The organism is Diaphorobacter sp. J5-51, from assembly GCF_001023515.1.
Classification (GTDB): Bacteria; Pseudomonadota; Gammaproteobacteria; order Burkholderiales; family Burkholderiaceae_C; genus Diaphorobacter; species Diaphorobacter nitroreducens.
The window spans coordinates 55,771-168,425 of sequence record NZ_JSYI01000130.1 but is presented as its reverse complement, the minus strand read 5'-3'; the positions used below and the strand labels follow the sequence as shown (position 1 = coordinate 168,425).

99 protein-coding genes, 2 tRNA genes, 6 pseudogenes and 1 riboswitch (2 of these 108 only partly in view) are annotated in these 112,655 nt (G+C 67.0%); of the genes and pseudogenes, 59 read left to right on the top strand and 48 right to left on the bottom strand.

The window, feature by feature from the left end; genetic code table 11:
* Positions 1-186, bottom strand: the start of a protein-coding gene (locus OX89_RS16415) for a response regulator (RefSeq protein ID WP_047351410.1). It extends 501 nt beyond the left edge of the window; 186 of the gene's 687 nt are visible here — the first part of the coding sequence; its start codon is at positions 184-186; its stop codon lies beyond the left edge, outside the window.
* 147 nt (positions 187-333) lie between these two features.
* Here OX89_RS16415 and OX89_RS16410 point away from each other — a divergent pair, with 147 nt between their 5' ends.
* The 5 genes and pseudogenes from OX89_RS16410 (at position 334) to OX89_RS16390 (ending at position 5,002) form a co-directional block, all read left to right on the top strand.
* Entirely contained in the window at positions 334-1,293 is a 960-nt protein-coding gene (locus tag OX89_RS16410; protein ID WP_047351409.1) for a tripartite tricarboxylate transporter substrate binding protein, read from the top strand.
* 133 nt (positions 1,294-1,426) lie between these two features.
* Positions 1,427-1,978: a tripartite tricarboxylate transporter TctB family protein gene (locus OX89_RS16405; RefSeq protein WP_047351408.1), complete on the top strand. Its 552-nt coding sequence runs from the start codon at positions 1,427-1,429 to the stop codon at positions 1,976-1,978.
* Between the two features lie 90 nt (positions 1,979-2,068).
* The gene (locus OX89_RS16400) at positions 2,069-3,598 is read left to right on the top strand and encodes a tripartite tricarboxylate transporter permease (protein WP_011804916.1); all 1,530 of its coding nucleotides are present in this window, start codon (positions 2,069-2,071) and stop codon (positions 3,596-3,598) included.
* 227 nt (positions 3,599-3,825) lie between these two features.
* Positions 3,826-4,080 (top strand): annotated as a pseudogene (locus OX89_RS16395) (PAS domain-containing protein); the annotation flags it as partial.
* Positions 4,081-4,123: 43 nt separating this feature from the next.
* A complete protein-coding gene (locus tag OX89_RS16390) occupies positions 4,124-5,002 on the top strand; it encodes an alpha/beta fold hydrolase (RefSeq protein ID WP_047351406.1) in 879 nt (292 codons plus the stop codon).
* Between the two features lie 123 nt (positions 5,003-5,125).
* Here the strand turns inward: OX89_RS16390 and OX89_RS19235 are convergent, their stop codons facing one another.
* On the bottom strand, positions 5,126-5,308 hold the full coding sequence (locus tag OX89_RS19235; protein ID WP_234305590.1) for a hypothetical protein: 183 nt from the start codon (positions 5,306-5,308) through the stop codon (positions 5,126-5,128).
* On the opposite strand from OX89_RS19235, the pseudogene OX89_RS16385 reads away from it, so the two are divergent.
* Positions 5,222-6,126 (top strand): annotated as a pseudogene (locus tag OX89_RS16385) (rhodanese-like domain-containing protein). The gene OX89_RS19235 and the pseudogene OX89_RS16385 sit on opposite strands and share 87 nt — an antisense overlap.
* Before the next feature lie 70 nt (positions 6,127-6,196).
* Here OX89_RS16385 and OX89_RS18875 read toward each other — a convergent pair.
* From OX89_RS18875 to hemH, 5 genes are all read right to left on the bottom strand, one after another.
* Positions 6,197-6,364 carry a hypothetical protein gene (locus OX89_RS18875; RefSeq protein WP_172751380.1) on the bottom strand — a complete coding sequence of 56 codons (168 nt, stop codon included), beginning with the start codon at positions 6,362-6,364 and terminating at the stop codon, positions 6,197-6,199.
* Between the two features lie 19 nt (positions 6,365-6,383).
* A complete protein-coding gene (locus OX89_RS16380; RefSeq protein WP_011804921.1) occupies positions 6,384-7,481 on the bottom strand; it encodes a YeeE/YedE thiosulfate transporter family protein in 1,098 nt (365 codons plus the stop codon).
* A 107-nt stretch (positions 7,482-7,588) separates the two neighbouring features.
* Complete coding sequence (locus OX89_RS16375) at positions 7,589-8,542, bottom strand: sulfurtransferase (protein WP_047351405.1); 954 nt, start codon at positions 8,540-8,542, stop codon at positions 7,589-7,591.
* 136 nt (positions 8,543-8,678) lie between these two features.
* Complete coding sequence (locus OX89_RS16370) at positions 8,679-10,901, bottom strand: Lon protease family protein (protein ID WP_369799303.1); 2,223 nt, start codon at positions 10,899-10,901, stop codon at positions 8,679-8,681.
* A 196-nt stretch (positions 10,902-11,097) separates the two neighbouring features.
* Positions 11,098-12,156: a ferrochelatase gene (hemH, locus tag OX89_RS16365; protein WP_015913537.1), complete on the bottom strand. Its 1,059-nt coding sequence runs from the start codon at positions 12,154-12,156 to the stop codon at positions 11,098-11,100.
* Between the two features lie 39 nt (positions 12,157-12,195).
* Between hemH and OX89_RS16360 the strand changes: the two genes are divergently transcribed.
* Positions 12,196-12,888: an HAD family hydrolase gene (locus OX89_RS16360; RefSeq protein ID WP_047351404.1), complete on the top strand. Its 693-nt coding sequence runs from the start codon at positions 12,196-12,198 to the stop codon at positions 12,886-12,888.
* 12 nt (positions 12,889-12,900) lie between these two features.
* On the opposite strand, the gene OX89_RS16355 is transcribed toward OX89_RS16360, so the two are convergent.
* From OX89_RS16355 to OX89_RS16345, 3 genes are all read right to left on the bottom strand, one after another.
* Complete coding sequence (locus OX89_RS16355; protein WP_047351403.1) at positions 12,901-15,639, bottom strand: cation-transporting P-type ATPase; 2,739 nt, start codon at positions 15,637-15,639, stop codon at positions 12,901-12,903.
* A 346-nt stretch (positions 15,640-15,985) separates the two neighbouring features.
* Positions 15,986-16,807, bottom strand: coding sequence for an alpha/beta fold hydrolase (locus OX89_RS16350; RefSeq protein ID WP_047351402.1), 822 nt, complete (start codon positions 16,805-16,807; stop codon positions 15,986-15,988).
* The gene (locus OX89_RS16345; RefSeq protein WP_047351401.1) at positions 16,807-18,120 is read right to left on the bottom strand and encodes an O-acetylhomoserine aminocarboxypropyltransferase; all 1,314 of its coding nucleotides are present in this window, start codon (positions 18,118-18,120) and stop codon (positions 16,807-16,809) included. The genes OX89_RS16350 and OX89_RS16345 overlap by 1 nt, the downstream gene beginning before the upstream one ends.
* 98 nt (positions 18,121-18,218) lie before the next feature.
* On the opposite strand from OX89_RS16345, the gene OX89_RS16340 reads away from it, so the two are divergent.
* A complete protein-coding gene (locus OX89_RS16340) occupies positions 18,219-18,674 on the top strand; it encodes a CBS domain-containing protein (RefSeq protein WP_047351400.1) in 456 nt (151 codons plus the stop codon).
* A gap of 93 nt (positions 18,675-18,767) precedes the next feature.
* Complete coding sequence (aroC, locus tag OX89_RS16335; RefSeq protein WP_047351399.1) at positions 18,768-19,868, top strand: chorismate synthase; 1,101 nt, start codon at positions 18,768-18,770, stop codon at positions 19,866-19,868.
* A 76-nt stretch (positions 19,869-19,944) separates the two neighbouring features.
* Here aroC and nrdR read toward each other — a convergent pair whose 3' ends face one another.
* The 3 genes from nrdR to OX89_RS16320 all read right to left on the bottom strand — a co-directional run bounded on the left by nrdR (position 19,945) and on the right by OX89_RS16320 (position 22,728).
* The gene (nrdR, locus tag OX89_RS16330) at positions 19,945-20,394 is read right to left on the bottom strand and encodes a transcriptional regulator NrdR (RefSeq protein WP_011804930.1); all 450 of its coding nucleotides are present in this window, start codon (positions 20,392-20,394) and stop codon (positions 19,945-19,947) included.
* Between the two features lie 12 nt (positions 20,395-20,406).
* Positions 20,407-21,651, bottom strand: coding sequence for a serine hydroxymethyltransferase (gene glyA / locus OX89_RS16325; RefSeq protein WP_047351398.1), 1,245 nt, complete (start codon positions 21,649-21,651; stop codon positions 20,407-20,409).
* Between the two features lie 34 nt (positions 21,652-21,685).
* A riboswitch (ZMP/ZTP riboswitch) is annotated at positions 21,686-21,845 on the bottom strand.
* Between the two features lie 43 nt (positions 21,846-21,888).
* Positions 21,889-22,728, bottom strand: coding sequence for a lytic transglycosylase domain-containing protein (locus OX89_RS16320; RefSeq protein WP_047351397.1), 840 nt, complete (start codon positions 22,726-22,728; stop codon positions 21,889-21,891).
* Positions 22,729-23,446: 718 nt separating this feature from the next.
* On the opposite strand from OX89_RS16320, the gene OX89_RS16315 reads away from it, so the two are divergent.
* Both OX89_RS16315 and OX89_RS16310 read left to right on the top strand, forming a co-directional pair.
* Positions 23,447-27,154: a DUF748 domain-containing protein gene (locus OX89_RS16315; RefSeq protein ID WP_047351396.1), complete on the top strand. Its 3,708-nt coding sequence runs from the start codon at positions 23,447-23,449 to the stop codon at positions 27,152-27,154.
* Between the two features lie 253 nt (positions 27,155-27,407).
* A complete protein-coding gene (locus tag OX89_RS16310) occupies positions 27,408-30,044 on the top strand; it encodes a DUF349 domain-containing protein (RefSeq protein ID WP_047351395.1) in 2,637 nt (878 codons plus the stop codon).
* Between the two features lie 69 nt (positions 30,045-30,113).
* On the opposite strand, the gene OX89_RS16305 is transcribed toward OX89_RS16310, so the two are convergent.
* Positions 30,114-30,677 carry an Rrf2 family transcriptional regulator gene (locus OX89_RS16305; RefSeq protein ID WP_011804935.1) on the bottom strand — a complete coding sequence of 188 codons (564 nt, stop codon included), beginning with the start codon at positions 30,675-30,677 and terminating at the stop codon, positions 30,114-30,116.
* Positions 30,678-31,399: 722 nt separating this feature from the next.
* Here OX89_RS16305 and hutG point away from each other — a divergent pair.
* Positions 31,400-32,224, top strand: a complete 825-nt coding sequence (hutG, locus tag OX89_RS16295; RefSeq protein WP_047351394.1) for an N-formylglutamate deformylase — start codon at positions 31,400-31,402, stop codon at positions 32,222-32,224.
* 308 nt (positions 32,225-32,532) lie between these two features.
* Here hutG and asd read toward each other — a convergent pair whose 3' ends face one another.
* Positions 32,533-33,384 (bottom strand): archaetidylserine decarboxylase, encoded by an 852-nt coding sequence (gene asd, locus OX89_RS16290; protein ID WP_047351445.1) that lies wholly within the window; start codon positions 33,382-33,384, stop codon positions 32,533-32,535.
* 211 nt (positions 33,385-33,595) lie between these two features.
* Here asd and OX89_RS16285 point away from each other — a divergent pair, with 211 nt between their 5' ends.
* The 5 genes from OX89_RS16285 to OX89_RS16265 all read left to right on the top strand — a co-directional run bounded on the left by OX89_RS16285 (position 33,596) and on the right by OX89_RS16265 (position 36,801).
* Positions 33,596-34,765 carry an HPP family protein gene (locus tag OX89_RS16285; RefSeq protein ID WP_047351393.1) on the top strand — a complete coding sequence of 390 codons (1,170 nt, stop codon included), beginning with the start codon at positions 33,596-33,598 and terminating at the stop codon, positions 34,763-34,765.
* A gap of 236 nt (positions 34,766-35,001) precedes the next feature.
* The gene (infA, locus tag OX89_RS16280) at positions 35,002-35,268 is read left to right on the top strand and encodes a translation initiation factor IF-1 (protein WP_011804941.1); all 267 of its coding nucleotides are present in this window, start codon (positions 35,002-35,004) and stop codon (positions 35,266-35,268) included.
* Positions 35,269-35,330: 62 nt separating this feature from the next.
* Positions 35,331-35,407, top strand: a tRNA-Pro gene (locus OX89_RS16275).
* Between the two features lie 173 nt (positions 35,408-35,580).
* Complete coding sequence (locus OX89_RS16270) at positions 35,581-35,883, top strand: hypothetical protein (protein ID WP_047351392.1); 303 nt, start codon at positions 35,581-35,583, stop codon at positions 35,881-35,883.
* 147 nt (positions 35,884-36,030) lie between these two features.
* On the top strand, positions 36,031-36,801 hold the full coding sequence (locus OX89_RS16265; protein WP_047351391.1) for a heparan-alpha-glucosaminide N-acetyltransferase: 771 nt from the start codon (positions 36,031-36,033) through the stop codon (positions 36,799-36,801).
* 50 nt (positions 36,802-36,851) lie between these two features.
* Here OX89_RS16265 and OX89_RS16260 read toward each other — a convergent pair whose 3' ends face one another.
* From OX89_RS16260 to OX89_RS16240, 5 genes are all read right to left on the bottom strand, one after another.
* A complete protein-coding gene (locus tag OX89_RS16260) occupies positions 36,852-37,637 on the bottom strand; it encodes a peptidylprolyl isomerase (protein WP_047351390.1) in 786 nt (261 codons plus the stop codon).
* A gap of 67 nt (positions 37,638-37,704) precedes the next feature.
* On the bottom strand, positions 37,705-37,983 hold the full coding sequence (locus OX89_RS16255) for a BolA family transcriptional regulator (protein WP_047351389.1): 279 nt from the start codon (positions 37,981-37,983) through the stop codon (positions 37,705-37,707).
* Entirely contained in the window at positions 37,980-38,540 is a 561-nt protein-coding gene (locus OX89_RS16250; RefSeq protein WP_047351388.1) for a septation protein A, read from the bottom strand. The genes OX89_RS16255 and OX89_RS16250 overlap by 4 nt, the downstream gene beginning before the upstream one ends.
* Positions 38,537-38,950, bottom strand: coding sequence for a peptide-methionine (R)-S-oxide reductase MsrB (gene msrB, locus OX89_RS16245; RefSeq protein WP_011804947.1), 414 nt, complete (start codon positions 38,948-38,950; stop codon positions 38,537-38,539). Before msrB ends, OX89_RS16250 begins: the two co-directional genes overlap by 4 nt.
* Positions 38,947-40,434, bottom strand: coding sequence for a YdiU family protein (locus tag OX89_RS16240; RefSeq protein ID WP_047351387.1), 1,488 nt, complete (start codon positions 40,432-40,434; stop codon positions 38,947-38,949). The genes msrB and OX89_RS16240 overlap by 4 nt, the downstream gene beginning before the upstream one ends.
* Positions 40,435-40,606: 172 nt before the next feature.
* On the opposite strand from OX89_RS16240, the pseudogene OX89_RS19225 reads away from it, so the two are divergent.
* The 12 genes and pseudogenes from OX89_RS19225 to OX89_RS16185 form a co-directional block, all read left to right on the top strand.
* A pseudogene (locus OX89_RS19225) lies at positions 40,607-41,491 on the top strand (AMP-binding protein); the annotation flags it as partial.
* Between the two features lies 1 nt (position 41,492).
* Positions 41,493-42,225: AMP-binding protein (locus OX89_RS19220; protein WP_234305589.1), on the top strand; the 733-nt coding region annotated here is incomplete at its 5' end.
* Positions 42,226-42,362: 137 nt separating this feature from the next.
* Positions 42,363-43,598 (top strand): branched-chain amino acid ABC transporter substrate-binding protein, encoded by a 1,236-nt coding sequence (locus OX89_RS16230; protein WP_047351386.1) that lies wholly within the window; start codon positions 42,363-42,365, stop codon positions 43,596-43,598.
* Positions 43,599-43,672: 74 nt separating this feature from the next.
* Complete coding sequence (locus OX89_RS16225) at positions 43,673-44,626, top strand: branched-chain amino acid ABC transporter permease (RefSeq protein ID WP_011804951.1); 954 nt, start codon at positions 43,673-43,675, stop codon at positions 44,624-44,626.
* Between the two features lie 6 nt (positions 44,627-44,632).
* A complete protein-coding gene (locus OX89_RS16220) occupies positions 44,633-45,970 on the top strand; it encodes a branched-chain amino acid ABC transporter permease (RefSeq protein WP_047351385.1) in 1,338 nt (445 codons plus the stop codon).
* The gene (locus OX89_RS16215; RefSeq protein WP_011804953.1) at positions 45,970-46,752 is read left to right on the top strand and encodes an ABC transporter ATP-binding protein; all 783 of its coding nucleotides are present in this window, start codon (positions 45,970-45,972) and stop codon (positions 46,750-46,752) included. The genes OX89_RS16220 and OX89_RS16215 overlap by 1 nt, the downstream gene beginning before the upstream one ends.
* Positions 46,753-46,755: 3 nt before the next feature.
* Positions 46,756-47,451 carry an ABC transporter ATP-binding protein gene (locus OX89_RS16210; protein ID WP_015913514.1) on the top strand — a complete coding sequence of 232 codons (696 nt, stop codon included), beginning with the start codon at positions 46,756-46,758 and terminating at the stop codon, positions 47,449-47,451.
* Between the two features lie 192 nt (positions 47,452-47,643).
* A complete protein-coding gene (locus OX89_RS16205; RefSeq protein WP_047351384.1) occupies positions 47,644-49,743 on the top strand; it encodes a 3-hydroxyacyl-CoA dehydrogenase NAD-binding domain-containing protein in 2,100 nt (699 codons plus the stop codon).
* 45 nt (positions 49,744-49,788) lie between these two features.
* On the top strand, positions 49,789-50,964 hold the full coding sequence (locus tag OX89_RS16200) for an acetyl-CoA C-acyltransferase (protein WP_047351383.1): 1,176 nt from the start codon (positions 49,789-49,791) through the stop codon (positions 50,962-50,964).
* 341 nt (positions 50,965-51,305) lie between these two features.
* Positions 51,306-52,490, top strand: coding sequence for a GGDEF domain-containing protein (locus OX89_RS16195; protein WP_047351382.1), 1,185 nt, complete (start codon positions 51,306-51,308; stop codon positions 52,488-52,490).
* Positions 52,491-52,628: 138 nt separating this feature from the next.
* Positions 52,629-54,488 (top strand): acyl-CoA dehydrogenase, encoded by a 1,860-nt coding sequence (locus OX89_RS16190; protein ID WP_047351381.1) that lies wholly within the window; start codon positions 52,629-52,631, stop codon positions 54,486-54,488.
* Between the two features lie 60 nt (positions 54,489-54,548).
* The gene (locus OX89_RS16185; protein ID WP_047351380.1) at positions 54,549-55,049 is read left to right on the top strand and encodes a flavodoxin family protein; all 501 of its coding nucleotides are present in this window, start codon (positions 54,549-54,551) and stop codon (positions 55,047-55,049) included.
* A 427-nt stretch (positions 55,050-55,476) separates the two neighbouring features.
* Here OX89_RS16185 and OX89_RS16180 read toward each other — a convergent pair whose 3' ends face one another.
* The 6 genes from OX89_RS16180 to OX89_RS16155 form a co-directional block, all read right to left on the bottom strand.
* Positions 55,477-57,048: an ABC transporter permease gene (locus OX89_RS16180; RefSeq protein ID WP_047351379.1), complete on the bottom strand. Its 1,572-nt coding sequence runs from the start codon at positions 57,046-57,048 to the stop codon at positions 55,477-55,479.
* On the bottom strand, positions 57,039-57,872 hold the full coding sequence (locus tag OX89_RS16175; RefSeq protein WP_047351378.1) for a phosphonate ABC transporter ATP-binding protein: 834 nt from the start codon (positions 57,870-57,872) through the stop codon (positions 57,039-57,041). The genes OX89_RS16180 and OX89_RS16175 overlap by 10 nt, the downstream gene beginning before the upstream one ends.
* A gap of 121 nt (positions 57,873-57,993) precedes the next feature.
* Positions 57,994-58,884 (bottom strand): putative selenate ABC transporter substrate-binding protein, encoded by an 891-nt coding sequence (locus OX89_RS16170; RefSeq protein ID WP_047351377.1) that lies wholly within the window; start codon positions 58,882-58,884, stop codon positions 57,994-57,996.
* 128 nt (positions 58,885-59,012) lie between these two features.
* Positions 59,013-60,281, bottom strand: coding sequence for an MFS transporter (locus OX89_RS16165; protein WP_047351376.1), 1,269 nt, complete (start codon positions 60,279-60,281; stop codon positions 59,013-59,015).
* Positions 60,282-60,471: 190 nt separating this feature from the next.
* Positions 60,472-61,605: an ABC transporter substrate-binding protein gene (locus OX89_RS16160; protein WP_047351375.1), complete on the bottom strand. Its 1,134-nt coding sequence runs from the start codon at positions 61,603-61,605 to the stop codon at positions 60,472-60,474.
* Positions 61,606-62,164: 559 nt separating this feature from the next.
* Positions 62,165-62,632 carry a nucleoside deaminase gene (locus OX89_RS16155; protein WP_015913504.1) on the bottom strand — a complete coding sequence of 156 codons (468 nt, stop codon included), beginning with the start codon at positions 62,630-62,632 and terminating at the stop codon, positions 62,165-62,167.
* A gap of 215 nt (positions 62,633-62,847) precedes the next feature.
* Between OX89_RS16155 and OX89_RS16150 the strand changes: the two genes are divergently transcribed.
* From OX89_RS16150 to OX89_RS16125, 6 genes and pseudogenes are all read left to right on the top strand, one after another.
* Positions 62,848-63,639, top strand: a complete 792-nt coding sequence (locus OX89_RS16150) for an SDR family oxidoreductase (protein ID WP_011804965.1) — start codon at positions 62,848-62,850, stop codon at positions 63,637-63,639.
* 71 nt (positions 63,640-63,710) lie between these two features.
* Positions 63,711-64,118 carry a PaaI family thioesterase gene (locus OX89_RS16145; protein WP_047351444.1) on the top strand — a complete coding sequence of 136 codons (408 nt, stop codon included), beginning with the start codon at positions 63,711-63,713 and terminating at the stop codon, positions 64,116-64,118.
* Between the two features lie 87 nt (positions 64,119-64,205).
* A pseudogene (locus tag OX89_RS16140) lies at positions 64,206-65,223 on the top strand (NADP-dependent oxidoreductase).
* Positions 65,220-65,684 (top strand): GNAT family N-acetyltransferase, encoded by a 465-nt coding sequence (locus OX89_RS16135; protein ID WP_015913501.1) that lies wholly within the window; start codon positions 65,220-65,222, stop codon positions 65,682-65,684. The pseudogene OX89_RS16140 and the gene OX89_RS16135 overlap by 4 nt, the downstream one beginning before the upstream one ends.
* Before the next feature lie 46 nt (positions 65,685-65,730).
* Positions 65,731-66,657, top strand: a complete 927-nt coding sequence (locus tag OX89_RS16130) for a glutathione S-transferase family protein (protein ID WP_011804969.1) — start codon at positions 65,731-65,733, stop codon at positions 66,655-66,657.
* A gap of 34 nt (positions 66,658-66,691) precedes the next feature.
* On the top strand, positions 66,692-67,594 hold the full coding sequence (locus OX89_RS16125) for an SDR family oxidoreductase (RefSeq protein WP_047351374.1): 903 nt from the start codon (positions 66,692-66,694) through the stop codon (positions 67,592-67,594).
* 113 nt (positions 67,595-67,707) lie between these two features.
* On the opposite strand, the gene OX89_RS16120 is transcribed toward OX89_RS16125, so the two are convergent.
* Positions 67,708-68,346, bottom strand: coding sequence for a DUF1566 domain-containing protein (locus tag OX89_RS16120; protein ID WP_047351373.1), 639 nt, complete (start codon positions 68,344-68,346; stop codon positions 67,708-67,710).
* A gap of 231 nt (positions 68,347-68,577) precedes the next feature.
* On the opposite strand from OX89_RS16120, the gene OX89_RS16115 reads away from it, so the two are divergent.
* On the top strand, positions 68,578-69,816 hold the full coding sequence (locus OX89_RS16115) for a multidrug effflux MFS transporter (protein ID WP_047351372.1): 1,239 nt from the start codon (positions 68,578-68,580) through the stop codon (positions 69,814-69,816).
* Entirely contained in the window at positions 69,813-71,219 is a 1,407-nt protein-coding gene (locus tag OX89_RS16110) for an MFS transporter (RefSeq protein WP_047351371.1), read from the top strand. Before OX89_RS16115 ends, OX89_RS16110 begins: the two co-directional genes overlap by 4 nt.
* A gap of 146 nt (positions 71,220-71,365) precedes the next feature.
* Here OX89_RS16110 and OX89_RS16105 read toward each other — a convergent pair whose 3' ends face one another.
* From OX89_RS16105 to OX89_RS16095, 3 genes are read right to left on the bottom strand one after another with little or no spacing between them, the layout of a single operon-like run.
* A complete protein-coding gene (locus OX89_RS16105; RefSeq protein WP_047351370.1) occupies positions 71,366-72,463 on the bottom strand; it encodes a DUF72 domain-containing protein in 1,098 nt (365 codons plus the stop codon).
* Between the two features lie 3 nt (positions 72,464-72,466).
* Positions 72,467-72,874, bottom strand: coding sequence for a hypothetical protein (locus OX89_RS16100; RefSeq protein WP_047351369.1), 408 nt, complete (start codon positions 72,872-72,874; stop codon positions 72,467-72,469).
* Complete coding sequence (locus OX89_RS16095) at positions 72,871-74,355, bottom strand: NYN domain-containing protein (protein ID WP_047351368.1); 1,485 nt, start codon at positions 74,353-74,355, stop codon at positions 72,871-72,873. Before OX89_RS16095 ends, OX89_RS16100 begins: the two co-directional genes overlap by 4 nt.
* 90 nt (positions 74,356-74,445) lie before the next feature.
* Here OX89_RS16095 and OX89_RS16090 point away from each other — a divergent pair, with 90 nt between their 5' ends.
* The 3 genes from OX89_RS16090 to OX89_RS16080 all read left to right on the top strand — a co-directional run bounded on the left by OX89_RS16090 (position 74,446) and on the right by OX89_RS16080 (position 78,913).
* The gene (locus OX89_RS16090) at positions 74,446-76,842 is read left to right on the top strand and encodes a Tex family protein (RefSeq protein ID WP_047351367.1); all 2,397 of its coding nucleotides are present in this window, start codon (positions 74,446-74,448) and stop codon (positions 76,840-76,842) included.
* Between the two features lie 72 nt (positions 76,843-76,914).
* Entirely contained in the window at positions 76,915-77,739 is an 825-nt protein-coding gene (locus OX89_RS16085; protein WP_047351366.1) for an HDOD domain-containing protein, read from the top strand.
* A 28-nt stretch (positions 77,740-77,767) separates the two neighbouring features.
* Positions 77,768-78,913 carry a phospholipase gene (locus tag OX89_RS16080; RefSeq protein WP_047351365.1) on the top strand — a complete coding sequence of 382 codons (1,146 nt, stop codon included), beginning with the start codon at positions 77,768-77,770 and terminating at the stop codon, positions 78,911-78,913.
* A 30-nt stretch (positions 78,914-78,943) separates the two neighbouring features.
* Here the strand turns inward: OX89_RS16080 and OX89_RS16075 are convergent, their stop codons facing one another.
* Together OX89_RS16075 and OX89_RS16070 are read right to left on the bottom strand one after the other, a co-directional pair.
* Positions 78,944-80,395, bottom strand: a complete 1,452-nt coding sequence (locus OX89_RS16075) for a PAS domain-containing protein (protein ID WP_047351364.1) — start codon at positions 80,393-80,395, stop codon at positions 78,944-78,946.
* A gap of 104 nt (positions 80,396-80,499) precedes the next feature.
* Positions 80,500-81,636 carry an iron-containing alcohol dehydrogenase gene (locus OX89_RS16070; RefSeq protein ID WP_047351363.1) on the bottom strand — a complete coding sequence of 379 codons (1,137 nt, stop codon included), beginning with the start codon at positions 81,634-81,636 and terminating at the stop codon, positions 80,500-80,502.
* A gap of 62 nt (positions 81,637-81,698) precedes the next feature.
* Between OX89_RS16070 and OX89_RS16065 the strand changes: the two genes are divergently transcribed.
* The 3 genes from OX89_RS16065 (at position 81,699) to OX89_RS16055 (ending at position 84,465) form a co-directional block, all read left to right on the top strand.
* On the top strand, positions 81,699-82,574 hold the full coding sequence (locus OX89_RS16065) for a 2-keto-4-pentenoate hydratase (RefSeq protein WP_047351362.1): 876 nt from the start codon (positions 81,699-81,701) through the stop codon (positions 82,572-82,574).
* A 79-nt stretch (positions 82,575-82,653) separates the two neighbouring features.
* Positions 82,654-83,580: an alpha/beta hydrolase gene (locus OX89_RS16060; RefSeq protein WP_199856269.1), complete on the top strand. Its 927-nt coding sequence runs from the start codon at positions 82,654-82,656 to the stop codon at positions 83,578-83,580.
* Between the two features lie 21 nt (positions 83,581-83,601).
* Positions 83,602-84,465 carry a YbgC/FadM family acyl-CoA thioesterase gene (locus OX89_RS16055; protein ID WP_047351360.1) on the top strand — a complete coding sequence of 288 codons (864 nt, stop codon included), beginning with the start codon at positions 83,602-83,604 and terminating at the stop codon, positions 84,463-84,465.
* A 59-nt stretch (positions 84,466-84,524) separates the two neighbouring features.
* Here the strand turns inward: OX89_RS16055 and OX89_RS16050 are convergent, their stop codons facing one another.
* Positions 84,525-85,460, bottom strand: coding sequence for a folate-binding protein YgfZ (locus OX89_RS16050; RefSeq protein ID WP_047351359.1), 936 nt, complete (start codon positions 85,458-85,460; stop codon positions 84,525-84,527).
* Between the two features lie 9 nt (positions 85,461-85,469).
* On the opposite strand from OX89_RS16050, the gene mltG reads away from it, so the two are divergent.
* The 6 genes from mltG (at position 85,470) to OX89_RS16020 (ending at position 90,091) form a co-directional block, all read left to right on the top strand.
* Complete coding sequence (gene mltG, locus OX89_RS16045) at positions 85,470-86,507, top strand: endolytic transglycosylase MltG (RefSeq protein WP_199856266.1); 1,038 nt, start codon at positions 85,470-85,472, stop codon at positions 86,505-86,507.
* Complete coding sequence (tmk, locus tag OX89_RS16040; RefSeq protein ID WP_011804987.1) at positions 86,504-87,157, top strand: dTMP kinase; 654 nt, start codon at positions 86,504-86,506, stop codon at positions 87,155-87,157. The genes mltG and tmk overlap by 4 nt, the downstream gene beginning before the upstream one ends.
* Positions 87,154-88,149, top strand: a complete 996-nt coding sequence (locus tag OX89_RS16035; protein WP_011804988.1) for a DNA polymerase III subunit delta' — start codon at positions 87,154-87,156, stop codon at positions 88,147-88,149. The genes tmk and OX89_RS16035 overlap by 4 nt, the downstream gene beginning before the upstream one ends.
* Before the next feature lie 16 nt (positions 88,150-88,165).
* Positions 88,166-88,525 (top strand): PilZ domain-containing protein, encoded by a 360-nt coding sequence (locus OX89_RS16030; protein ID WP_047351358.1) that lies wholly within the window; start codon positions 88,166-88,168, stop codon positions 88,523-88,525.
* A gap of 73 nt (positions 88,526-88,598) precedes the next feature.
* Positions 88,599-89,408 carry a TatD family hydrolase gene (locus OX89_RS16025; protein WP_047351357.1) on the top strand — a complete coding sequence of 270 codons (810 nt, stop codon included), beginning with the start codon at positions 88,599-88,601 and terminating at the stop codon, positions 89,406-89,408.
* On the top strand, positions 89,405-90,091 hold the full coding sequence (locus OX89_RS16020) for an ankyrin repeat domain-containing protein (protein ID WP_047351356.1): 687 nt from the start codon (positions 89,405-89,407) through the stop codon (positions 90,089-90,091). The genes OX89_RS16025 and OX89_RS16020 overlap by 4 nt, the downstream gene beginning before the upstream one ends.
* 123 nt (positions 90,092-90,214) lie before the next feature.
* Here OX89_RS16020 and msbA read toward each other — a convergent pair whose 3' ends face one another.
* The gene (gene msbA, locus OX89_RS16015) at positions 90,215-91,999 is read right to left on the bottom strand and encodes a lipid A export permease/ATP-binding protein MsbA (RefSeq protein WP_047351355.1); all 1,785 of its coding nucleotides are present in this window, start codon (positions 91,997-91,999) and stop codon (positions 90,215-90,217) included.
* Between the two features lie 121 nt (positions 92,000-92,120).
* Between msbA and tolB the strand changes: the two genes are divergently transcribed.
* From tolB to OX89_RS15990, 5 genes are all read left to right on the top strand, one after another.
* The gene (gene tolB, locus OX89_RS16010) at positions 92,121-93,443 is read left to right on the top strand and encodes a Tol-Pal system beta propeller repeat protein TolB (protein ID WP_047351354.1); all 1,323 of its coding nucleotides are present in this window, start codon (positions 92,121-92,123) and stop codon (positions 93,441-93,443) included.
* Between the two features lie 39 nt (positions 93,444-93,482).
* Complete coding sequence (gene pal, locus OX89_RS16005) at positions 93,483-94,025, top strand: peptidoglycan-associated lipoprotein Pal (protein WP_047351353.1); 543 nt, start codon at positions 93,483-93,485, stop codon at positions 94,023-94,025.
* The gene (gene ybgF, locus OX89_RS16000) at positions 94,025-94,810 is read left to right on the top strand and encodes a tol-pal system protein YbgF (protein ID WP_011804995.1); all 786 of its coding nucleotides are present in this window, start codon (positions 94,025-94,027) and stop codon (positions 94,808-94,810) included. Before pal ends, ybgF begins: the two co-directional genes overlap by 1 nt.
* Entirely contained in the window at positions 94,807-95,589 is a 783-nt protein-coding gene (locus tag OX89_RS15995) for a ThiF family adenylyltransferase (protein ID WP_047351352.1), read from the top strand. Before ybgF ends, OX89_RS15995 begins: the two co-directional genes overlap by 4 nt.
* Positions 95,590-95,637: 48 nt before the next feature.
* Positions 95,638-95,713, top strand: a tRNA-Lys gene (locus OX89_RS15990).
* Positions 95,714-95,930: 217 nt separating this feature from the next.
* Here OX89_RS15990 and OX89_RS18735 read toward each other — a convergent pair.
* From OX89_RS18735 to OX89_RS15975, 4 genes are all read right to left on the bottom strand, one after another.
* Positions 95,931-96,095, bottom strand: a complete 165-nt coding sequence (locus tag OX89_RS18735; RefSeq protein WP_199856265.1) for a hypothetical protein — start codon at positions 96,093-96,095, stop codon at positions 95,931-95,933.
* 59 nt (positions 96,096-96,154) lie between these two features.
* A complete protein-coding gene (locus OX89_RS15985; protein WP_047351351.1) occupies positions 96,155-96,922 on the bottom strand; it encodes an alpha/beta hydrolase in 768 nt (255 codons plus the stop codon).
* 145 nt (positions 96,923-97,067) lie between these two features.
* Positions 97,068-98,012, bottom strand: coding sequence for a hypothetical protein (locus tag OX89_RS15980; protein WP_047351350.1), 945 nt, complete (start codon positions 98,010-98,012; stop codon positions 97,068-97,070).
* A gap of 316 nt (positions 98,013-98,328) precedes the next feature.
* Positions 98,329-98,808, bottom strand: a complete 480-nt coding sequence (locus tag OX89_RS15975; protein ID WP_047351349.1) for a hypothetical protein — start codon at positions 98,806-98,808, stop codon at positions 98,329-98,331.
* A 571-nt stretch (positions 98,809-99,379) separates the two neighbouring features.
* On the opposite strand from OX89_RS15975, the gene OX89_RS18290 reads away from it, so the two are divergent.
* A complete protein-coding gene (locus tag OX89_RS18290) occupies positions 99,380-99,532 on the top strand; it encodes a DUF3096 domain-containing protein (RefSeq protein WP_011805007.1) in 153 nt (50 codons plus the stop codon).
* A gap of 6 nt (positions 99,533-99,538) precedes the next feature.
* On the opposite strand, the pseudogene OX89_RS15970 reads toward OX89_RS18290, so the two are convergent.
* From OX89_RS15970 to gloB, 3 genes and pseudogenes are all read right to left on the bottom strand, one after another.
* Positions 99,539-100,838 (bottom strand): annotated as a pseudogene (locus OX89_RS15970) (transglycosylase SLT domain-containing protein); the annotation flags it as partial.
* Position 100,839: 1 nt separating this feature from the next.
* Positions 100,840-101,042, bottom strand: a pseudogene (locus tag OX89_RS19215) (lytic transglycosylase); the annotation flags it as partial.
* Positions 101,039-101,818 carry a hydroxyacylglutathione hydrolase gene (gene gloB, locus OX89_RS15965; RefSeq protein WP_047351348.1) on the bottom strand — a complete coding sequence of 260 codons (780 nt, stop codon included), beginning with the start codon at positions 101,816-101,818 and terminating at the stop codon, positions 101,039-101,041. The gene gloB and the pseudogene OX89_RS19215, both read right to left, overlap by 4 nt.
* Between gloB and OX89_RS15960 the strand changes: the two genes are divergently transcribed.
* On the top strand, positions 101,817-102,596 hold the full coding sequence (locus OX89_RS15960) for a class I SAM-dependent methyltransferase (protein ID WP_011805010.1): 780 nt from the start codon (positions 101,817-101,819) through the stop codon (positions 102,594-102,596). The two genes, gloB and OX89_RS15960, sit on opposite strands and share 2 nt — an antisense overlap.
* 37 nt (positions 102,597-102,633) lie before the next feature.
* Complete coding sequence (gene rnhA / locus OX89_RS15955; protein ID WP_015913473.1) at positions 102,634-103,080, top strand: ribonuclease HI; 447 nt, start codon at positions 102,634-102,636, stop codon at positions 103,078-103,080.
* Positions 103,081-103,106: 26 nt separating this feature from the next.
* Here the strand turns inward: rnhA and OX89_RS15950 are convergent, their stop codons facing one another.
* From OX89_RS15950 to moaA, 4 genes are all read right to left on the bottom strand, one after another.
* A complete protein-coding gene (locus OX89_RS15950; RefSeq protein WP_011805012.1) occupies positions 103,107-103,442 on the bottom strand; it encodes a thioredoxin family protein in 336 nt (111 codons plus the stop codon).
* Between the two features lie 82 nt (positions 103,443-103,524).
* Positions 103,525-104,883: a gephyrin-like molybdotransferase Glp gene (gene glp / locus OX89_RS15945; protein ID WP_047351347.1), complete on the bottom strand. Its 1,359-nt coding sequence runs from the start codon at positions 104,881-104,883 to the stop codon at positions 103,525-103,527.
* 26 nt (positions 104,884-104,909) lie between these two features.
* Complete coding sequence (gene mobA, locus OX89_RS15940; protein WP_047351346.1) at positions 104,910-105,545, bottom strand: molybdenum cofactor guanylyltransferase MobA; 636 nt, start codon at positions 105,543-105,545, stop codon at positions 104,910-104,912.
* A gap of 60 nt (positions 105,546-105,605) precedes the next feature.
* Positions 105,606-106,742 (bottom strand): GTP 3',8-cyclase MoaA, encoded by a 1,137-nt coding sequence (moaA, locus tag OX89_RS15935; protein WP_047351443.1) that lies wholly within the window; start codon positions 106,740-106,742, stop codon positions 105,606-105,608.
* Between the two features lie 146 nt (positions 106,743-106,888).
* Here moaA and OX89_RS15930 point away from each other — a divergent pair, with 146 nt between their 5' ends.
* Positions 106,889-107,731, top strand: coding sequence for a type IV pili methyl-accepting chemotaxis transducer N-terminal domain-containing protein (locus tag OX89_RS15930; protein ID WP_015913469.1), 843 nt, complete (start codon positions 106,889-106,891; stop codon positions 107,729-107,731).
* Positions 107,732-108,142: 411 nt separating this feature from the next.
* On the opposite strand, the gene OX89_RS15925 is transcribed toward OX89_RS15930, so the two are convergent.
* The 3 genes from OX89_RS15925 to OX89_RS15915 all read right to left on the bottom strand — a co-directional run bounded on the left by OX89_RS15925 (position 108,143) and on the right by OX89_RS15915 (position 112,404).
* On the bottom strand, positions 108,143-108,703 hold the full coding sequence (locus tag OX89_RS15925) for a DUF2889 domain-containing protein (protein ID WP_047351345.1): 561 nt from the start codon (positions 108,701-108,703) through the stop codon (positions 108,143-108,145).
* A gap of 75 nt (positions 108,704-108,778) precedes the next feature.
* Positions 108,779-110,212, bottom strand: a complete 1,434-nt coding sequence (locus OX89_RS15920) for an aldehyde dehydrogenase family protein (RefSeq protein WP_047351344.1) — start codon at positions 110,210-110,212, stop codon at positions 108,779-108,781.
* A gap of 107 nt (positions 110,213-110,319) precedes the next feature.
* Entirely contained in the window at positions 110,320-112,404 is a 2,085-nt protein-coding gene (locus OX89_RS15915) for a sodium-translocating pyrophosphatase (protein WP_047351343.1), read from the bottom strand.
* A gap of 240 nt (positions 112,405-112,644) precedes the next feature.
* On the opposite strand from OX89_RS15915, the gene ppa reads away from it, so the two are divergent.
* On the top strand, positions 112,645-112,655 hold the start of the coding sequence (gene ppa, locus OX89_RS15910; protein ID WP_015913465.1) for an inorganic diphosphatase. 520 nt of this gene lie beyond the right edge of the window; the window shows 11 of its 531 coding nt (coding positions 1-11); the start codon lies at positions 112,645-112,647; its stop codon lies beyond the right edge, outside the window.

The following is a 112,655-nucleotide window of genomic DNA, read 5'->3' as shown; positions in this document are numbered from 1 at the left end:
TACCTGCAGGCCGTCCAGGCCGGGCAGGGTGAGGTCCAGCACCACGGCGTCGGGCGGGTGCGCGCGCCATTCGGCCAGCGCGGCGCGCCCGTCCGCAAGGGCGGTGACAGCCATGCCGCGGCGCGCCAGCGAGCGCTGCAGCGTAGCCTGCATGGTGGCGTCGTCTTCGACGAGAAGCAGTTGCATCCGCGGATTAGAACGCGTTTGCGGCGGGTGGCGGTTGGCGCGCAGATCTCGGTGTTAACCCTGGTGCCGTGGACAGCCGTTTGACAGCTTGCGCGCGCATCATCGCGCCGGTCAGCGTTCCCTTTTTCTAACAAGCAAGGAGACAACATGCGTCGCGATACCTTTCTCAAGTCGCTGGCGGCACTGGCCGCCGCGGGCAGCCTGCCGCTGTCGGCCCAGGCCGCCGTGGCCATCAAGATGATGCTGCCCGCCAACCCCGGCGGCGGTTGGGACACCACGGGCCGCGCCCTGGGCAAGGCCCTGCAGGATGCGGGCGTGGCTTCCAGCGTGACCTATGACAACAAGGGCGGCGCAGCCGGCGCCATCGGCCTGGCGCAGTTCGTGAACGGCTCCAAGGGCGACCCGAACGCGCTGATGGTGATGGGCGCCGTGATGCTGGGCGGCATCATCACCGGCAAGCCGCCGGTCAACCTGAGCCAGGCCACGCCGATCGCGCGGCTGACCAGCGAATACAACGTCTTCGTGCTGCCCGCCAACTCGCCCTTCAAGAGCATGGCCGAGGTGGTGGCGCAGCTCAAGAAGGACCCCGGCAGCGTGAAGTGGGGCGGCGGCTCGCGCGGCTCCACCGAGCACATCGCGGCGGCCATGATCGCCCGTGAAGTGGGGGTGGACCCGGCGCGCATCAACTACGTGGCTTTCCGTGGGGGCGGGGAGGCGACGGCGGCCATCCTGGGCGGCAACGTCACAGTGGGTGGCAGCGGCTACAGCGAGTTCTCCGAGTACATCGCCGCGGGCAAGATGAAGCCCATCGGCGTGACCTCGGGCCAGCGCCTGAAGGGCGTGAACGTGCCCACGCTCAAGGAGCAGGGCATCAACGTCGAGATCGGCAACTGGCGCGGTGTGTACGGCGCGCCCGGCATCACGGCCGAGCAGCGCAAGGCGCTGGTGGCAATGGTGGAGAAGGCCGTCAAGAGCAAGGCGTGGGCCGAGGCGCTGGAGAAGAACGGCTGGACGCCCGCGTGGCTGGCCGGCGACGACTTTGCCAACTTCGTGGACAGCGAGTTCGCCAGCCTGCGGGCCACCATGGTGAAGTCGGGCATGGTCTAAGCCTGGCGGCGCCGCAGTGTGCTGCGGCGCTCCTCTTTTGAGAGCTGTCAGCGCTTGATGGATAAGCGCTAGGGCCGTTTTTTGTTTAAAACCTGCGCCGCCGCGGTGCGGCGCCATCCCGGAGGCCGCAGCCATGTCTGAGCTTTCCTCTTCCCCTCCCTCCGTTGCACCCGCCAGCGCCGTGCCATCGCCCGGCTGGCAGGCCGCCGTGGGTGCGGGCGTCATCCTGGTGGCCGCGGCCATGGCCTGGGGCGCGCTGGAGATCCCCGGCAACGCCGGTTATGGCGGCGTGGGGCCCAACTTTCTGCCGTGGGCCTGCGCCCTGGTGTTGGCCGTGTGTGGCGGCTGGCTGATCTGGGAGGCTGCCACGGGCGGCTACCGCCAAGCGGCCGACCCGGGCGGCGCGCCGCACGCGGCGTGGGGGCCCTTTGCCTGGGTGTCGGCGGGGCTTCTGCTGAATGCGGCGCTGATCGTGGAGCTGGGCTTCATCGTGGGCTGCACGCTGTGCTATGCGCTGGCCGTGCAGGGGCTGCGCCGCGCGGGCGGGCAGACGGGCCTGCTGTCGCCGCGCGTGCTGGCCGTGGATGTGGCGACCGGGCTGGCCATCTCCGCGCCGGTGTTCTGGCTGTTCACGCAGTTCCTGGCAATCAACTTGCCGGGCCTGACCGCCACCGGGTGGCTGTAGGCCAGGGCGCGGGAGAGTGCACATGCATGCTGACTTTGGCTGCTTCGATGGCGCCGGCGCAGGCCGCGTTCAAACCGGGGATTGAGTGCTATGGAAATCTTTGACGCATTGCTCGCAGGCTTTGCCACGGCGATCACGCCGGCGAACCTGCTGTGGGCCCTGGTGGGCTGCGCGCTGGGAACGGCCGTGGGTGTGCTGCCGGGCATCGGGCCGGCGGTGGCGGTGGCCATGCTGCTGCCCATCACGGCCAAGGTGGACATGACCGCCTCGATGATCTTCTTCGCGGGCATCTATTACGGCGCCATGTATGGCGGCTCCACGGCGTCCATCCTGCTGAATACGCCGGGCGAGACCGCCAGCATGGTCACGGCCATGGAGGGCAACAAGATGGCCAAGAGCGGGCGCGCGGGCGCGGCGCTGGCCACGTCGGCCATCGGCTCGTTCGTCGCCGGCACCATCGCCACGGTGGTGGTGACGCTGTTCGCGCCGGGCGTGGCCGAGTTCGCGGTCAAGCTCGGCCCGCCCGAATACTTCATGCTGATGGTGCTGGCCTTCACCACGGTGAGCGCGGTGCTGGGCCAGAGCAGTCTGCGCGGCATGACGGCGCTGTTCCTGGGCCTGGCGCTGGGCTGCGTGGGTATGGACCAGATCTCGGGGGCCGCCCGCTACACCGTGGGCAAGATGGAACTGCTGGACGGCATCGACATCGTGCTGGTGGCCGTGGGCCTGTTCGCCGTGGCCGAGGTGCTGTATGCGGCGCTGTACGAGGGCCGGGTGGAAGAGTCGCAGAACCAGATGGGCCGTGTGCACATGACGCGGCGCGACTGGCGCCGGTCCATTCCCGCATGGCTGCGCGGCACCGTGATCGGCACGCCCTTCGGCTGCATCCCGGCGGGGGGGACGGAGATTCCTACCTTCTTGAGCTACGCGACCGAAAAGCGTCTGGCCAAGGGCGAGGACAAGGCCGAGTTCGGCACCCGTGGCGCGATCGAAGGGGTTGCGGGCCCCGAGGCGGCCAACAACGCCACGGTGACCGCGGCGCTCATTCCGCTGCTGACACTGGGCATCCCGACCAGCAACACCACGGCCGTGCTGCTGGGGGCCTTCCAGAACTATGGGCTGAACCCCGGCCCGCAGCTGTTCACCACATCGGCCACGCTGGTGTGGGCGCTGATCGCGTCGCTGTACATCGGCAACATCATGCTGCTGGTGCTGAACCTGCCCATGGTGGGGCTGTGGGTGAAGCTGCTGAAAATTCCGCGCCCGCAGCTCTACGCCGGCATCCTGATCTTTGCCACGGTGGGCGCCTACGGCATGCGCCAGAGCACGTTCGACCTGTTCCTGCTGTACGGCATCGGCTTGCTGGGCGTGCTGATGCGGCGCTTCGACTTCCCTACGGCGCCCGTGGTGGTGGGCATGATCCTCGGGCCGCTGGCCGAGGCGCAGCTGCGCAACGCGATTTCCATCGGCGAGGGCAGCTGGATGATCTTCCTGCAGCGCCCCATGGCCGTGACGCTGCTGGTGATCGTGCTGGCCGTGCTCATCGTGCCGCGCGTGCTGCGCCGCTGGGCCGAGCGCAACCTGGCCCATGCGCGCCAGAGCGTGGACGATGTGAGTTGATGGAGCGCTGCGCGGCGGCGCTACCCGCGCCGGCGCGCGCGCGGCCCTAGAAAGAGTGCGCCGGGTACCGCCGCGCAAGCGCAGCGCGGCCAGCGCCCGGGGGACGGCCGCCCCCGGGACCTCCCCACCAGAGAGCACGCTTGCACAGGCGCGGAGTATAGCTCTATGTTGAGAATGGTTCTTATTAATTTGCAATGCGCGTCGAACGCCGGCGTTACCATCCGACCATGCCCCTGCATACCGACGCCTCGCCCTTGCCGCTGGATGCGCAGGGCATCCTGGAACTGGCTGCGCGCTCCATGTTCCAGCTCTTTTCCACCATGAGCCAGGGCATGTTCCTCGTGGACCTGAGCGGGCGCATTGTGTGGGTCAACGAGGGCTACCGCCGCTTCCTGCCCGACCTGGGCGTGCATTCGGTCCATGACTTCGTGGGCCGCATGGTGGAGGAGGTGATTCCCAACACCCAGATGCGCCAGGGTCTCGCCGCCCGCGGCGATCACACTCTCCCTGCACAAAGGCTGCACCATGTCCTTCGTCTCGCGCTACGTGCGCTGCGCCGGCTATGAAATCCACCTGACCGACTGGGGCGCGCCCGGCGCGCCGGTGGTGGTAGCCTGGCATGGCCTGGCACGCACCGGACGCGACATGGACGAGCTGGCCGCACACCTGGCGGCCCATGGCTGGCGCGTGTTGTGCCCCGACACCCTGGGTCGCGGCCTGAGCCAGTGGAGCCGTGATCCGCAGCGCGAATACACGCTGGCTTTCTATGCACGCGTTGTGGAGGAGCTGCTGGATCAGCTGGATGTGCAACGGGTGCAGTGGGTGGGTACGTCGATGGGCGGCGCCATCGGCACCGTGTGCGCCGCCGGCCTGCTGGCGCCGCGCCTGCACGGGCGCATCACGCACCTGGTGCTCAACGACAATGCCCCGCAGCTGGCCGGCCCCGCGCTGGAGCGCATCAAAGCCTATGCGGGCCAGCCGCCCCAGTTCGATACCGTGATGGAGCTGGAGGCCTTCTTTCGCCGCACCTACGCGCCGTTCGGCTGGCTCAGCGATGCGCAGTGGCTGCGCCTTACCGAGACCTCGCTGCGCCGCCTGCCCGATGGGCGCGTGACCCCGCACTACGACCCGGCCATGGTGCAGCAGTTCACGCGGCATGAGAACGACTATCTCGTTTGGCCGCACTACGACCGGCTCGACATTCCCGTGCTGTGCCTGCGCGGGGCCGAGTCCGATCTGGTGCTGCCCGCGGTGGTGCAGGAGATGCAGCGCCGGGGCCCGGGCGCACGCGGCCTGCTGGAGGTGGTCGAGGTGCCGGGCTGCGGCCACGCGCCCGCGCTCAACGTGCCGCAGCAACTGGCCTGGGTGCAGCGCTTTTTGCAGGGCCAGCCCGCGCAGGGATGAAGCGGCGCACGGCTTGCGCGGTGTGCCTGCATTGTTGCCATCCACGCAACGCAGTTTCCTTATTTCAGGTCTCACTCGGCGCAGCCGTTGCAGCTAGCATGTGAGGCTTGCATTGCCTGGGCGTCAGCGGTGACGCCGGCACGGCATGAAGGGAACCGCGACATGGGTTTTCTGGTGGATCTGATTCGCGAATACGGCCTGGGCGTCGTGTTCCTGAACGTGCTGATCGAGCAGCTGGGTGCGCCCATTTCCGCCTATCCAGTGCTGGTGGTCACCGGCGCGGTAGCGGGCGACGACTGGCAGCATGGCGCACGCATCGTGCTGTTGGCCGTGGCGGCCGCGCGCTCATTGCCGACCTGCTGTGGTACCAGGCCGGCAAGTCCTACGGCCATCGTGTGCTGGGGCGCATCTGCCGCATTTCGCTGTCGCCTGATGCCTGCATCCGCCAGACGGAATCGCTCTACGGCCGTTGGGGCCCCAAGTCGCTGCTGATTGCCAAGTTCGTTCCAGGCTTGGCGTCGATCGCCAGTGCGCTTGCGGGTGTGGTGGGCACGCCGCGGTCGGTCTTCGTGCTGTACGACACGCTGGGCGCGTTGATCTGGGTGGGCTCGGCAGTGTTGCTGGGATCGCTGTTCAGCACCACGGTCGAGGACCTGCTGGCCGTGCTCACAGCGCTGGGCCAGGGGGGATTGGTATTGCTGGCGGTGGGGCTGGGCGTGTTCATTCTGCGCAAGTGGTGGCAGCGCCAGCGCACGGTGCGCTCGCTGAAGATGCCTCGCGTGTCGGTGCAGGAGTTGCGCGGCATGCAGGCCCAGGGGGTCATGCCCACGGTGATCGATGTACGCACGGGTCAGGCCTACAGCTCGGGCCATATTCCCGGCGCCCAGGCGTGGGAGCTGCGCCCCCGGGATGCGGCAGCGCCCCACGCCCATCTATTGCCGCACGACGCGCATCCGCACGGCGTGGTCATCTATTGCGACTGCCCGGCAGAGATATCGGCCGCCCGGCTGGCGCGCCAGCTACAGCGCGCAGGTTTTTCCAACGTGCGCCCGCTGCTGGGCGGGCTGCAGGCCTGGCAGGACGCCGGGTTCGAGGTGGCCAAGCCGTCTGCCGATACGCCCTGATACCGCTCGCCGCGCTAAGCAACAAGGCCTCCGTGTGGAGGCCTTGTTGCGTTGTGCGCGGAGAAGGACGTCAGTCCGGCATGGAGCAATGCCCGCCCGAGGCGGCCTTGCCCGAGCCGGCCGCGATCAGCGGCGCCTCGAAGCGCAGGTCCACCGGGGCGGAGTTGCTGTAGTCCCAGGCCAGGAAGGCGGCGAGCACGGCCCAGAAGGTCAGGCGCAGTGTGGTGTGTCGTGTCATGGCGTTGTGCTCCTCCGGTTCAGAAGCCGAAATGGCGGCGGATGCGCAGGCCGAAGATCGTTCCTGCGAAGGCCAGCGGCACCCAGATCCAGCCGTGGAGGCTGCCCGTGGAGATGCCCGACAGCATGGCGCCGACGTTGCAGCCGAAGGCCAGGCGCGAGCTGTACCCCAGCAGCAGGCCCGCGACCAGGGCCACGGCCCATTGCGTGCCCGTCAGCGCCTTGGCCGTGACCGGTTTGCCGGCCGACACCCACAGAGCGCCCCCGAGGATGCCGATGTTGGTGATGCTGGTCACGTCCAGCAGCACGGTCTCCTGCAGGCGGGCGGCGTTGCCGGGTTGGCTCCAGAACCAGTTGCCCGCCAGGTCCGCGGCACCGCTGGCCTGGGCGAGTTTTGCCGCCCACAGGCCAAAGCCGTACACCACACCCCAAGGCTGGCCGGCGATCACCAGGTTCAGCGTGGCCAGCAGCGCCAGCAGCACGGCGCCCACGATCCACCTGCGCACCAGCAGCGGCTGGGGCTGCGTGCCTTGCGGTCTCTGGGCACGGCGTGCATACCAGCGCACCGCCACCGCGACCACGGCCAGCACCGCCAGCGTGATCAACAGTGCCTGTTGCCAACCGAAGCGGGTGACCAAACCGACGGGCTGCGCGCGGCCGAGGTCCAGCCAGAAGCCCAGGTGCATCGAGCCCAGGAAGCTGCCCAGCGCGAACAGCGGCAGGATCGCCGCGTTCATCGGAATGCCCAGGCCCGCCTTGTACAGCGTGCCGCTGCCGCAGCCGTCGGCAATCTGCATGCACAGCCCGAACACGAAGGCGCCGACCAGCAGGCTCACGCTGGGTGGGCCCAGGGCGGCCGTCAGTTCAGGGAAGTGGCCCAGCAGCGGCATGGCCAGTGCGGCGGCCAGTGCCAGCAGTAGCAGCTGGCCCATGACGCCGCTGGCGTCCTTGTCCTCGATGAGCATGCGCCAGCCCGTGGTGAAGCCAAAGCGCTGGCCGGCCAGCACCGCGCCCAGGCCCAGACCTACGGCGAACAGGGCCGCTTGCCGCACGGACACGGTCCACAGCAGCCAGCCCAAGAAAATGGCCAGCAGGGCCGCAAGAGGGAGTCGTTTCATGGAAGAGGGCTAGAGATTCAAAAAAGTGAGCTGCTAGCGCTTGCCTGGCAAGCGCTAGAGGCCGATTTGACTATGAAGCTGTCAGCTGCCCAGCGCAGTGGGCTGGCTTACTTGAGCTTGCGTTCCCACCACTGCTTGGCGTCGTAGGCCAGGGCCTCGGCGCGGGTGGGCTGGTTCGCCATCAGCGGCGGCTCCTGGGACTGGGTCCAGTCCACCATGGAGCCGGCGTACAGCTTCACGCCGGGCAGGCCCGCCACTTCGGACAGGCCGAACCAGTCGGTGGCCGCCCAGTGGCCGGTATTGCAGAACGCGACCATGTCCTGGCCCTGTTCGCGCTTGACCTTGGCGGCGATCTGCCGGGCCGTCGCCGCATCCACGAAGGTGGAGGTGCCGGGAACGAACCACTGGTTGAAGTCCAGCTGCTGTGCGCCCGGCAGGGTGCCAGATACCTTGGCCGCGGGCGCACGCACCTTGCCCTGGTAGAAGGCATCGGGGCGCGAATCCACCAGTGCGGCGTTGCTCAGGCGAATGTGCTGGCCCACGTCCTCGCGCGTGGCCAGCAGGCGGGTGTCCAGCGTGGGCGTGTACTGGCTGGCCGCGACCCGTGGCACCTCGGCCGTCAACGGAAGCTGGGCTTGGCCCCAGGCCTTCATGCCGCCATTGAGGATGGAGAGTTCCTTGAGGCCCAGCAGTTTCAGCGTCCAGTACACGCGCGCCGCCGCGCCGAAATCCGTCGGGTCTGCGCCCGTGGAGACCACCACGGCATGCGTGGTGGGCGTGAGCCCCAGCGACTGCACCAGCGCGGTGAGCCGGGGCAGGTCGGGTAGTTCACCCGGGTTGCTGGCGGGGCCGCGCCACTTGCCGTAGGGGGCATTCACCGCACCCGGAATGTGCTGGGCGCCGTAGCTGGCGGGGTCGCGGATGTCGATCACGCGCGGCGGCGTGGCCTGCGTTGTCTGGGTCTTCAGTTCGGCGGGCGTCAGCAGTGGCTGGGCTGCCCACGCCGCAGGGACCACATGGGCGGCCGTGGCGAATACCGCGAGGGCGAGCAGTTTTTTCATGGCGATCTCGAAAACAGTCGTTCAGGGAAGGGCGTAATTGTCCCGCGCCCTTGAGCCTCATCAACGACAGAATCGGATTGTTCTTATAGCCAATATGGATAAGCCAGGCCCGGCCCACCGCAACGCCGGGCGGTTTTCAAAGGCTGCCGCCGAGCCTGCGCGGCACGCGCCGCCGCCCCAGCGCCATGGCCTGCCATGCGCGGCGGTAGGCCAGCAGCGTGCTTTCGGCGCGCGCCCGCACGCTGCCTTCCCACGGCTCGCCGGGGGTGAGGCCCGCGTGCGTGCCAGTGAGCAGCGCAATGCCCTCGCTGACGTGCTGCGCCGTATAGACGTGAAAGCGCCCCGCCGCGACCGCATCCACCACGGCGGGCGAGAGCATCAGGTGGCGCTGGTTGCGGGCCGGAATCAGCACGCCCTGCGTGCCGGTCAGGCCCGCGTGCGCGCACACGCGGAACCAGCCCTCGATCTTCTCGTTCAGCCCGCCCACGGGCAGCACCTCACCGTGCTGGTTGAGCGCGCCGGTAACCGCGATGTCCTGGCGCAGCGGCAGGCCCGACAGCGACGACAGCAGGGTATACAGCTCGGCGCAGGAGGCCGAGTCGCCCTCAATGCCGCTGTACTCCTGCTCCAGCACGATGGACGCGTTGAGCGCCAGCGGCGCCAGGTGTCCGAACAGCGCGCTGAAATAACTGTGCAGGATGAGCACGCCCTTGTCGTGGATCGGGCCGGACAGCTCGACCTCGCGCTCGATGTTGACCAGGCCTTCTTGGCCCGCATGCGTGCGCGCGGTGATGCGCACCGGAAAGCCGAAGCGGTAGTCGCCCAGGTCGATCTGCGTGAGCGCATTCAACTGGCCGACGCGCGTGCCGTCCAGCGTGATGAGCAACTCGCCCTCGGCAATCGATTCGTGCAATGCCTCCTCGGGGGCGTTGTGGCGCTGGCGCTTGGCGATCAGCGCGGCTTCCACGTCGGCCGCATCGGTCAGCGCCGCGCCGCGTGCCCGCGCCTGGGCCGCGCTTTCGAGCAGCAGGGCTTCCAGCAGGGAAAAGCGCGCGCTCTGGCGCGACTGGTCGTCGGCCTCGCGGTGGGTGAATTCCAGCAGGCGGGCCACGGCCGCGGCGCTGCAGTGCGGCAGGCCGCGGCGGGCGCACGCGCGTGCGATGAACACGGCGCTGGCGTAATGCGTCTGGGCGCTGGCGGTGAAGCGCTCGGCAAAGTCCACCTTCACGCGAAAGCGCTGCGCCAGGTCTTCGTCGCCCTCCTGCAGCACGTAATACTCGACGGCGGTGCCGATCAGCACGAGCTTGACGTCCACATCCACGCCCTCGGGCTGCAGCGCCACTGTCGGCCCACCACCGCCATGGCTGGCGGCGGTGTCCTCGACCGCCAGGCGGCTGCAGCGCAGGAAGCGGCGCAGCCGCTCCCACAGCGGCGTATCGCCCAGCAGGTCGCGCAGGAACAGCATCAGGTAGCCGCCGTGCGCACGCAGCAGGCCGCCGGCGTGGATGCTGGAGAAATCGGCATACGGCGCGTCTTCGCCGGATTCGTACTGGATGTGGCCGAACAGGTTGCGCAGCTGCGGGTTGTCTTCGACCACCACTGGCGCGCCCTTCAGGGAAGCGTTGTCCACCGCCAAGTTCACTTGGCACAGCGCCAGCAGGTTGGCCAGTTGGTCGCGGCGCTCCTCTTCCTGCGGATCGTCGGGCTGCTCGCCTTCGTGAGGCACGAAGAGCTCAAGGTCGTCGAGCACCTCGCGCTGCACCTGGTCGAGCCAGCGTCCCAGCTTGACCGCGTCCTTGATCTGCTTGCGCAGGCCCTGGCGGATGTCGTCCAGGCCGTGCGTCACCAGAGGGCCGGCGCTCTGGCGCAGAAGCTGCGCCAGCGCATCGTCGCGCGCGCGCTCCAGCGGGCGGGTCTGTTCCAGGAAACGCACGATCTCCGCACGCAGCTCCTGCTCGGCCAACTCGATGGCGGCGCGCTCGGGTGCGCCCAGCGCTGCGCCATCGGCCTCCGTCAGCGGCTCGCCGCCCGGGCCCAGCAGGGTGAACACCATCTGCCCCTGTTCACGCGACAGGCGAAACCGCCGTGCACGCGCGAAGTCGGCCAACTGGCTGAAGGCGCGCGCCTCGTCGCTCTGGTAGCGCTTGTGGATGCGCTCGCGCTCGTTCTTCACGTCCGGCGCAGCCAGGCGCTTGGGGATCTCCGCCTCCAGCTGGCGGCTCCAGCTCGCCATCTGGTCGCGCAGCTGGCGCCCCTGGCCCGCGGGCAGGCGCAGGGCGCGTGGACGTTCGGGTGCGTCAAAGTCGTGCAGAAAGCACAGGTCCGGCGGCACGGGCCGGCTGGCGGCCGCTTCGTCCATGGCCTGGCGCATCAGGGAGGCACGGCCGCTGCCGACCTCGCCCAGCACGAACAGGTGGTAGTCGGGCTGCTGCATGGTCAGCCCGAACCGGGCTGCANGGGCTCGGCCAGCAGCGCGCGCGTGTCGTCAAAGCCCAGGCTCTCGGGGCGGATGCTCAGGCGCAGCTGGCCGGGTGCGAGTGCCGTGCAGGGCGCGCTCATGGCTGGCTCCAGCCCGCCAGGTGCTGTTGTGCAATGCGGCTCAAGGCGGTGATCCAGGCGGGGTTGTCGTTCAGACAGGGGATGTAGCGGAAGTCCTGGCCGCCTGCGTGCAGGAAGGCCTCGCGTGCCTCCTGGTTGATCTCCTCCAGCGTTTCCAGGCAGTCGCTGGTGAAGCCTGGGCACATCACGTCCACGCGGCGCGTGCCGCCCTGTGCCAGCGCCACCAGCGAGGGTTCGGTGTAGGGCTCCAGCCAGCGGGCCTTGCCAAAGCGCGACTGGAAGGTCAGCAGGTACCGGTCTTCGCCCAGCCCCAGCGCCTGCGCGAGCAGCCGGGCCGTGGTGCGGCATTGCTCCGCGTAGGGGTCGCCCAATCGCACATTGCGTTCGGGAATGCCGTGAAAACTCATCACCAGCTTGTCCGCCGGGCCGCCCTCGCGCTGCCAGTGCGCGCGCACCGACTGGGCCAGCGCGGCAATGTAGTCCGGGTGGTCGTGGTAGTCGTTCACGAAGCGCAGCTCGGGAAAGCAACGCGAGCGGCGCACCCACGCGGCCACGTCGTCGAACACGCTGGCGGTGGTCGTGGCCGAGTATTGCGGGTACAGCGGCAGCACCAGCACGCGGCGTACGCCGGCGTCCTGCAGCACCTGCAGCTGCGCACCAATGGCCGGCTGACCGTAGCGCATGGCGGGCAATACCCGCACTGGCTGGCCGGCCTCGCCCAGCCAGCCGCGCAGCATCACCGCTTGCTTGGCCGTCCATACGGCGAGCGGGGAGCCTTCTTCCGTCCAGATGCTGGCGTACTTGGCGGCCGACTTGGCCGGCCGCGTGCGCAGGATGATCCCGTACAGCAGAGGCAGCCACAGCGCCCGCGGAATTTCCACCACCCGCGGGTCGCCCAGGAACTGCGCCAGATAGCGGCGCAGCGCTGGTGCGGTGGGGGCGTCTGGCGTGCCCAGGTTGCTCAGCAGAATGGCGGTGCTTTCGCGTGCTGCGGCGGTCGGGATCGAAGAGGCTGAGGCCGTCTGTGCGGCATGGTGAGAAGGCGAGGCGGGCATGCGGTGATTGTGGCAAATGCCGGGCGATATGCTCGGGCCATGCTCGATATTTCCCGCATCCGCGCCATCACTCTTGACCTGGATGACACCCTATGGCCTATCTGGCCCACCATTGCGCGGGCTGAGAAGGTGCTGATCGAGTGGCTGCTCACGGTGGCGCCCGGCGCCTCGGCGCTGCTGGCGTCGCCCGACACGTCCCGCATGCTCCGTGCGCAGGTGGCGTCCGCCCATGCGCACCTATCGCACGACCTGACGGTGCTGCGCCGCGAGACCATCCGCGCAGCGCTGCGCCAGGCGGGCGAGGACGAGTCGCTCACGGACCAGGGGTTCGACGTGTTCTTTGCCGAGCGCCAGCGCGTAGAGCTGTTCGACGACGCGATCGCGGCGCTGGAATTCCTCTCGGCGCGCCACCCGGTGGTGGCGCTGTCCAATGGCAATGCGGACCTGCAGGCCATCGGCATCGGACAGTACTTTCGCGCCAGCATCAGCGCCCGCGAGTTCGGTATTGCCAAGCCCGACCCCCGCATCTTCCACGAGGCGGCGCGGGTGCTGGACCTGCCGCCCGCGGCCGTGCTGCACATAGGCGACGATGCCACGCTGGATGCGCATGGCGCGCTGGGCGCCGGCATGCAGGCGGCCTGGCTCAATCGGGGCGATGCGGCGTGGCCGCACGCGGTGGCGCCCCCTGCCACCGTGCGCGACCTGGCCGCGCTGTGCCGTCTGCTGGGGTAGGCGTGGTCCGTGTCAGCGATGGGCGCGGCGTGCGCGCCAGCGCCGAAGAGCCGCCTTCTCCAGTTCGGCCAGCGTGAAGACGGCCAGCCCGGCCAGCAGGACGCGCGACCATTCCTGCACAGACAGGTCCGTGGAGCCGAACACGGCCTGCATCCAGGGCAGGTGCACGAAGCCCAGTTGCAGCAGCGCACAGAGGGCGATGGTCAGCGGCACCTTGGGATTGCCCAGCAGGCCCTCGCGCGACAGCACGCTGCGCTCGATGTGCCGGCTGTTGAGCAGGTAGAACATCTCCATCACCACCACCGCGCTGACAGCCATGGTGCGCGCGGTTTCGATCGCAGCGCCGTTGGACAGCTCCCACAGGAACAGCCCGAGCGAAGCCGCCGCCATGCAAACCGCCACCATGAGCACACGCCACGCGAACAGGCCGGACAGCAGCTTTTCCTGCGGAGGCCGGGGAGGGCGGCGCATGACGTCGTCCTCCGCAGGCTCGAATGCCAGCGCCACGCCCAGCGTGCTGGACGTGACCAGATTGATCCACAGCACCTGCGCCGCGGTGAGCGGCAGCAGCAGGCCGAATGCGATGGCGGCAAACACGATCAGCGCCTCGCCCCCGTTGGTGGGCAGCATGAACAGGATGAACTTGCGCACGTTGTCGTAGATGCCCCGGCCCTCGCGCACCGCTTGGCCCAGCGTGGCGAAGTTGTCGTCGGTCAGCACCATGGCGGCCGCGTCCTTGGCGGCCTCGGTACCGTTCCTGCCCATCGCGACTCCTACGTCGGCGCGCTTGAGTGCTGGCGCGTCGTTCACGCCATCGCCCGTCATGGCCACGACTTCACCGCGGGACTGCAGGGCTTGCACCAGGCGCAGCTTGTGTTCGGGACTGGCACGGGCGAACACGTCCACGCTGGCCACCACGTCGCGCAAGGCGGCGTCGTCCAGCAGCTCGATCTCGGCGCCCGTGAGTGCGGGGCGGCCCAGGCCGATGCCCAGCTGCGCGCCAATCGCACGTGCGGTTTCGCCGTGGTCGCCGGTGATCATCTTCACGCGTACGCCCGCTGCCTGGCATTCGGCCACCGCGGCCACGGCCTCGGGGCGCGGCGGGTCCATGCTGCCCAGCAGTCCGAGCAGCGTGAAGCCACCCTCCATGTCGGCGAACTGCAGCGCGTGCTGCTGCACCGGCACGCGCTTGATGGCGATTGCCAGCACGCGCAGCGCCCGCGCCGCGCAGTCGTTGGCTGCGCGGCGCCAGTAGTCCTGCTGCAGCGGGGCATCGGTGCCCGCGCCATCGGCGGGCCACTGGCGCTGTGCGTTGCACATGTCCAGCACACGCTCGGGCGCTCCTTTCACCAGGATCACCGCATGCCCCGCGTGGTCGTGGTGCAGTGTGGCCATGAAGCGGTGCTCGGACTCGAACGGTATGGCGTCGATGCGCGGCTGGCGCGCATGCAGCGCCGTGGCGTCCAGCCCCGCCTTGAGCGCCAGGGTGACGAGCGCGCCCTCCGTCGGGTCGCCCGTCAGGCTCCAGCCCTGGGGTCCGTCGTGCAGCGCGGCGTCGTTGCACAGCAGCGCCACCTGGGCCACGGACTGCAGGGCAGGGTGTTCTTGCGCAGTGATGGGCACGCCCCCGATGAGGAAGCCCCCCTGCGGCGCATAGCCGCTGCCGGTCACCTCTATGACATGGTCGGCGGTCACCACGCGCTGCACGGTCATCTCGGTGCAAGTGAGGGTGCCGGTCTTGTCGGAGCAAATCACCGTGACAGCCCCCAGCGTTTCCACCGCCGGCAGGTGGCGGATGATGGCGTTGTGCTGCGCCATGCGCCGCACGCCCATGGCCAGGGTGATGGTCATGATGGCGGGCAGCCCCTCGGGGATGGCCGAGGCCGCCAGCGCCACGGCCATCATGAACATGTCCGCGGGTGCCTGAGCGCGCCAGAGCACGCCGATGGCGAACGTGGCGAGCACGAACAGCCCGATGGCCAGCGCCAGCCAGCGGCTGAACTGCGCGATCTGCCGCAGCAGCGGCGTGGTGCTCGCCTGCACCTGGGCCAATAGCGTGCTGATGCGCCCCAGTTCACTGTTCGTGCCCGTGGCCACCACGGCGCCCAAAGCGGTGCCTGCGGCCACCAGCGTGCCGGAGTAGAGCATGCTGCGGCGGTCGCCCAAAGCGGCGTCGGCTGCCACGGCGGTTTCGTCCTTGTCGCAGGGCACGGACTCGCCCGTCAGCACGGCCTCGTCGGCGCGCAGGCTGCGGGCCGTGAGGATGCGCAGGTCCGCAGGCACCTTGTCGCCGGACGCGAGGATGACGATGTCGCCCGGCACGAGCTGGTCGGCGGCCACCAGTTGGCGCTCCCCCCCGCGCAGCACCGTGGCCTGCTGCGAGAGCATGCGGCGTATCGCGTCCAGCGCCGACTCGGCCTTGCCCTCCTGCAAGAAACCGATGATCGCGTTGACGATCACGGCCCCCAATAGCACCCCGGTGTCGATCCAGTGCGCCAGTGCCGCGGTGACCGCTGCGGCAGCGAGCATCACATAGATCAGCACATTGTGGAACTGCTGCAGCAGGCGCAGCCAGGCCGGTCGGCGCGGCGGCGCGGGCAGGCGGTTGGGGCCGAAGCGTGCCAGGCGCCGCGCCACCTCGGCATGCGCCAGGCCGTGGCGGTCGTCGGTTTGCAGCCGTCGCAGCGCTTCGCCAGCGGACAGCGCATGCCACGGGGTGCCGCGGGCATCGGTGGTTGGGGGCAGGTGCATGCAGGGCGGGCGCCGGACGACGCGACTGGTCGGGTGAACCCAGTCTAGGTCCGCAGGCGTGGACCGTGCCAATGCCCCAGTGCCAGGCCGGGGAAAGTGGCCGCTATTGGCCTTCTTTTGCTATATAAACAATAGCTGACTGCGCTTGCTGGTTGGGCATTTGATGCTGTTTTTGATATGCATCACGTGGCAGTAAATGGTCGCCGCGGGCAAGCAGGGGCCAGTGTTTCGCATGTGGCAGGGGAAGTCACATCCCCCTCTGCCGAGGCGGCGGCGCCCGTCATCCATCGGGCAGGGGAGCGCTGCAGGGGATGCCCTGCACCGCCGGCCCTGCCGTGCAACGATCTCAGGCGGAGATGCGTCTTGCCAGGAAGTCGCGGATGGCGAACAGCGTTGCGTCCGGTGCTTCGGTCATCTGGTGGTGGCCCACCGGCAGATGGACGATCTGCACGTCCTTGCCCGCGGATCGCGCGGCCTGGATCAACCCCTGCGCGGCCTTGGGCGCGGTCATTTGGTCTTGCGTGCCCAAGACGAACAGCACGGGGCACTGCACCGCTGCGATGGCCTGCTCGCCGTGGGCGTAGCTGTCGCAGGCCACGAAGCCGCGGTGGAACACATTGACCTGCGGGTTGCTGCGCAGCACCTTGCGGCCCAGCGCCATGCCCGCGCCGTACACCCAGAAGCCCGCGCCTGAGGGGGGCGAGAGGGTGCTGCGCGAGAACACGTTGACCATGCGCAGCGCCTGCTCGGGGTCGGTCTGCGATGCCTCGATGAGCGTCGGCGACACCTTCATCGGATAGGCCGTACCGACCAGCACCAGATGGCTCACGCGCCCGCCCAGGCGTGCGGCGGCCTCCAGCGCGATCAACGATCCCCAGCTATGGCCCACCAGCGCGGCGCGCTGGATGGACAGTGCGTCGAGCAGGGCGCCCACGAAGTCGGCCGCCTGCTCCACGCTTGCAGGGGCATTGCCCGCGCTTTTGCTGTGGCCGGGCAGGTCGACGGCCAGCACGTTCCAGCCATGGTTGGCCATGTAGCGGCTTTGCAGCGCCCAGACGCTGTGGTCGTTGAGCACGCCGTGGATGAACACCACGGTGGGCTTAGCGGCATCGAAGGGCTTGCCGCTGGTGTAGCAGTAGGTCTGTGCGCCGTTGACTTGCACGTACATCACGCACCTGCCTTTCGCGCTGGCTTCTCCGCAGCCTTGAGTGCCCGCTTGAGGTCGTCGATCAGGTCGTCGGCATCTTCTAGTCCGATCGACAGGCGGATCGTGCCCTGGCTGATGCCGCCCGCGGCGAGCGCTTCGTCGCTCATGCGGAAGTGCGTGGTGGAGGCGGGGTGGATCACCAGGCTGCGGCAGTCACCCACATTGGCCAGGTGGCTGAAGAGCTTGAGCGTCTCGATGAACGTCTTGCCCTGCTCGCGGTTGCCCTTGAGGTCGAAGCTGAACACCGAGCCCGCGCCGCGCGGCAGCAGGCGCTGCGCGAGCTGGTGGCTGGGGTGGGACTCGAGCAGCGGGTGCCCCACGCGCTCGACGAATGGGTGGCTGGCAAGGAACTGCACCACCTTCTCGGTGTTGCGCATGTGGCGTTCCATGCGCAGTGGCAGGGTCTCGATGCCCTGAAGGATCAGCCAGGCGGTGTGCGGGCTCATGCAGGCGCCGAAGTCGCGCAGGCCCTCGCGGCGCGCGCGCAGCAGGAAGGCGCCCACGGTGCTCTCCTCGGTGAACACCATGTTGTGAAAGCCGTCGTAGGGCTGGGTCAGCTCGGGGAAGCGGCCGGAGCCTTCCCAGTCGAAGCTGCCGCCATCGACCACGACGCCGCCGATCACCGTGCCATGGCCTGAGAGGAACTTGGTGGCCGAGTGGTACACCAGGTCCGCGCCATGCTCGAAGGGCTTGATGAGCCACGGCGAGGTGAGGGTGGAGTCCACCAGCAGGGGCACGCCAGCTTCATGCGCAATGTCCGCGACCGTGGGGATGTCCAACACCTCCAGCCCGGGGTTGCCTACGGTTTCGCCAAAGAACAGCTTGGTGTTGGGGCGGATGGCGGCGCGCCAGCCGTCGATGTCGCCGGGCTTCACGAAGGTGGTGTCAATGCCGAAGCGGCGCAGCGTGTAGTGCAGCAGGTTCTGGCTGCCGCCATACAGCGCCGTGCTGGCCACGATGTGGCTGCCTGCGCCCATCAATGTGGCAATCGCCAGGTGCAGCGCGGCCTGCCCGCTGGCCACGGCAATCGCCCCCACGCCGCCCTCCAGCGCTGCCACGCGCTGCTCCAGCACCGCGTTGGTGGGGTTGCTCAGGCGGCTGTACACATGGCCCGGGCGCTCTAGGTTGAACAGGGCCGCCGCATGGTCGCTCGACTCGAAGACGAACGAGGTGCTCAGGTGGATCGGCACGGCGCGCGCACCTGTGGCGGGGTCCGGCTGCGCGCCGGCGTGCAGGGCCAGCGTGTCGAAGCCGGGGTCGGAATATCCGGGCATTCATGTCTCCAAAGTGGTGAATTTGTGCGCCATTGTGGGCTATATTTATTCGCTATCGGGCTGCATGCAGCGCCTGCAGAACCCTTCGGAGACTCCCCATGAAAGTCAGCGACATCCTGCGCCTCAAAGGCAACACCCTCTACACCGTGCATCCCGACGAGCCGCTGGCCCGCGCCGTGGATGCCATGGCCGAGAAGGACATCGGCTCGCTGGTCGTGATGGAACATGGCGACCTGGTGGGCATGCTCACCTTCCGCGAGGTGATCCAGGCGCTGACGAAAAATGGTGGCGGCGTGGGCACCATGCTGGTGCGTACCGCCATGGACGACGCGCCGCTGACCTGCACCCTGGAGACCGACATGGACGAGGTGCGCCGCATGATGCTGGGCCGCCACGCGCGCTACATGCCCGTGATGGACAAGCGCATGCTGATGGGCGTGGTCAGCTTCTACGACGTGGCCAAGGCCGTGGTGGACAGCCAGAATTTCGAGAACAAGCTGCTCAAGGCCTACATCCGCGACTGGCCGCAGGAAGAATCGCGGCCGGCCAACTGATTTGGTGATCAAAATAGCTGCCAGCGCTTGTCAATCAAGCGCTGGCAGCTATTTTTTTGGTAGTAACAGTGGCTCGGGGATAATCGCACCCCTATGAGCGGCAACACACTCGGTACCCTTTTTTGCGTCACCAACTTTGGTGAATCCCATGGCCCCGCCATCGGCTGCGTGATCGACGGCTGCCCGCCCGGCATGGAACTGTCCGAGGCCGACATTCAGGCCGACCTGGACCGCCGCCGCCCCGGCACCAGCCGCCATGTGACGCAGCGCAACGAGCCGGATGCGGTGGAAATCCTCTCGGGCGTATATGAGGGCAAGACCACCGGCACGCCCATCGCGCTGCTGATCCGCAACACCGACCAGCGCAGCAAGGACTACGGCAACATCGCGCAGAGCTTCCGCCCGGGGCATGCCGACTATGCCTACTGGCACAAGTACGGCCTGCGCGACCCGCGCGGTGGCGGCCGCTCGTCTGCGCGCCTCACGGCACCCACCGTAGCCGCCGGCGCGGTGGCCAAGAAATGGCTGGCCGAGAAATACGGCACCCGCTTTCGTGCCTGCATGACCCAACTGGGCGAACTGCCCATCCCGTTCGAGAGCTGGGAGCATGTGCCGCACAACCCCTTCTTCGCACCGGTGGCCGACGTGCAGGCCTACGAGGACTACATGGACGCGCTGCGCAAGTCCGGCGACTCCTGCGGCGCGCGCATTCGTGTGCAAGCTACCGGTGTGCCCGTGGGACTGGGCGAGCCGCTGTACGACAAGCTGGACGCCGACATCGCCCATGTGATGATGGGCCTGAACGCCGTGAAGGGTGTGGAGATCGGTGCCGGCTTTGCCAGCGTGGCCCAGCGCGGCACCACGCACGGCGATTCGCTCACGCCCACGGGCTTCGCCAGCAACAACGCGGGTGGCGTGCTGGGCGGCATCAGCACCGGGCAGGACATCGAGGTGTCGCTGGCCATCAAGCCCACCAGTTCCATCATCAGCCCGCGCGAGTCCATCGACATCCACGGCCAGAGTACCGAGGTGATCACGAAGGGGCGCCACGACCCCTGCGTGGGCATCCGCGCCGCGCCGATCGCCGAGGCGTTGCTTGCATTGGTCATCATGGACCATGCGCTGCGCCACCGTGCGCAATGCGGCGACGTGGTGCAGGCCGTGGCTCCGATTCCGGCAGTCCGCCTGGGGTGATGGTAAAAAACGGCTGTAGCGCCCGCCCAGTGGGCGCTGTCAGCTATCAATAGAAGAGCAATGGGAGAGCAGCGGCTTACTTGCGGACTTCGTCCACCAGCGCACGGAACTCGTCGATGTCCTCGAAGCTGCGGTACACGCTGGCGTAGCGCACATAGGCCACCTTGTCGAGCTTCTTCAACTCGCGCATGACCAGCTCGCCGATGCGGCTGGACAGAATCTCGCGCTGCCCCAGGTTGAGCAGCTTTTCCTCGATGCGCTCGATGGCCGAGTCGATCTGCACTGTGCTCACCGGGCGCTTGCGCAGCGCCAGCTTGAACGATCCCAGCAGTTTCTCGCGGTCGTATTCGACGCGGCGGCCGTCCTTCTTGACAACCGTGGGGAAGTTGACTTCCGGTCGTTCGTAGGTCGTGAAGCGCTTGTCGCAGGCGCCGCACTGGCGCCTGCGGCGGATGAAGTCCCCGTCCTCGGAGACGCGGGTCTCGACGACCTGGGTCTCCTGATGGCTGCAAAAGGGGCACTTCATCGCGGCGGTCGATCAGCGATAGACCGGGAAGCGGCTGGTCAGCGCGTGCACCTTGGCGCGCACGGCTTCCAGGTTCGCCTCGTCATGCGGATTGTCCAGCACGTCGGCCACCAGGTTGGCTGTGAGGCGCGTTTCCTCTTCCTTGAAACCCCGTGTCGTGATGGCGGGCGTGCCCACGCGAATGCCGCTGGTGACCATCGGCTTTTCGGGATCGTTGGGGATCGCGTTCTTGTTGATCGTGATATGGGCCTTGCCCAGGGCTGCCTCGGCCTCCTTGCCGGTGATGCCCTTGGCGCGAAGGTCCACCAGCATCACGTGGCTTTCGGTGCGACCGCTCACGATGCGCAGTCCGCGCTGGATCAGCGTTTCCGCAAACACCTTGGCGTTCTTGGTCACCTGCTGCTGATACTGCTTGAACTTGGGCGACAGGGCTTCCTTGAAGGCCACGGCCTTGGCGGCGATGACGTGCTCCAGCGGGCCGCCCTGCAGGCCGGGGAAGATGGCGCTGTTGATGGCCTTCTCGTGCTCCGCCTTCATCAGAATGATGCCGCCGCGCGGGCCGCGCAGGCTCTTGTGCGTGGTGGAGGTCACCACGTCCGCAAACGGCACCGGGTTGGGGTACTCGCCCGCGACGACCAGGCCGGCATAGTGGGCAATGTCCACCCAGAAGATGGCGCCGACTTCCTTGGCGATCTTCGCGAAGCGCTCGAAGTCGATGCGCAGGGCGTAGGCGGAGGCGCCGGCGATGATCAGCTTGGGCTTGTGCTCGCGGGCCTTGGCTTCCAGCGCGTCGTAGTCGATCTCTTCCTTGTCGTTCAGTCCGTAGGAGACTACGTTGAACCACTTGCCGCTCATGTTCAGCGGCATGCCGTGCGTGAGGTGGCCGCCCTCGGCCAGGCTCATGCCCAGAATGGTGTCGCCGGGCTTCAGGAAGGCCATCAGCACAGCCTGGTTGGCCTGCGAACCCGAGTTGGGCTGCACATTGGCCGCTTCGGCGCCGAAGAGTTGCTTGATGCGGTCGATGGCCAACTGCTCGATCACGTCCACGTTCTCGCAGCCGCCGTAGTAGCGCTTGCCAGGGTAGCCTTCGGCGTACTTGTTGGTGAGCTGCGAGCCCTGAGCGGCCATCACGGCGGGCGAGGCGTAGTTTTCGCTGGCGATCAGCTCGATATGCTCTTCCTGGCGGCGGTCTTCGGCCTGGATGGCGGCCCACACCTCGGGATCGGTTTGTTCGACAAGAATATTGCGTTGGTACATGGCAGTCCGATGAACTAAGTGTCCCTTGGCAATCAAGGGCTGCCCAGGCGAACGACGGATCGCTGCGGGGCTGGTGCCTGCCGCGCGGCACGCTCCCCAGTGGTTTGCAGAAAAACGCTGTTTCCTGCCGGTGTCCACGTCAGCGGCGGTGCCCCGGGGGACGTCCGCGCCTATCGCCAGTTGCGTGCCCTGCTAGTGTAGCTGAGCACGCCCTTCATCAGTGCCAGAGTAGGCTCTTCAGAGGCCGCTCAGCAGGGCCACCTTCTCGCCAGTGGCAGGGGTTGCAGGTGCGGCTTCCGGTGTGGCAGGAGCCTTGGTGGACAAGAGAGGTGGATTCACGGGGCCGGCGGGAGAAACGCCCGTGCGACCATTGGCGACCTGTCGCAGCCGGAAATGCTCCGCCAGTACCTTGGCGGCGTAGCCCCCGTCGTCAGGCAGGTTGGCTGCGCCGACGTAGTAACGCAGTCCGTCTTCCAGCGAGCCGGCGCGCGCGATGCACTCCTGCAGCACCTTCACGCCCACGCGCAGGTTGGCCACGGGATCGAATGCCGCCAGGTGCCCACCAAAGCCTTCGTACTTGTCGGTATGCACACGCGTCATCACCTGCATCAAGCCTTGCGCACCTACCGGGCTTTGTGCAAACGGGTTGAAGCTCGATTCCACGGCCATGACGGCCAGGATCAAGGTGGGATCCAGCTTGGTCCGCGCGCCGATTTCATACGCCTCGGTGACCAGTGCCGCCAGCGGTTCGGGCGCCACGCGGTACTTCTTGCTGAGCCAGTAGGCCACGGCAGCCTGTTCCCGCGGCAACTCCTTGGGGTTGAGCGCTACTGCCCGCTCGCTTGCGGCGGGCTCCATAGGGAAGCCCACTACGGCTTCCTGGCGGGCCTGCAGCCAGCCCATGAGTTCTTCTTCTCCTGCCTGGCGCAGATCCGGGCGTGCCGTAAGTGTGATCACGCCAAAGACGACGCCCAGTCCGAGCAGGGCGAAGCCGCTGTGTGTCACTTCCAGAAAACCGTTGATCACATCGCCCGCAAACGTGCGGACGCCGGCAATCACATTTCCTGACGCTGTCATAGCTTTCCTTTCTAAGTCGGCTCCTGAGCGAAGAGCACTGTCGTGGTTGCTCAGGAGTCCGGTCCTGCCAGACGGTGGGGTCTGGGTGGGTATGCCGTTCAGTCCGTTTAGGCGCGTTAGGCCCAGGGGAATCTGTTGACTGTCGTAGCCGAAATCTGTAGTGGCTAGGGTTTTTACTAGGCCTTGGTTGAGGGCTGGCGGATTCTAGGAGGTCTCCAAATTCAAGGTCAATACTAACATTTGAATTTTTTAGAACAAAAAGTTCTGTTATATCTGTGGGAAAGCACAGATTTTTCACGCATGTCCTATTAGGAAGGGCCTGTGCGCAAGCAATTCGACTGCTTAATGAAACAGTCAATTGCATGAAATTTTTCATTGCTAAAAGCTGTTGGAACGCGCGCTCGAATTTGCTATCGTTGAGGTGCCTGAACGACTCAGGCATTCGCCAAACGGGGCGATCAGCGCGATGAATGGCAGACAGTGCCGCATCACATGAGATCTCCTCCAAGGCAACCCCTGGAGGCAATCCCTTGCCTCCTGCGCTTGAGACGATCCTCTCCCAAGCGCAAAAAGATGGCGAAAGACCGTTGTGTCAGCCGTCAAGCCCGGTGTGCGAAGAAGTTCGACACCGGGCTTTCTTTTTTTGCGTTTTTTTACCTGCCTGCGTCAGCGCGGGAACGGTCCCATTGCGTTGGTAGCTCAACAGAATAGGTGCCGCGTGCTGCAAATCATCAAGAACAACCCCTGGATTCGTCGATTTGCATGGTTGGTGCTGTGCTGGGGCGGCGCGTGGCTGCTCGGTTGGCTGGTGGTCCCTCCGCTGGCGCAGTCGCAGATTGAAAGGCATGCGAGTGAAGCGCTGGGGCGCAAGTTGACGGTCGAACGGGTGGAGTTTTTGCCCTGGACTTTGGAGGCCACTTTGCACGGCGTAGCCCTGGCGTCAAAGGATGGCAGTTCAGAGCAGGTACGGGTGGGCCGCATCTATATAGACGCTGAATTGCAATCCCTTTGGCGGGGCGCTCCAGTGATCGATGCGCTGCAGGTAGACGACCCGGTAGTTCGTGTCACGCAATTGGCCCCAGGGGTTTATGACGTGGACGACCTGCTCGCGCTCATGGCGGCGAAGCCGCAGGACGAGAAATCAGCCACGGAGCCGGCACATTTCGCGCTCTTCAATATCGCATTGAAGGGTGGTGTCGTCGAATTCGATGACCGTACGGTGGGGGTGGTGCACACGTTGCGCCGCGTGGAACTGGACGTTCCTTTCCTGAGCAGTTTTTCTGCGGACCGCGAGGTCAAGGTGACGCCGCGCCTGGCGTTTGAGCTCAACGGCAGCACCTTTGATACCTCAGCGATGGCCACTCCCTTCATGGACGCCAGGCAAGCCGAGGTTCGCCTGCATATTGAGAATTTCGACCTGGCCCCCTTCGGTCGCTACCTGCCGCCCAGCGTGCCGGTGCGGCTCAAGGCGGGGCGATTGGGCGCGGATATTCAACTAGGGTTTGAGCAGCGGGAGACCCCTCGACTGCTGATTTCCGGGGATGTGCAACTGAGCGGGGTACATGCCACCGATGCGCAGGAGCAGCCTTTGCTGCAATTCGAGGAAATGCGTGCCGTATTCAAGGAGGCGGAGCCCCTGCGGCGCAGGATCAACATTGATCTGCTGGAATGGCGCGGCGCGCGTGCACATGTACGGCGAAACGAGGCGGGTGAAGTAAAGCTTGCGGGATTGCCACGGGCCGACAGGGATGAGCACCCAGCGCCACAGACAAAGGAGTCTGCGGAGCCCTGGCGTGTCCATATCGCCAGGGTGGGTTTGCGGGATGGCTTCATCCAATGGACCGATGCCAGCCTGCCGCGGGGGACCGCCGCGTGGGAGGTGGAAGACTTGCAGGTAGAAGCGTCGTCCATTGCCTTGCCGCTGGAACAGCCCATGCAACTCCGTGCGAGTGCTTCCCTCAGGCAGTCTGCGGTCGCCGGCAGCAGCGAATCCGCGCGATTGGCTGTACTGGGCCAGGTGAGCGCCTCGCAGGCGCAGGCCGCCCTTTCCATCAAGGGCCTGCCGCTGTCCATCGCTGCGCCCTATCTGGCGGGCGTGCTGCAACCCCGCGTGGAAGGTTCCGTGGATGCGGACCTGGGAATAGCACGGCATGGCGATGTCGTGCTGGCGAAGGTGGCTGCGTTGTCCGTGGATAAGTTGGCGCTGCGTTGCGCCTCCAAGGAACAATGCGTTCCACTGCAGAGCGCAGGAATCAAGGACGCGCCTGCGGATTCACTGGCCGCGTGGAGCCGGCTGGAAGCGGGCAATGCCTGGATACGCTGGCCCCAACGCGCCGTATCGGTAGAGCGGATTTCGTTGCAGAGGCCGCGCCTGCTGCTGTCGCGCACTCGCACGGGGGAGTGGATGTTTGAACAGTGGGGCGTGTCGCCCCCGGGGGTGACGGGGCCCAACGCGGACGCTCCAAAGGCTGCGGGTCTTCCCTGGTCCATGGGGCTGGCTTCCCTGGAGATCGATGGCGCAGCAGTGGCTTTGCGCGACGCGGCAGCGCAGAGCGCCGTAGCGCTGAATGTGTTCGATCTGCAGCTGCACGCGCGGGATTTTGCTTATGCGGACGGGCGGGTCACTCCCACGTCATTGCGCCTGGAAGGCCGGGTGGGTGCTGGGAGGACCGAACCCGGGCGATTGCGCTACGAAGGCTCGGTGGCGATGGCGCCCGTTCTGACGGCGCAGGGCAAGGTACGCGCCCAACACCTGCCGTTGCACGCGCTGGAGCCCTATGTAGGGCAGGAGCTTAATGTCGACATCCTCCGCGCCGATGGTGGCTTCGACGGAGACGTGCGCTATGTCCAGGGGAATGCCGGCGCCACTGTTTCGGTCAAGGGGGACGTGTCGCTGGACGAGGTGCGCGTGCGCGCCAAGGCTGGCTTGGACATGCCTGAGGAGACGAAGGCCGGCGAGCGGAGCGTAGGTGCGCGGGGCGAAGATCTGCTGCGCTGGAAATCCCTGGCGTTGCGCGGGGTGGCGATGAATTTGCAGCCAGACCAGCCTGTGTCTCTGGATGTGAAGGAAACGGCGCTCAGCGATTTCTTCGCACGGATCATCGTGCAGGAAGACGGCCGCATCAATTTGCAGGATATTCGCAAGGCGTCGGCAGCGGAAGACGCGGTTGCGGCATCGAACGCTGCAGCCGCCGCTCCGGCAGCGGCCCCTTCGGCTCCGCAGATCCGCTTTGGTCCCGTGGCGCTGACCAATGGGTCGGTGCGCTTCACGGATTACTTCATCAAACCCAACTACTCTGCCGACTTGAGTGCACTCACGGGCCGGTTGAGCGCATTTTCCTCGGTGTCGCCGGAGGCGGGGGCAGCGCCGCAGATGGCCGACCTGGAATTGCGCGGTCGCGCCCAGGGGACGGCGTCATTGGAAGTCACCGGCCGCATCAACCCGCTGGTCAAGCCCCTGGCGCTGGACATTCAGGGGCGCATGCGTGACCTTGAGTTGCCCCCGTTGTCGCCTTACAGCATCAAGTACGCGGGTCATGGGATAGAGAAGGGCAAGCTCAGCATGGACGTGGCGTACAAGATCTTGCCCGATGGGCAGCTCATCGCTACCAACAAGCTGGTATTGAACCAACTGGCGTTTGGGGAACCCGTGGAGGGCGCGTCCGCCAGTCTGCCCGTGCGGCTGGCGACGGCCCTGCTGGCGGACCGCAATGGGATCATCGACGTGGATCTGCCCATCAGCGGCTCCCTCAACGACCCCGAATTCCGTCTGGGAGCGGTCATCCTGAAGGTCATCGGCAACCTCATCATGAAAGCGATCACCGCCCCCTTTTCCCTGTTGGCTGGCGCTTTCAGCGACGCGGGCGAGCAGGGCGCGGTTCTCTTCGCGTTGGGCAGCGCAGAACTGGATGAGAAAGCCCGACAGCAACTGGACAAAATCGCCAACGAACTGAACAACCGCCCCGCACTGAAGGTCACGGTCGTGGGTTGGGCACAGCCCGACGCCGAGCAGCTGGCATGGAAACGCCAGCGCTTGCGAGACATGGCCGAGGCGCAAAAGCGCAGGGCAGCCATCCGTGCGGGTGAACCTGCGGACAGCATCGCACCGCTCACTGAGGAGGAATACCCTGCGCTGCTGAAGGAGTTGTATCGCCGGTCCGACATCCGCAAACCGCGCAACTTCGTCGGTCTGGCGAAGGACGTACCCGTTGCAGAGATGGAGGCCCTGCTGATGCACAACCTGACAGTTCCGGACAACGCCATGGCGGATCTGGCCTTGGCGCGAGGGGTGGCCGTGCGGGACTACCTGGCGCAACAGCAAGTCCCGCTTGAACGTTTGTTCGTAGGCGCAAGCAAGCTGCAGCCGGGGGGGGAGGGCGATGCGCCATCGCGGCCGAAGGCAGAGCTTTCTTTGAATGCCCAGTGAGGGGCGCGCGGGATTTTGTAACCTCACAGGGTGCGGCTACCGGTACAGTACCGTTCGAATGCGAGCGCGGTTCCCGCGCCATCCCCGTCTATCCCTCAGATTCCTGATCTGGCGCAGCGGGAAGGCGGTGTAAAACCGGGCGAAAATAGCCGCTTGTCCGTGAGCGATGCCCACCTACTGCTTGCGCTGTTGGCGCAAGGTGGCTCGCTTGCACCTTGATGAATCCATGTTCCCTTTTTCTTCACGTAGCAAAATGTCCGACGCATCTGACGCGACCCCGGTCCCTGCCAAAACCAGCGAGCCGCATCCCCTTGATGCGTTGACAGGCGGCGCTTTCTCTGCGGCCACGTCGGGTGAACGCTCGGCACGCATCCGTGAATGGTTGTCCACCCAGCCTGGCGTGGAAAAGCTCCAGGAAGTATTCAAGGAATTGAGTGCGCGGGACAAAGGCGCCGCGCGCGCAGTGCGTGAGCGACTGGACGAGATTCGGCGCGCGGAGGGCCAGGAGGCGATCGCCGCCGAATGGGCAGCCAAGGCCGAAGCGCTGCTCGCAGCCGCCAAGCTCAACATTGCCGACGCGCTCGCCTGGCAGCGCGATGCGGCCAAGGCCGGCGCGCCGCTGTCCCGCGAACCTCTGTCGGTGCTCAAACAGCGTCTGAACGAGCGCGTGAAAACCATCGAAGACCTGCAGCATCGTGTTCAGGTGCAGCGCGAAGCCGCCGTTCTGCTCGCGCAGCGCATCGAAGTGCTCTCCACCAAACCGTGGAAGGATGCGCAGTCTGCGCTGGAACTGCTGAACGCCGATGTCGGCCGCTGGCAGGAGCAGGCCCAGGCACTTGCCGACGACAGTGCCTGGCCCAGCGTAGAGGCGCGCTTTCCCGCGTTGCTCGATGCTTCGCGCACCCAGCTGCTGGTGGTGTGGGAAGCGTTTCAGTCGGCATTGGCGCAGGCTGTCCTTGCGGCCGAAGACCCCTCGGCTCCCCTGCCGCCCGTGCCCGTGTGGTCCGACGAACTGCGCCAGGCGCGCGGGCTACCCCCAGAAGCGGGAGCCGCCGCCAAGACGCCTGCCCCCCGCCCATCCAAGCCGCAGGCGACTCCTGAAATGCGCGAGAAGGCCTTGCAGGCCGTCCAGGAGGCCCTGGCCAAGCTGGAGCAGGAAACCGCACAGGGCCATGGCAAGGCCAGCGCTGGCGCAGCGACTGCGCTGCGCGCCGTGCTTAAGGTGCACGGCAAGTTGATCGATGCCGAACTGGAGCAGAAAGTGCACGCCGCCCTCGTGGCCGCGGGCGAGTTGGAGGGCTGGCAGCGCTGGAGCGCCGACCAGGTGCGCGAGGATCTCGTGGCCCGGGCCGAGGCACTGCTGCGCAGGCCGGAAGGACAGTCCCTCGGCGGGCGCAAGATGCAGGAAACGCTGCGCCAGCTGCGCGAGCAGTGGAAGCAGGCCGACCAGGGGGCGCCGGCCAACCACGCCCTGTGGAAGAAATTCGACGATGCGTGCAATGCCGCGCACAAGGTGGTCGAGGGCTGGCTGGAGAAGGTGCGTGCCGAAGGTGCCGAACACCGTGCGCAGCGGTTGGCGCTGATCGAAGAGGTGAATGCCTGGGCCCAATCGCAAGCCGCTGCCGCTGCGCAGGACTGGAAGTCCTTCAGTCGTGCATTGCACCAGTTTGCCGAGCGTTGGCGCACCGGTGGCCATGTGAGCGAAAAAATGTTCGCTGAACTGCAGCCACTGTGGAAGCAGGCACTGGCGGCTGCCAGCGCTCCGCTGGAGGCTGCGCAGAAGGCCAGCCTGGAGCGCCGCCACGCCATGATCGACGAGGCAGGTGCCCTGGGTGCGGCCCCAAGTCTGCGCATCGATGCCATCAAGGCCTTGCAGCAGCGTTGGCAGGCCGAGGCGCAGGCGGTGCCGCTGGATCGCAAGCATGAGCAGAAGCTCTGGGACGCGTTCCGCAAGCCCATCGACGAGGCGTTCAACCGCAAGTCGGCCGAACGTGAGCGCAGTGCCTCCGAGTTGAGCGCGCGCGACCGGGCCGTGCTGGAGGCATCCAAGGCGCTGGAGGCCGCCAATGCGTCGGGCGATGCGCAGAAGATCCGCGGTGCCATGGCCGCGCTGGAGCGCGCGCTGAAGGAGCCTGCCGGCGAATCGGGGGATTCCGAGAATTTGGATAAAAAAGCCGATCAAACCATTGATGGTCAAGCGCAAGCAGCTACTGATTCGGTAGCAGATCAAAACGATGCGCCGACTTCCAAACCCGTGCCTGCGGCGCGCCCGGTGGTGGCCGTGCGTGGCGATGACCGGCCGGGGGCGCGCAAGGCGGTGCCCGCGCAGCCCACGGTCACCGGCCGTGGTGGTGACCGGCGTGACGGCCGCGGCCCACGGGACAGCGGTATGCAGGGACGGGGGCGGGAGCGCGATAGTGCTGCGCGAGGTCCGCGTCTGGGTGATGTGGCTTTCCGCGCGCAACGCGATGCCATGGAGCATGCGCAGGGCGCGCTGCGCAAGCTGGCGGCACAGGCCCATGGCGAAGCGCTCACGCAGCTGTTGTCGGCCTGGAGAAGCCGCGACGCTGCGCAATTGCCCAGCGTCCAGGAACTGGGCGGCAAGGTGCCCCCCACGGCGCGCACCGCCTGGTCGCAGGCGCTTGCGGCACCTGCGGCCGGGGGATCCTCGGAAGCATTGCTGCGGCTGGAGATCGCGGCGGAGGTCCCGACGCCCGCAGACCAACTGGCCGCACGGCGTGCTCTGCAGCTGCAGTTGCTCACGCGTCGCAACGATCCCTCGCCGGCGCAAACCTGGACGCAGGATGTGGCGCGCGTGCTGGAAGGCGCCAGCGACGAGGCAGGCGCGCGCCGCCTGCAGAGCGCATTGAAGGTCCTGCTCGGCAAATAGTCGGCAGTGTCGTCGCCCAGGGCGGGCATCCGTGTCGTTCCGGAGAAGGACGCTACGGATGCCGGCGCATCAACTCGTCCGGGTGCGCGGAACGGCAAGCCCCAAGGCAAATACGGAGTTCGGCACATCCCCTGACGGTAGCTGGGTTTTCGCTGCCCGTCGGCCTGTGGTGCTGGCGGGCGGGGCCACTACCACGGCTGCAGAATGGTCGGCATGGCAGGCGCTGGCTTCCCGTTGGGTCAGCAGGTCCGCCACCGTAATGGACTGCAGGTATTCCATGACACGCGAGTGAAAGCTGGCCCACAGCTCGGCCGTCATCTCGCCTGGTGCCGATGCGGTGCCGGTGTCCGTGCCCTTGTCATCGGCGCCGCCCATGTATTTTTCGGAGGCGATGACGATATCGGCCACGGAGAGTTCCTGTGGCGGCCGTGTCAGTGTGTACCCCCCGCCGGGCCCGCGAATGCTGTGGACCAGGCCGGCGCGGCGCAGTGCGCTGAAGATGTCTTCGAGATATGACAGGGAGATGCCTTGGCGGGCGCTGATGGAGGGAAGCGCGATCGGCCGGCCGTGGGAGCGCAAGGCCAGATCGGTGACCGCAGTGACGGCGAGTTTGCCTCGGGTGGTCAAACGCATGGTGCTGTTCCTGAGGGTGGGAAAAGGGCCTAAAGCCATCGGTCCGATGGTCAGGAGGGAAAAGAGGAAGGGGGTTGCACGCCGGCGTTGCGCGGCGCGCCTGTCTTTCGCGTTCGCAGAACGCGTCCCGGCGGGCGCAACCTTTTAGACGCGCAGAGCCAGGGACCTGGGAGGTTTAGGCTGCTTTTTCAGCACAGGGGAGAGGGCGGCTCTCTCCCATTGAGCGGGGCAACTGAACAAGCCATGGAGGGGCTTGCCGCGAAAGGCGCGTATGTTCTGATCGTCCGGTAGATCCTGCTGCGCGTCCATCAGGCCGTGCTCGCCTTCGGATAACGCGTCGTTTGCCACGGAAGGGTCAGCGGCTATTGCCATTGCGGCCTCGCCCGCTGGTGCCAGCTGCACGGAGGCGACCGCTGGCCGCAGGTGTTCCACGGGTGGCACCTTGCCAAATGCGGAGACACCCACGCTCAGCAGGAAGTGGAGGGTGAAAACCGCAATCAACCATCTCGGCATGGTGGACAAATTATACGGGCGGGTCCTCAAAGCCCTTCGGCAATACATGAGGACAGTGGTCTGACTCATTGGCCTTTGGCTACACGCGCGTGTGTCGTTGCCGGTGCAGCAGGGGGGACGGGATCCCTTGAGCCTCAAGATGATGCGCCATACTGCGGCCCAGGTTGCGCACTAACGCCAACTGTTGGTTCGCCCGCTTGTCCATTGCCATGAATGTCGTGCCTTCCGATTGCCCCCCTTTCACCTTCCACAGAGGCACCGCGCCACTGCTGGTTTCCATGCCCCACGTGGGCACCCATGTGCCAGACGCCATCGCAAGGCGCCTCAATCCCGAGGCGCGGAGCGTTCCGGACACCGATTGGCATCTGGAACGGCTCTACGGTTTTGCGAAGTCGATGGGAGCTTCAGTACTGGTCGCCACGCACTCGCGCTATGTGATTGACCTCAATCGCCCTCCTGATGACTCCAACCTCTACCCAGGCCAGAGCGTCACTGCGCTGTGCCCTGTGGACGCCTTTGACAGCACGCCGTTGTATGGAGGCGGGCTTGTGCCGGACGCAGCCGAGGTTGCCGCGCGGCGCGAGGCATTGTGGGAGCCCTACCATGCCCAGTTGCGGGAAGAGTTGAACCGTATGCGCGCTACCCATGGCGTGGCGGTGTTGTGGGATGCGCACTCGATTCGGTCGGTCCTTCCGCGCTTCTTCGACGGCACATTGCCAGACCTGAACCTGGGTACCGCCGGAGGCACGAGCTGCGATGCAGCGCTGGCGCAGGAGCTGTTTGCCATTGCCGAAACGGCGCCCGACCACACGGCCGTGCTCAACGGACGGTTCAAGGGGGGCTACATCACGCGCCGTTACGGCGAGCCTGCGCGCAACATCCACGCGGTCCAACTGGAGATGACACAGTGCAGCTATATGCAGGAGGCACCGCCGTTCAACTACCTGCCGGAGCGCGCCGGGCGCATTCAGCCCACGCTGCAACGTATGGTGGAGGCAGCACTCCGGTTCGCGCAGCAACGGTCATTGCGCTGACGCGCTAAGATGCGCGCATGCAGGTTTCCAGTCCCTCTCTCGTAGCGCAAGATCCGGCCGAGGCGCCGTGGGGATGGTCCAGACAATTCCGCATGCCGGTCTTCAAGCCGGGCACCCGGGTGAGGCGAGCCGGAAGTTGGGAAACTGTCAGCCATGTAGCACTGCGGCGCCAGGATCTGGCTGTGTACCTGGTGGGGCGCGCTGAACCCGTGGACCCCCTGGATCTGGAGCTCGAACCCACCTTGTTTACCACTGCTCGGGTGCCGGAGAGGCACTGAACAGCGGGAATCAACGCACCAATAGGTGAACTAGATGCCGCAGCGGTGCGCCATGGCTTCACCCAGCCGCACGGGCCGCGCTGCTTCCCATCCCGGCATGAACTGCACTGCGCCGCGGGGAAACAGCAGCACGACCGTGGAGCCCAGCAGAAAACGCCCCATTTCATCACCCTGACGAAGCACGACTTCTCGGTCCCCATAATCCCAGCGGCGCGGTTGGCCGGTACGTGGTGGATTGACCTGGCCGTGCCATACCGTGGCCATGCTGCCGACAATGGTGGCGCCTACCAGCACGAGCGCCATGGGGCCCAGGGGCGTTTCGAAAAGGCAGACCACACGTTCGTTGCGCGCAAACAGTCCGGGCACACTGCGTGCGGTGGTCGGGTTCACTGAAAACAATGCCCCAGGCACATGGTCCATGCGCACCAGTCGTCCATCGCACGGCATGTGAATGCGGTGGTAGTCGCGTGGACTGAGATAGATGGTGGCGAAGCTGCCATCCTGGAACTGCGCGGCCATTTCGGCGTCGCCGCCAAGCAGAGCCGCGGTGGAGTAGAGGTGGCCCTTGGCTTGGAAGATCTGGTCCTGCTCGATGGAGCCGATTTGGCTGACTGCTCCATCCACCGGGCATACCACCGCAGCATCGGCAAGCGGGCGCAGTCCAGGGCGCAACGCACGTGTGAAGAAGTCGTTGAAGGTTGCGTAGCTTGCAATGTCCGGATTGGCCGCCTCGCTCATGTCCACGCCGTAGCGCGCCACAAACCAGCGGATGACCGCGGTGGTCAATTGGCCCGCGCGCGCAGACGCCATACGTCCGGCAAACGAGGTCAGGGCTTGTTTGGGTAACAAGTACTGAGGCAGTACGGCGATACGATCAGACACGTGGCGGTAATCCTGGTGATGGAGCCGCATGATTCTAAGGGGGAGGGTGGATTGCGCCGCAGCCGTGCGTCCCGTGCGGTTGTGGGCTGCCCGTAATGGTGCAAAAAACCACATGCCCTGCAAGTTCAGGGCTTGCCCGGATAATGCCCGGCTTCCTCGAGCCACGGCCGCCGCGCCGATTCTCTGCGCGGCTTGGCGCCTTCTCCCATTCATGTCTGCACCCCCATTCCCTCGCATAAACGCTGCGGTAGAGCCGCCGACGTCAGTCTTGCGGCGCGTCGCTGGCTGGCTGCGCCTTTTCTGGCCGGCACCCGCTGGCGTCAATCAGCGCGAACGCTTGCGCATGGTGTCGGGTATCACGCTTTGCGTGGCCGTGGTGGCGCTGTTTGCGCATTGGTTCGGGGCTGGCCTGCCGGTCCCGTGGATGGTGGCCTCCCTGGGCTCCAGCGCGGTGCTCATCATTGCGATGCCGTCCAGTCCCCTCGCCCAGCCGTGGCCAGTGCTGGCGGGCAGCGTGCTGTCGTACATGGTAGGCGTTGCCTGCGCCACGCTGGTTCCCCACGTCGCTCTGGCCTGCGGCGCAGCCGTGGGACTTGCCGTGGCGGTCATGCTGGCATTGCGCTGCCTGCACCCCCCAGGCGGGGCGATGGCCTTGTTCGCTGTGCTCAATCCGCAGGACGGCGCGGCTTTTGCGGTATTTCCGGTGCTGCTCAATATGCTGGCGCTGGTGTTGATGGGGATGGCCTTCAATCACTTGACCGGGCGCAGCTATCCGCATGCACAAAGAGCGCGGGGGGCCGCGCATAAGGGATCTGGCGCTTTCATCTCGGCCGATTTGGATGCCGCCTTATCGCACTACAACCAAGTGCTGGATGTCAGTCGCGCCGACCTGGAGGGGCTTTTGCACTTGGCTGGCAAGGCCGCCTTCCAGCGCACGCTTGGCGAGCTGCGATGCGGCGAGATCATGTCATCACCGGTGCATGCGGTGGTTGCCGAGACGCCCCTCAAGGATGCCTGGGCGCTCATGCGCAAGCATGCCGTCAAGGCGTTGCCGGTAGTGGACGGGGCGCGCAGGGTGGTCGGCATCGTCACGGTGGCAGACTTCATGCGCCTGGCCAATCTGGACATGCATGAAGGCATGGGCCAGCGTCTACGCTCGCTCATCATGGGGCGGCCCAAACGTCCCGAGCAAGTACAAGGCCTGATGTCGTCTCCCGTGCAGCAGGTGCTGTCTGAACAGCATGTGATGGATCTGGTGCCTCTGTTCTCCGAGGCGGGGCACCACCACATTCCGGTGGTGAACGATGCGCAGGAACTGGTTGGCATCATCACGCAGACGGACCTCGTGAAGACCTTGGCTGCCGCGGTTGCCCGGCCATAGGCCCGGCTTCGACATCGCAGTACAATTCCGCCGCTTATGCACAGCGCTTCGCCTGTCCATTGAAGCCGTTTCCCCGGCCTTACGGCCTCCTGCGCCTTTGGTGCAGCAACTCACCTGCCTGCATTGCACCTTGCTTCGAGCCCCTCAAGGGCCGATGCGGCCCTTGGGTTAGTGGACGCATCGGCTTTTTCCAGGCGCCGCCATACATAATTGTTATCAAGAGACTGACCACACACATGGCCAAAGAAGAACTGATTGAAATGCAGGGTAGCGTGACCGAAGTCCTGCCGGATTCGCGCTTTCGCGTGACGCTGGACAACGGCCACCAACTCATCGCCTATACCGGCGGCAAGATGCGCAAGCACCATATCCGCATCCTGGCAGGCGACAAGGTGTCGCTGGAAATGTCGCCCTACGACCTGACCAAGGGCCGTATCACTTTCCGCCACCTTGCAGGGCGCGGCCCTGGGCCGGGCACCGGCTCGTCATCTGGCAATCGCTGAGTGTGACAAAGACGCCGATTTTTGGCGGTGAACAGAATCTGGCAGGTTAGAATGCCAGCTGTCGGAGCGTAGCGCAGCCTGGTAGCGCATCTGCTTTGGGAGCAGAGGGTCGCGAGTTCGAATCCCGCCGCTCCGACCAATTGAATCAAGGGGTTAGGTCTATTGACCTAACCCCTTTTGTTTTTGATTTTGCGGACTGTCATGTTCGCTGGCTAGGTGACAGACAATTCCCGCTGGGCTTCCCCGGCACCGTCTTACATCAGTGCCGTTCCTGTCTTCCTAGGATGATTTTTTCATTGCAGGAGCAGAAGCATGTCTGAAGAAGCAGTATTTGGCACGGCGCCTCTTTCCGAAAGGCTGGCGGCAGACCAGAAACAACGCGCACGCGACCGTGGACATTTCAACAACTACGGTATGCGGGACGACTCCACGGACGAGCCTATTGTGGATGGTGAAAATGCGGCGGATGGCGGCCAGGCGCGACGCTTTGGAGCGGGTGGCGATGAGTCCACCTATGCAAACCGGGCCGGCCGACTCCAGGAGGCAGAGCAGTCCAGCGCCGGGGAGCCTGCTATGAATTTGGTGAACGAGTCAACGTCTGCAAAGAAACCTTAATGCGGCGGCGTCGCCGTGATACGCACCCCATAATTTGACACCTCCCCCTGCTTGCTGGGTTGTCCTGATCGGGCGAGTACTGGGGAGGGTGATCATTGAAGGCTGGCTTGAAGCGCCAGCCTTTTTCCTGGACTTGTGGGATGCGTTTTGCTGACGACTGCTCAAAAAACTGCCGAGACACGCCATGACCGACTGGACGCATTGCGCGGGTTCGCCATGGTATGGATGACGGCCTTCCATTTCTGCTTCGACCTCAGCCATTTTGGCTACTGGCCCCAGGACTTCCGGGCAGATCCCTTGTGGACTGTGCAGCGAACCCTCATCGTCAGTCTGTTCCTGGGATGTGCGGGGCTGGCACAAGCGGTGGCTTGGCAACGTCAGGTTGGTTGGGCGCGTTTCGCACGGCGCTGGAGCCAGATCACGGCCTGTGCATTGCTGGTAACGGTTGGCTCTTTTCTGATGTTCCCGCGCAGCTTCATTTACTTTGGTGTGCTGCACGGCATGGCAGTGATGCTCGTCATCACGCGGCTGACGGCGGGATGGGGCGGGTGGCTGTGGTTGGCCGGGCTGCTGGCACTGGTGTCGCCTTGGGTCGCAGGCTGGGCGCTGCAGGGGCCTCTTTCAGAATGGGCGCCCCTATTCAATGGACGGGGCCTTAACTGGTTGGGCTGGATTTCGCGAAAGCCCTTTACCGAAGACTATGTGCCGCTCTTTCCGTGGCTGGGCGTCATGTGGTGGGGGATGGCGGCGGGGCAGTGGCTCGTTGTGCGTTCGGACGGCTGGCTGTCCCGCCCGTTGCCGCGTGTGGTAGCGCCCCTGGCTGGTTTGGGACGCTATAGCCTCAGCTATTACATGCTGCACCAGCCCGTCTTGATCGGAGGACTGTTGCTGGCAGGCTGGCTGGCGGGACGGGCATAAAAAAACGCGGCCCGAAGGCCGCGTTGTCGTGCGCGAGGCGCCTGTAGTGGTTACTCCACCTTGGCCTTGGCGCGCAGGTCTTCCTGGAACTTCGCCAGTTTCTGCTGCTGCAGTTGCTGGGCGATCTGGGGCTTGACCTCTTCCAGCTTCGGCAGCTGGGCTTCGCGCACATCGTCCAGGCGGATGACGTGCCAGCCGAACTGGCTCTTCACGGGAGTCTGGGTCATCTTGCCCTTCTCCAGCTTCACCAGCGCTTCCGTGAACTCAGCCACGTAGCTGCTCGGGCTGGCCCAGTCCAGGGCGCCACCGCGGGCGCCGGATCCGGGGTCCTTGGATTGCTTCTTCGCAATGTCCTCGAACTTGCCACCCTTCTTGATGGAAGCAATGATGGCCTTGGCCTCGTCTTCCTTTTCGACCAGGATGTGGCTGGCCTTGTATTCCTTGCCAGCGTTGGCGGCCACGAACTTGTCGTACTCGGCCTGGATCTCGGCATCGGTCACGGCATTGTTCTTCTGGAAATCCACGAACAGTTCACGGATCAGAATGGTCTGGCGCGCCAACTCCATCTGGGCCTTGTAATCGGCAGAGCCTTCCAGGCCGCGCTTTTGCGCTTCCTGCATGAAGATCTCGCGGGCGATTACTTCTTCCTTGATCTGGTTTTCCAGTTCGGGCGTGACCGGGCGGCCCGAGCGCTCCACCTGCTGCTTCAGGACTTCGGCACGTTCCTTGGGAACCGCCTTGCCATTGACGATGGCGAGGTTTTGCGCGGCAACGGGCAATGCCATCGTGCCCAGCACGGCTGCGGCCACGAGGCCGGACAAGAGCTTTTTCTTCATTGAGAATCCACTGATTGGGAAATAGGCTGCAGACGACTGGCTGCAACGCCCTTGGATCGGGGTTGTTTCAGAGAGTTTCAATGGCAATGGCGTGGGCGCCTTGGTCAATGAAAATCTGCAGCGCATCATACACAAGGCGATGCTGTGCAACCTTGCGCTTGCCTGTAAATAACGGTGACGCGATGCGCACGCGGAAATGGGTGCCAAACCCGGTTCCATTGGCGCCGACATGGCCTTCGTGCTGCCAGCTTTCGTCCACCACTTCCAGATGGGTGGGCGATAGTGCGGCGCGCAGGCGTTCGGCCATGGCCTCTGCCGTGATAGCGATGGAGGGCGTGGTGTTCATGGTTGCAGGTCCTTGGGCGCGGCATCGCCCTCATCCTTGACGTGGCGGCTCAGGTACAGCGCCTGGGCAATGACGAAGGCGAACATCAGGCCGATGCCTCCGAACAGTTTGAAGTTCACCCAGGTGTCGGTGTCGAAGTGGTAGGCCACCCACAGATTGAGTACACCCATGGTGGCGAAAAAGCCCGTCCAGCCCCAGTTCAGGTTGCGCCACACGGGCGCGGGCAGATCGATCTGAGCGCCCATGAGTGACTGGATGAAGTTTTTGCGGAACACCAACTGGCCGACGAGCAAGGTGCCGCCCATGAGCCAGTAGAGCACGGTGGGCTTCCATTTGATGAAGGTTTCGCTGTGTGCCAGCAGGGTGGCGCCGCCGAACAACACGATGACGCCCAGGCTCAGCCATTGCAGGGGTTCGACCTTGCCGTGCTTGAGGCGGATGTAGCCGATCTGCACGACGGTGGCGGCAATCGCCACGGCCGTGGCCACGTAGATGCCCCAGACCTTGAATGCGGCGAAGAACAGGATGATCGGAAAGAAGTCGATGAGCAGTTTCATGGCGCCGGGGGTTCAAAATCGAGCGAGGCGGAGTTCATGCAATAGCGCAGACCCGAAGGAGCCGGGCCGTCGGGGAATACATGGCCCAGGTGGGCCCCGCATTGTGCACACACGGTCTCGGTGCGCACCATGCCGTGGCTGCGGTCCTCGATCTCCCGAATGGCACCGGGCACGGCAAGCGAGAAGCTGGGCCAGCCGCAGCCCGCGTCGAACTTGGTGTCGGAGTCGAACAGCTTGGCGCCGCAGCAGACGCAGTGGTAACTGCCGTCGGCCCAGTGGCCTTCGTACTTGCCGCTGAAGGGCCGCTCGGTGGCCGCGTGACGCGTGACCTGGTAAGCCGCGGGCTCGGCGCCCTTGGCCTGCAGCAGCGCCTGCCATTCGTCTTCGGTTTTCTGGATGGGGTAGGTCATGAGGAACAGCTGATGGAGATGGAGGACGCCCAGTCGGGCGGAAAGCCGGCGTAGGCCTCGTGCCCCGGGTGGTCGTCGAAGGGGCGCGCCAGCAACCTTTGCAAGGTTTGGAGTTCGGAGAAGTCCCCGAGTTTCGCGGCGCGAATCGCCTGTTCGCCCAGGTGGTTGCGCAGCACGAAGCGTGGATTGGTTTTATGCATCAAATCGGCTGCTAGCGCCCATCCATCAAGCGCTAATAGCTCCTTATATTGTAGCAACCAGGCGTCCAGAGCTGCACGGTCCAGGAACAGATCGCGCACGGGTTCGAAATCCTCCGTGGCTACTGCACCGGACAGCCGACGCCAGAAGATGGGGTAGTCCACGCGGTCGGCGGCCAGCAGGCGCAACAGGCCATCGACCCATGCGGCGTCGCCTTCGCGCGCCTGCTGCAGGCCGAGCTTGGCGCGTATGCGCGCCAGGAACTGCCGGCCAAAGCTGCCTTCGTACGACTGCAGCGCGGCGCGCGCCGTGTCCACCTCGCCGATCAGCGGCAGCAGCGCCTGGGCCAGACACAACAGGTTCCAGTACGCCACGCTGGGCTGGCGGTCGAAGGCGTAGCGGCCGCGTACGTCGCTGTGATTGCAGATGTGTCCGGGGTCGAAAGCATCCAGAAACTGGAAAGGCCCGTAGTCCATCGTGAGGCCCAGGATGCTCATGTTGTCGGTGTTCATGACGCCATGGCAAAAACCCACGGCCTGCCATTGCGCCAGCAGTGCAGCGGTGCGCTCGCTCACGGCATGCAGCAGTGCGGCGTAGGCGTTGCCTTCCCATTCCTGCGAGCGGCGGCAGTCGGGGTAGTAGCGGTCGATCACGTAGTCGGCCAGGGCGCGCAGCTCGGCTTCCTGGCCGCGCGCCGCGAAGTGCTCGAAGTGGCCGAAACGGATGAAGCTGGGCGCTACGCGCGTGACCACGGCGGCGGTTTCCACCTCCTCGCGCTGCACGGGCGCGGGCGAACCGGTCACGCACAGCGCGCGCGTGGTCGGTATGCCCAGCGCGTGCATGGCTTCGCTGCACAGGAATTCGCGGATCGACGATCGCAGCACGGCGCGGCCGTCGCCCATGCGCGAATAGGGCGTGCGCCCGCTACCCTTGAGCTGCACCTCTTGGCCTGTGGCGGTTTCGCCCAGCAGGATGGCACGGCCATCGCCCAACTGGCCGGCCCACACGCCGAACTGGTGGCCGCTGTACACGCTGGCCAGCGGCTGGCTGCCGGGCAGCAGGGCGTTGCCTGTGAAGGCCTGCAGTGCGTCGTCGCGCTGCTGCCAGGCTTCGGGCAGGCCCAGCAAGGCGCCTACCTCGGCGCTGGTGCCCACCCAGTGAGGCTGGGGCAGGGGAGTGGGGCGCAGCGGCGTGAAGAAGGCCGAGCCCAGCGCGGCGAAGCCCGGCTGCCAGGCGGGCACCAGTGGCGCGACCGGGGTAGCGTCAGGGGTGGGGGCAAACGTCATGCGGGGATTGTCCCCCGGGCCCCTATGCCCCGCCCTGGGCCAAGGCCTTGTGCGCGGGGGCCGGCGCGAACGTGGGATTTCTCCGGATGGCTCCGTGGCTGGAAAGCCCCATGTTCCCCGCTACGATGGCGCAGTCTTCGTACACCCACAATTCATTACCAAAGGAGCATCCATGCTGGGCCTGATGCAGAGCCAACCTCTCTTGATTTCCTCGTTGATCTCGTTCGCCGAGCGTCACCATGGCGACGGGGAAATCGTCTCGCGCCGCGTGGAGGGGGACATCCATCGCTACACCTATCGCGACCTGGCCCGGCGTTCGCGCCAACTGGCCAATGCCCTGGATGGGCTGGGCCTGCAGTTCAGCGACCGCGTGGCCTCGCTCGCCTGGAATGGCTACCGCCACATGGAGATGTACTTCGGCGTGAGCGGCTCGGGCCGCGTGCTGCACACCATCAACCCGCGCCTGCACCCTGACCAGATCGCCTGGATCGTGAACCATGCCGAGGACCAGGTGCTGTGCTTCGACATGACCTTCCTGCCGCTGGTGCAGGCCGTGCATGCCAAGTGCCCCACGGTCAAGAAATGGGTGGTGCTGTGCGACAGCGACAAGCTGCCTGCGGACTCGGGCATCCCCGGCCTTACCAGCTATGAAGACTGGATCGGCGGCGCGTCGGCCGAATACCAGTGGCCCACGTTCGACGAGAACTCCGCCTCCAGCATGTGCTACACCAGCGGCACCACGGGCAACCCCAAGGCGGCGCTGTACAGCCACCGCTCCACCACGCTGCATGCCTATGCCGCTGCGCTGCCCGATGTGATGAACCTCTCGGCGCGCGACGCAGTGCTGCCCGTGGTGCCGATGTTCCACGTCAACGCCTGGGGTATCCCGTACTCGGCGGCCCTCACGGGCTGCAAGGTGGTATTCCCCGGCCCGGCGCTGGACGGCAAGTCGGTCCATGACCTCATCGAGGCCGAGGGCGTGACCTTTGCCGCGGGCGTGCCCACCGTGTGGCAGATGCTGCTCAACCATGTGAAGTCCGCGGGCCTGAAGTTCAGCNCGGCGGGTCGGCCTGCCCGCCCGCCATGATCACGGCCTTCCAGGACGAGTACGGCGTGTCCGTGCTGCACGCCTGGGGCATGACCGAGATGAGCCCGCTGGGCACGCTGTGCACGCTCAAGAACAAGCACCTGCAGATGGGCAAGGACGAGCAGATGCACATCCTGCAAAAGCAGGGCCGTGCCATCTATGGCGTGGACATGAAGATCGTCGGCGCCGATGGCCAGGAGCAGCCCTGGGACGGCAAGAGCTATGGCGACCTGCTGGTACGCGGCCCCTGGATCCTGGACAGCTACTACAAGGGCGAGAGCCCGCTCGTCAAGGACGAGCAGGGCCGGGGCTGGTTCCCCACGGGCGACGTGGCCACCATCGACCCGGACGGCTTCATGCAGATCACCGACCGCAGCAAGGATGTGATCAAGTCCGGCGGCGAATGGATCAGCTCCATCGACATCGAGAACATCGCCATGGCGCACCCCGCCGTGGCGATGGCTGCCTGCATCGGCATGCCGCACCCCAAGTGGGATGAACGCCCAATCGTCGTGGTGGCCCTGCGTCCGGGCGCCCAGGTCACGCGCGAGGAACTGCTCAAGTTCTACGAGGGCAAGACCGCCAAGTGGCAGATCCCCGATGACGTGGTGTTCGTCGATGCGATTCCGCTGGGCGCCACCGGCAAGATGCTCAAGACCCGCCTGCGCGAGCAACTGGCGGGCTATCAGTTGCCCGGCCTGTGAGCGCGCCGGCCGGCGCGCAAGGGACTGTTCCTGCGCGCCGGTCACATGGGTGATAGCTGCTAGGGGCAATCCCTGAACGGCGCCTCGTTGCATCCCTTGTACGCTGCGGCGTATTCATTCTCACAAGGAGACGAGGCATGAAGTTCGCTATCAAAATGGTAGCTTCTAGCGCAGTATTTGCATGTGCTGGTGGCGCATTCGCCCAAAAAGGGGAAACCGTCAAGATCGCCTGGCTCGATCCGCTGTCGGGCCTCATGGCCGCGGTGGGCACCAACCAGCTCAAGAGCTTCCAGTTCATCTCCGAGGAGTTCAACAAGAAGAACGCGTCGGGCGTGAAGTTCGAGATCATCGGCATCGACAACAAGCTCAGCCCGCAGGAGACCACCAGCGCACTGCGCTCCGCGATGGACCAGGGCGCGCGCTACGTGGTACAGGGCAATGGTTCGGGCCCGGCGCTGGCCATCATCGACGCACTGGAAAAGCACAACGCGCGCAACCCGGGCAAGGAAGTCGTCTACCTGAACTACGCGGCGGTGGACCCTGACCTCACCAACAGCAAGTGCAGCTACTGGCACTTCCGCCTGGATGCCGACACCTCCATGAAGATGGAGGCCATGACCACCTTCATCAAGGACCATCCTGAGGTCCAGAAGGTGTACCTGATCAACCAGAACTATTCGCACGGACATCAGGTCTCCAAGTACGCGAAGGAGAACCTCAAGCGCAAGCGCCCTGACGTGCAGATCGTGGGCGACGACCTGCACCCGCTGGCGCAGGTGCGCGACTTCGCGCCCTACATCGCCAAGATCAAGCAGTCGGGTGCGGACACGGTGATCACGGGCAACTGGGGCTCCGACCTCGCGCTGCTCATCAAGGCCGCCAACGATGCAGGCCTGAACAACGTGAACTTCTACACCTATTACGGTGGCGTGACGGGCAGCCCCACGGCCATGGGCGCAGGCGCCGCGGGCCGGGTGTACATGGTGTCGTACAACCACTTGAACCTGCCGGGCGAGATCGGTCGCATCGTGGGCGACTACAAGAAGAAGTTCAACGACGACATGTACACCGGCGCCGTGTACCACGCCTTCTCCATGCTGGATTCCGCCTTCGTGAAGGCCAAGTCCACCGACCCCGTGAAGGTGGCTGCTGCGATGGAAGGCATGAAGTTCAACAGCTTCAACGGCGAAGTGGAGATGCGCAAGTCCGACCACCAGTTGCAGCAGGGCCTGTTCGTGACCCGCTGGGAAAAGGCGGGCGACAAGTATCCCCGCGATGCCGAGAACACCGGCTACACCTTCGTGCCGGTGAAGTACTACGAGCCCTATGTGGCCAGCACGCCCACGTCGTGCCAGATGAAGCGGCCTTCCTGATGTAGTTCCTGGTGGGACGACCTTTGGGGCCCGAGTCTCCTCGGGCCTTATTTCACCTGCTGCGCGGTCTTGCGATGAATCTTGAGTTTTTCGTGATCTCCCTGCTCAACGGCGTCAGCTACGGTCTGCTGCTGTTCATGCTGAGTTCGGGGCTGACGCTGATCTTCAGCATGATGGGCGTGCTCAACTTCGCGCACACCAGTTTCTACATGCTGGGCGCGTACTTTGCGTACACCTTGTCGGGTGCCATCGGCTTCTGGCCCGCGCTGGTGGTGGCACCGCTGCTGGTGGGGGCGCTGGGCGCGGTCTTCGAGCGCTATGCGCTGCGCCGCGTGCACAAGTTCGGCCATGTGCCCGAGCTGCTGGTCACCTTTGGCCTGTCGTACCTGATCCTGGAGGTGGTGCAGCTGGTGTGGGGGCGCTCCACCGTGCCCTATGGCCTGCCTGCGCAACTGCAGGGGCCGCTCTTCACCCTGTACGGCACGCAGTTTCCCAAGTCGCGCTCCTTCGTCATGCTGGTGGCGGTGCTGATGCTGCTGTCGGTCTGGCTGCTGCTCACGCGCACCCGCATCGGGTTGGTGATCCAGGCGGCGCTCAAGCATCCGCACATGGTGGAGGCCCTGGGCCACAACGTGCCGCGCGTGTTCATGCTGGTGTTTGGCGGCGGCTGCGCGCTGGCGGGGCTGGCCGGCGTGATCGGCGGCAATACCTACGTGACCGAGCCGGCCATGGCGGCCTCGGTGGGCTCCATCATCTTCGTGGTGGTGGTGGTAGGGGGCATGGGGTCGCTGGCGGGGGCGTTCCTGGCGTCACTCATCATTGGACTGGTGCAGACCTTTGCGGTGGCGCTGGACTATTCGCTGGTGCATGCCTTCGCCCGCCTGGGCGTGCAGGTCACCGAACAGACCTTTGGCTACCCGCTATTCAAGCTCACTATCTCGCAGGTGGCGCCGATCCTGCCGTACCTGTTCCTCGTTCTGATCCTGATCTTCCGGCCCAAGGGCCTGCTGGGCACGCGGGAGGATTGAAAGGCCATGCACACCACTTCCTCTGCACCTTCGACCGCGGCCGCCGGGGGCGCCGTGCGGTACTACCGCTTCAAGCCCTTGAATGTGGGGCGCATCGTCATCTGGAGCCTGTTTGCCCTGGCGCTCGTCGTGGCGCCCCAACTGTTCACCAGCAGCCTGGCGCTGACGATGCTGTCGCAGATCGGCTACGCGATCATCATCTGCCTGTCGTACAACATCCTGCTGGGGCAGGGCGGCATGCTGAGCTTCGGCCACGCCGTGTACACCGGCCTGGGCTCGTTCCTGGCGGTGCACGCCATCAACATGGCCAGCGACGGGCGACTGCCCATCCCGCTGGTGCTGATGCCGCTGGTGGGAGGGCTGGCGGGCATGTTCTTCGCCGTGCTGCTGGGCTATGTCACCACCAAGAAGTCCGGCACCACCTTCGCGATGATCACACTGGGCATCGGCGAACTCGTGGCCTCCATGGCGCTGATGTTCCCCGAGTTCTTCGGGGGCGAAGGCGGCATCACCACGGACCGCGTGTACGGCCAGCCGGTACTGGGCATCACGTTCGGTCCGGCGATCCAGGTGTACTACCTGATCGCGGCGTACTGCTTCGTGTGCACGGCCGCCATGTTTGCCTTCACGGGCACGCCGCTGGGGCGCATCCTCAACGCCGTGCGCGACAACCCCGAGCGTGTGGAGTTCATCGGCTACAACACGCAGCGCGTACGCTACTTCGCCTTCATCATCGCCGGGTTCTTCGCGGGCATCGGCGGGGCGCTGGCGGCCATCAACTTCGAGATCGTCACGGCCGCCGACAGCGTGAGCGTGGTGCGCTCGGGCAGCTACCTGCTGTTCACCTTCCTGGGCGGGGCCACGTTCTTCTTCGGCCCCATCATCGGCGCCGTGCTGCTGGTGCTGGCGTCGGTGCTGCTGTCCGAGCTGTCCAAGGCCTGGCTGCTGTACCTGGGCCTGGTGTTCCTTTTCATGGTCATGTATGCGCCCGGCGGCATAGCCAGCCTGATCATGATGAATCTGCGCCTGGCCAAGTACGGCAAGCTGCGCGGCATCATCAGCGCCTACCTGGCGCTGGGTGGAACGGCACTGGTGGCGGTGCTGGGGGCTGCAGCGATGATCGAAATGACTTATCACCTGCAGCTGAACGAGGCGCTGGGGCCGCAGCTGGAGTTTCTGGGTGCGACGCTGAACGCCAAGAGCGTGGCGAGCTGGTTCGGCGCCGGCTTCGTGTTGGTGACCGGCGTGGGTCTGTTCGAACTCTGTCGCAGGCAGTTCATGCGGCAGTGGGGTGCGATCCAGGAAGAGATCGAGCACGAGATCAAGCGTGGGGAGGCAGGCTGATGGCGGACCAGGCAACCTATGCGCTGGAGCTGCGCGACCTGCGCAAGAGCTTCGGCAAGACCGAGATCATCCGCGGCGCCAACCTGGCGGTACGGCCCGGCGAACGCGTGGCTGTCATCGGACCCAACGGCGCGGGCAAGTCCACGCTGTTCAACCTCGTCAGCGGGCGGTTCGCGCCCACCAGCGGCGAGGTGCTGCTGCACGGCGCGCGCATCGACGGCAAGCAGCCGTTCGAGATCAACCGCATGGGGCTGTCGCGCAGCTTCCAGATCACCAACATCTTTCCCAAGCTCAGCGTGTTCGAGAACCTGCGCTGCGGCGTGCTGTGGAGCCTGGGGTACCGCTATGCTTTCTGGCGCTTCCTGTCCAGGTTGCAGGATGCCAACGACCGGGCCACGCAGCTCATGGAGATGATCAAGCTGGACAAGAAGCGTGACACCCTGGCCATGAACCTGACCTATGCCGAGCAGCGCGCTCTGGAGATCGGCATCACCATTGCCGGCGGCGCCAGCGTGATCCTGCTGGATGAGCCCACTGCGGGCATGAGCAAGAGCGAGACCACGCGCTTCATCCACCTCATCAAGGAGGTCACGCAGGGCCGCACCCTGCTGACCGTGGAGCACGACATGGGCGTGGTCTTCGGCCTGGCCGACAAGATCGCCGTGGTGGTGTATGGCGAGGTGATCGCCTTCGACACACCCGAGAACGTGCGCGCCAACCCGCGCGTGCAGGAAGCCTACCTGGGCTCCGTCATTGCCGCGCAGCAGGCCGGGGGACATTGAGACATGCTGAAAGTCGAGAACCTGCACGCCTACTACGGCAAGAGCCATGTGCTGCACGGCGTGGGATTTGACGTGCAGCCGGGCGAGATCGTCGCGCTGCTGGGCCGCAACGGCTCCGGCCGCTCCACCGCGGCCAAGGCCGTGATGGGCCTGGTGGACTGGCAAGGCACGCTGCAGTGGAAGGGCCAGGACCTCAATGGCAGGAAGGCCTACGAGATCGCCCATCTGGGCATCGGCTACGTGCCCGAAAGCCGCGACGTGTTTCCCAACCTCACCGTGCACCAGAACCTGCTGCTGGGCCAGAAGGGCAGTGGCAGGGATAGCCGCTGGAGCTTTGACGACATGTACGAGATGTTCCCGCGCCTGAAGGAGCGCCGCAACATCGAGGCGGGCGTCATGTCCGGCGGCGAGCAGCAGATGCTGACCCTGTGCCGCACGCTCATGGGTGACCCCGACCTCATCATCATCGACGAGCCCACCGAGGGGCTGGCGCCCAAAATCGTCGAACTGGTGGGCGAGTACCTCACGCGGCTCAAGCAGCGAGGCATCTCCGTGCTGCTCATCGAGCAGAAGCTCACCATCGCCATGACCATCTCCGACCGCGCGCTGGTCATGGGGCACGGCAGCATCGTCTTTCAGGGCACGCCCGACGAGCTGCGTGCCAACAGCTATGTACGCAAGGAGTGGCTGGAGGTTTGAGGGCTTGGTTGGCCTTTAGCCCTTTGTGGATGAGCGCTGTTAGCTATCAAAAGGATAGTTAGATGTCGGTGTGCGCGGCGTGCTTGTCCCGGCTGAGACAAAAAACTGCGACCCCTGCCTCTAGACTTGCGTGCTAAAAACGCACGAGCGTACTTTTCTTTCATCCACCCGAGATTCAAGAGGAACGACAGCATGACGGCTGAATACCAGGTCCACGGCGACGTGGCCGTGATCACCCTCAACAACCCGCCCGTCAACGGGCTTGGCCTGGCCACGCGCCAGGGCATCGTCGATGGCCTCGATCGCGCCCAGGCCGACGCGGCCGTCAAGGCCATCGTCATCACCGGCGCGGGCAGCGCCTTCTCGGGCGGCGCCGACATCAAGGAGTTCGGCACCGACAAGTCGCTGCAGGAGCCCAATCTGCACTCCGTCATCAACGCTGTCGAGAACTGCACCAAGCCCGTGGTGGCTGCCATCCACACCGTCTGCATGGGCGGCGGGCTGGAGCTGGCCCTCGGCTGCCACTACCGTGTGGCCGCGCCCGGCTGCAACGTGGCGCTGCCCGAGGTGAAGCTGGGCATCCTGCCCGGCGCGGGTGGCACGCAGCGCCTGCCGCGCGTGGTGGGTGTGGAGGCAGCGCTGAACATGATCGTCAGCGGCGAGCCGGTCAAGAGCGAGATGATCGGCGCCGTGCCCGGCCAGAAGCTGTTCGACAAGATGGCCGCGTCGCCCGAATCGCTGGCCGAGGAAGCGCTGGCCTTCGCCCGAAGCGTGGCGGACGTGCGCCCGCTGCCGCTGGTACGCAACCTGCCGTGCAAGCACCCCGAGGGCGATGCGTACTTCCAGTTCGCGCGCAACATGGTCAAGGGCATGGCCAAGAACTTCCCCGCGCCCGCCAAGTGCGTGGACGCCGTGGAGGCGGCCACCAAGCGCAAGTTTGCCGACGGCCTGGCGTACGAGCGCGAGCTGTTCATCAACCTGATGTGGACGCCCGAGTCGCGCGCGCTGCGCCACCTGTTCTTTGCGGAGCGTGCCGCGAGCAAGATCCCCGACGTCCCGTCCGAGACTCCCAAGCGGGACATCAAGAAGGTCGGCGTGATCGGTGCGGGCACCATGGGTGGCGGCATCAGCATGAACTTCCTGAACGCGGGCATTCCCGTGACCATCCTTGAGATGAAGCAGGAGGCGCTGGACCGCGGCATCGGCACGATCCAGAAGAATTACGAAGCCCAGGTCAAGAAGGGCAAGCTCAAGGAAGACAAGTACCAGCAGCGCATGGCCCTGCTGTCCACTACGCTGAACTATGCCGACCTGAAGGACTGCGACCTGATCATCGAGGCCGTGTTCGAAGAGCTCGGCGTGAAGGAGGCCGTGTTCAAGCAGCTCGACGCCGTGGCCAAGCCCGGCGCCATCCTGGCGTCCAACACCTCCACGCTGGACGTGGACAAGATCGCCGCCTTCACCCAGCGTCCGCAGGACGTGGTGGGCATGCACTTCTTCAGTCCCGCCAACGTGATGAAGCTGCTGGAAGTGGTGCGCGGCAAGGCCACGGCCAAGGACGTGCTGGCCACCGTGATGGCCTTGGCCAAGAAGATCAAGAAGACGGCCGTGGTCTCCGGCGTGTGCGACGGTTTCATCGGCAACCGCATGATCGAGCGCTACAGCCAGCAGGCCGGCTTCCTGCTGGACGAAGGCTGCACGCCCGAGCAGGTGGACAAGGCCATCGAGAAGTTCGGCTTCGCCATGGGCCCGTTCCGCATGGGCGACCTGGCCGGCAACGACATCGGCTGGGCCATCCGCAAGCGCCGCGCCGTCGAGCAGCCCGACATGAAGTACAGCAAGACGGCCGACCTGCTGTGCGAGATGGGACGCTTCGGCCAGAAGACCGGGGCGGGCTGGTACGACTACCAGGCTGGCAAGCGTGACGCGATTCCCAGCGACGTGGTGAACCAGATGATCGAGGAGCACCGCAAGGCCCTGGGCATCACGCCGCGCAAGGTGAGCGACGAGGAGATCGTGCAGCGCCTGGTCTATGCGTTGGTCAACGAGGGCGCCAAGATCCTGGAAGAGGGCATCGCCAGCAAGTCGGGCGACATCGACATGGTGTACCTGACCGGCTACGGCTTCCCCATCCACCGCGGCGGTCCCATGCACTACGCCAGCGAAGTGGGCCTGTTCAACGTGGTGCAGTCCATGAAGCGCTTTGCCCGCAACCCGCTGGATGACGCACGCGCCTGGGAGCCCGCACCGCTGCTGGCCCGGCTGGCCGCCGAAGGCAAGGCCTTTGCCTGAGCGCCCGTTCGTCCGCCTGAAGCACGCAGAACAAGGAATATTGCAATGACCTCCGCAGTGATCATTTCCACCGCCCGCACGCCGCTCGCAAAGAGCTGGAAGGGCTCCTTCAACATGACCCACGGCGCCACGCTGGGCGGCCACGCCGTGCAGCACGCCGTGCAGCGCGCGGGCATTGACCCCGCCGCCGTCGATGATGTCATCATGGGCTGCGCCAATCCCGAAGGCGCCACCGGCATGAACATCGCGCGCCAGATCGCGCTCAAGGCTGGCCTGCCCGTCACCACATCGGGCATGACCATCAACCGTTTCTGCTCCTCGGGCCTGCAGACCATCGCCACCGCCGCGCAGCGCATCATCGCGGGCGAGGGCGAGGTGTATGTGGCCGGCGGCGTGGAAAGCATCTCGTGCGTGCAGCAGGAAATGAACCTGCACATGATCCAGGACCTGGCCCTGGCCAAGCAAAAGCCCGAGATCTACTGGAGCATGCTGCAGACCGCCGAGCAGGTGGCCAAGCGCTACCACATCGGCCGCGACGCGATGGACGAGTACGGCGCCGCCAGCCAGCAAAAGGCCTGCGCCGCCCAGGCAGCCGGCCTGTTCGACGCCGAGATCGCGCCCATCACCGTCACCGCGGGCATCGCGGACAAGACGCTGGGCCTGATCACCAAGCAGGTCACCGTGAGCCGCGACGAGGGTACGCGCGAGGGCACCACCAAGGAAGGCATCAGCGGTATCCGCCCGGCCATGCCTGGCGGGCTGATCTCGGCGGGCAACGCCAGCCAGTTCTCGGACGGCGCGGGCGCCTGCGTGGTGGTGGGCGAGGACTACGCTGCTCGCAACAACCTCCAGCCGCTGGGCCGCTTCCTGGGCTTTGCCGTGGCTGGTTGCGAGCCTGACGAAATGGGCATCGGCCCCGTGTTCGCCGTACCCAAGGTGCTCAAGAAACTGGGCCTGACGGTGCAGGACATCGACCTGTGGGAGCTGAACGAAGCCTTCGCCGTGCAGGTGCTGTACTGCCGCGACAAGCTGGGCATTCCCGCTGACCGCCTGAACGTGAACGGCGGCGCCATCGCTCTGGGCCACCCCTACGGTGTTTCGGGCCAACGCCTCACGGGCCACGCCCTCATCGAAGGCAAGCGCCGCGGTGCCAAGCGCGTGTGCGTGACCATGTGCATTGGTGGCGGTATGGGCGCGGCGGGCGTGTTTGAAGTGCTGTAAGCGCTGATCCGCTTTCGGACTGAAACAACAAGCGCCCCGCGCAGACGATGTGGTCTGCGCGGGGCGTTTGCTTTTATTTTGATAGCTGTCTGCGATTGCTGGATGGGCGGTAGCAGGAGAACCGAGCGATATTTTTGTGACACGGGTTCCTGTACAGGGAGCGACGCAGCGGGCCAGCCGCTGGAGGGGGCTGCAAGCGTCCTGAAGTTCCGCCCAGCAGGCGGCTGCGTGTGCGGACGATTAAACTCCTCTGAATTACTGGTTGTTACAACAATCCCTGCCCGTCGTCCTGGCTTGGACGACTCGCCCTAGGGTCGGCCAAGTCCCCTTTGAATATCCCCATGGTCGCAAGCGTTCTCGTTGGCATGCTCTGCGCGCATCTGCTGTGCTTTGCGGTGATGTTCTTGCTGATCAGCAAACGGCTGCATGGGCAAAAAATGGGGATGGATCTTTTCGCGCTCGGCAACTTTCTACTGGGCTCCGCCTATGTGCTGCAGCTGCTGGAGGGCGGCCCCGCCTGGAGTCCGATGAGTGTGGTGAACCACACGCTGACGCTGGCCTCCCCGGTGGTTTACTGGCTCGGAGCCATGCGTTTCTTTGGGCACGCCGTCCCCTTGCTGTCTCCACTTCTCGTATTTGGGGCGCTCTACAGCCTTGCGCAGGTACTGGTGCAATGGAGCGTGGGGCCGGTGGCACGCTACGCCATGCTTTCAGGGGGATCGGCACTCCTGTTTTTTGTGATGGCCCTGACGGTGATCTACGGCGTTCGCACATTTGCCAAGGATCTGTATGGCGAGATGGTCTTTTTTGCCGCGCTGATCAGCGGCCTATGCGTACTTAACGCGCTCAAGTTCATGAAGCTTCTGGATGGCGGCCTGGATGCATTGCAGATGGACCGCCAGTTCCAGCTGGTGTTCTACATCTACATGTCATTCCTGGCCACGGTGCTGCCGCCATCGATCGTCTGGCTGGTACTGCGCCGCTTGACCGATCAGTTGCGCCATATCGCTGCGCGCGACCCGATGACGCAGTTGCTCAATCGGCGAGGTCTCACCGAGGCGCTGCAGCTGTCTTTCAACCAGCGCCGGGCGGAGCATGCGCACTTGCTCGTTGTCGACGTTGACCACTTCAAGCGGATCAACGACACCTACTGCCACCACGCCGGAGACACCGTCCTGTGCCGCGTGGCGGAGATACTCCAGGCCACGGCGCGCCGTGGCGATTTGGTAAGCCGTCTGGGCGGGGAAGAGTTCGCGGTGATCTGCCTGAACACCGACTTTCCCGGGGCCATGCACATGGCGGAGCGATTGCGTGCAGCCATCGAGACGCAAACCATCGACATTGCAGAGGGCGGTCATCCGCTGCAGTGCACGGTCACGGTCGGGGTTTCACAGGGCTTTGCAGATGCACACGCCTTGGAGGCAGCCCTGCAACAGGCCGACGCGGCTCTGTACCGTGGCAAAGCCGCGGGACGCAACCGCGTCGAAACGGCCGGGCCGTCTATGGCCACCGCTTCGTACGCCTGAATCACGGGCAATACCGAGACGCCGAGACGGTGATTTGGCCAAAGCCCCGGTGTTCCAGCGCGCGATCCAATGGACCCCCGCGGTGCGCGTCACCCAGCGGACAGGCTTCATCGGCCCGTCCCTTCCATAATTTCGCGCATGACCACCTCCCTGCGCTCCACGCTCGACTTCCTGCTCTACGACTGGCTCCAGGCTGAATCGCTCAATGCGCGCGAGCGCTTTGCGGACCACTCGCGCGAGACGTTTGACGCTGTGCTGGACACCTGCGAGCGCATTGCGCGCGAGAAGTACGCGCCGTTCAACCGCACGGTGGACACGCAGGAGCCCCAGTTCGACGGTGAGCGCGTCATCCTGCCCCAATGCACGCACGACGCACGCCAGGCATTTGCCGACAGCGGCATGCTCAGCGCGGCGCAGGACTACGCGCTGGGCGGCATGCAGCTGCCGTATGTCGTGGAGTCGGCGGCCAACAGTTTCTTTGGCTGCGCGTCGATCAGCATTGGCTCCAACCTGCTGACCACGGGCAACGCCAACGCCATCCTGGTGCATGGAACGCCTCTGCAGCAGCAGGTGTTCGCCGCCAATGAGTTCAACGGCCGCTGGGCGGGCACCATGTGCCTTTCGGAGCCGCAGGCAGGCTCGTCCTTGAGCGACATCACCACGCGCGCCGAGGCCGACGGCGCAGACTTCGAGGTCGACCCGCTGGGCCCGCGCTACCGCCTGCGTGGCAACAAGATGTGGATCAGCTCGGGCGACCATGAGCTGACCGAGAACATCGTGCACCTGGTGCTCGCCAAGATCCCCGGGCCGGACGGCAAGCTGGTGCCGGGAGTGAAGGGCATTTCGCTCTTCATCGTGCCCAAGAAGCTGGTGGATACCGATGGCCATCTGACGGGCGAGCGCAACGACGTGGCGCTGGCCGGACTGAACCACAAGCTGGGCTGGCGCGGCACCACCAACACGTTGCTGAATTTTGGCGAGGGCAGGTACCCCGTGCGCGGCGGCGCCGGCGCCATCGGCTACCTCGTGGGCCGGCCGGGCGAGGGCCTGAAGTGCATGTTCCACATGATGAACGAGGCACGCATCGCCATCGGCATGGCGGCAACCACGCTGGGCCTGGCAGGCTACTACGCCAGCCTGGACTACGCCAGAACGCGGCTGCAGGGCCGCCCGGTACAGGGCAGCACCAGCGCCGCGGGCAGTGCCGGCAAGGACGCCAGCCAGCCGCCGGTGCCGCTGATCCGCCATGCGGACATCAAGCGCATGCTGCTTGCGCAAAAGAGCTACTGCGAGGGCGCGCTGGCGCTCAACCTGTACTGCGCGCGGCTGGTGGACGAGGGCCGCACGGGCGAGCCGCAGGCGGCGCAGGACGCGAGGCTGCTGCTGGAGGTGTTGACCCCCATCGCCAAGAGCTGGCCCAGCGAGTTCTGCCTGGAGGCCAACAGCCTGGCGATCCAGATCCACGGTGGCTATGGCTACACGCGCGACTTCCCCGTGGAGCAGTACTGGCGCGACAACCGCCTGAACATGATCCACGAGGGCACGCACGGCATCCAGGCCGCCGACCTGCTGGGCCGCAAGGTGGTGATGCAGGGCGGCGCAGGCCTGCAGCTGCTGGGGCGCACCATTGGCGCCACCATTGCCCAGGCGCGCAAGCATCCGGAACTCGCCGCCTGGGCGGACCAGCTGGCCCAGGCCCTGCAGGACGTGGGCGAAGCCACGCAGGCCGCCTGGGCCACCGGCAACCCTACCGAGGCGTTGGCCAACGCCGTGCCCTACATGCAGGCCTTCGGCCACACCGTGCTGGCCTGGGTGTGGCTGGACGTGGCGTGCAGCGTGCTCGCACGGGATGCTACTCTTTCAATAGCTGCTAGCGCTGGAAGGATGGGCGCTGCACGCTATTTTTACCACTATGAATTGCCGCGCATCGGTGCCTGGCTGCAGGTGGTGCGCCAGCGGGACCTGACCTGCGCGGCACTGGATGAAGACGCGTTCTGACGCCACGCGCTCTCCGCAGGGTGGTGGTCGCCCGCATGGGCAACGGTCTATGCTTGCCGCATGGATGCGCCCCAGACCCTGCTGATCGTCTACCACTCGCTGACCGGCGGCACGCGCCAGATGGCCGAGGCCGCGCGCGCCGGCGCCGCGGCCGAGCCCGCCGTGTCGGTGCGCCTGCTCCACGCGGCGCAGGCGGGGCCGGACGATGTGCTGGCCGCGCAGGGCTACTTGTTCGCCACGCCGGAAAACCTGGCGGCCATCAGCGGCCAGCTCAAGGACTTCTTCGATCGCTGCTACTACCCGGTGCTGGACCGCGTCAATGGCCGGCCCTACGCCAGCTTGGTCTGCGCCGGCAGCGAGGGCCAGAACGCCGCACGCCAGATCGCCCGCATCGCCACGGGCTGGCGGCTGGAGGCCGTGGCCGAGCCGCTGATCGTCTGCACCCACGCCCAGACGCCCGAGGCGATATTGGCCCCCAAGCAGATCGGCGCGGCGGACCTGGAGCGCTGCCGTGCGCTGGGCGAGGCGCTGGCCACCGGGCTCGCGCTGGGGGTGTTCTAGTGCTGCGACCCGAAAGTGTCGGGACATGAAAGTGCGCCTTCGCCCGCGAGGCGGCGTTGCCCATCCTCGCAATGGCCACGGACGCTGCTGCGGTTCGCGCCTGGCCCTTGGGGCGAAGCCATCGATCGCCTTTTGTTACTCCACTCCCCGGTTGCGGTACTAGGGCCTGTTCACACTATTTTTGCCAGTGCGAATGGCGTGAAAACCGCGCCAATCTAGGCGCGTGACGACGCCAAGGCCGGGGCCTTGGCTAGGAGGGCAACGACGAATGGCGCGGTTTTCACTCCGTTCCCTCCGGGTTGCGATCAAAAAGGGCCATTCGCGGCGTTGCCAAGCCTCGCTGGGGTAGCACCCCAGCTTCGTTTGGCGCCTTGCGCCTGGCCCTTTTTGATCGCAACGCATCTGGCAAAAATAGTGTGAACAGGCCCTAGGCCCTGCCCATCCAGCGGCGCAGCGCCGCGCTGGCCCAGTCCACCGCGACCGATAGCACCAGCATCGCCAGGATCACCGTGCCCGCCTGTGCATGGTGGAACAGCGACAGCTCCACGTATAGCAGCTGCCCCAGCCCGCCCGCGCCGACGAAGCCGAGGATGGCGGCCATGCGGATGTTCATCTCCCAGCGGTATAGCGTGTACGCCACCAGTTGCGGCGCCGCCCCGGGCAGCGTGCCATACAGGAACGCCATGGCGCCGCCGCTGCCGGCCTGGCGCAGCGCACGCGCGGCCGTGGCCGGGGTGTTCTGCAGCGCCTCGGCATACAGCCGGCCCAGCACGCCGGTGGTGTGCAGGGCCAGGGCCAGTGCGCCGGCAAACGGCCCCAGGCCCACGGCCAGGGCGGTGAGCGTGGCCCATACCAGTTCGGGCACCGAGCGCAGCAGGTTCAGCAGCAGGTTCCAGCCCGCGCGCCGGCGCGGCAGGGCCAGCAGCAGCGCCAGCAGGGCGGCCAGCAGCGTGCCCACGATGGAGATGGCCAGCGTCTCCCACACGCCGCGCGCCACCTGCCGCAGCCAGGTGCCGCCCAGCTCGGGTGGGAAGAAGCCGCCGGCAAACTCCGCCATGCTGCGCGCCGCCTCGGCGGTGAAGAGCGCGGGCAAGTCCATGTCCAGCAGCCACAGGCTGGCGGCCAGGGCGGCCAGTACCGTCACGGTCAACGCGCCGCTGCGCCAGCCCAGCGGCGCGGCGCGTGCCGCGGGGGGCGCATCCAGCGCGCGGCGCAGCCCGCCCGACAGCGCATCGGCCGCCAGCACCAGCAGCATGAAGGTCACAAGGATGGTGCACGCCTCGCCGCCGTTGAGCATCTTCATGGCTTGGTCCATGAGCTGGCCCAGCCCGCCCGCGCCCACGAAGCCCATTACCACCGAGGCGCGCACCGCGCATTCCCAGCGGTACACGGTGTAGGAGGTGAGTTCGCGTGCCGCCTGCGGCAGCAGGCCGTAGAGCAGAGCGATGGGCCGGCGCGCGCCACTGCGCACCAGCGCCTGGGCGGGTGCGGCGGGCACGGATTCGAGGATCTCGGCATACACCTTGCCCAGCATGCCGCCGTAGGCCAGCCCCAGTGCCAGCACGCCGGCCGTCGGCCCCAGGCCGAACACGCGCACGAACACCAGCGCCCACACCAGCTCGGGAATGCCGCGCAGCACCGTGAGCACGCCGCGCGCTGCCGGGTTCAGCCGGGGGCGTTCGCGTGCAGCGTTGCTGGCCCAGTAGGCCAACGGCACCGCCAGCACGAAGGCCAATGCCAGCCCCGCAGTGGCAATCGCCAGCGTTTCCAGGGTGGCGCGCGCCAGCAGGGCCAGGAAGTCGGCCCCCATTTCAGGCGGCAGGAACTGGCGCAGGAACCCGCCCAGCACGCGCAGGTTCTCGGGCGCCAGCAGAGCGGCCAGGTCAAAGCCCGACGCCTGCAACAGCGGCCACAGCAGCACCACGGCCAGCAGCGCGCCGCCCAGCCGCCCGCGTGCGGCCGGGTCGCGCAGGTGCGGGGCGGGGTGCGTCAACGGCATGAGGCGTAGCTGCTGGTGATCGGGGGCGGCGTGGGCGTTTCATCCGGCGCGAGCGCGCCGTCGCCGGGCGGGGCGTACAGCGCCTGCAGCAGATCGGGCGTGACCGCGCCGGCCGGCAGGTCGAAGGCGATGCGCCCCTCGCGCAGGCCCACCACGCGCGCAAAGCAGGCCAGCGCCAGGTCCACCGCGTGCAGGCTGGCGACCAGCGTGGCGCCACGTGCGGCCGCGTCCTGCACCAGCAGCTGCACGGTGGCCAGCGCCAGCGTGGGGTCGAGGGCAGAGACGGGCTCGTCGGCCAGCAGCAGCGCTGGCTGCTGGTACAGCACGCGGGCAATGCCCACGCGCTGCAGCTGCCCGCCCGAGAGCTGGTCGCAGCGCGCGAACAGCTTGTCCTGCAACTGCACGCGCTGCAGCGCGGCGTGCGCACCGGGCAGGTCGGCCGGGTACAGCAGCGAGGCCAGCGCCTTCCATGCGGGCCATTGGCCCAGGCGCCCGGCCAGCACGGCGGTCACCACGCGCTGGCGCGGTGGCAGGGGCGGGGCCTGGTGCACGGTGCCGATGCGCGCGCGCAGCGCACGCGGCGGAGGCCACGAAGCATGGGGCGTGTCGGGCGACGACGCGCCCAGGGCGGAGCCCAGCACGTGCACGCGGCCGGCGCTGGCGGGCAGGGCTGTGCCCAGCAGGTTCAGCAGGGTGGTCTTACCCGCCCCCGAGGGGCCGATCAGCGCCAGGCTCTCGCCCTGGCGCGCGGCCAGGGTAATGCCGCGCAGCGCCACATGGCCGCCGGGGTGGCATAGATCCACGCCGTCCAGCTCGAAGCTCATGATTGCTCTTTTTTCAATAGCTGCTAGCGCTTATCCAGCAAGCGCTAGGGGCTGATTTGATCAATAACGCCAATGGTGCACGCGCGGGCTACCTGGGCCAGGCCCGCGCGCGCCGGCGCGCTTACTTCAGCAGGCCGGCCGTCTTGGCGGCGTCTTCGATGCCGTCGTAGTTGCGCGGCTCGGTGGCGATGAAGCGCGAGGCGCGCTGCAGTTCCAGGATGGCCTTGTGCTCGGGCTTGGCCGGGTCGAGCGCCAGGAAGGCGGCCTTGATCTTCTGCACCACGGCGGGATCGAGATCGCCGCGCACGGTCCAGTTGTAGTCGAAGTAGGGTGGGGTGGTGGCGAACACCCGTACCTTGGACGGGTCCACCTTCTTGGTCTCGACCAGCTTGTCCCAGACGGAGGCGTTGAGCACGCCGGCCTGTGCCTTGCCGGCGGCTACGAAGGCGACGGTGGCGTCATGGGCACCGGAATAGGCCACGGTCTTGAAATCCCGCTCGGGCTGGACGCCGGCTTGCTGCAGGAAGTAGCGCGGCATCAGGCTGCCCGAGGTGGACGAGGGAGCGCCAAAGGCAAAGGTCTTGCCCTTGAGGTCGGCCAGGCCCTGGATGGTGGGGTCGGCGGTGATGAAGCGCGAGGTAAAGCGTGCGTCCTCCTCCCGCTGCACCAGCGGAATGGCCGTACCACCCGTGCGGATGCGCGCCTGCACGTAGGTGAAGCCGCCCAGCCAGGCCAGTTCCAGCTTGCGCGTGGCCAGGGATTCGACCACGGCGGCGTAGTCGGTTACCGGGGTGAACACCACCTTCATGCCGGTGGCCTGCGACAGGTACTCGCCCAGCGGCTTGAACTTGCGTTGCAGTTCGGTAGGCGCTTCGTCGGGGATGGCGGATACGCGCAGCACCTGCGGCTCGGCGGCCTGGGTGGACAGGAGGGGAGAGAAGCTGGCGACAGCGGCGGCGGCTGCGGCAAAGCGGCGCAGCGCCGCACGGCGTGCGGTCGTTGAAGAGGTCATGGCGGTGCGGGAAAGTTGAATCGAGCGCGCTGCAAGCCGAGGGCCTGCGGGGGGTGTGCGCGAGGGCCGCCATTGTCGCCCAAGGTGGCTCCGGCTGCCCGGGGGGGCGCGCGGCCGGCGGTGAACGCTCAGCCCGCCGCCTGGGGCGTGGGCAGCGCCGGGGGGCGCCGCCCCGGCAGCAGCAGCGCCACCCCCGCGGCCACCATCAGCAGTGCGCCCGACAGGCCGAAGGCGATCCAGTGCGTGCCGAAATGCTCATAGCCCCAGCCGCCCAGCCAGGCGCTGATCATCGCCCCCACCTGATGCCCCAGGTAGGCCCAGCCGTAGAGCACGCCCACCAGCCGCACGCCGAACATGTCGGCCAGGATGGCGGACGACAGCGCGATGCTGCCCGCCCAGGCAATGCCGCCGATCACCGAGGTGCCGTACAGCTCCAGGGTATTGCCCGCCAGCAGCAGCGCGAAGAACCCCACGCCACGCACGCAATAGATGGCGGCCAGCAGCTTGCGCCGCGGCAGCCGGTCGGCCAGGCGCCCCAGCACCATGGTGCTGGGAATGGCCACCAGCCCGATCAGGCCGATGCCGAACGCGCTGGTGGTGGCGTCAAAGCCATGGTCCATCAGCATGGGCATGCCGTGCGTGCCCAGCAGGTTCATGCTGAAGCCGCAGGCGAACAGGCCCAGCGTGATCTTGAGGAAGGTGCCGGTGCGCATGGCCTGCAGCACCGTGTAGTGCTGCCCTGCGGGAGCCACCGGGTTCGCCGCACGAATGGGGCTGCCGGGCGGCGGGGCATCGCCATCGGCAGGCGCCTCGTCGCGGATCACCCACAACGCCGTGGGCACGGTGACGGCGGTGAACAGCGCGGCAAAGCCCAGCAGCGTGGCCTGCCAACTCAGATGCTGCAGCGCCATGCCCAGTGCGGGCGTCATGATGGCGATGCCGGCCATGGACCCCGTGGACAAGAAGAACAGCGCCATGCCCCGGCGGCGGTTGAACCAGCGGCTGATGACCGGCGTGAGCGCCACCGGGCTGGTGAATCCCGCGCCCACGGACATGAGGATGCCGAAGCTCAGCAGCAGCCCCAGCGGCGTGCGCGTGTTCACTGCCCAGAGTGTCGACGCCACCAGCAGGACCGTGCCCGCCAACAGCACGAAGCGTGTGCCCCGGCGCGCCACCAGCCAGCCCGCCAGCGGCATGGCCGCGCCGTAGCACAGCATGCCCACGGCGACGATGGACGACAGCAGGCTGCGCGAAAAGCCCAGGTCCTCGGCCATGGGCAGGAACAGCGGGCCCAGCCCCAGGCGCAGGCCCACGGTGAGGGCGGTGAGCACGGTGGCCGCGGCCACGATGTTCCAGCCGAAGTACCAGCGGGCCGGTGAGGAATCTTGAGAGGACATGGGGGCGACGGGCGTGGGGCCGGGTGAATGCGACCCTTGGTTGTAACGGCTGCCGTGGGCCGTGTGCGCCGGCTGCGGCCGGCGGCGCATCGCGATTGGCGATGGGGGCTGCCGCGGCGCGCGAGGGGCGGTGACCCGGTAGCCCGGTGGCCCGGTGGCCCGGTGGCCCCGCGGCGCGGCAGCGATGGCGTCAGCGGCGGAACAGCCCGTCCGCGTCGATGATGGACAGCTCCACGTAGCTCAGGCCCGTGCGGTCGCCGGGGCCGTAGCCCAGCTCCAGCCCGCCCAGGTCGTAGTGGCTCATGCTGCCCAGCGCGGTGACGATCTTCTCGCGCGTGGGCTTGGGGCCGGCGCGGCGCAGGCCTTCCACCAGCACCTTGGCGGAGGTGAAGCCTTCCATCACCGAGGGCGACAGCGTCAGGTTGCCCTTGGCCTTGGCCAGAGCGGCGGCCTCGCGGTTGATGGCGTAGCCCATGGAGCGCACGTTGGGGAACACCTGCGTGACGATCACGCCGCGCACCGAGTCGCCCAGCTGGGCGACGAAGCCGCGGGATGCGTTGTTCGACACCGTGACCACCTGCATGGACGAGCCGGCCTTGCGCAGCGCTTTCACGCCGTCGCTCACCGCCACGCTGGAGCCGATCCAGATGACCGCCTGGGCCTGCGCCTGGATGAGCTGCGGCACGATGGTGGCGTAGTCCGGCTTGGCGCGGTCGGCCTTGATCACGGCCACGGGCTTGCTGCCCACGTTGGCAAAGCCCTTCTGGGCACCGGCCAGGCAGTCCTCGCCAAAGCTATCGTCCACGTGCACCACGGCGATGCGCTGGACCATGATGGTGTGCAGGTGCTCCACGGCCTTCTCGGTCTCGGCCTGGTAGCTGGAGCGCACGTTGAACACCAGCGGGTTGGCGGGCTTGTGGAAGGTCATCGCACCCGTGGAGGGCGCCACCAGCGCCACGCCGTGCTTGGCCAGGTGCGGCAGGATGGCTTCGGTGTGCGGCGTGGCGCGGCTCATGAACAGCGCGGCCACGTTGTCGTCTTCGATCAGGCGGCGCGCGTTCTCGCCGGCGAGCTTGGGCTCGAACTTGTCGTCCAGCGTGATCAGCTTGATGCGCTCGCCATGCACGCCACCCTTGGCATTGACGTGGTCCAGATACAGGTGCACGCCCGCGAGGGTCTCGCCCACGCTGGCCGCCACTGGGCCGCTGACGGCCGTGGTCTGCCCGATCGGGATGTCGGCCGAGGCGGCGCCGCCGCTCAGGGCGCCCGCCAGCAGGCAGGCGGCTTGCCAGGCGCGCAGGCGCCCATGGGGTTTCTGGTTCATGGTTCCTCCCTGTGCCCGCGTTGCACCAAGTGGGTGCATGGGCTGTGGTTTCGCACTGGCAGCGGGTGGCTGCAGTCCCTCAAAAGGTGCATATTGTGACCGCGATGTGGCACGGCCGGCGTACGTGGTGCGCGTGCCGCGCCAGAAAGGTCATATACCGGAACGCACATTCCCGCATCACGCACCTACCGTTGTCGAGCCAGCCCGGCCGCCGATGCTGCCAGCCGCACGGCGCGATAAACCGCGTGGCCAGGTGCAATGGGCGCGCCTGCACGGCGCCGCGCGCAGCCCGGCGACGCATGCCGGCGCGCCGGTGGCCGTGGCCGTGGCGCGCGCGCCCAGGCGCCGTAGCGCTGCGGGGGCCACAACCATGCCCCGCGCCCATCAGCGCCATGGGCCGCAGGGTGGGGCATGCAGGCGCCGAGAACCCCCATGCCGGCCCGGCGATCCCATGGCCGTGAGGAAGTGCCCCCGGTTCAGCGTGGCCAGCGCCACCGTCGCCAGGCATTCCAATACGCAGGGGCCGGCACCGGCTTCAGCGGCGCTGTGGTCGGGGGTGTCAGGGGCCGTCCGTGGGCCAGGGCGCGTCGCCGTAGAGCTGCTCCACGCCGATGCCCGTGGCCAGGCGTTGCAGCGGCAGGGGCGGCGGGTCCAGCGGCAGCCGCAGGCGCTGGTAGGCGCCTTCGCTGGACAGGCCGTAGGGCGCGGCGTCGCGGTTGTCGAAGGCGTAGAACACCCTGTCCGCGCCGGCCATGACCAGCGCCGCCAGGCACATGGGGCAGGGGTGGCCGCTGGCGTAGACCGTGCAGCCCGCCAGGCTGGGGTTCGCCCGCTGGCGTGTTGCGGCGCGCAGGGCCTGCATCTCGGCGTGGGTACTGGGGTCGTGGCTGTGCACGATGTCGTTCACGCCGGTGGCGATCACCTCGCCGCCGCGCGCGATCACCGCGCCGAAGGGCCGGCCCCCGCGGGCCCGGTTGTCATGGGCCAGGTGCACGGCCCGGCGCAGCAGGGCGGTATCGGTGGACATGGGAACTCCTGAAAAATGAGCGGCCCCCGCTTTCCCCGCGGGCGCCGCGGCCGGATTGTCCTTTGGACACAAAAACCCTGCCGATGAATCACGCATGTGACATGTGCGGCGCGGGCCGCTCGCCACAATAGCCGCTCAAAATCCTGCCGCCGCGCCTGCGTTGCCCACTGTGGGCGATGGCACGGCGTACCACAGACTCTTGGGGAGACACCTTCATGGCCCGTACCGCGCAACAACTCTTCGACCTCTCGGGCAAGACCGCCCTCGTCACCGGCGGCTCGCGCGGCCTGGGGCTGCAGATGGCGCACGCGCTGGGCGAGGCGGGCGCGCGCATCATGCTCAGCTCGCGCAAGGCCGAAGACCTGGAGCAGGCCGCCGCCGAGTTGCAGGCCGCCGGCATCGACGCGCGCTGGGTCGCCGCCGACTGCGCGCGCGAGGAAGACATCCACCGCCTGGCCAGCGAGACGCTGCAGCGCATGGGCGACGTGGACATCCTGATCAACAACGCCGGCGCGAGCTGGGGCGCGCCGGCCGAGGACCACCCCGTGGCCGCATGGGACAAGGTCATGAACCTGAACGTGCGCGGCTACTTCCTGCTGTCGCAGGCGATCGGCAAACACAGCATGATCCCGCGCAAGAGCGGCCGCATCATCAACGTGGCATCCATCGCAGGGCTGGCGGGCAACCCGATCGAGATGAAGACCATTGCCTACAACACCTCCAAGGGTGCGGTGATCAACTTCACGCGCGCGCTGGCCTGCGAGTGGGGCGTGCACGGCATCGGCGTGAACGCGATCTGCCCGGGTTTCTTCAAGACCAAGATGGCCACCGTGCTCATCGAGACGCTGGGCGAGGAAAAGATGGCCGCGCACGCGCCGCTGCGCCGCCTGGGCGACGACGAAGACCTCAAGGGCATCACGCTGCTGTACGCCAGCGAGGCGGGCAAGCACATCACCGGCCAGTGGCTGGCCGTGGACGGGGGCGTGAGCGCGGTCATCGGCGGCTGACGGCAAGGGCGAACCACCGCGCCAGGGGCACTATCCTTGCGGTCTTTTTTACCTTGAGCAAGGAGCTTCCCGTGCTGGATTTTGGTGCCGACATTCCCTTCGTCAAAGAGCTGGGCTTCACCCTGCATCACATGCAGGGCGGAACGTCCGAACTGCACTTTGAGGCGCGGCCCGAGCACATGAATTCCTACGCCGTCACCCATGGCGGCGCCACCATGACGCTGCTGGACGTGACCCTGGCCACGGCCGCGCGCAGCGATACGCCGAACATGGGCGTGGTCACCATCGAGATGAAGACCAGCTTCATGCACCCGGCGCGCGGCCCGCTGGTGGCCAAGGGGCGGCTGCTGCACCGCACGCGCTCGCTGGCCTTCGTCGAAGGGGCGGTGTACGACGCCGAAGGGCGCGTTTGCAGCCATGCCACGGGCACTTTCAAATACGTGCCCAAGGCCGTGCCCGGCGGCGTGTCCACCGACTGAGTTTTAAATGAAAAGTGGCTCTAGCGCTTATGTATAAAGCGCCAGAAGCTATTGAAACAATAGCAAAATTTAACCTGGAGATTTCGCATGCCACGCAACCAACAGATCCTCCTCGACAACCGCCCCCCAGGGTGAAGCCACGGTGGACAACTTCCGCCTGGTCACCACCGATACGCCTGCACTGCAGGACGGCCAGGTGCTGGTGCGCCACCATTACCTGAGCCTGGACCCCTACATGCGCGGGCGCATGAACGACAGCAAGAGCTACGCCGCCAGCCAGCCGCTGGGCGAGGTGATGATCGGCGGGACGGTGGGCGAGGTCGTCGAGAGCCGCCACCCGGCCTATGCCGTGGGCGACAAGGTGGTCGGCATGGGCGGCTGGCAGGAGTACAGCGTGGCCGACGGCAACGCGCCCGGCATGCTGCGCAAGGTGGATACCACCCACGTGCCGCTGTCGGCCTACCTGGGGGCCGTGGGCATGCCCGGCGTGACCGCCTGGTACGGCCTGGTGAAGATCATCGCCCCGAAGGCGGGCGAGACCGTGGTCGTGAGCGCCGCCAGCGGCGCCGTGGGCAGTGCCTTCGGCGCGCTGGCCAAGGCGCGCGGCTGCCGCGTGGTGGGCATTGCCGGCGGCCCGGACAAATGCCGCTACGTGACTGAAGAGCTGGGCTTTGACGCCTGCATCGACCACCGTGCGAACGGCGATTTGAAGAGCATGGCCCGCGCGCTCAAGGAAGCCTGCCCGGACGGCATCGACGGCTACTTCGAGAACGTGGGCGGCTACATCCTGGACGCCGTTCTGCTGCGCGCCAACGCGTTCGCCCGCGTGGCCATGTGCGGCATGATCGCCGGCTACGACGGCCAGCCTCTGCCGCTGCAGAACCCGGCGCTCATTCTCATCAACCGCATGAGGGTCGAGGGCTTCATCGTCAGCGAGCACATGGAGGTCTGGCCCGAGGCGCTCAAGGAGCTGGGCGGCCTGGTGGCCAGCGGCAAGCTGCGCCCGCGCGAGACCATCGCCCAGGGCCTGGCCGCGGCGCCCGAGGCGTTCCTGGGGCTGCTCAAGGGCAAGAACTTCGGCAAGCAACTGGTGAAGCTGGTTTGACGGTGCAGTGGAGCTGGGCGCGCTTTGATGACCTGGGCGTGCACGCGCTGCACGATGCGCTGGCCCTGCGCTGCCGGGTGTTCATCCTGGAGCAGGGCCCCTACCAGGACCCGGACGGTGCGGACAAGCACGCCTGGCACCTGCTGGGCCGCGCGCAGCCGCAGGGGCCGCTGCTGGCCACGCTGCGCGTGGTGGACCCCGGCGTGAACTACGCCGAGCCCTCGATCGGCCGCGTGGTCTGCGCGCCCGAGGCGCGCGGAAGCGGCCTGGGCCGCGCGCTGGTGGCTGAAGGGCTGGCGCAGTGCCAGCGGGTATGGCCGGGGCGCCCGGTGCGCATCAGCGCGCAGGCGCACCTGCAGCGCTTGTATGGCAGCCTGGGCTTTGCTACGGTGTCCGATCCCTATCTGGAAGACGACATCCCGCATGTCGAGATGCTGTGGAGCCCGCCGCCACAGGCCTGAAAGGGCGCAAGGCAGGGGCCGTCTTTCGCACCGCACCGGAGAGCGCATGACCGAACTCATCCTGCACCACTATCCCGCCTCGCCGTTCGCACACAAGGTGCGCTGCGTGCTCGGCTTCAAGCAACTGGCGTGGAAGTCGGTGATCGTGCCCAGCGTCATGCCCAAACCCGACGTGGTGGCACTCACCGGCGGCTACCGGCGCACGCCCTTCCTGCAGATCGGGGCTGACATCTATTGCGACACGGCGCTGATCTGCGATGTGCTGGAGCATCTGCAGCCCGAGCCCGTGCTGTACCCGCCGCACCTCAAAGGCGTCTCGCGCGTGTTCGCCCAGTGGGCGGACATGGTGCTGTTCGGGGCTGCCATGGCCTACTGCCTGCAGCCGCGCGGGGCACAGGCGCTGTTCGCCGGCCTGCCCGATGGTGCGGCCGAGGCTTTTCGCAACGACCGCCGCGCCATGGGCACGGCCCGCACCCACCCGGCGGACGCCACGGCGGCCTACCGCTCGTACCTGCGGCGCATCGCCAACATGGTGGAAGAGCACGACTTTCTCTTCGGCGCCGAGCCCTGCGTGGCCGACTTTGCCGCGTACCACCCGCTGTGGTTCACGCGCGAATGCGTGCCGGTGATGGCCGACATTCTCTCGGCCACGCCGGCGGTGCTGGAGTGGATGGATCGCATGGCCGCGCAGGGCCAGGGCCGCGCGGAGAAGTTCAGCGCCCAGGACGCCGTCACCGTTGCCGCAGGCGCGCTACCCCAGCCGCTGCCCGCCGAGGCCTTCCAGGACGAGCATGGCATCCCCCTGGGCAGCCGCGTGACGATCACCGCCGAGAGCTTTGGGCCCGAGCCCACCGAAGGCACGCTGATCGCTGCCACGCGCACGCGCTACACGCTGGCGCGCACCGATCCGCGCGCGGGCGACGTGCATGTGCACTTCCCACGCGTGGGCTATGTGCTGCGCCGCGCCGCATGAGATTTCCATTCATAGACCGCAGGAGACACACAGCATGATCGACAACTTCGCCGGCAAGACCGCCGTGCTCACGGGGGCGGGCTCGGGCTTTGGCCTGGAGTGCGCCCGCATCGGCGCGCGCCTGGGCATGAACCTGGTCCTGGTGGACGTGCAGCAGGACGCGCTGGAGCGCGCCGCCGTGGAGCTGGCCGCCGCTGGCGCCCCCGTGCTGGCGCGCCGGGTGGACGTGTCCAGCGCCGCGCAGATGGAGCAGCTGGCACAGGACGTGGTGCAGCACTTCGGCGCGCCGCACCTGGTGTTCAACAACGCGGGCGTGGGATCGGGCGGGCTGGTGTGGGAGAACTCGGCCCGCGACTGGGAATGGGTGCTGGGCGTGAACCTCATGGGCGTGGTGCACGGCGTGCGCCTGTTCACCCCGCTGATGCTGCAGGCCGCCAAGGACGACCCTGCCTGGCGCGGGCACATCGTCAACACCGCCAGCATGGCCGGCCTGCTGGCCCCGCCCAACATGGGCATCTACAACGTCAGCAAGCACGCCGTGGTGGCACTGAGCGAGACGCTGTACCAGGACCTGGCGCTGGTCACCGACCAGGTGGGCGCCAGCGTGCTGTGTCCGTATTTCGTGCCCACGGGCATCAGCCAGAGCGAGCGCAACCGCCCGCAGGTGCTGGCGGACGAGCGGCCCACCAAGAGCCAGCTCATCGGCCAGGCCATGATCGGCAAGGCCGTCACCAGCGGCAAGGTGACGGCCGCCGAGGTGGCGCAGAAGGTCTTCGACGCCGTGGCGGCGGAGCAGTTCTACATCTACAGCCACCCGCAGGCGCTGGGGGCCGTGCGCACGCGCATGGAGGACGTGGTGCAGGCACGCAACCCCACCGACCCGTTCGCGGACAAACCCGAGCTGGGGGCGCAACTGCGGGCGGCGTTGCGCGAGTAGTGACTGGCTTTTGAATTGAAATGGCCTCTGGCGCTTGCTGGATAGGCGCTAGAAGCTATTAAAAATGTAGCGTTTGCGCGTCCGCCCAGGTGCAGGGTGCGCAGAGCATCCGCTCAGGGCGCCGGGCGCACCAGCCGTATGGGCAGGCGCGTGCTGCGGCCCACGTCGCCGCGGGCCTCGCCGCTGGTCATGTCCACGGCCCAGCCCTGCTGCACCGACAGGCTGCTCTCGCCCGCGCCGCCGCGCGCCACATTGCCGTAGGCGTAGGGGTTCACGCTGAGGGTGTTGACGCTGGCGGTGCCGGTCCAGTGCCATTCCAGCGGCGCATTGGGAAAGAGTTGGGGGTCGACCGAGGGCGGCTGCGCGTTGCGGTTGACCAGGCGGCGCAGCTCGGGCACGCGCGGCAGGCGCCAGCGCACGCCCTCGTCCTTCCAGCGCTGGCGCACCAGCGCCTGGGCCTCGCCGTAGGTGTAGCGCAGGGCCACGCCGGTGCAGGTGGCGCCTGTCCATTGCATGCCCTGCGCGCAGCGCGGCCAGGCCAGCCGCGCCTGCGTGTCGATCACCAGCGCGCCGTCGGGCGACGGCACCAGCACCGGCTGGGCGGGCGCGACCGGAACGGGCGGGGCGTCGTCGGCCTCGTCCTCACGGTCCGTGGCGGCGAGGGCGGGCGCGGCCAGGAGCAGGGCGCCAGCGCACAGGGCCAGGGTGGCGGCCCAGCCGCGCAGGGCGGGGGCGATTGGGGGCAGGGGCATGCGGTGTCTCCGGGCGAGGCAGTACAGGACGGCAGGAACAGTGCGGCCGAACCGCGCACGCGATTGTCGGGCGGCGGCAAGGCCAGGCAACCCGTGAACAGCGGGCAGGAAGGGCGGCTTTTGCGGCCATCGAACGCACGCGGGTGCCGGCCGCGGCGCTGCATGGGAGGCGATGTGGGCCTTCGCGCAGCGCGTCAGCACGATCCGGCCAGTGTGGCGACAATCGCCCGAATGCCCTTTTCCCCGTTCTTCCGCATGGCCCTGATCCTGGGCCTGCTCTCCGCCATCGGCCCATTTGCCATCGACATGTACCTGCCGGCGCTGCCGGCCATCGGCGCGGCGCTGCGGGCCGACGTGGGGGCGGTGCAGTGGAGCCTGACGGCCTTCTTCCTCGCACTGGGCGTGGGCCAGTTGGTCTACGGCCCGGTGTCCGACATGGTCGGGCGCAGGCCGCCGCTGTTCTTCGGGCTGGGCCTGTTCACGCTGGCCAGCGTGGGCTGCGCGCTGGCGACCGACGTGCACACGCTCGTGCTGCTGCGCTTTGTGCAGGGGCTGGGCGCGGCGGCGGGCATGGTGATTCCGCGCGCGGTGGTGCGCGACCTGCACACGGGCACCGAGGCGGCCCGGCTCATGTCGCTGCTGATGCTGGTGTTCAGCGTGTCGCCCTTGTTGGCGCCATTGGTGGGCAGCGGCGTGATCGCGCTGGCCGGCTGGCGCGGCGTGTTCTGGGTGGTCGCGGTGGCGGCGCTGGCCGGGCTGGTGTTGGTCCAGCGGGCGCTGCACGAGACACGGCCCGCCGGCCAGCGGGTGCGCAGCTCCGTGGGCAGCGCGGCCGCGGCCTACACGACGCTGCTGCGCGACTGGCACTACCTGGGGCTGGTGGGCATCGGCGGCTGCTCCATGGCGGGTTTCTTCGTTTACCTGGCGGGCTCGCCTTTCGTGCTGATCAACCACTACGGGTTGTCGCCCGTGCAGTACAGCGTGGCGTTTTCGGTCAACGCGGCGGCCTTCTTCGCCAGCGCGCAGCTCACGGCGCGGCTGGGGCGGCGCTACGGCATGGCGCCGGTGGTGAAGGCGGCCGCCAGCGGCGCGGGCGCGGTCATGCTGGCCCTGCTGGCGCATTACCTGCTGGGCGGCGACCGGCTGGCCGTGCTGCTGGTGCTGTACTTCGTCGCCAGTGCGCTGATGGGGCTGGTGATCCCCACCACCTCCGTGCTGGCGCTGGAGGAGCACGGCACCATTGCGGGGACGGCGTCCGCCCTCATGGGCACGCTGCAGATGCTGATCGGCACCCTCGCCATGGCGGCGGTGGGCCTGTTTGCCAGCGACGCGCCCCTGCCCATGGTGGTGGGCATGGCCACGGGGGCGCTGACGGGGGTGGCGCTGACCTGGATCACGCTGGGGCCGGCGGGCGCGCAGCGCATCGCGCACGGCGCCGCGAAAGACATCGCCCCGGAGCGCCGGCCATGAGCGGCTTACCCGTGGGTGCGCCGCCCCTGGCCGACGGCCTGCCGCAGCCCGCACGCCGCCAGGCGATGCTGGTCATCGTTCTCGGGCTCACGCTGGCGGTGCTCGACAGCAGCATCGTCAACCTGGCGCTGCCCGACATCGCACGCCAGTTGCAGTCGGGCGCGGCGCAGAGCGTGTGGGTGGTCAACGCCTACCAGCTCGCCACGCTGGTCGTGCTGCTGCCGCTGGCCGCGCTGGGCGAGCGCGTGGGCTATCGGCGCGTGTACTTGGTGGGCATGGCGCTGTTCGCGCTGGCGTCGGTGGGCGCCATGCTGGCGGCCAGCATGCCCGCCTTGATTGCCGCGCGGGCGTTGCAGGGCCTGGGCGCCGCGGGCGTGATGGCCGTGAACGCGGCGCTGGTGCGCCTGATCTACCCGCGCGCGCAGCTGGGCCACGGCATGGCCATCAATTCGCTGGTGGTGGCCACCGCGTCCATGGCGGGGCCGTCGGTGGCGGCGGCCATCCTGTCGGTGGCGTCGTGGCCCTGGCTGTTTGCCATGAACCTGCCCTTGGGCGTCGGAGTCTGGTGGCTGGGGCGGCGCGCGCTGCCGGCCAATCCTCCATCCGCCAACCATGCGCCGCGCTTTTCCGCCATCGACGTGCTACTCAACGGCGCCATGTTCACGCTGCTGTTTCTGGGCGGGGAGCAACTGGGCGTGCGCAGCGCGGCGCAGGGCGGCAGCGCGGCCACGGGTGCGATCCTGCTGGCCGCGGGCGTGGCCGTGGGGGCGGTGTTCCTGTGGCGCCAGCGCGGCCTGGCGGCGCCGCTGTTTCCGGTGGACCTGCTGCGCATTCCGGTGTTCGCCCTGTCGATGGGCTCGTCCGTGGGGGCGTTCTGCGCGCAGATGCTGGGCTTTCTGTCGCTGCCCTTCCTGCTGTTGGAGGCGCAGGGCCGCACCCACCTGGAGGCCGGGCTGCTCATCACGGCCTGGCCCCTGGCCACCGCCGTGGTGGCGCCGCTGGCGGGCCGGTTGATTGGCCGCTACCCGGACGGCCTGCTCGGCGGCATTGGCATGGCGGTGTTTGCTGCCGGCCTGGTCTCGCTGGGCCTGATGCCCGCGCAGCCCGCGGACTGGAACGTGGCCTGGCGCATGGCGCTGTGCGGTGCCGGCTTTGCGCTGTTCCAGTCGCCCAACAACCACACCATCGTCACCTCGGCCCCGCTGCACCGCAGCGGCGCGGCCAGCGGCATGCTGGGCACCGCGCGCCTGACGGGCCAGACACTGGGCGCCGTGTCGCTCGCGGCCATCTTCGCCCTGCGGCCGGGGCACGATGGAAGCGCGGAGTCGCTGGCACTGCTGGTGGCGGGGGCGTGCGCGGTGGTTGCGGGGGTGTGCAGCTCGCTGCGGGTGAGGCAGCGGTAAGAGGGCCTGAGCCGTGGCGCTTGTGCGCCCCATGTGGGCGGTGTTCTTGGCCTCCTTTTGGCACAAGAAGAACGTCGTGCGGGCGCGGCAGTCCGTGATCGTCAGATCGTCAAAAAAGATAGCTGCCAGCGCTTGCCAGTCAAGCGCTAGAGCTGTTTTTGATCATAAAGAACCACCGGTTCCGCCAGCCGCTGCACTGTCAGCGGCGCACAGCCTTCCGCGTGGTTGCTGATGGTCACGAAGGCGTTTTGGCCCCGTCCGCAGATGCCCGCCACCGTGCGCGCCAGCAGCGCCAGGTTGTCGGGATCGGGGTCGTGAATGCGGTCGTAGGGCGCGTAGCCCTTTTCAGCGGCTTCATACCCCTGCGGGCCGTGCACGGGGTTCAGGTTCCACCGGCAGACCAGTGGGCCGGGCCAGAGCAGGCGCAGCAGCGGTAGTTGCTCGGCCAGGGGTGGCAGGCGCGCGTGCAGGCCCAGGCAGTAGGTGGCACCGCTGCTGCGCAGTACGTCGGCGAAGTGGGGCAGGTGCGCGGGCGCCAGCCATTCGGGGTCGCGCACCTCGACGGCCAGCACGGCGTCGGGCGCCGCGGGGCATAGCGCCGGTTGGGCCTGCAAGAGCGTGCGCAGTCGCTCCAACACCTCGGGCAGGCGGTCCAGCAGGTTCCAGGGCAGCGGGCTTAGCTGGAACACCAGCGCGCCGGTGCGCTGGCCCAGCCCCTCCAGTGCGGGCGCCACGAACTCCTGGGCGGCCAACTGCGCGTCCAGGAAGGCCGGGTTGGGCTCGCGTCCACGGCCGTCCTCACTGCGCACCAGCGCGTCGGTGACCAGGCTGGGCGCCTTGACCACAAAGCGGAAGTCCGCCGGCACCTGGGCCGCGTAGCGCGCATAGTCGCTGGCCGTGAGCGGGCGGTAGAAGCTCCGGTCGATGCTCACGGTGCGCATCAGCGGATGCTGGGCCAGCACGGGCAGGCCTTTGCGGGCCAGCAGCTGTTCGGAATGCACCCCCTCCCACACCAGGCCCTGCCAGCCAGGGTAGCTCCAGGAGGAGGTGCCCAGCCGCAGCGTGGACGGCAGCCGGTTGGCGAGTGCGTGCAGGTCATCGTCCCAGGCTGCGGGATGCACGCCGGTGCGGCGGGTGGGCGCCTTTTCCCGTGGGCGGGCGGGGGTGTCTTCCGGTGGTCGTGGCGGTGCTGAGGGCGATGCTGAGGGCGATGGCGGCGCACCGCCAAACAGATCGTCCTGCATGGATCACAGGCCCTCGAACAGGCCGCCCGCGTTGAGCAGGGCGTAGACGATCTCGGGGTGCCGCTCCATGCTTTTCTTGATGGCCGCGGGGATGGCCTGGCGCGTCTTGCGGCACAGGCCCGGCTGGTCCTGGACCAGCACGGTGATGCCACGCAGGCTGCGCACCTCGTTGGGGCTGGTGCCGATGGTCAGGCGCACGCCGAGCTGCTCGAACAGGCGCTGCTCCATGTGGCGCAGGTCGGCCAGGCTGGTGAGGCTCTCCAGGCGCTGCACGAGGCGCTTTTCCTCCTCGCGCGTGAGGCGCAGGATGCGCACATCACCGCCGGGCGTGCGCATCAGCGTGTCGCGCTCGCACACGCAGGCGCCGGGCGGGCATTCGGTGCGGAGGGGGAAGGGCGGGGCGGGAGTCACTGCGGTGATGCGCCACGCGTGGCCCAGTCACGCAATTGCTCTTTCTGTGCGTCGTCCAGGGTCAGCTGCTCGGTCTGGCACAGATCGAGAATGCTGTTCACGAACCGTGTGCCCAGCGCATGCGCATCATTAGTGTGTTCTCCGAACATGTGGCCTCCGAGCAAGATGCCCTTGAGCACGAAGCTCACTGTGCTGCGGTTGATGGGCAGTCCAGCATCTCGGCAGCGGTCGCGCACACGCTTGCCGGTTTCGGTGAGGGAAAAGGGGTGGTGGGTGGCGTCGGCGGCAATCTGGGCCAGCAGGGCCTGGAAGGCGGGCGGTGGCAGAAGCGGCATGCCGGTGGCGGCGTTGACCTGCCTCAGCAGTGGCAATAGATCGCCATCGCGGCCCCACTCCACCAGCCCATTGTTCTGTTGTTGCGGGTGCAGAACGTGGCCGCCGCCATTGGTCCAGTCGACACGCAATGGTGCCAGCGAGAGCGCCTCCAGCAGCTTGCGAAACGATCCCTTGCCGCACCAGTCGGATGCAGCCACTCCATACTGGTCGATGATCGCCTGGGCCAGCCGCCCGCAGGGCACGGGCGCCTTCGCCTTGACCACTTCGGCGCGCACCAGTTGGGCGATGGCGGCCAGGGTGTTTTGGTCCGGGACGGGTAGGGCGCCCGTGGGTACAGAAGGGGTGTGGCGTGCGGGGTCGAGTACCACGCCTGATTCCCAGTCCACAACGAGTGGGGCCAGGCGCAGTGAATCCACCAGCTTACGAAAACTGCCCAGCCCAGCCCAGGTGACAGCATCCAGCCCGACCACTTGGATTGGCGCCTTGCTGGCCAGCCATGGCAGGGCGACAGGCCTGTCCGAATGGGCCACGGACTGGCTGATGAAACGGGCCGCAGCCTGGATGAGGCTGGCCTGCGATGGAGCGGGTGACATGGGTGGCGCTGATACGGCGGCGGGTGTTTCGGTCTCCTCGCGGCGCAGCGCTTCGCGCAAAAAGGCATCTTGATCGATCAGCAGGTCAGCACTGGCCTGGTATGCCGCCGAGGGAAATCCGATTGCCAGCACAGTCGTGCGCCTGTCCCAGCGGCGCAGCTTGCGCAGCACGGGCGTGAAGTCGGCGTCCGCTGACAGCACGATGAACTCGTCGTAGTGCACCTGGTGCTGCAGCAGATCCACGATATCCAGCACCATGTGGATGTCGGTGCTGGTCTTGCCGCCGCTGGTCATTGCGGGGCAGTCGATGATCTCAAAGCCGGCGCGGTTGAACGCGGGGCGAAAACGTTGGTACACCTGCGGGTTCAAGTAGCAGCGGCGCACCAGCAGGCGCCGCGCGCCTGCTGGTGCGTGTGGTGGAGGCTCTAGCGATTGGGCAATCCAGTGCATCCATGACTGTGGTTGGGAGGCGAAATGGTCGGCTGCTATGGGATCCAGCCGGCGCAGGCCGGAGAAAACATTGTCGAAATCGACGAACAGGGCGCTTTTCATGCGGGGGCAACGAGTTGGACGCGGCCATTTTGGCCCATGGCCCTGTGGCAAACTCGCGCGCTTCGTGTTTTGACCCGTCTCAGAAGGCACATGCAGCAGATCGTTCGGCAGTTGGCCGCAGAAATCAAAGTCACCGAATCCCAGGTCCGCGCAGCGGTGGAGCTGCTCGATGGCGGGGCCACCGTGCCCTTCATCGCACGCTACCGCAAGGAGGTGACCGGCGGCCTGGACGATGTGCAACTGCGCGAGCTCGAAGCGCGCCTGGCCTACCTGCGCGAACTGGAAGACCGCCGCGTGGCCGTGCTGAAAAGCATCGACGAGCAGGGCAAGCTGACCGACGCATTGCGCGCTGCCATTGCTGCTGCTCCAACGAAGCAGGAGTTGGAAGACATCTACCTGCCCTTCAAGCAAAAGCGCCGCACCAAGGGCCAGATTGCCAAGGAGTTCGGCATCGAGCCGCTGGCCGACAAGCTGCTGGCCGACCCCACGCTGGACCCGCACGCCGAGGCCCAGGCCTTCTGCCAGCCCGCCACCACGCTCGATGACGGCAAGCCGGGGCCCGACTTCTCGACCACCTTCGCCGTGCTCGACGGCGTGCGCGACATCCTGTCCGAGCGCTGGGCCGAGGACGCCGTGCTGGTGCAGTCGCTGCGCGAATGGCTGTGGGCCGAGGGGCTCTTGCGCAGCAAGAAGGTGGAGGGCAAGAACGAGAACGACCCCGAGGTCGCCAAGTTCCGCGACTACTTCGACTACGAGGAGCCCATTGGCCGCGTGCCCTCGCACCGCGCGCTGGCGGTGTTCCGCGGCCGCGCGCTGGAGATTCTGGAGGCCAAGCTGGTGCTGCCTGAGCCGCAGGCGAATTCCACGTTCAAGCCCGAGCCGGGCCAGCCCAGCATTGCCGAGGGCAAGATCGCCCTGCACCTGGGCTGGAGCCACCAGGGCCGCAAGAGCGACGACCTGCTGCGCAAGTGCGTGGCCTGGACCTGGCGCGTGAAGCTCAGCCTCTCCACCGAGCGCGACCTGTTCTCGCGCCTGCGCGAGGAGGCCGAGAAGGTGGCCATCAAGGTGTTTGCCGACAACCTGCGCGACCTGCTGCTGGCCGCGCCCGCCGGCCCGCGCGCCGTGATGGGGCTGGACCCCGGCATCCGCACTGGCGTGAAGGTGGCCGTGGTGGACCGCACCGGCAAGCTGGTGGAGACCGCCACCGTCTACCCGCACGAGCCGCGCCGCGACTGGGACGGCAGCCTGGCCACGCTGGGCCGCCTGTGCATGAAGCACGGCGTGCAGCTCATCGCCATTGGCAACGGCACCGCCAGCCGCGAAACCGATAAGCTGGCGGCCGAGTTGATTAAATTAATGCAAAAACAGGCGGTAGACCAGGCGGGGCAAGCGCTGCCAGCTATTGAAAAGATAGTGGTGAGCGAGGCCGGCGCCTCGGTGTATTCCGCCAGCGAGTACGCCAGCCAGGAAATGCCCGACGTGGACGTGAGCCTGCGCGGCGCCGCCAGCATTGCGCGCCGCCTGCAGGACCCGCTGGCCGAGCTGGTGAAGATCGAGCCCAAGAGCATCGGCGTGGGCCAGTACCAGCACGACGTGAACCAGAGCGAGCTGGCGCGCACGCTGGACGCCGTGGTCGAGGACTGCGTGAACTCCGTGGGCGTCGACCTGAACACCGCCAGCGCGCCGCTGCTGGCGCGCGTGTCGGGCCTGTCGGGCAGCGTGGCCAAGGCCGTGGTGCGCTGGCGCGAGCAGCACGGCGCCTTCAGGAACCGCAAGCAGCTCATGGAAGTCAGCGGCCTGGGCGCCAAGACCTTTGAGCAGGCGGCGGGCTTCTTGCGCATCCGCGATGGCGACAACCCGCTGGACATGACCGGCGTGCACCCCGAGACCTACCCCGTGGTCGAGCAGATCATGGAAAAGACCGGCAAGCCGGTGGCCGAGCTCATGGGCCGCGCCGAGATGCTCAAGACGCTCAAGCCCGAGCTGTTCGCCAACGAGAAGTTCGGCGTGATCACCGTGCGCGACATCCTGGGCGAGCTGGAAAAGCCCGGCCGCGACCCGCGCCCCGACTTCAAGGTGGCGCGCTTCAACGAGGGCGTGGAAGACATTGCCGACCTGCGCGAGGGCATGGTGCTGGAGGGCACGGTGAGCAACGTGGCCCAGTTCGGCGCCTTCGTGGACCTGGGCGTGCACCAGGACGGGCTGGTGCACGTGAGCCAGCTCAGCCACAAGTTCGTTCAGGATGCGCGCGAGGTGGTCAAGACCGGCGACATCGTCAAAGTGAAGGTGCTGGAGGTGGATGCGGCGCGCAAGCGCATCAGCCTGAGCATGAAGCTGGACGCCGCACCCGCGCGCCGCGACGGCCCGCGCGACAACCGCTTCGAAGGCGCGGGCCGTGGCTACGCCCCGCCGCGCCGCGCGGCCGAGCCGGCACAGCCCTCGGCCATGGCCTCGGCCTTCGCCAAGCTGCAGCAGGGCAAGCGCTGAAGCGCTGCCCGTAAACAACCGTAAGAGTTGCATGGATAATGGCCCGACTTTCCTGTCTGGGCGATCCGATCCATGGAGTTGAACGCACTGCTGGAGCAGCCCATCACGCTGCCCAGCCTGCCACGCGCGGTGGCGCTGCTGATGAACGAGCTGAGCGCGGTCGAGCCCAACCTGCGGCGCCTGAACCAGCTCTTCGGCACCGACCCTGCACTGGCCGCACGCCTGCTGGAAGAGGCGAACACGCCTCCATTCGCCGCGCAGCGCCAGATCGGCGGTATTCCGGAGGCGCTGGCGCTTCTGGGGGTGTCCCAACTGCGCGCGCTGGTGGCGTCCGCGCCGCTGGGGACCACGTCGCGCTCGGTGCCGGGGATGAACCTGCAGCACTTCTGGCGCTACAGCCTGCACACGGCCAAAGTGGCACGCGCGCTCGCCGGGCTGGTGCACCACAACCAGATCGCTGCCTACACGGCCGGCCTGCTGCACGGGGTGGGCGAGCTGGCCATGCACCTGGCCGACGCGGGCCGCATGCAGACCCTCAACAGCCTGGTGGGCCCGCTGGACCTGCGCCGCGCCCGGCTCGAGCAGCACCTGTGCGGCTACTGCTACGCCCATGTGAGCGCGGGGCTGGCCTGGCGCTGGCAGTTGCCCGAGACCGTGGTGGACGCGCTGCGCCACCACCATGCGCCGTTCGACAACGATGTGTACGAGCCGCTGGCGGGCGTGCTGCACCTGGCCGCGTGGCGCGCCCGCGCGCGCGAGGCGGGGCTGGATGCGCGCGAGCTGGCGGGGTCTTTCCCCGGCGAAGTCGGCATCGCGCTGGGGTTGGACATCGACATGGTGCTGCAGCAGGACCCGATTGACTGGAAGGTCCGCCCCGACGCGGGCGATTACGTGTGAGCCGGCGCATGCGTGGGGCGGGGGCGTGATGAAGGCGCTGTGCATCCATGCCGGTCCGCAGGCGCTGCAGCACATCGGGCGCCATGGCCTGGCGCCGAGCGACGTGGCCGTGATTCCCGCGGCCGCGGGCGGCCCGAAGGGACTCATCCTCGGCCCGCTGGACCGGTTTGTTTTTGGTGAATGGCTGCCGCAGTCGGCGCAGCCGGTGGACCTGATAGGTGCGTCGATCGGCGCGTGGCGCATGGCCACGGCTTGCCTGGACCACAGCCTGGCCGCCTTCGTGCGCCTGGAGCACGACTACATCCACCAGGAGTACGAGCTGCCCCCCGGCGCGCGCCGCCCGACGGCGGACGCGGTGAGCGCGCAGTTCGGGCAGAACCTGCAGGCCTTTTTTGGCGGCCGTGTGGACACGGTGCTGGGCCATGCGCGCTACCGGTTGCACATCGTCGCCGCGCGCGGGCGCCACCTGCTGGCGCGCGAGCACCGCTGGGGCACGCCGCTGGGCTACCTGGGCGCTTTCGCCAGCAATGCGCTGCACCGCCGCGCGCTGGCGCTGTGGCTGGACCGCGTGGTGTTCTCCACCGCTGCGCCGGGCGCACTGCCGTTTGACGTGCGCGACTTCCGCACCCACCAGGTGGCCTTGACCGCGCAGAACTTCATGCCCGCGCTGCAGGCCAGTTGCTCCATTCCCTTCGTGCTGCGCGCCGTGCACGACATCGCCGGCGCACCGCGCGGCGCCTACTGGGATGGGGGCATCACCGACTACCACCTGCACCTGCGTTATCAGGCGCCAATCGCTATTAAAAATATAGCTGATACCGCTTTACCCGCGGGTGTTGCAGGCCAAAACGGCTTAGAAAGTGCACCGGGGATCGTGCTCTACCCGCACTTCCAGCACCGCGTGGTACCCGGCTGGATGGACAAGGGGTTGCCCTGGCGCCACCGCGCCACGCCGGCGCTGGACCGCATGGTGCTGCTGTCGCCCCATCCCGACTGGGTGCGCAGCCTGCCCGGCGGCAAGCTGCCGGACCGCACCGATTTCACCCGCTACGGCACCGATACGGCCGCGCGCGCCCGTGCCTGGAGCACCGCGGCGGCGGCGGCGCAGCAGCTGGCGGACGAGTGGGCGCAGTGGCTGCGGCGGCCCGATCCCGCCCGCGTCCAGCCGCTGTGAGCGTGTCCGCCGCGGCGTGCCGCGGCAACGTCACCGGGGGCGAAAGACCAGTACGTGGCCCGCGGCGGTGCCGTCGGGCGCGTGCACGGCCGCCACGGAGTAGTCCACCGTGCGCGGCGCACCCGAATGGCAGGCGAGGATCGCGGTGGCCGCGGCGCCCGCGCCGTGCGCAGCATGCCCCTGCGTTCCCGAGGCGGCGAGCACGGAGTGCGGTGGCTCCAGGAGAAAGACCTCATCAACGTGGCGGCCGACCGTCTGCCCCTGCGCGAGCCCGATGACCCGCTGGGCCGCGCCGTTGATCGTGCGCACGAGGCCCTGCGCGTCCATGGTGATGACGCCATCGGCCACGGCGTCCAGCGCGGCCTCCGCACACGCGCTGCCGGCGCGCTCTGCCTGCAGTGCCTGGGTGTGCTCCGTCATGTCCACCAGCACGCCGATGGTGCCGGCGGGTACGCCGTCGGGCGCGGTGAAGGTGGCGTGGTAGCAGGCCATCTCGTGCGGCACGCCCTGCAAGGGGCGTGCGGTGGTCTGCCATCCCGAGGGCCGGTCGGACAGCCGCTGGGCCAGGACGATGGAGGAGTCCACGCCATCGGCCCAGAGCTGGTCCAGCGTGCCCGCGACGGTGGAAGGGCGGGAGGCATTGAGCAGTTCGCGCCAGGCCTTGTTGGTCTCCAGGTGCGCGCCATCCGCGCCCAGCACGAACAAAGGCAGAGGCAGGGCGTTCACCAGCTGGCGGCGAAAGTGCAGCTGCTCGTTCTGCTGCCGCTGGGTTTCCTGCAGGGACAGCACCAAGGACTGGACCTTGCCCGCCATGTCGTTGAAGGTGTCGGCGATTTCGCGCGCCTCCAGCGTGCCCGTGCGGCGTATGCGCGCGTCCAGGTGGCCTTGCTTGAAGCGCTCCGCCGCGTGCCGCATGCGGTCCAGCATGCGGTCGTTCGCGCGCAGGATCAGGGTCAGCAGGAGCAGGATGGTGAAGATGTTCAGCGCCGTGATGCGCAGCTGCGTGGCCATGGCGCTCCAGGCGCGGTCCACGTAGTGCTGGGGCCACAGCGCCAGCGCCAGCTGCCCCGTGCGGCCGTCCGCCAGCCGGTGCGCCACCGTGTGGCGCGGCGTGGGCAGGTCCAGCAGCTGCACGAACCACGGCGGCGCCTTGGTGGGCGGCATGGCGTTGCGCAGGTCGACGGCCGGGCGGGAGGGCAGTTCCCAGCGGATGGACTGGATCGGTGCGTCCGCGACCTGCGCGGCCTGGCGCAGGCGCTCCTGCGCTGCGGCATTGCCGGCAGGCTCGTCCAGCGCCTGCAGCACGGCGTACGCGGCTGCCTGCAGCTCTGCGCGCATGCGCAGCTGCGCCTGCTCACGCTCGGCGCCCACCAGCGCGTGGTAGCGCACCAGCGTGACCGCCACCATGATCAGCACAATGGGAACGTACAGGCGCGGGTAGGTGCCTTGCGTCAGCCATTTGGAAAGCGGGTGTGTGCGCATGCGGTACGCGGCCCCGCCGAACCGGCGGAATGCGTGTTAATAAATGTTAAGCGCACCAGTGTAGCGAGGCCGCCGGGCGCCTGCTCGGCGAACGCTGCCGCGGGTCAGAGCGACTGGACCAGCATCTCCCGGTAGTCGTCCGGCGTGGCCAGGCGGGGATTGGTCTTGTGGCAGTGGTCGGCCAGGGCGCCCTTGATCACGTCGTCGAACACGGCGTCGGTCACGCCCATGGCGGCCAGCCCCGTGGGCAGGCCCAGGCGTGCGCTCATGTCGCGGATGGCATCGGGGATGTCGCTGGCGGAGGCCAGGCCCATGGCATGGGCCATGCGCTCCAGGCGGCGCTCCTTGCGCACCGATTCGGCTTGCGCGTTGAAACGCACCACGGCGGGCAGGAACACGGCGTTCAGCGTGCCGTGGTGCAGGCGCGGGTTCAGCCCGCCCAGGCTGTGGCTCAGGGAATGCACGCAGCCCAGGCCCTTCTGGAAGGCCATGGCGCCCTGCATGCTGGCGCTCATCATGGCCAGGCGCGCGTCGCGGTCCTGGCCGTCGCGCGTGGCGGCCTCGATATGGTGCCAGCCGCGCTCCAGGCCATCGAGCGCAATACCGTCCGCCGGCGGGTTGAACGCGGCGGACATGAAGGTTTCCATGCAGTGCGCGACGGCGTCCATGCCCGTCGCGGCCGTCAGCAGGGGCGGCAGGCCCAGCGTGAGGCCGGGGTCGCAGATGGCGGCCTTGGGCACCAGGTGCCAGGAGTGAAAGCCCAGCTTGCGGTGGTCATCCACGATGATGATGGCGCCGCGCGCCACCTCGCTGCCGGTGCCGCTGGTGGTGGGCACGGCGATCAGCGGCGCGGCGCGCTCGGTGATGCGCGGCGAACCCCCCTCGATGGTGGCGTAGTGCGTGAGCGGGCCGTCGTGCGTGGCGGCGATGGCGATGCCCTTGGCGCAGTCGATGGCGCTGCCACCGCCCACGGCGATCAGGCCGTCGCAGCCCTGGGCCTTGTAGAGTTCCACGGCCGCGCGCACGGCCGCTTCGGTGGGGTTGGAGGGCGTCTGGTCGAACACGGCGACGTTCAGGCCGGGCAGGGCGTCCAGCGCCTGCTGCAGCACGCCGGCGGCCTTCACGCCGGGGTCGGTGACCACCAGGGGGCGGGTGATGCCGATGCGCTCGCATTCTGCTGCGAGCAGGCGCACGGCGCCGAATTCGAACTGGATCTGGGTGACGTAGTAGATGAAAGCCATGGTGTGCGAAAGAGAGGGAGTGCCAGTAGGATCGCCCGACACACTACAACCAGGAGACACGCATGACCATGAAGCAAACCCTCATCGCCCTGTGCGCGGGGGTCACCTTGGCGACCGGCCTGGGCGCCCAGGCCGAGTGCCTCAGCGACGCTGCGGTGGGAGCGATGGCCTCGCACTACGCCGCCAAGACCCCCGCGCCCAACTTCCCGGCGCTGTCTGACGCCGACGGCGCCTGCACCCGCGCCAAGTTCAATGCGCTGCTGGGCGCCCGCCTGGGCAAGGTGGTGGGCTACAAAGCCGGCCTCACCAACCCCGCGGTGCAAAAGCGCTTCAACACCGACAAGCCGGTGTGGGGCAAGCTGTACGAGGGCATGGTGCGCCCCGGCGGCAGCACCGTGCCCGCCGCGTTTGGGGCGCGCCCGCTGTACGAGGCCGACCTGCTGGTACGCGTGAAGGACGCCGCCGTCAACCACGCGCGTACGCCCGAGGAGGTGCTGCAGCACATCGACCAGGTGATCCCCTTCATCGAGCTACCCGACCTGGTGGTGCAGGCGCCGCCCCAGCTCAACGGCGCCGGCGTAGGCGCGATCAACGTGGGCGCGCGCCTGGGTATCGCCGGGCAGCCTATCGCCGTGCCAGCGACGCGCGGCGAGCGCTATGCGCTGCTGGACGCGCTGGAGCGCATGACCGTGCAGCTCACGGACCATTCCGGCGCGCTGCTCGCCAGCGGCAAGGGCAGCGATATCCTCGGGCATCCGCTCAACGCCGTGGTCTGGCTGGCCCAGGCGCTGCAGCAGGAGGAGATCACGCTGCAGCCCGGCGACCTGGTGAGCCTGGGGTCGTTTTCTCCGCTGCTGCCCCCGCGCGCCGGCCTGAGCGTCACGGCAACCTATCTGGGCCTGCCCGGCGCGCAGCCGGTGCAGGTGCACTTCCAATAACCCAAGGACTTTTCCGTTGACGACGCCCGGTTCCGCTTCCCATGTGCCTTCCCCCCACCACGCGCGGCTCACGCCGCAGATGCGCAACGTCATCGACGGCATGGCGCGCGCCGGGCGCCCCCCACTGCACACCCTGAGCCCTGCACAGGCCCGCGCTGCCTATGAACTGGGTGCCGGGGTGCTGGAGCTGCCCAAGGCGGCCTTGCCGCGCGTGGAAGACCTGCGCGTCCCCGCACGCGACGGCACCCCGCTGCCCGCGCGCCTGTATGCACCCACGGCCTCTGACGCGCAGGCGCTGCCGTTGCTGCTGTACCTGCACGGTGGCGGCTTCACCATCGGCAGCATTGCCACCCACGACGTGCTGTGCCGCGAGTTGGCGCGGCTGGCCGGCTGCATGGTGGTGTCGCTGGAATACCGGCTCGCGCCCGAGCATCCGTTCCCCACGGCCAGCGACGATGCGTGGGACGCGCTGGCCTGGCTGGCGCAGCACGCCACCACGCTGGGCGCCGACCCGTCGCGCCTGGCGGTGGGCGGCGACAGCGCAGGCGGCACGTTGGCCGCGGTGTGCGCTCTTCAGGCGCGCGATGCCGGGCTGCCCCTGGCGCTGCAGTTGCTCATCTACCCCGGCACCACGGCGCACCAGGACACGCCCTCGCACACCGAGTTCGCGCACGGCCTGGTGCTCGAACGCGCGGCCATTGGCTGGTTTTTCGACCAGTACATCCCCAGCCGCGCCGAGCGCGAGGACTGGCGCTTCGCCCCCTTGCTCGCGCCCGACGCCGAGGGCGTGGCGCCGGCCTGGATCGGTCTGGCCGAGTACGACCCGCTGGTGGACGAGGGCGTGGAGTACGCGGACAAGCTGCGTGCCGCGGGCGTGCCGGTGCAGCTCGAGATCTACCGCGGCGTGACGCACGAATTCATCAAGATGGGTCGCGCCCTTCCCGAGGCGCGCCAGGCCCATGCCGATGCTGCCGCCGCGCTGCGCAGCGCCTTTCAACTCGACTGATCCCTTCGACGGAAACACGCCATGCAACGCTCTGACTTCCGCTGTTTTCACCGCCTGCGCGTGCGCTGGTCAGAGGTGGACATCCAGAAGATCGTCTTCAATGCCCACTACCTCACCTACGCTGATTGCGCCATGACCGAATACTGGCGCGCGCTGGCGTTGCCGTACGAAACCGGCATGCAGGCGCTGGGCGGCGAGGTGTACCTCAAGAAAGCCAGCGTCGAGTACCACGCCTCCGCCCGGCTCGACGACCTGCTGGACGTGGGCATGCGCTGCGCGCGCGTGGGCACCACGTCGCTGGTGTTCGAGGCCAGCATGTTCGCTGGCGATCGGCTGCTGGTGACCGTGGAACTGGTCTATGTGTTTGCCGACCCCGCCACGCAGACCAAGCGCGCGGTGCCGCCCGCGCTGCGCGCGATGATCGAGCACTTCGAGGCCGGCGGCGAGATGGTGGAGCTGCGCGTGGGCGACTGGGCCACGCTGGGGCGCGACGCCACGGCGCTGCGCACGGCGGTGTTCGTGCAGGAGCAGGGGATTGCGCCCGAGATCGAGCTGGACGCGCTGGACGCCACCGCCGTGCACGCCGTCGCCTACAACCGCCTGGGTCTGCCCGTGGCGACGGGCCGACTGCTGCAGGATGCGCCGGGCCAGGCGCGCATCGGCCGCATGGCGGTGGATCGCGTGTTGCGCGGCCAGCGTTGGGGCCGCATGGTGCTGGACGCATTGGTGCAGGCGGCACGCGCGCGCGGCGACGCGCAGGTCAGGCTGCATGCCCAGTGCAGCGCCGAGGCGTTCTACCGCCGCGCAGGTTTTGAGGCCGTAGGCCAACCGTATGAGGAGGCGGGCATTGCCCACATCACCATGCGGCGCAGTCTGCAGGGCTGACTGCTTCTTTATTGATAGCTGCTAGCGCTTGTCAAATAAGCGCTAGCGCCTGTTTTTGCTTAAATGTCTTCCAGCAGCGCATAGGGCAGCGGCAGCAGCGTGAGCGCCACGCCATCCGCGGCGCCCACCCGCAGTGCGCCGCCGGTGGCTGCGATCTTCAGCGACACCAGCGCATCCACGCCGCCGGTGGGTGCGGCCGCAACCTGCACCACCGTGCCCACGGGCTGTTCGGCGTCACCGTCGGCAAACACTTCAGCACCCACGGCCACGGCCGAAGGGGCATGTGCCAGGTAAGTGCGCCGCTTGAGCGTGCCGCGGAACTGGCTGCGCGCCACGACCTCCTGGCCGGGGTAGCAGCCCTTCTTGAAGTTCACGCCGCCCACGGACTCATAGTTCAGCATCTGCGGCACGAAGGCCTCGACCACGGGCGCGGTCAGGGTGGCGATACCGCTGCGCACCTCGCTCCACAGCCACAGCGCTTCAGTCAGGGCTGCGCCAGCGGGCGCAGCGCTGCCAGCGGGCGCTACCCACAGCGCGCGCGGCTGCCCTTCGGCGGGGTAGAGCTGCACCACGCTGGCATCCCCCACATCGGCCTTGGCCCAGGGCTCGCCAGCGGGTAGCACGGCGCGGGCGGCGTCGCCCAGCAGGCCGTACAGCGCAAAGTCGCCGGTGGCATCGGTCAGCTTGGCCTTGGCGCGCATCACGAACATCGACAGGCGCTTGAGCGCGGGCGCCAGCAGGTCGCGGGCGCAGACCAGCAGTACCTCGGCCTCGCTGCGCTTGAAGGCGATGAAGCTGGCCTGCATGCGGCCTTTGACGGTCAGGAACGCCGCCAGGCGGGCGTGGTGCAGATCCAGCAGCGCGAAGTCCTGCGTCAGCTGGCCGTGCAGGAACTTGGCGGCGTCTTCACCGGCCACGCGGATCACGCCAAGGTGGGACAGGGGGACTACGCCGTCCGCAGGCAGGGACGGGGGCACTGGCATGGAGTCGGTCATGGCTGAATTATGATGCCCGGCTTCTTTCATACAGGCTGCAGGGTTGTGCGTCGTTTCCTCGCATTGGTGTTGCTCATCGTGATCGCCGTGGGCGCTGTGGCCGCCTGGTGGCTGCAGGCGCCGTTGCCGGTGCGCGCGGACGTGCCCGCCGGCCAGCCGCTGGAGCTGGAGATCGAGCCTGGCACCACGCCACGCGGCGTGGCCCGCGCGGTGGTGCGGTCGGGCATGGCCACGGATGCAGACGTGCTGTTCCTGTGGTTCCGGTTGTCGGGCAAGGACCGCGAGATCAAGGCCGGCAACTACGAGATTCCCCAGGGCACCAGCCCCTACGCGCTGCTACAGAAGCTGGTGCGCGGCGAGGAGGCATTGCGCGCCGTCACGCTGGTGGAAGGCTGGACCTTTCGCCAGGTGCGCCAGGCGCTGGCGCGGGCCGAGCAGCTCAAGCCCGACAGCCAGGGCCTGAGCGACGCGGACATCATGGAGCGCCTGGGCCGCGCGGGCGTGCCCGCGGAGGGGCGCTTCTTTCCCGACACCTACACCTATGCCAAGGGCAGCAGCGACATTGCCGTGCTGCGTCGCGCGCTGCACGCCATGGACCGGCGTCTGGACGCGGCCTGGGCGCAGCGCGCGCCGGACACGCCGCTCCAATCCGCCGACCAGGCGCTGATCCTGGCGAGCATCGTCGAGAAGGAAACCGGCCGCGCCGAAGACCGCGCGCAGATCGCCGGCGTGTTCAGCAACCGCCTGCGCGTGGGCATGCTGCTGCAGACCGACCCCACGGTGATCTACGGCCTGGGTGAGAAGTTCGACGGCAACCTGCGCCGCCGTGACCTGACCGCCGACACCCCCTACAACACCTACACACGTGCGGGCCTGCCGCCCACGCCGATTGCCATGCCCGGCAAGGCGGCGCTGTTGGCCGCGGTGCAGCCCGCGCCCACCAAGGCGCTGTACTTCGTGGCGCGCGGCGACGGTTCCAGCCACTTCAGCAGCACGCTCCAAGACCACAACCGTGCGGTGAACCGCTACCAACGCGGCCAGAAATGACCAACGGCGCATTCATCACCTTCGAGGGCATCGACGGCGCGGGCAAGTCCTCGCACATCGACGCGTTGGCCCAGGCGCTGCGCGCTGCGGGGCATACCGTGGCCCTGACGCGCGAGCCCGGCGGCACACCGCTGGCCGAGAAGCTGCGCGAGATGCTGCTGCACGACAGCATGGACGCGCTGACCGAAGCGCTGCTGGTGTTCGCCGCGCGGCGCGACCATCTGCGCTGCGTGATCGAGCCGGCGCTGGCACGCGGCGAGGTGGTGTTGTGCGACCGGTTCACCGATGCCACCTTTGCCTACCAGGGCGCAGGGCGCGGCTTCGATCTGGAAGTGCTATCGTATATGGAGCGCCTTGCGCAGACTGGTGTTGGTCTGCAGCCCGATTTGATGCGAAATCCGGACCTCACGCTGTGGTTCGACGTACCACCTGAGGTGGCCGCGCAGCGCCTGTCCGCCGCGCGCGCGCCCGACCGCTTCGAGTCGCAGCCCGTGGAGTTCTTCACCCGCGTGGCGCGTGGCTATGCCGACCGCGCCGCGGGAGCGCCGCAGCGCTTTGCGCGCATCGACTCGTCGCAGCCGCGCGAGCAGGTTGCCGCGCAGCTGCGTGCCGTGGTGGCCGCACGCGGCTGGCTGGCGCAGACGCCATGAGTGCGGTCGCCCCCTGGATCGCCGCGCAGCGCCAGGCGCTGCTGGCCCAGCGCGGCCACGCGTGGCTGCTGCAGGGCCCGTCCGGCCTGGGCCAGTACACGCTGGCGCTGGAGCTGGTGCGCGCCTGGCTGTGCGATGCGCCCACCGCGCACGGCGCCTGCGGCCAGTGCGCCAGCTGCCATGGCATCGATGTGCATACGCATGCCGACCTGTGCGTGCTCATGCCCGAAACGCAGGCGCTGGCCCTGGGCTGGCCGCTGCCCGAGAAGGCGCAGGCCGAGATCGAGGACAAGAAGCGCAAGGCCAGCCGCGAGATCCGCGTCGAGGCCATGCGCGACGCGGTGGAGTTCGCCCAGCGCACCAGCGGGCGCGGCCGCGGAAAGGCCGTGCTGGTCTACCCGGCAGAGCAGATGAACCATGTGACGGCCAACGCGCTGCTCAAGACGCTGGAGGAGCCTCCGGGCGACGTGCGCTTTGTGCTGGCCACCGAGGCCGCGCACGAACTGCTGCCCACCATCCGCAGCCGCTGCCTGGGGCACACCCTGCAGTGGCCCGATCCGGCCCAAAGCCAGCAATGGCTGGTAGAGCAGGGCGTGCCCGCGGACGCGGCCGAGGCCCTGCTGCGCGCCGCCGGCGGCCGGCCTGACGACGCACTGGCCCTGGCGCGTGCGGGCCGCAGCCCGCAGACCTGGGCGCTGCTGCCCAAGGCCGTGGCGCGCGGCGACGTGTCGGCGCTGGCCGGGCTGGAACCCGCACAGGCCGTAGATGCCTTGCAAAAGCTCTGCCACGATCTGCTGGCGCAACGCGTGGGTGCACAGCCGCGCTATTTCTCGCCCGCCGACTTGCCCACGCCGCCCGGCGTGGGGCCGCTCACGCGCTGGTCGCGCGCCCTCGCCAAGGAGGCGCGCACGGCCGAGCACCCCTTCAACGCCGGCCTGATGCTGGAGTCGCTTGTGGCGCAGGCGCGCCACACACTAAACTCGCGCCATTGAAAGCCTTCTACGACCTATGAGCAGTCCCTCCACAGCGCCGCGCCCCAGCGTCATGCAGCTGAACATTAAGGAAAAGGCCGCGCTGTACGCGGCCTATATCCCGTTCTTTGAAGAGGGCGGCATCTTCGTGCCCACGGCGCGCGAATACAAGCTCGGCGATGATGTGTACGTGCTGCTCACGCTGCCCGACGACCCGCAGCGCTACCCCGTGGCCGGCCGCGTGGCCTGGGTGACACCCGCGCGCGCCGCGGGCAACCGCACGCAGGGCGTGGGCATCCAGTTTCCCAAGGACGAGAAGTCGCGCCAGCTCAAGCACAAGATCGAGGAAGTGCTGGGCACGGCCCTGGCGTCTGAACGGGCTACGCAGACCATCTAAGGGCAACCCTTCGCGGGCCCCGCAGGATGCCGACCGCGCCCGCCGGTCGGCATTTTTGTTTTTCGAGACCACCATGTTTGTCGATTCCCACTGCCACCTGAACTTTCCCGAACTCATCAGCCAGTTGCCGCAGATCCGCCAGGCCATGGCCGAGGCGCAGGTGGACCGCGCGCTGTGCATCTGCACCACGATGGAGGAGTTCTCCGCCGTGCACGCGCTGGCGACCGGCTATGACAACTTCTGGGCCACGGTCGGCGTGCACCCGGACAACGAAGGCGTGGCCGAGCCCTCCGTGCGGGACCTGCTGGAGCGCGCAGCGCTGCCGCGCGTGGTGGCCATCGGGGAGACGGGGCTGGACTACTACGGCATGGACGACCGCAAGGGCGGCCGCAGCATCGCCGACCTGGAGTGGCAGCGCGAGCGCTTTCGCACGCATATCCGCGCCGCGCGCGCGGCGGCCAAGCCGCTGGTGATCCACACGCGCAGCGCTTCGCAGGACACCCTGGCCATCCTGCGCGAAGAGGGCGAGGACGGAGCGGGCAACCGTGCGGGCGGCGTGTTCCACTGCTTCACCGAAACCGCCGAGGTGGCCCGCGCGGCGCTGGACCTGGGCTACTACATCTCGTTCTCGGGCATCGTCACGTTCAAGAACGCGCAGGACCTGCGCGACGTGGCCGCCTTTGTGCCCATGGACCGCCTGCTCATCGAGACCGACAGCCCGTATCTGGCGCCGGTGCCTTACCGGGGCAAGACCAACAACCCGTCTTACGTGCCCTACGTCGCCCAGCAGCTGGCACAGGTGAAGGGGCTGAGCGTCCAGCAGGTGGCCGAGGCAACCAGCCGTAACTTCGAGCAACTTTTCTTGAGCAAGGAGGCAGTATGAAGAGCCTGTTGCAGCGTCGCAGCGCCCTGGCGTGGCTCGCCGCGGTTGCCGCCGGCACCGCGGGGCTGGCGCATGCCGGCGCGTACGACGATTTCCTGCGTGCCATCGCGCGCGACGATGCCGCCACGGTGGCTTCGCTGCTGCGCCGCGGGTTTGACCCCAACGCGCGCGATCCCAAGGGGCAGCCCGCGCTGATCCTGGCCCTGCGCGAGGAAGCGCGGCAGGTGGCCGAGGTGCTGATCGCCGCCAAGGGGCTGAAGGTGGAGGAGCGCAATGCCAAGGACGAAAGCGCGCTGATGATGGCCGCCTTGCGCGGCAATCTGCCCGCTGCGCGCGGCCTGATCGCGCGCGAGGCGGACGTCAACAAGACCGGCTGGGCGCCGCTGCACTATGCCGCTGCGAGCACCACGGGCGATGCCGCGGCCATGGTGGCGCTGTTGCTGGAGCATCACGCCTACATCGACGCTGCATCGCCCAACGGCACCACGCCGCTGATGATGGCCGTGCGCTACGGCACGGCGGATGCGGCGCGCCTGCTGATCAGCGAGGGGGCCGACCCATCGCTGAAGAACCAACTGGGCCTGTCGGCCGTGGATTTCGCCATGCGCGCCGACCGGCAGGACATGGTGCAACTGGTGGCGGAGGCCGTACGCCGCCGCCAGCCGGACCGCGGGAAATGGTAGGCCCTCGGGCGCGTATGCTATGAATAACGGAGCTTCTCGCGGTTGTCAGCTGGCGGTTTCAGGCCAAAATAGTGCCGAATCGCTTACAGGGCTAGCGCAAGCAGCTATTGTTTTTGGTGGTCGTCACGCGCCGCCATGTGCGCGCAGGCGCGCGTACAGGCCGCCCCGGGCCAACAGCTCCGCGTGGGGGCCCTGCTCGACGATGCGCCCTTGCTCCATGACCACCACGCGGTCCGCGTGTTCGATGGTGGAGAGGCGGTGGGCAATCACCAGCGTGGTGCGCCCTTGCATGAGGCGCTGCAGGGCCTGCTGTACCAGGCGTTCGGACTCGGTATCCAGTGCCGAGGTGGCCTCGTCGAGGATGAGCACCGGAGCGTCGCGGTAGAGCGCCCGCGCGATGGCCAGCCGCTGCCGCTGTCCGCCCGACAGCTGCGTCGCGTTGTGTCCCACCACGGTGTGCATACCCTGCGGGAGGCTGGCCACGTACTCGGCGAGGTTCGCTGCGTCCAGACAGTGCTGCACACGTTGCTCGTCCACGGCAGCGCCCAGCGCCACGTTGGCGGCGACGCTGTCGTTGAACATCACCACGTCCTGGCTCACCATGGCGAATTGCGCGCGCAGGCTGGGCAACGCCCACTGGTCGGTCGCCACGCCATCCAGCAGCACTTGGCCGCTGCTGGGGCTGAGAAAGCGCGGCAGCAGGTTCACCAGCGTGGTCTTGCCGGCACCGGAGGGGCCGACGAACGCCACCACTTCGCCCGGGCGGATGTCCAGGCTCACGGCGTCCAGTGCGGGCGCCTGGTCGGGCCGGAAGGACACGGTCACGTTGCGCAGGGCAATCGCCCCCTGGGCGCGCTGCGCGGTGTGCGTGCCGCCTGTCTCGGCCGGCGCCTCGTGCAGCAGGGCCAGGCCCCGCTCCAGCGCCGCCACGCCGCGCGTGATGGGGTTGGCGATGTCGGCCATGCGGCGGATGGGCGCTATCAACATCAGCATCGCCGCGATGAACGAGGCGAAACCGCCCACGGTCACGTCCTTGGCACCGTTGCCATGGCTTTGCCACAGGGCGATGCAGATCACGGTGGACAGCGCGCCCGCGGACAGCAGCTGCGTGGTGGGCGTCATGGCGGCCGAGGCGATCGTGGATTTGATGGCCAGGCGGCGCAGGCGCTGGCTCAGCGTGTCAAAGCGCGCGGCCTGCTCGGCCTGGGCGCCGTGCAGGCGTACCACACGGTGGGCCAGTACGTTCTCTTCGACCACATAGGCCAGGTCGTCGGTGGCCTGCTGGCTGCTTTTAGTGATCTTGTACAGGCGCCGCGAGAGCGTCTTCATCACCCAGGCCACCCCCGGCACCAGCACGGCCACGATCAGCGTGAGTTGCCAGTTCAGGTAGATGAGATAACCCAGCAGGGCGACCAGCGTGAAACCGTCGCGCGATAGGCCCAGCAGCGCCTGGACCAGCGAGGTGAACCCGGTCTGCACCTCATACACCACGGTGTTGGACAGTGCGCTGGCCGACTGGCGATGGAAAAGCCCCATGTCCGCCGCCAGCAGCCGCTCGAACAGCGCCGTGCGCAGGCGCAGCATGCCCTCGTTGGCGATGCGCGTGAGGGCGTACTGTCCCGTGAACTGGGCCAGCCCACGTACCAGGAAGACGCCGATGATGGCCACGGGAACCATCCACAGCTCCAGCGATCCTTCTGTAAAACCCTGGTCCAGCAATGGTTTGAGAAGCGCGGGAATCAATGGCTCGGTGGCGGCCGCGACGATCGTCGCCAACACCGCCATGGTCCATGCCAGCCGCTGGTGGCCGAAGTACGGATGGAGTCTGCGCAACCGCTCCCAGAGCGAAAGAGACTGCGGAGCTTGCTGCAAAGTGGTCTTTGGCGCGCTATGATTCGAATCTTGCATGAGGGGCGGATTCTACGTTTCGGCTATTGCAGACCGGCACAGTTTGTCACATGGCACGCTACGCTATGTGTAACATGCGAGGCTCTGTTTGCCGGCATTTGACGGTTATTCGATGGTTCCAATGACTATTGACCGCATCCCCAATACCCTTTCCTTCCGCACGGCTCTGCCGCAGCTTTCGCGGCGCCACGCCGTTGCAGCCTTGGCTGCCAGTTCCTCCCTTTCAGCGCTTGCGCAGTTCCGTGTGGAAATCACGGGCGTAGGCCTGACGCAACTGCCCATTGCGATCGCACCGTTCCGTGGCGAACCGCAATCGCCGCAGAAAATATCCGCCATCGTCCAGGCTGACCTGGAGCGCAGCGGGCGCTTTTTGGGCGTGGACGCGTCGGGTGTCGCGCTGGATGAATCGTCCCGTCCCGATCTGTCCCTGTGGCGTCAGCGCAAGGCCGACGCACTCACCTCCGGCAGCATCACGCGCTTGGCCGACGGCCGTTTCGACGTCCGATTCCGCTTGTGGGACGTGGTCAAGGCGCAGGACCTGGGCGGCCAGAGCTTCGTGGTCACGCAGGCCGACCTGCGTCTGGTGGCGCACCGCATTGCCGACTTCGTCTACGAAAAACTCACGGGCGAGCGCGGTATCTTCTCAACCCGCATTGCGTATGTGACCAAAGCCGGCTCGCGCTACAGCCTCTGGGTGGCCGATGCGGACGGCGAGAACGCGCAGTCAGCGCTTTCCAGTCCTGAGCCGATCATTTCTCCCGCATGGGCGCCCACCGGGACCCAGCTGGCTTACGTATCGTTCGAGTCGCGCAAGCCGGTGGTGTACGTGCATGACGTGGCCACAGGCCGCCGCCGTTTGATCGCCAATTTCCGTGGCTCCAACAGTGCCCCTGCTTGGTCGCCCGATGGCCGTACCTTGGCAGTGACCCTCAGCCGCGACGGGGGCTCGCAGCTCTACACCATCGACGCTAACGGCGGTGAGCCGCGCCGCCTGATGCAAAGCAGCGGCATCGACACGGAGCCCGTGTTCTCCAGCGACGGCCGCAGCATCTACTTCGTCAGCGACCGTGGAGGTTCGCCCCAGGTGTACCGCGTGGCAGCCAGCGGGGGAGGCGCGGAGCGCGTGACCTTCAACGGGTCCTACAACATTTCACCCAGCATCAGTCCCGATGGTCAGTGGTTGGCCTACATTTCCCGCGTGGGCGGCGCCTATAAGCTGCACGTGATGGATTTGAAGTCGGGCAGCGTGACGGCGGTGACCGACACCTCCGCCGATGAGAATCCCAGCTTTGCTCCCAATAGCCGGCTGATCGTCTACGCCACGCAGCAGCAGGGTCGCGAAGCCCTGATGACCACCACGCTGGACGGCAAGATCAAGGCGCGTCTGGCGGGGCAGGGTGGAGATATCCGCGAGCCCGACTGGGGCCCGTTCCAGAACAAATAAGTTTCCGTTTTTCGAACAACTGCTCTTCAGGAGTTTTTAATGAACCGTTTCCCCTTCAAGCGCGTGTCTCTGGCGCTCTCCATCGTCGCCCTCATGGCAGGCTGCAGCTCCGGCGTCAAGCTGGACGATGTGCCGGTCGAAGACCGCGGCGCTACGTCCACCGCACCGGGCGCCAACTCGGGAAGCACGGGCCAAAGCGGCGTGGCTCCTGTGGACTTGTCCCAGTCAGGGCGCGACGCCGAGGGTCCCGTTGGCGTGGCGCGCGTCATTTACTTCGACTTTGACAGCTTCATCGTCAAGCCTGAGTTCCAGTCCGTGCTGGAGGCCCATGCTCGCTTCATGAAAGCGTCTTCCGCCCGCAAGGTCGTGCTGGAGGGCCATACCGATGAGCGCGGTGGCCGCGAGTACAACCTGGCGCTGGGCCAGAAGCGCGCGGAAGCCGTGCGCCGCTCGTTGGGGCTGCTGGGCGTGCCGGACGCGCAGGTGGAGGCGGTGAGCTTTGGCAAGGAAAAGCCGGCGGTGCAGGGCCACACGGAAGACGCGCACTCGCAAAACCGCCGCGTTGAGCTGTCGTACCGTTGATGCCGCGCATGTCTTTGCTCCTGCGCCCGCGGGCGCTGGGCGCGGCGGCGCTGGCCGCCGCTGCCTGCTGGTCGACCCCCAGCTATGCATTGTTCGAGGACAGCGAGGCGCGCCGTGCCATCCTTGAGATGCGCCAGCGTGTCGATGCATTGACGCAGGCCAGCCAGCGTGCGGGGGAACGGTCCGGCGATGAGGTCTCGCAACTACGGCGCAGCCTGCTCGACCTACAGATGCAAATCGAGGCATTGCGCACTGAACAGGCGACACTGCGTGGTCAGAACGAGCAGCTATTGCGCGATGTCGCAGAGCTGCAGCGCCGCCAGAAGGACATGGCGCAGGGTGTCGATGAGCGGTTGCGCCAGTTTGAGCCCGCGACGGTGACGCTGGACGGGCGCGAATTCCGGGCTGATCCTGCAGAGAAGCGTGATTTCGAGGCGGCCTTGGCGCTCTTCCGTGCAGGTAAGTTCGGTGAAGCGTCCAACGCTTTCAGCGGCTTCGTGCGCCAGTATCCACAGTCCGGTTATGTACCGTCTGCCCGTTTTTGGCTGGGCAATGCACAGTACGCCACGCGTGATTACAAAGAGGCCATCAACAACTTCAAGGCTCTGTTGTCGGCGGCGCCAGACCATGCGCGCGCTCCCGAGGCGGCCCTCTCGATTGCCAATTGCCAGATCGAATTGAAAGATACGCGGGCTGCGCGCAAGACCCTGGAAGACTTGCTGCGCGTTTATCCGCAGTCGGAAGCAGCAGCCGCTGCGAAGGAACGCCTGGCGCGCCTGAAGTGATCACATCCGTTGACGACACGCCAGACTTGGAGCGGCGCTTCGCAGGGCTGGAACGCCTGTTCGGGCAGGAGGGCGCCGCACGCATCCGGAGCGCGCATGTTGCTGTGGTCGGAATTGGCGGCGTGGGTTCTTGGACAGCAGAGGCACTCGCGCGCAGCGGCGTCGGAGCGCTCACGCTGATTGACTTGGACCATGTAGCCGAGTCGAACGTCAACCGGCAAATTCACGCTCTGACCACAACCATAGGCCAAGCCAAGGTACGCGCCATGGCCGAGCGCATTGCCCTGATCAATCCGGCATGTCGGGTGAACTGCGTTGAAGAGTTCGTGGATGCACAGAACTGGCCCACTCTGTTGCCATCTTCGGTGGATGCATTGGTGGATGCATGCGACCAAGTAAACGCCAAGGCCGCAATGGCAGCTTGGGCCGTCTCCACGCGGCTGCCTTTCGTCACGGTAGGTGCTGCCGGGGGTAAGCGTCACGCATATAAAGTCGAGGTAGAAGATCTGGCGTTTACCACGCACGACCCGCTGCTGGCCCAGATGCGCTATCGCTTGCGCAGGAACCACGGCGCGGCCCGAGAAGGCCGCAAAATCGGCGTCACCTGCGTCTATAGCAAGGAAGCGGTATCAAAGCCACACGCGTCTTGCGGCGTCGGTGAAGGCGACGGATCCCTGAATTGCCATGGTTATGGCTCATCGGTCGCCGTCACGGCCACATTTGGTCACTGTGCAGCGGGATGGATTCTCGACAAGTTGGCGGAAAGGTCGAAGACCTAAAAATCACGCTATAATCTTTAGCTTTGCTACCGAGAGGTGGCAAAGGTTGGGACGTTAGCTCAGTTGGTAGAGCAGCGGACTTTTAATCCGTTGGTCACAAGTTCGAATCTTGTACGTCCTACCAAAATTTGGTTATGAATCAAGCACTTAGCGCAGAAATGCCTAGGTGCTTTTTCTTTGCCAGAATCCCATTGCCAGATCGTTGCCAGAATTTGTATGGATGCAGTTGTACTTTGTTGGACAACTGGCAATGAAATCTTGTCGTTCGCCTCGTACATTGGTCGGGCTCGGGCCTCAACTTTTGATGGCATCGCTGTGCCCGGTGCCGTCGTGTGTTCCGGTCAGATCAGGTAACCATTCCCACCGTACATCCGGCGATGCTTGCGGGCGGCAGAGTTGCGGTCATTGCCGATCTGCGTGGGCATTCCAGCCTTCACAAAGTCGCCGATCTTGCTTTTCGTGATGGATGCGCGCGAGTGTGCGAACAAGGCGGCCATGCCGGTCAAGGCGCTGCGGTGTGTCAGCGAATGGGGCAAACAAGGGGCCTCATGACGGAATGTGCACTTCAGTTCGTCGGCGCTTTGATCCAGTTGGCTATCAGATCAACTGCCTCGCGCTCCATGCCAATGAAGCCATGCCAATGCAAAGCCTCGCAGACGTTGCCCGTGGGATTCTCGCCGCCGCTGACCATGATCTCCTTCTTGGTCTGCGCGTTCTTCAAACCGCGCAGGATGGCGGGTACCTCGTGCGGTTGACACAATGTGCAGGCGTCCTTGGCGTGGTGCAGCACCAGCACAGGCACCTTGATTTGCGCCAAATCCTGTTTGGGCACGGCGCCGGGCTTCTTGTAACTGACCACGCTGGAGGTCAGCACCACTCCCGCCATCGCGTCAGGCATATTGATGGCAGCGGCCGTCACTGAAATCGTGCCCCGGCTGGTGCCAACCATCCAGACCGGCACATCTGCCTTGCGCTTTACGAACTCCAGAACTTTGCGCACATCAGTCATGTGTGTCTCGCTGATGCGGTCGGCGTAATCCAGATCCTGAGAATCGCTGGGACGGCCGAAGATGGCTACGTTGAAGCCGCTGGCGATGAAATAGGGCTCGGAGCGAACCAGGAAGTTGAGCCCCGTAGCCTTGCCCGCTTCGACCTTGCCGAAGCCTCCTGCGCCACCAGGGAACAGGAACACCGTGGCCTTGGCATCTGGAGCGGGTTCCCAAAATAGCGTTGTGGTCACGCCATCGCGCGTTGGCACCTTGAACAGGGTGCCTTCGGCATGGCTCACTAATGCAAGAGCCCATAGGGCAACGACAGTGAAAATTCTCTTCATTGAACCCTCCCGAATCGTTTTTCGGCCGACAGGCCGACGCCGAAAGTCTATGGTCGGCGTGGCACAGCCCTTCGTGCCGCCGGTCGCACGGCGTGCTTGTGAGACTCTTACCTAGAGTGCATCTCACCAGTCACTGGAGGGCTGTCTAACGGTTTTTCTTTTTTAGCTCGCTCTGGATCGCAGGCAAAGCGTCTTCGTAGTTAAAGCCGTTCTGTCCCTTGAGCGGAGGCAAACTGACCTGCTTGTTCAACCAGTCTCGCAAGCTCTGACCTTCGCCAGGACGCACGAGTGGATCATGGCTGTTACCCGGATAACGGAACGAAGTGAGGTTCTGCGGGTTGTCTTTGAATTTCTCTTCAAAACCCACCGCAGGAAACTGTTTGCTACCGCCAGCCCATGGGTCTTCATCCTCGTTGGACGACCACATCGGCAACCGGGTATCCCATTTCCACAGATGTTCATAGTGCCGGTTCACGCTCTGCTTGTGGCAAATGCCGCCTTTGACCTGTGGTTCGTTGCGATTCCAGTTGTAAGTGGTTCGGCAGCCCTCGCTGTGACCGCTCAAGAAGATAGGTAAGTCCGTGAGCGTTTTGATCCAACGGATCACTTCTTGAATATCGTCGCCCCGCGCCGCTAGTCGTGCGGGGTTCTTGGCGGTGTAAATGCCCTCTGCGGCCCGTTCGCCAGCGCGTCGAAGTTGCTCCTCCGGCGATCCGCCAGGGCAGCCCGTCTTGTTTCCATCGCGCGTCACGAACTCCGGCGAAACCACGGCAAAGCCTTCACGGTAGTAGAACTGCGCAATCGTGGTTTCCCAGCCCCACATGCCACCGCATCCATGATTGTGGATGATGACGCCGCGCACGCCCGGCAGCTTCTGAACCATCACCTCAAACTTCTCGCGGTAGACCGCTCCGAACAGCGGTATGTAAAACGTGCTGCGGTCCAGAACGTTTTTTGCCTGAGCCTTGTCGTAGGCGGGAGCATCTTTCCACTGCTGGGCTTGAGCAGGGTGCAGAGCGACGCACATCAAGAGAATGGCCGCCCACGACGCCATCGATTGAACACGCTGACCATTTATTGTTGGTTTCATTGCTTCCCTCCTTTATCGAGCATTGTTGAATACTTTAGCGAAATCTCTCAGCATGATCATGACTGACTTGATGGCTGGGTTTGAGGCCCAGTTGCCGAAGAACCTTAGCCGCACATCTGTGAAGCGCAGGATCAATGAAGCATCCCTGGCAAAGACCGGCGACCGGCCACAAGGAACACGCCGCTCACCGCTGCGCTAACTGTCATGACCCTTGCGGTTCACCCTGGATGATGGAAATAAGGCTGCTACCATGCACAAACGCTGTCTTCTTCACACGGCGGGTCGCGGCGTTTTCGGATGAGTGTCTATTTCCACATTAACCGTCCGGTGCACCAGCCAGCCAATTGACGCTCATGGCGTCCACCAGCGCGGAATCGAGTACCACGCCGAACACCAGATACGCCGATTCGTCCATGGCGTGCTGAACGGCCCTGAAGACCCCTGCACACTGGGTCAGTTCAAAGCCCTTGCCGTAGCCGCTGCACACTACCACGGCGGCTTTGATGTTGTGGCTCGGTATCCCGGCCAACGCATCGCGGCAAGTATCAAGAACCTTGTCTGCGTCGTGGTTCGTCACCGTGAAGCTCATGGGGGAACTACCGCAGAGCTTCAGCGCGTTGCGTAAATCTTCCGGGTCGATCTGCAACAGAGAGCCTTCTTCTGTCGCCACCAGCAGCGCCGCCACCACTTGCTGAATTCCACTGGCCGGGTTCGATGCCGCAAGCAGTGGCCGGGGTGACAGCACCATGCCACCAACGGTCTTGAGGAACCGGCGCCGCATCAAAACGTGCTTCATGCTGCCGCCCTCCGTTGCAACCGCACAGCGGCCAGCAATCGAACTTCTTCTGACTGCTTACCTTTGTCGCTGTGCTAGCGATGAGTGGTACAGCGTCGTATTACTCCACCGTACGAGTTTCAATCAGTCCGGGAACAATGGGGCGCTTCTAAAATGCCTCGACGTTCATCCACATTTTCAGCCATGAAGACTCTGCTTGCCATTGCGGTTGCTGCATTCACGCTTTCCGGTTGCGCGGTCTATCACGACCATTACGACAACCGTGGAGCGGGTCCCAAGAGCCACCCGCACGGGTGCCCTCCCGGTCAGGCGAAAAAAGGCAACTGCTGACGTGACGCCGCGCTTCGCGCCGTATCGGACCTTTTTTGGGAAAGCTCGGTGTGGCGCAAGAGGGGGCAAAAATGCAGGCCCCCGGCCCTCTGCGGCAGATTACGGCGTGCCCAGGCGTTGGTTCGGTCGGTCAGGGCGCGCCAAGTGCGCCTTGCGCCCCGGGATCACCGCTAAAGTAATGGGCTAGGCGGCGCGCGCAGCGCGAGTGCTTTCCTTCCTCCCGCATCCCGGCAAAGTTCCCATGACACTTCACCTCAGCATTGGCCCCCTGGTTTCCCTCATCGCAGGCATCCTGATTCTGATCATGCCCAAACTGCTCAACGTGATCGTTGCGCTGTACCTGATCGTGATGGGCATCCTCGGCCTGTTGGGTATGCACACGCTGCGTTTCTAGCCGGGCTTACCGTTTGCGTTTCGACGGTGTGCCGCCCTTGCGTGCGGGCGCACCGGCCTTTGCCGAGCGGACTGTCGCCAGGCTGATGGGTTGTTTCGCGCTGGTGCGTGCCAGCGATGTCGCGGCAAGCCGCACGGGCAGGTACATCACGACCTGTTCTCCGGGCTTGAACTTGCTGGAGGTCTTCACGTCGTTCCAGTCGGCAACGTCTGCGGTGCTGACCTTGTAGCGCCGTGCGATGCTGGCTACGGTGTCGCGCTTGCCCGCGCGCACCGTGGTGCGCCGCGTCACGATTTCGGGGGTGAAGCTGACTTGGCCGTTGTCGGCGAGATGACCCGGGACGTCTGCGCGCATGGTGGCCGCGCGGGGCACCATGAGGGCCGAGCCGGCCTTGATCATCATGCGTGGTGGAATGCCATTCACCTGACGCAAATCGTTTTCGCTCATGCCCGTGCGTTGCGCCGCGGTGGAGACGCTCATCGTGTTGGGCACCGTCCATACCGTCCAACTGGCGTATTGGCCTTCGGTGTAGGCCTCCAGGTTCTTGCGAAACACCTGGGCGTTGTCCCAGGGCAGCAGGATCTGCGGCATGCCCGCCGCAAGGATCACGGGCTTGTGCAGCGACGGGTTCAGGGCGCGGAAATCCTCGATGCGTACGCCGGCGAGACTGGCTACCAGGGTGACGTCCATGTCGCGCGTAATCTCCACGCTCTGGAGGTACGGGTGGTTCTCGATCAGCGGCAGCTCGGTGCTGAACTTGTCGGGATTGGCCACGATGTTCTTCACGGCCTGCAGCTTGGGCACGTACATGCGGGTTTCGGCGGGCATCGTCAGCTCGGTGTAGCGCGTGCCCAGACCCTGTTTCTCGTTGCGCGCGATCGCGCGGGCCACGCTGCCTTCCCCCCAGTTGTAGGCGGCCAGGGCCAGATGCCAGTCGCCGAACATGCCGTAGAGCTTCTGCAGGTAGTCCAGCGCCGCGCGCGTGGACGCCAGCACATCGCGCCGGTCGTCGCGGAAGGCGTTCTGCTTCAAGTCGAAATAGGTTCCCGTGGCCGGCATGAACTGCCACATGCCCGCGGCCTTGGCGCTGGACACTGCCTGGGGGTTGAAGGCGCTCTCGATGTAGGGCAGCAGCGCCAGTTCTGTGGGCATGCCCCGGCGTTCCAGCTCTTCGACGATATGGAACAGGTACTTGCTGGAGCGCTCGGTCATGCGCTGCATGTAGTCGGGGCGCGTGGCATACCACTGTTCCCGGTCGCGTACCAGATCGGTGTCCAGGTCGGGCATGGAAAAGCCGCGCCGGATGNTCGGCTGGCGCGCTGACGCCAGCCACTGTGTGGCCGCTGGCGGCGCTCGCCGTGATGGGCTGCAATGGTCCCGACGGATACAGCGGCGTATGGCTGGCAGTAGTGGGGTCGGCGGTGGATGCGGCGTTGTCCGTAGGGGCAGTGGTCGCGCAACCGGTCAACCACAGCAGGCTTGCCAGCCCCAGGATGTGCAGAAGTCTCATCGAAATTCGTTTTTCCATTGGCGCAGCGCGGCCAGTACGGCTGCGGGTTCGCGCGGGTCTATGAGGGGGTCGAAGCCGTGGGCGGCTTGGGCTACCGTAGCAACGCGCGTGCGCAGAAAAGGGTTGATGTCGCGCTCGATGGCAATGCGCGACGGCAGTGTGGGCTGATCCGCGCGGCGCCGGGACTCGCATTCGGTGATGTACTGGAGTAGCGCAGCGTTATGGGGTTCCACCGCGCGGGCGAACTTCAGGTTGGACAGCGTGTATTCATGGGCGCAGCATACGCGGGTGTTGCCGGGCAATGCGGCCAGCGTGTCCAGCGAGGCCTGCATTTGCGTGGGCGTGCCTTCGAACAAGCGCCCGCATCCACCTGAGAACAGCGTGTCCCCGCACAACAGCAGGGGCTCGCCTTCCATGTCCGCACAGTAGTAGGCGATATGCCCCGCCGTATGCCCCGGCACGTCCAGCACGGAAAACGTGAGGCCTAGCACCTGAAGAGTGTCGCCGCCCGACAGGCGGATGAGGGGCTCGGGCATGGGCTCCGTGGCAGGGCCATACACGGTTGCGCCCGTGGCTTCGCGCAGGGCGTTCACCCCGCCCACGTGGTCGCCATGGTGGTGCGTGACTAGAATCGCTTCCAATGGCAGCCCCATGCTGCGCAGCGCCTGCAACACGGGTTCTGCATCGCCGGGATCCACAACGACCGCACGCTGCGCGTCGTACATCATCCAGATGTAGTTGTCGGCGAAGGCGGGCAATGGCAGCAAGTTCTTCATGACCGGCGAAATTATAGGTTTGCACCACTGGTTCGATACTGCCCCTGGCCGCTACCTGCTGGCCTGGGAGCAGGAGCGTTACGACGAGCTGGTGGCGGACATCTTCGGCTACCACGCGCTGCAGCTGGGCATGCCGGGCTTGCAGGCATTGCGCAGCAACCGCATGCCGCACCGCTGGCTGGCCGTTATGCCGCCGGAGTTGCTGCTAGAGCGTAGCGATGCGCAGGAGCCACCGGCGCTGCTGGCGGATGCGGTCGCGCTGCCGTTTGCCGAGGCCAGCCTGGACCTGCTGGCGCTGCCCCACACCCTGGAGCTGAGCGTGGACCCGCACACGGCGCTGCGCGAGGTGCACCGCGTGCTGGTGCCCGAGGGCAAGGTGGTCATCAGTGGACTCAACCCGCTCAGTCTGTGGGGGTTACGGCAGCGGCGATCGCGCCTGTACCAGCGCTGTGGCGCAGGGGGGCGGCTGTTCCTGCCGGACGTGGGGGAGTTCATTTCACCCGGGCGCCTGCGCGACTGGCTGCGCCTGCTTGGCTTTGAGCTGGAATCCATGAGCTTCGGCTGCTACCGGCCCGCCGTGGCCGGCGACCGCTGGCTGCAGCGCTACGGCTGGATGGACGCGCTGGGTGCGCGCTGGTGGCCGATCTTCGGGGCCGCGTATGTGATCGTCGCCGTCAAGCGCGTGCAGGGCATGCGCCTGTTGGAGCCTTCGTGGCGCAAGGCGCCGCAGGCGGCTGCCGCGCAGGTACAGGTAGCGCGGCGCCATGGCCCGGGCTGAGGCGACGGGACATTTTCTTTATTTCTGGGAGCTATTTTTGAATCAGGTGGTGATCTATACCGACGGTGCGTGCAAGGGCAATCCGGGCCCCGGCGGTTGGGGGGCAGTGCTGCGTTCAGGCACGCTGGAGAAAGAGCTGTTCGGTGGCGAACTGGGAACGACCAACAACCGCATGGAACTGATGGCCGTGATCCAGGCGCTGGGCGCGCTCAAGCGCCCCTGCCAGGTGGCGTTGTACCTGGACAGCCAGTACGTCCGCCAGGGCATCACCGAGTGGATCCATGGCTGGAAGAAAAAGGGCTGGCGTACGGCGGCCGGCCAGCCCGTGAAGAACGTGGAGCTGTGGCAGCGCCTGGACGAGCTGGCGCACCAAGCGGGCCACCGCATCGAATGGCACTGGGTGCGCGGCCATGCAGGTGACCCTGGCAACGAGCGCGCCGACATGCTGGCCAACAAGGGTGTGGAGCAGGCGCTGGGCCGCTGAGACCGGGTTCCGGGCCTTGCGGGTGATCAGCCAGTGGTGGCGGTGATGCCCTGCACCGCTTCATGGATGCTCTGTGCCGTCTGTGGGCGCACCAGCCGCGCTGTTTCTCGCCCGTCGCGCAGGAACACGAGCGTGGGCCAGAGTTTCACGCCAAAACTGCGGCCCAGGCGCTGGCCGGGGCCGTCCTCCACCTTGACGTGGCGCACATCGTCCCGGTCTTCGAGGGCCTGCTCGATGAGCGGCTGGGCGCGCTGGCAGTGGCCGCACCAGGGCGTACCGAACTCCAGCACGGTGGGGCCCAGCCACTGGTCCACCGTTTCACGCGAAGGCGGCTGAGCGAGATGGGTGGCGGCAAACGGCATGGCGGCTCCTGCAAGGATGGCGATGGGGGCAGGGTAGGGCTGCGGCGCACGCGGCCAAGCCGGCCGCCGCTGCGCGGGCGTGTCAGATCACGCCGTCAAACATCATCACATCGACCATGTCGCCAGGTGCCACGTTGCCCTGGCCGTGGTGCAGCACGATGAGGCCGTTGGCTTGCACCATGGAACTGAGCACCCCTGAGCCCTGGTTGCCCGTGGTGCGCACCTGCAGCGTGCCGTCCGCTGCCGTGGTGACCAGGCCGCGCTGGTATTCGGTGCGGCCGGGTTTCTTGCGCATGGCCTCGGTGCTGACGGCGCGCAGCAGCGGCGGTGCGCTGCGCGTGCAGCCCATCATGCGCAGCAGCGCGGGGCGGACGAAAGCCAGGAAGGTGACCATCACCGCCACCGGATTGCCTGGCAGCCCGAACAGCACGCTGCTGCCGTCTGCACTCTGAATGCTTCCATCTTGATAGCTGCTAACGCTTGATGGACGAGCGTTAGGATCGGATTTGGCTTGTAATTCGGGCCGAAGGCGGCCCACCGCCATCGGCCGGCCCGGGCGCATGGCGATGCGCCAGAACGCCACGTCGCCCAGCTGCTTCATCATGGTGCGCGTGTGGTCGGCCTCGCCCACGCTCACACCGCCGCTGGTAATGATGGCGTCGGCCTCGGCGGCCGCACGGCGGAAGGCGGCTTCCAGCAGTGTGGGCTCGTCGCGCACCACACCCAGGTCGATCACCTGGACGCCCAGACGTGTCAGCAGGCCAAAGACCGTGTAGCGGTTGCTGTCGTACACCGCACCCTCGCGCGGTGGCTCGCCCAGGCTGAGGATCTCGTCGCCCGTGGAGAAATAGGCCACGCGCACCCGGCGGTACACCGTCACCGTTTTTAGACCCAAACTGGCCACCAGGCCAATAGCAGCAGGCGCTAGCAGCTCTCCTTTTGATAGCGCTACGCGGCCTTGCATGAGGTCTTCCCCCAGCAGGCGGCGGTTGTCGCCGCGGCGCAGCACGTCGGGTGCGATGCGGATGTGGCCGTCGGGCTCGGCCGTGGTGAACTCCTGCGGCACCACGGTGTCCAGCCCTGCCGGCATGATGGCGCCGGTCATGATCTTCACGCACTCGCCTGCGGCCACGGTGCCGGTCCAGGCGGCGCCGGCAAAGGCTGTGGAGCCGACCGGGCGCAGCACCAGCGGTTGGCCGGGCTGCAGTTGGGCGCCGTCGAAGGCGTAGCCGTCCATGGCCGAGTTGTCGTGCGGCGGCACGCTGACGGGCGAGACCACGTCCCGCGCCAGCACGCGGCCCAGGGCGTCGAAGATGCCGACTTCTTCGGTGCTGGTGACGGGCGCGACCAGGCGCTCCAGGAAGGTGTTCACATCGGCGGCACGCAGTGCCTGCGGGTCGTAGCCCTGCAACTCGGCGGCGATCTGGTCAATGGTTTTCATGCGGTATGGGCAAGGAGGGTTGCAGCTCAGCGGTGGCCCAGGCCTTCCAGGGCGTGCAGCTCGGCCAGGGTGTTGGCGTTGTAGAAAGCATGCGGGTCGTCTCCCGGCTGGTCGAACGGAACCACGGCGCAGGCGTGCTGTTCGGTCCAGCGGTCGATTTTTCGCCCGCCGCCCTGCGTGAAGCGCACCAGGCTCTCCAGCAGCGTCACGCGCAGCAGGCAAAACACCGGCTGGGTGCGCACGCGCACGGTGCCATCGCGCTCGTCGGGCTCGGGTGCCGCTGCCATGGCAATGTCGGCGCCCGCGCGCATGGCGGCCTGGGCCAGGCGTGCGGCAAGGTCTGGCGGGAACAGCGGTGTGTCGCAGGGCACGGTGAGCAGCCAAGGGGTCTCGCAGCGCTCCAGCCCTGTGAGAAAGCCCGCCAGCGGGCCTGCGTAGTCGGCAAGGCCATCAGGCCACACCGGCACTCCGAATGATTCATAGGCCGCCAGGTTGCGGTTGGCGTTGATCATCACGTCGCCCACTTGCGGCTGCAGCCGCATCAGCGTGTGCAGTGCCAGGGGCAGGCCGCGGAAGTTCTGCAGGCCCTTGTCCACCCCGCCCATGCGGGAGCCGCGGCCGCCGGCGAGGATGAGACCTGTGATGTCGTGGGTGTCGATCATGGGAAAGAAGAAGGGTGGTGAACGGCGCGCCGGGGCAGGTCCCTGCGGCGCGGCGGCGGCTCAGCCGCCGATGTAGCTCATCTCGATGCGCCGCTGGCCGCTGCCCGTCTCGGGTGGCAGGCTGGCACGCAGCTCGGAATAGCGGTCGCCGCGCCCCTGCCAGATGTGGGCGATGGCGGCGCTGATCTGCGCGTCGCTGGCATTGCCGCGCAGCAGGCTGCGCAGGTCCCAGCCTTGCGAGGCAAACAGGCACAGGTACAGCCGACCCTCCATGGACAGGCGCGCGCGGTTGCAGTCGCCGCAGAAGGCCTGCGTGACGCTGCTGATCACGCCCACTTCGCCCAAGCGCGGGTCGTGGCGACCGTCGGGGCCGGCGTAGCCCCAACGCTTGGCGGTCTCGCCGGGGGACTGCGCGGCCAGCGGCACCAGCGGCAGCTCGGCCTGCAGCCGCGCGATGACTTCGGCGGAGGGCAGCACCTCATCCATGCGCCAGCCGTTGGTGGCGCCCACGTCCATGTATTCGATGAAGCGCAGCGTGATGCCGGTGCCGCGAAAGTGGCGCGCCATCGCCGGGATCTCGTGGTCGTTGGTGCCGCGCTTGACCACCATGTTGACCTTGATGTGCTCCAGGCCCGCCGCCTGCGCGGCCTCGATACCGGCGAGTACGTCGGCCACCGGAAAGTCCACGTCGTTCATGCGGCGGAACACGTCGTCCTGCAGGCTGTCCAGGCTCACGGTGACGCGCCGCAGGCCCGCGGCCTTGAGGGCGCGCGCCTTGCGCGCCAGCAGCGATCCATTGGTGGTCAGCGTGAGGTCGGGCACGCGGCCCTCCAGCGTGCGCAGTTCCGCCAACTGGGCAACCAGGTTCTCCAGGTCCTTGCGCAGCAGCGGCTCGCCGCCGGTGAGGCGGATCTTGCGCACGCCATGCGCCATGAACAGGCGCGCCAGCCGCGTGATCTCTTCAAAGCTCAGCAGGTCGCTGTGCGGCAGGTAGCGGTAGTGCTTGTCGAACACTTCCTTGGGCATGCAGTAGCCGCAGCGGAAGTTGCAGCGGTCCGTCACGCTGATGCGCAGGTCGCGCAAGGGACGGGAGAGCGTGTCCTGCAGCAGTCCGGTAGCGGGTGCCGCGGCCAGGAGCGCGGGGGGCTGCAGCACCTTGCTGCGCTGATCCACGAGGGGAATGACACGTTCAGCCATGGCGAAATTGTGCCCCATCGGCGTCGTAGGGGTATGGCGGCTGCCCGCTAAATTGATGTTGATCAATCTGCTGTCACGGCAGCGACATGAGGTGCCTTTGACCAGTGTCATAGGGGGCGCGGGAGGGCGATTTGAGAATACGGCGCATGCAGAACCAACGCCCAGTCCCCACCCCTCCCTCCGTCGCCGCCTGCCGGCGCGGCCGCCGCACCGCTGTGCGCGCGCTGGCCACCGTGTTGCTGGTGCCGGCCCTGCCGCTGTCGGCCCAGGCGCGCATGGCCCTGGCCACGGCCATCAACCGCACGGCGCGCTTTCGGGCGCTGTCCCAGCGCACCGCCAAGGTCTACGGCCAGCTGTACCTGAACGTGGGTGCCGCGCGCGCCCGCGATGCGCTGGAACACACCCGCCGGCAGGTGCATTCCGGCTTCGAGGACATGGACCGCCAGAGCTGGCCGCCCGAGGTGGCGCGGCTGCTGGCGGACGTGCGCCGCAACGCGGACCGCCTGGACGCGCTCACGGCCCAGGCGCCGACGAAGGAGGGCTTTCAGGCCGTGTCGGCCCAGGCCGACCAGATGCTGGCTGCCGCCAACACCACCACCGAGGCCCTCGAGCGGCTGGCCCAGGCGCCCACGGCACGCCTGGTCAATACCGCCGGGCGCCAGCGCATGCTGTCGCAGCGCCTGGCCAAGAACTATGAGCTGTTGGCCGCTGGCCTTGACAGCCGCACGGTGCGCGAGCAGATGACGGGCGACGCCGATGAGTTCCAGCGTGCCCTCGCGCAGTTGAACAAGGCGCCCATCTCCACCCCGGCCATCCGCTCGGCACTGGAACTGGGCCAGGCGCAGTGGGTGTTTTTCGAGGCCGCCCTCAAGCGCCAGCCAGACCCGCGCGGCCTGGAAAACGTGGCCACCACCAGCGAGCGCCTGCTGGAGGTTACGGACAGCTTGACTTCGCTGTACGAGGTGGCCCTGCAGGACGTGCTGGGCTGACCCCCTGCGGCCACAAGAGCAACTGCGTGTCTCATCGGCGCGGCGCGCGGCTGCACCGCCTTTCCCAGGGGAGGGAAGGCCGACGTGGCTGGGCTGGTTGCACCGCTGGGCAGCAGCTGTGGCGCGCGGGACACGGCCTTGGCTCGACCGCCCAGCCGCGAGTCCCCGGCGGATGTGCCACGCCACTCTCCACTCGCTCTACTAACCAGGGCTGGCTAACCAGGGGTTGGCGCAGGCCGTCCGTCGGGCCGAGCCGTTCAAGCGCTATTCATCCTCCGCGAGTGGCCGGATGGTGAACCTGAGCCGCGCGCCAGCACATGCTGTCGATCTAAATCAGGCCTATGGGCAAAAATTGCCTCTAGCGCCCGTGCAGCAAGCGCGGACAGCTATTGAATCGGGAGCGGTTGCCGATCAGGCTGCCTTCGGCGTGCGCGGCGCGCGGCCGTAGAACTGCGGGTAGTGCTCCTTCACTCCCTGACCGCTGAAGTCCCAACCCGTGCACTGGCCCAAGTGGCGTGGCGGCTCGTCGCCTTCATTCTGGAATGCGGCGTGAATCGTCTGGAACGTGGCCGTGGCCAGGTTGAACAGCAGTTCCCGCAGATGGGTGCAACCGGCCACGCCGCCCAGGTGGGTCTGGATGGCCTGGCGCCAGCCGCGCGCCATGCTGCAGCCCACCATCGCCTGCAGGGCGCGCTGCGCTTGTGTGCAGCCCGCCAGGGGGTGGGCATCCATGGCGGATTCGATGGCGCGCACCACCAGGTCGCGGTCCACGGTGACGCGCAGCCACAGGTGGTGGATGGGTTCGCCGGCGCGGCGCACGCCGTCCGGGTAGCGCAGCGACGGCAGGTCCTGCGGCTTGCTGTCGTGCAGTTCGCCCTCGATGTCCCAGAGCCCGTCCTCGCGCTCGTAACCCTGGTAGGTGACGCGTCGGACATGGCGGGCAGTGCGGGGGGCAGGGGATGACAGAGGCATGGGGTCGAGATGGGAAACGTATCAGCGGGCAAGCGAGCACTGGCGGGGCACCGCAGGGCACGCGGCTCGCAGGGATCAGCCGTGGCGGATGGCCACGGTCTTGAGGGTGGTGAAGCCGTAGAGCGCCTCGAAACCCTTCTCGCGTCCGTGTCCGCTGGACTTCACGCCGCCAAACGGCAATTCGACGCCGCCGGCTGCGCCGTAGTTGTTGATGAATACCTGGCCGCTGGCAATGCGCCGCGCCATGCGGAACTGGCGCGCGCCATCGCGCGTCCACACGCCCGCCACCAGGCCAAAGGGCGTGCCGTTGGCGAGCTCCACGGCGTGGTCTTCGTCGTCGAAGGGCATGGCGGCCAGCACGGGGCCGAAGATTTCCTCCTGCGCCAGGCGGTGCTGCGCCGGTACGTCGCGCAGCAGGGTGGGGGCCTGGTAGAAGCCCGTGTCGGGCGCTTCGTCCACCACGGTGCCCTGCGCGGCCAGGGGAATGCCAGCCACCTGCGCATCGGACAGGTAATCCCACACGCGCTGCTGCTGGCTCTGGCGGATCAGCGGCCCCAGGTCCAGGTCCATGGCGGCGGGGCCCACGCGCAGCGCCTCGAAGGCCTTTGACAGGCGCTCCAGCAGCGGTTCGTAGATCAGGGAATCGATCAGCACGCGCGAGCCGGCCGAGCAGGTTTGCCCGGCGTTCTGCACGATGGCGTTCACGAGCACGGGCACGGCGGCGTCCAGGTCGGCGTCGGCAAAGACGATCTGCGGGCTCTTGCCGCCCAGCTCCAGCGTGACCGGGCAGTGGCGCTCGGCGGCGGCCTGCTGGATCAGCGTGCCCACCTTGGGGCTGCCGGTGAAGCTGATGTGCTGGATGCCGGGGTGGCGCGCCAGCGCGTCGCCGACCTCGTGGCCGTAGCCGGTCACGAGGTTCAGCGCGCCGGCAGGGAAGCCCACCTCGACCGCCAACTGGGCCACGCGCAGCAGGGACAGGCAGGCGTCCTCGGCCGGCTTGACCACGCACACGTTGCCGGCCGCCAGTGCGGCGCCCACGCAGCGCCCGAAGATCTGCATGGGGTAGTTCCACGGCACGATGTGGCCGGTCACGCCATGCGGCTCACGCCAGGTCAACACGCTGAAGCCGTCGGGGTAGGGAATGGTCTCGCCGTGCAGCTTGTCGCAGGCGCCGGCGTAGAACTCGAAGTAGCGCGCCAGGGCGTGTGCGTCGGCCCGTGCCTGCCGGGTGGGCTTGCCGCAGTCGCGTTGCTCGATGGCGGCCAACTCCTCGGCATGCTCGGTGATCTTGGCGGACAGCCGCATCAGCAGCCTGCCACGCTCGGCCGGGGCCAGCTTGCGCCACACGCTGTGGTAGCACTGCTGCGCCGCATGCACGGCGGCATCGATGTCCTCGGCCGTGCCGCGCTGGATTTCGTCGTACGGCTGGCCGTCGGAGGGGTCGATCACGGCAATGGTGCGGCCCGAAGTCGAGGCCACGCCGGCGTTGGCGATGTGGTGGAGCTGCATGGGCCTGATTGTGCGGCAGGCGCGCGCAGCGTGCTGGGCTACGAGCCGGAATGCCGTCCAGCGCCCAAGGGACGGGCGCTGGCAGCTTCTTTTTTGATAGTGCCGGGTCAGCCGGCGTGGAACTCCACCACCAGCGGCACGATGAGCAGTGCCACGATATTGATGATCTTGATGAGCGGGTTGACCGCCGGGCCGGCGGTGTCCTTGTAGGGGTCGCCCACGGTGTCGCCGGTGACGGCGGCCTTGTGCGCGTCGCTGCCCTTGCCGCCGTGGTGGCCGTCCTCGATGAACTTTTTGGCGTTGTCCCAGGCGCCACCGCCGGTGCACATGCTGATGGCCACGAACAGGCCCGTGACGATGGTGCCCATGAGCAGGCCGCCCAGCGCCTTCGGCCCCAGCGCCAGGCCCACGATGATGGGCACGGCCACGGGCAGCAGGCTGGGGATGATCATCTCCTTGATGGCGGCGCTGGTCAGCATGTCCACCGCACGGCCGTACTCGGGCTTGGCCGTGCCTTCCATGATGCCTGGGATCTCGCTGAACTGGCGGCGCACCTCCACCACCACGCTGCCGGCGGCGCGGCCCACGGCCTCCATGGCCATGGCGCCGAACAGGTAGGGAATGAGCCCGCCGATGAACAGGCCCACGATGACCATCGGGTCGCTCAGGTCGAAGCGGATCGCCTGGCCGAAGCTCTCCAGCTTGTGCGTGTAGTCGGCGAACAGCACCAGTGCTGCCAGGCCCGCCGAGCCGATGGCGTAGCCCTTGGTCACGGCCTTGGTGGTGTTGCCCACGGCGTCCAGCGGGTCGGTGATGTCGCGCACGCTGCTGGGCAGCTCGGCCATCTCGGCAATACCGCCAGCGTTGTCGGTGATGGGGCCGTAGGCGTCCAGCGCCACCACGATGCCCGCCATGCTGAGCATGGACATGGCGGCCACGGCCACGCCGTACAGGCCCGCCAGCGTGTACGACACGATGATGGCCGCACACACGAAGATCACCGGCCAGGCCGTGGAGCGCATGGACACGCCCAGACCCGCAATGATGTTGGTGCCATGCCCCGTGGTGGACGCCTGCGCGATGTGGCGCACGGGCGAATATTGCGTGCCGGTGTAGAACTCCGTGATCCACACCAGCGCCGCCGTCAGCACCAGGCCGGTGGCGCAGGCGCCGAACAGCCGCATCTGCGCGCCCGTGCCGCCAAGCGCGTTGTCGGGGATGATCCAGGCCGTGACGAACCAGAACGCGACGAGCGACAGCACGCCCGCTATCGCCAGCCCCCGGTACAGCGCGGGCATCACGTTGCGCATGCCCGGGCCGGCCTGCACGAAGAAGCAGCCGATGATGGAGGCGATGATGGAGACGGCCCCCAGCGCCAGTGGGTAGGTCACGGCCGCGACGGGCGCAGCACCCACCAGCAGCGCGCCCAGCACCATCGTGGCGATGAGGGTGACGGCATAGGTCTCGAACAGGTCGGCCGCCATGCCGGCGCAGTCGCCGACGTTGTCGCCCACGTTGTCGGCGATCACGGCGGGGTTGCGGGGGTCGTCCTCGGGGATGCCGGCCTCCACCTTGCCGACCAGGTCCGCACCCACGTCGGCACCCTTGGTGAAGATGCCCCCGCCCAGGCGGGCGAAGATGGAAATCAGCGACGAGCCGAACGCAAAGCCGATCAGCGGGTTGAGCAGCGCCGGCAGGCTGGCCGTGGGGGTGAGCCGGCCATTGCCGACCAGGAACCACGCGAAAGCGGTCACGCCCAGCAGGCCCAGGCCCACCACCAGCATGCCCGTGATGGCCCCGCCGCGGAAGGCAACCTGCAGCGCCGGGCCCATGCCCTGCGTGGCGGCCTGGGCCGTGCGCACGTTGGCGCGCACCGAGACGTTCATGCCGATGAAGCCGCAGGCGCCGGAGAGTACCGCGCCGATGACGAAGCCCACGGCGGTGGTGCCGTCCAGGAACGCCGCAATGAGGATGGCCAGCACGATGCCGACGAAGGCGATGGTCTTGTATTGCCGTGCGAGGTAGGCCGCCGCGCCCATCTGGATGGCGCCGGCGATCTCCTGCATGCGGGCGTTGCCCGCGTCCTTGGAAAGGATCCAGCTGCGTGCCCACAGTCCGTAGGCCACAGCAATCAGTCCGCAAACCAGAGCCAGGATGAGAGGGGCAGTCAGCGCCGAGGTGGAACCAGCCATTCGTTATCTCCATCGGTTGTCAGTTGCACGGAGGGGGAAGCGCAACGCATGGGGGAAGTGCTTCCGCTGCGTTGCTTCCTCGTGCCCCGGTAGCGGGAGACGATTGGCCAACGCAGCCATTTAACGCGAAACCCCCGGTGCAAGCAAGCTGCAAGGGGCGTGCGCCTAAAATCACGGGCCGCCTTGCGCACCGCCCCCGGGGCGAAGGCCGTGTCATTCCAACCACTCAACCCCCAAACCATGTCGCTGAA

Excerpts from the sequence above, each read along its gene's own strand:
- OX89_RS16410 (WP_047351409.1), top strand. The coding sequence starts at position 334 with ATGCGTCGCGATACCTTTCTCAAGTCGCTGGCGGCACTGGCCGCCGCG.
- OX89_RS16405 (WP_047351408.1), top strand. The coding sequence starts at position 1,427 with ATGTCTGAGCTTTCCTCTTCCCCTCCCTCCGTTGCACCCGCCAGCGCC.
- OX89_RS16400 (WP_011804916.1), top strand. The coding sequence starts at position 2,069 with ATGGAAATCTTTGACGCATTGCTCGCAGGCTTTGCCACGGCGATCACG.
- OX89_RS16390 (WP_047351406.1), top strand. The coding sequence starts at position 4,124 with ATGTCCTTCGTCTCGCGCTACGTGCGCTGCGCCGGCTATGAAATCCAC.
- OX89_RS19235 (WP_234305590.1), bottom strand. The coding sequence starts at position 5,308 with ATGCTGCCAGTCGTCGCCCGCTACCGCGCCGGTGACCACCAGCACTGG.
- OX89_RS18875 (WP_172751380.1), bottom strand. The coding sequence starts at position 6,364 with ATGACACGACACACCACACTGCGCCTGACCTTCTGGGCCGTGCTCGCC.
- OX89_RS16380 (WP_011804921.1), bottom strand. The coding sequence starts at position 7,481 with ATGAAACGACTCCCTCTTGCGGCCCTGCTGGCCATTTTCTTGGGCTGG.
- OX89_RS16375 (WP_047351405.1), bottom strand. The coding sequence starts at position 8,542 with ATGAAAAAACTGCTCGCCCTCGCGGTATTCGCCACGGCCGCCCATGTG.
- OX89_RS16370 (WP_369799303.1), bottom strand. The coding sequence starts at position 10,901 with ATGGACGAAGCGGCCGCCAGCCGGCCCGTGCCGCCGGACCTGTGCTTT.
- hemH (WP_015913537.1), bottom strand. The coding sequence starts at position 12,156 with ATGCCCGCCTCGCCTTCTCACCATGCCGCACAGACGGCCTCAGCCTCT.
- OX89_RS16360 (WP_047351404.1), top strand. The coding sequence starts at position 12,196 with ATGCTCGATATTTCCCGCATCCGCGCCATCACTCTTGACCTGGATGAC.
- OX89_RS16355 (WP_047351403.1), bottom strand. The coding sequence starts at position 15,639 with ATGCACCTGCCCCCAACCACCGATGCCCGCGGCACCCCGTGGCATGCG.
- OX89_RS16350 (WP_047351402.1), bottom strand. The coding sequence starts at position 16,807 with ATGTACGTGCAAGTCAACGGCGCACAGACCTACTGCTACACCAGCGGC.
- OX89_RS16345 (WP_047351401.1), bottom strand. The coding sequence starts at position 18,120 with ATGCCCGGATATTCCGACCCCGGCTTCGACACGCTGGCCCTGCACGCC.
- OX89_RS16340 (WP_047351400.1), top strand. The coding sequence starts at position 18,219 with ATGAAAGTCAGCGACATCCTGCGCCTCAAAGGCAACACCCTCTACACC.
- aroC (WP_047351399.1), top strand. The coding sequence starts at position 18,768 with ATGAGCGGCAACACACTCGGTACCCTTTTTTGCGTCACCAACTTTGGT.
- nrdR (WP_011804930.1), bottom strand. The coding sequence starts at position 20,394 with ATGAAGTGCCCCTTTTGCAGCCATCAGGAGACCCAGGTCGTCGAGACC.
- glyA (WP_047351398.1), bottom strand. The coding sequence starts at position 21,651 with ATGTACCAACGCAATATTCTTGTCGAACAAACCGATCCCGAGGTGTGG.
- OX89_RS16320 (WP_047351397.1), bottom strand. The coding sequence starts at position 22,728 with ATGACAGCGTCAGGAAATGTGATTGCCGGCGTCCGCACGTTTGCGGGC.
- OX89_RS16310 (WP_047351395.1), top strand. The coding sequence starts at position 27,408 with ATGTCCGACGCATCTGACGCGACCCCGGTCCCTGCCAAAACCAGCGAG.
- OX89_RS16305 (WP_011804935.1), bottom strand. The coding sequence starts at position 30,677 with ATGCGTTTGACCACCCGAGGCAAACTCGCCGTCACTGCGGTCACCGAT.
- hutG (WP_047351394.1), top strand. The coding sequence starts at position 31,400 with ATGAATGTCGTGCCTTCCGATTGCCCCCCTTTCACCTTCCACAGAGGC.
- OX89_RS16285 (WP_047351393.1), top strand. The coding sequence starts at position 33,596 with ATGTCTGCACCCCCATTCCCTCGCATAAACGCTGCGGTAGAGCCGCCG.
- infA (WP_011804941.1), top strand. The coding sequence starts at position 35,002 with ATGGCCAAAGAAGAACTGATTGAAATGCAGGGTAGCGTGACCGAAGTC.
- OX89_RS16270 (WP_047351392.1), top strand. The coding sequence starts at position 35,581 with ATGTCTGAAGAAGCAGTATTTGGCACGGCGCCTCTTTCCGAAAGGCTG.
- OX89_RS16260 (WP_047351390.1), bottom strand. The coding sequence starts at position 37,637 with ATGAAGAAAAAGCTCTTGTCCGGCCTCGTGGCCGCAGCCGTGCTGGGC.
- OX89_RS16255 (WP_047351389.1), bottom strand. The coding sequence starts at position 37,983 with ATGAACACCACGCCCTCCATCGCTATCACGGCAGAGGCCATGGCCGAA.
- OX89_RS16250 (WP_047351388.1), bottom strand. The coding sequence starts at position 38,540 with ATGAAACTGCTCATCGACTTCTTTCCGATCATCCTGTTCTTCGCCGCA.
- msrB (WP_011804947.1), bottom strand. The coding sequence starts at position 38,950 with ATGACCTACCCCATCCAGAAAACCGAAGACGAATGGCAGGCGCTGCTG.
- OX89_RS16240 (WP_047351387.1), bottom strand. The coding sequence starts at position 40,434 with ATGACGTTTGCCCCCACCCCTGACGCTACCCCGGTCGCGCCACTGGTG.
- OX89_RS16230 (WP_047351386.1), top strand. The coding sequence starts at position 42,363 with ATGAAGTTCGCTATCAAAATGGTAGCTTCTAGCGCAGTATTTGCATGT.
- OX89_RS16225 (WP_011804951.1), top strand. The coding sequence starts at position 43,673 with ATGAATCTTGAGTTTTTCGTGATCTCCCTGCTCAACGGCGTCAGCTAC.
- OX89_RS16220 (WP_047351385.1), top strand. The coding sequence starts at position 44,633 with ATGCACACCACTTCCTCTGCACCTTCGACCGCGGCCGCCGGGGGCGCC.
- OX89_RS16215 (WP_011804953.1), top strand. The coding sequence starts at position 45,970 with ATGGCGGACCAGGCAACCTATGCGCTGGAGCTGCGCGACCTGCGCAAG.
- OX89_RS16210 (WP_015913514.1), top strand. The coding sequence starts at position 46,756 with ATGCTGAAAGTCGAGAACCTGCACGCCTACTACGGCAAGAGCCATGTG.
- OX89_RS16205 (WP_047351384.1), top strand. The coding sequence starts at position 47,644 with ATGACGGCTGAATACCAGGTCCACGGCGACGTGGCCGTGATCACCCTC.
- OX89_RS16200 (WP_047351383.1), top strand. The coding sequence starts at position 49,789 with ATGACCTCCGCAGTGATCATTTCCACCGCCCGCACGCCGCTCGCAAAG.
- OX89_RS16195 (WP_047351382.1), top strand. The coding sequence starts at position 51,306 with ATGGTCGCAAGCGTTCTCGTTGGCATGCTCTGCGCGCATCTGCTGTGC.
- OX89_RS16190 (WP_047351381.1), top strand. The coding sequence starts at position 52,629 with ATGACCACCTCCCTGCGCTCCACGCTCGACTTCCTGCTCTACGACTGG.
- OX89_RS16185 (WP_047351380.1), top strand. The coding sequence starts at position 54,549 with ATGGATGCGCCCCAGACCCTGCTGATCGTCTACCACTCGCTGACCGGC.
- OX89_RS16180 (WP_047351379.1), bottom strand. The coding sequence starts at position 57,048 with ATGCCGTTGACGCACCCCGCCCCGCACCTGCGCGACCCGGCCGCACGC.
- OX89_RS16175 (WP_047351378.1), bottom strand. The coding sequence starts at position 57,872 with ATGAGCTTCGAGCTGGACGGCGTGGATCTATGCCACCCCGGCGGCCAT.
- OX89_RS16170 (WP_047351377.1), bottom strand. The coding sequence starts at position 58,884 with ATGACCTCTTCAACGACCGCACGCCGTGCGGCGCTGCGCCGCTTTGCC.
- OX89_RS16165 (WP_047351376.1), bottom strand. The coding sequence starts at position 60,281 with ATGTCCTCTCAAGATTCCTCACCGGCCCGCTGGTACTTCGGCTGGAAC.
- OX89_RS16160 (WP_047351375.1), bottom strand. The coding sequence starts at position 61,605 with ATGAACCAGAAACCCCATGGGCGCCTGCGCGCCTGGCAAGCCGCCTGC.
- OX89_RS16155 (WP_015913504.1), bottom strand. The coding sequence starts at position 62,632 with ATGTCCACCGATACCGCCCTGCTGCGCCGGGCCGTGCACCTGGCCCAT.
- OX89_RS16150 (WP_011804965.1), top strand. The coding sequence starts at position 62,848 with ATGGCCCGTACCGCGCAACAACTCTTCGACCTCTCGGGCAAGACCGCC.
- OX89_RS16130 (WP_011804969.1), top strand. The coding sequence starts at position 65,731 with ATGACCGAACTCATCCTGCACCACTATCCCGCCTCGCCGTTCGCACAC.
- OX89_RS16125 (WP_047351374.1), top strand. The coding sequence starts at position 66,692 with ATGATCGACAACTTCGCCGGCAAGACCGCCGTGCTCACGGGGGCGGGC.
- OX89_RS16120 (WP_047351373.1), bottom strand. The coding sequence starts at position 68,346 with ATGCCCCTGCCCCCAATCGCCCCCGCCCTGCGCGGCTGGGCCGCCACC.
- OX89_RS16115 (WP_047351372.1), top strand. The coding sequence starts at position 68,578 with ATGCCCTTTTCCCCGTTCTTCCGCATGGCCCTGATCCTGGGCCTGCTC.
- OX89_RS16110 (WP_047351371.1), top strand. The coding sequence starts at position 69,813 with ATGAGCGGCTTACCCGTGGGTGCGCCGCCCCTGGCCGACGGCCTGCCG.
- OX89_RS16105 (WP_047351370.1), bottom strand. The coding sequence starts at position 72,463 with ATGCAGGACGATCTGTTTGGCGGTGCGCCGCCATCGCCCTCAGCATCG.
- OX89_RS16095 (WP_047351368.1), bottom strand. The coding sequence starts at position 74,355 with ATGAAAAGCGCCCTGTTCGTCGATTTCGACAATGTTTTCTCCGGCCTG.
- OX89_RS16090 (WP_047351367.1), top strand. The coding sequence starts at position 74,446 with ATGCAGCAGATCGTTCGGCAGTTGGCCGCAGAAATCAAAGTCACCGAA.
- OX89_RS16085 (WP_047351366.1), top strand. The coding sequence starts at position 76,915 with ATGGAGTTGAACGCACTGCTGGAGCAGCCCATCACGCTGCCCAGCCTG.
- OX89_RS16080 (WP_047351365.1), top strand. The coding sequence starts at position 77,768 with ATGAAGGCGCTGTGCATCCATGCCGGTCCGCAGGCGCTGCAGCACATC.
- OX89_RS16075 (WP_047351364.1), bottom strand. The coding sequence starts at position 80,395 with ATGCGCACACACCCGCTTTCCAAATGGCTGACGCAAGGCACCTACCCG.
- OX89_RS16070 (WP_047351363.1), bottom strand. The coding sequence starts at position 81,636 with ATGGCTTTCATCTACTACGTCACCCAGATCCAGTTCGAATTCGGCGCC.
- OX89_RS16065 (WP_047351362.1), top strand. The coding sequence starts at position 81,699 with ATGACCATGAAGCAAACCCTCATCGCCCTGTGCGCGGGGGTCACCTTG.
- OX89_RS16060 (WP_199856269.1), top strand. The coding sequence starts at position 82,654 with ATGCGCAACGTCATCGACGGCATGGCGCGCGCCGGGCGCCCCCCACTG.
- OX89_RS16055 (WP_047351360.1), top strand. The coding sequence starts at position 83,602 with ATGCAACGCTCTGACTTCCGCTGTTTTCACCGCCTGCGCGTGCGCTGG.
- OX89_RS16050 (WP_047351359.1), bottom strand. The coding sequence starts at position 85,460 with ATGACCGACTCCATGCCAGTGCCCCCGTCCCTGCCTGCGGACGGCGTA.
- mltG (WP_199856266.1), top strand. The coding sequence starts at position 85,470 with ATGATGCCCGGCTTCTTTCATACAGGCTGCAGGGTTGTGCGTCGTTTC.
- tmk (WP_011804987.1), top strand. The coding sequence starts at position 86,504 with ATGACCAACGGCGCATTCATCACCTTCGAGGGCATCGACGGCGCGGGC.
- OX89_RS16035 (WP_011804988.1), top strand. The coding sequence starts at position 87,154 with ATGAGTGCGGTCGCCCCCTGGATCGCCGCGCAGCGCCAGGCGCTGCTG.
- OX89_RS16030 (WP_047351358.1), top strand. The coding sequence starts at position 88,166 with ATGAGCAGTCCCTCCACAGCGCCGCGCCCCAGCGTCATGCAGCTGAAC.
- OX89_RS16025 (WP_047351357.1), top strand. The coding sequence starts at position 88,599 with ATGTTTGTCGATTCCCACTGCCACCTGAACTTTCCCGAACTCATCAGC.
- OX89_RS16020 (WP_047351356.1), top strand. The coding sequence starts at position 89,405 with ATGAAGAGCCTGTTGCAGCGTCGCAGCGCCCTGGCGTGGCTCGCCGCG.
- msbA (WP_047351355.1), bottom strand. The coding sequence starts at position 91,999 with ATGCAAGATTCGAATCATAGCGCGCCAAAGACCACTTTGCAGCAAGCT.
- tolB (WP_047351354.1), top strand. The coding sequence starts at position 92,121 with ATGACTATTGACCGCATCCCCAATACCCTTTCCTTCCGCACGGCTCTG.
- pal (WP_047351353.1), top strand. The coding sequence starts at position 93,483 with ATGAACCGTTTCCCCTTCAAGCGCGTGTCTCTGGCGCTCTCCATCGTC.
- ybgF (WP_011804995.1), top strand. The coding sequence starts at position 94,025 with ATGCCGCGCATGTCTTTGCTCCTGCGCCCGCGGGCGCTGGGCGCGGCG.
- OX89_RS15985 (WP_047351351.1), bottom strand. The coding sequence starts at position 96,922 with ATGAAGAGAATTTTCACTGTCGTTGCCCTATGGGCTCTTGCATTAGTG.
- OX89_RS15980 (WP_047351350.1), bottom strand. The coding sequence starts at position 98,012 with ATGAAACCAACAATAAATGGTCAGCGTGTTCAATCGATGGCGTCGTGG.
- OX89_RS15975 (WP_047351349.1), bottom strand. The coding sequence starts at position 98,808 with ATGAAGCACGTTTTGATGCGGCGCCGGTTCCTCAAGACCGTTGGTGGC.
- OX89_RS18290 (WP_011805007.1), top strand. The coding sequence starts at position 99,380 with ATGACACTTCACCTCAGCATTGGCCCCCTGGTTTCCCTCATCGCAGGC.
- OX89_RS15960 (WP_011805010.1), top strand. The coding sequence starts at position 101,817 with ATGACCGGCGAAATTATAGGTTTGCACCACTGGTTCGATACTGCCCCT.
- gloB (WP_047351348.1), bottom strand. The coding sequence starts at position 101,818 with ATGAAGAACTTGCTGCCATTGCCCGCCTTCGCCGACAACTACATCTGG.
- OX89_RS15950 (WP_011805012.1), bottom strand. The coding sequence starts at position 103,442 with ATGCCGTTTGCCGCCACCCATCTCGCTCAGCCGCCTTCGCGTGAAACG.
- glp (WP_047351347.1), bottom strand. The coding sequence starts at position 104,883 with ATGAAAACCATTGACCAGATCGCCGCCGAGTTGCAGGGCTACGACCCG.
- mobA (WP_047351346.1), bottom strand. The coding sequence starts at position 105,545 with ATGATCGACACCCACGACATCACAGGTCTCATCCTCGCCGGCGGCCGC.
- moaA (WP_047351443.1), bottom strand. The coding sequence starts at position 106,742 with ATGGCTGAACGTGTCATTCCCCTCGTGGATCAGCGCAGCAAGGTGCTG.
- OX89_RS15930 (WP_015913469.1), top strand. The coding sequence starts at position 106,889 with ATGCAGAACCAACGCCCAGTCCCCACCCCTCCCTCCGTCGCCGCCTGC.
- OX89_RS15925 (WP_047351345.1), bottom strand. The coding sequence starts at position 108,703 with ATGCCTCTGTCATCCCCTGCCCCCCGCACTGCCCGCCATGTCCGACGC.
- OX89_RS15920 (WP_047351344.1), bottom strand. The coding sequence starts at position 110,212 with ATGCAGCTCCACCACATCGCCAACGCCGGCGTGGCCTCGACTTCGGGC.
- OX89_RS15915 (WP_047351343.1), bottom strand. The coding sequence starts at position 112,404 with ATGGCTGGTTCCACCTCGGCGCTGACTGCCCCTCTCATCCTGGCTCTG.